The following is a 115,343-nucleotide window of genomic DNA, read 5'->3' as shown; positions in this document are numbered from 1 at the left end:
AGGAGCCGGAGTACGGCCCGGATGACGTGGTGCTGCGGGTCAAATCGAATGGCCAGCTACGCTTTGAGGGACGGCGCCTCAGGGTCTCGAAAGCACTTTATGGGCTGCCGGTTGCGGCCCGCGCAAAGCAGGGTGAGGACGGCGTATTTGAATTCTGGTTTGCCCACCATCGCATCCTCACCCTTGACCTGAGGAACGAAAATCACTGACCATAAAGTGTCAATGATGTCCCCGCACGTCTGTCAACCATGTCCCCGGTCTATACACCGGCCGCAAAGAGAAGTGAGTGCCGCCCCGCACAGGGGCAACGCTAATAGACCACTAACAAAGCAAGGAAAGGCCAACACCATAAAAACACAGACAAACCAAGCGCCGAGCTGGCAAAAAACCGTTATTTCCTAGCGGCAAGATCAACCTCTAACCCACCATCCTCCCCCATCCTCACAGTCCCCTTGGAAACATCCCTCCTATACCCATAAAGATCAAACCTCATCACCCCAGGATTAGAACTATCGCGAATAAAAGTCCTGGCATTCGTGACCAACGAATTAAACATCTTCACATCCCCAGACTCGATCCAGACAAAACTCTTCCCAGCGCCGACAGGCGGCCTCGCAGCAACCACCGAACCATCACGCTTGAACTTCAACACCAACCCTTCATCGGTCACCGTTGCACTCGCGAGCCGCCCTTGCAAAACCGGCGGCGGAAACACCGTATATTGATCGAACACCAACTCGTTACCCTTCAACGCAACACCCTTGCGCGTAAAAGGCGTCAACGACGCCAACGGAATATCCAACGCCCGCAACAACCCCGCCTGCGGCACCCCCAGCACCTTCACCGAAGTCGGTTCATAGACAAGGTGCCGCTCATCCTTCGCCACGATCGTGCCGCTCATCGTCGTGGGCAGCCACACGCCAGGAAAATGATCCCATAACTTGATCCCGCCCGACACTTCCAACTTCCCGTCCACCGGCTTCAACTGCAAATCGTTCAGCGAACGCGGTTCATAGTCGAGCAGGTAATCGTTGAACAACGCCGCCATCGCAGGCCACGGTTCAATCACCTCGCCGCCAATGATCCGAATGTCATACTGATCAGGGTCATCTAGATCGACCGGTTGCCCCGGCTTCTTCGGCACCATCTGCGCGTCCAGCGAACGTACATGAAAACCGATTCGGCCCGATACGTAGAAGTCCACATTTTCGACGTGAATCAACGGTGCAGGTCCGGACGAATGCCGCTCGTCACTGATCGCGGAACCAGGCGTCGCCATGCTGCGACCGGAAAACGCCGCTCGTGTGCCAACCGGAATCGCGCGTGCAACCGACGCGGTCTGCAATGTCTGCGGCACCTGTTGCCACACGAGACGCGCCTGCGCAAGCGACGCCTGTTGCGCACGAATGATGCTGTCGTTAAAACGCGCGCTCGCGCTGCCCGTCTGCAGCGGGACATCTTTCATCGCGCTGGCTAAAGTCGTATATGATGGGAGATGCACGTCCAGAGCGCCCGCCTCGTCAAAGGTGAAGTAGCCGGCCGCCATCTGGTCGCGGTAGTGGTACAGGTCGAATACGAACGGCGCGTTCTTATCGAGCGGCGTCAGCGCCATGTCAATGTTCATCGGTATCGAACGCATGAACTTCACGTCGCCACCCTGCACCAGCATGCCGCGCGGCGGCATCGTCGCGGGCCAGTCTATTTTCTGAATCGTGTGGTCGTCGAGCGTGAAGCGCACGCTCGCGGCACTGGTGTCGATCTTTGTGATCGTCATGCGCAACGCGGGCGGCGGCGTGAGTTTGGCGACCTGCATCACAACATCGTCGCCCTCCAGACGCGCGATCGGGGTGTCCACCTTCAACAGGTCGGCCATCTTCACGTGCGCGGCCTGCATCAACTTGTCGGCGCCAACACCGGCCACTTCGACGTGGTCGGCATGGAACACGAGATCGTCAGTGTTACGCATCGACAGCGAGCCGGTCAGCACGATCGGCACCCAGGTGTCGCGATGCATTTCACCCGTGATGCGCAAGGTGCCGCCGTCTTGCGGCACGACACGCATATTGCGCAGCGGCGAGCCCTGGTACTGGAACAGATAACGGTTGAAAATCGCCGTGAGCTTGGCACTGTCGAGCGTGACCTCGCCGCGGTGCACGTTGATCGTCACTGCCGTCGGATCGTCGAACACGATCGGCTGACCGGCGCGCGAAGGAGTCAGCGTCGCCGCCATGTCGTGAATCATGAAACCGATGTCGCCTGTCACGCGAAAGTCGACGTCGCGCGCGAACATCAACGAACCGTCGATGCCGGAATCGCGCAGCGTCAACGGACGGATGCGCTTTTCGGTCATGCCACTCGCAGAGGGCACGCGTGCGGCAACGCTCTGTTCGGCAGCCAGTTGTTTAGACTTGGCGAGTTCGAGCGCGGGACGTGATGCGGAGGCGGGTTGATCGGCGCTGGCGGTGGTTGCGCTGTTCGCGCCGTTGACGGCGTTCGTGGCATTGGCGGCGAGTCCCACATCCGGCTGCGATTTTGCGGTCAGCGGGCCATCGTTATTGCTCACGGCGTTCACTGACGCGCTCGCCTGTGTCGACGGTGCGGATGCCGCATCGCCCGTCGTGGAGCTTGCGTCGGCGCACGCGGACATCAACAGTGCAGCCGTCACCAACACGGCACCCGCACCGGCGCGCCACGCTTCTCCAAGCGGCGATCGCGCCATTCGAAGCGGCAGCATCCTTTGACTCCGCAGCGTCCTCTGAGGCGGCCGCAACGAAGCCTCCGTCTGCCCTCCCTTAGCCGGCTTTCCGCCCAGTGCGCCTGTCTGTCTCATGATGTCTCCTCCTGAAGCCGCGGCACGTCTTTCGCGCGGCCGACACGGCATGGTCCGTCGCGCATACGCCGGCTTAAAACACCGTGCCGCCGTTGCGCGCCTTTGACCTGATTGTCTTGATTTGTGGGCGCGCTGCCGACAAGATTTCTGGAGGACGCTCACCAAACGATCAAGCGTTTGAATCGCCCCATTGAATCATTGGAAAGCCCCACGCGCCGGGCTTGAGCAGTCAGCGTGCAAACGGGATTCAAACGGCATGCTGAGAGCGATTTGGACGCGCGGCGATGTGCGCGAGAATCGTGCCGTGCTTGACGTGTCCGTCAGGACAGCAAAATGGCCGGAAATTCGAATGCGGCGCCGCAATAAACGCGATGAGGTACCTGCAAGTTGATCGGGCATGTTGCGCCGGGGTGCCGGGGTGCTGAAGTGCCGACATGCCGCAGCGAAGGAGCGCTAAAGACGAAAAGAAGCGATCAAGGCCAGCTACAGCACATCCGGGCTACCCCACACCAAGCCATTCCTGCATTACATCCGGCCGCTCCACAAACGACGCCAACGCCCCATCGAAGACAATCTCGCCATGCCCCATCACCGCAACCCGGCTGGCGAGGTCTTGCGCAATCACGAGCCGCTGTTCGATCAACATCATCGCCACGCCACGATCACGCAGCATCCGCAGACATTCGGCGACCTGCCCCATCACCTGGCTAGCGAGCCCTTCGCCGGGTTCGTCGATGACCAGCAGGTCAGGATCGCCAAGCAATGCCCGGGCGAGCGTCAGCATCTGCTGTTCGCCGCCCGATAACGCGCCGGCGCGCGTGCGCTTTCTTTCGCGTAGGACGGGGAACAGTTCGTAGGCGTCGTCCAAGGTAAAGCGCGGGATGCGGCCGCGAGCGCGCGGCGCCACGCCGAGTTGCAGATTCTCGTGGACGCTCGGCGCCGGAAAAACATCGCGATGTTCAGGCACGTAACCGAGCCCGAGGCGGGCAATCTCGAAGGTGCGAAGACCACCGAGCGCATGGCCGGCAAAACGCAACTCGCCCTCGCTGCGCACGAGCCCCATGATCGCGCGCGCCAGCGTCGAACGTCCCAAACCGTTGCGCCCGACCAGCGCGACGACTTCGCCCGCCTCGATCTGCAAGGTAACGCCATGCAGGGTCTGGCTTGCGCCGTACCAGGCGTTCAATTGCCGAATGTCGAGCAAAGCGGTCATGTGGGCAGGCCGTCGCCAAGATAGGCAGCGCGCACTTCCGCATCCGCGCGAATCGCCGCCGGCGTACCGGTCGCGATGATGCGCCCTTGCACCAGCACCGAAATCCGTTCGACGATCGCGAACACGGCGTCCATATCGTGCTCGACCATCAGCAGCGTGCGGCCCGCGGTGGTAGCGCGAATCAGTTCGATGGCGCGTGCCGCTTCAGCGCGGTTCATGCCGGCGGCGGGCTCATCGAGCAGCAGAGTGTGTGCGCCGCCCGCGAGCGCGAGGCCGAGATCGAGCGCGCGCTGCTCGGCATAGCTCAGTGTGCCGGCCAGGCTATGCCGGCGCGCGCTTAGGCCCACTGCGTCGAGCACCTCCTCGGCGCGCGCATCAACCGTGCGTGAGCCGCTGAAACGCTGCCACCAGCGCGTGCGGTCACGCTCGCCCAGCATGGCCGCGCAGCGCAGATTGTCGAACACGCTGAGGCGGGCGAACACGCTCGTGGTCTGGAAGCTGCGCGCGAGGCCGCGGCGCGTGATCGCGGCCGGCGCCAGACGCGTGATCTCCGCGCCGAACAGATCGATGCGCCCGGCGTTCGGCCGCGCGCCACCCGCGATCAAATTGAAGAGCGTCGAGTTGCCGGCGCCGTTCGGCCCGATCAACGCATGACGCTCGCCGGGCTCGATTGCCAGATCGACGCCGCGCAGAATCTGCGTGGCGCCGAAGCGTTTTTCGATGCCGTAGACCGCGAGGGCCGGGATCATCGCGCGTCTCCGATAGTCGGCGTAGCACGGACGCGAACGGCGAGACGCGCTTGCGCGCGAAGCGCATAGTGCGCAGCGAGTGCCCCTAGCGCGGCCAGCATAAACACCGCAACGCCGAGCCAAAAATGCGGCGAGGCCGTCTCAAGCAGCACGCCGATGACGTTGAAAGACGCACCGTCGTCCGCGCCGAATTGCACGGCGTACGCCCACTGCACTGCGAGTACGGCGGCCAGCGTCCACAGAACCGCCGAGGCCGCACTCCATAGATATGCCTTGCTGCACACGCGCCAACCGTAAGCGGCGACACGGGCCGCGTGCCACTGCACGAAGCCCGCAAGCCCATCCGGCGACACCACCACGACCACAATGAAGAACAGCCCAAGATAGAACAGCCAGGCCCGCGTGACGCTCGCCACCGCGACGCTGAAAAATGTCAGGACGATCGCCCCTGCGACCGGCCCGAAAAATGCCGCCGTGCCGCCGATCACCGTCGTGATCAGCACTGCGCCCGAGCGCATCATGCCGACGCTTTCCGTCGACACCAGTTCGACATTGATCAGCCCCAGGGTGCCCGCGATCCCCGCAAAAAACGCCGACATCACCACCACGCCATAGCGGATGCGGCGCGGATGGCAACCGATCGCCGCGGCGCGCGCAGGGTTGTCGCGCACGGCGTTCGCGAGCCGCATGAACGGTGTGCGCGACAGCGCGAACATCGCCACGCTTGCCAGCACGCACCACAGCGCGATCAGCGCATACGCCTCGCGCGCCGGGCCGAAGCTCCAGCTTGCGAGCACCGGCCCGCTCGCGCGATCGATCGGCACGCCGGCTTCGCCGCCAAACCAGTCGGGCAGCGTCCACGCCGCCGCCGCGACGAGTTCGCCGATGCCGAGCGTGATCATCGCGAAAGCCGTCCCGGCACGCCGCGTCGACACGAAACCGAACGGGACCCCGCACAGCGCGCCGCCGAGGCCGCCGATCAACGGCAACAGCACCAATGGCACGCCAATGCGATTGAACACGTGTGCAGCGATGAGCGCGCCGAGGCCGGAATAAGCGGCATGGCCAAAGGACAGCAAGCCGGTTTCACCAAGCAGCAGGTTGTAGGAGAGCGCGAACACGATCATCGTCGCGGTCTGCGCAAGATAGGCGAGCGACCAACTTTGCGGCCAGACAAAGGGCGGCACGGCGAGGAACAGGACGAGCGCGAGCCACGGCGCGAACCTGAACAACATTGAGCGAGACGTGGCCGCCGGCACAGCGAGCGTTTCGAGCGGCTCACGCATGATCGTCACGCCGTCCGAACAGTCGACGCGGGCGCAACGCCAGCATCGCGACCAGCAGCAGATAGGGAATCAGCGGCGCGAGTTGCGCGAGCGTGAGCGCGTCCCATGCGGCCGGCAGTTCGGCGCCGAACGGCGCGGTGAGATCGCCCAACGACACGTCGCTCGCCACCGCAAAAGTCTGCACGCAACCGACAATCAGCGACGCCGCCAGCGCCCCGCTCAGCGAGCCTAGCCCGCCGATCACCACCACCACCGCCACGAACACGATCGAGCCGAGCGACTCCGCCATCGCCGGTTCGATTACGAAGAGCGGCGCGCCGATCACGCCGGCGAGCGCGGCGAGCGCTGTGCCCGCCGCAAATACGCCGGTGAACACGCGCGGCACGTTATGGCCGAGCGCCTCGACAGCGCTCGCATGCGTGAGCGCGGCGCGCACGTTCAAGCCCGCCTTCGACACGCGCAGCACCGCGTAGAGCACCGCCAGCATCGCGAGCGACACCGCCATCATGAAGGCCCGATCGCGCGCGAAGGCCGCGCCGTAGACCGTGAACAACGGCCCGTCAAGCGCGGCCAGAACGGTGGCGCTCAGCGGACTCAGGCCCAGCCCTTTCAAGGTCTTGATCAAGATGTCCCGCCCTTGGCGCGCTTAAGCAGGCGGGCTGTACTGTGATGGGCACGGGCTACTGCACCTTCGACATAGGGGGCGCGTTTGCGGGTCTTGGGACCACGCCTGCGTGTGCGTACCTAGGCTGGGTCGACGCATCGTGCCAGCTCGAGCAGTTTGCCGGCAATCACATCGGGCGTGGCATCGCTCCAGTGCGACCATTCATCCGGCGGCAGCGCGATGAGCATGCCCTCATACTGGGTGCGAATCTGCACAGCAAGGTAATACGTCGAGACCTCCGTTGGCGCTGCATCGGTTTCATCGGCTGCAGCATGGGCAGTTTGAACACTGCGCTTGAGCGTGGCCAGCACGTTGTACGCCAGCACCGCGACGGTAAAACCCAGCAGCGCGGCACGTGGATGCCCCAGGGTGCGGATCTCGCTATGCAGGACCGACTCGAGTCGCTGGAACATGCCTTCGATACGCCAGCGCTTGCGGTACAGCCGGGCGATCTCGTGTGCGCCTACCGCGGCAGGCAGATTGCTCCACAGCCTGATCACCGTGTCTCCCGCATCGGTAGGCTGGTCCAGCTGCAGTTCGATGCGCCGCCAGCCCTGCAGCCCGGACTTCAGGTCAATGCGTTGCTCACGCACCTGTCCGGTCTCGATGCGCGCAGCGTCCACCCATGGCCCACTACTGGCAAGCGGCGGGCTGTTGCGGCCATGTTCGCGCACGATGAAGCTGGCCTGTGCCTGATGCCAGCCCAGCAGGATCGTGCTGGTACAGAAATTCCGGTCGGCCAGCCACAGCTCGCCCGGGCCGGCACATTCGAGCAGCGGGGCCACCGCGGAACGCTCCTGCGCGTGCGCATCCTCAACAGCGATCAGATCCGTGACCAGACCCAGATCCGGCTCGTAGACGACCAGAGCATGCCCGGGCAACGCGCCCGCTGTTCGCGCAGCGCTGCCAGCCGCTTCTCACTGGCCGGCAGGTGATTGCCATCAAGCACACGCACACGCCAGCCGGGCAGGCTAGCCTGGCATGGCCACGCCGCCAGCACCGGCTCCAGACGCTGGGCGCTGCCCTGTACCAGGGCACGCAGGATCGCGGGTTCGGTGCGGTTGAGCTTCTCGTACAGCGCGGCCAGCGACACCGGTAGGTGCTTCGTCTGCGTCGCCGCAGCGTGCAGCGACGGACTCAGTCCCAGCGACACCAGCGTCATCAGTTCCACCACCGTCGAGAACAGCAATTCCCGTGGATATTGCCGCAGCCGATGCTCGGCAAACACCTCGTCGACCCATTGCGGTGCGAGGGCTCTCTGCAGTGCCAGGCGTGCCATCACGCATACCGGTGCCTGCTGCTCGAAACGCTTCATCACCTCGTCAAACATCCCTTCGTACCCATCGTCCTTGAACAGGTCGCCAGGTTACCAGGTTTGCCGCGCAAAGACCTTGAAAGGGCTGGGACTCAGGCCCCAACCGAGCTTAACGAGTTCGCCGAGCAGATACGCGGCGCCGAAAGTCAGCAGCAACTCGGGGAGATGACCGTGCACACGCACACGGCGCAGCAGCGAGCGCTCCAGCGCCGCGCCGATCACGCCGACGATCAGCGGCGCGATCACCAGCGCACTCCAGAAACCCGCATGCGCCGCCACCGAAAAGCCGACGTACGCGCCGAGCATGTAAAAGCTCGCGTGTGCGAAATTCAGCACGCCGAGCATGCTGAAAATCAGTGTCAAGCCCGCCGACAAAATGAACAGCAGCAGGCCGTAACTGACACCATTGAGCAGATTGATGACGAACGACTGCACGCGCCTATTCCGCCTGCACGGCGACGCTCAGCGGTTCGAGCGCCGCGCGCAAGTCGGCGGGCAAGCTCACCGGACGACGCGTGACGCGATCCACATACACGTGCACGAAATGACCCTGAGCGGCGGGTTGATCCTCGCCCTCCTTGAAGAGGCCCACTTCGTAGCGCACGCTCGAGGTGCCGAGCCGCACCACCCGCAGGCCCGCTTCGACCCGCTCCGGAAACACCAGTGGTGCGAAGTAATTGCAATGCGTCTCGACCACGAGGCCGATCGTCGCGCCATGCTCGAAGTCGAGCACGCCGGCGCGGATCAGATACTCGTTCACCACGGTGTCGAAGTAGCTGTAATAGACGACGTTGTTGACGTGGCCGTAGACGTCGTTGTCCATCCAGCGCGTGGTGATCGGCAGAAAATGCGGGTAGGCGCTGCGCGCTGCGGGTACGGGTTTATTCATCGCTTATTGCCCCGGTTTTTCGACAAACTCGAACGGCAAGCCGCGCCGCCGCATCCATTCGCCAAGCGCCTGACCGGTGCCCGCACGCCACGGACGCAATTTGGCCGGTTCGATCAACCGGTATTCGAGCAATTCCGGCGACAGCGCGACCGTCCCGTACGCCTTCACGTGATACGCGATGATCAGTTCGTTTTTGCGGATGAATTCGTACACGCCGATCAACTCGACCGTCTCCGCGTGCAGCGAGGTTTCTTCCAGCACTTCGCGGGCAATGCCCTCTTCCGGGGTCTCGCCGTTTTCCAGAAAGCCGGTGATCAACGCGAACATGCCTTCCGGCCACGCGGCGTTGCGTGCGAGCAGAATCTTGCCCTCGTATTCGACGATCGCGGCCACCACCGGCAGCGGATTGTTCCAGTGGACGTAGCCGCATTCCGTATCGGGACAGGTCTGGCGGACCCGGCTGCCTTCGTGTTCGGCATCGGCGCGCTCGATCAAAGGCGTAGCGCAGCGCGGACAAAATCGGTATTCGGTCATGGCGAGTGGGTCGTCTTATGTCTTGTATCTGATTATCGTGTTCGAACTCGAACGCAGCGCGGGTTTATGCCACGCACAATTCGCGCACGTCCGCGGCGAAACGCTCGACGGTTTCCGGCTGCGTGTCCCAGGCGCACATCAGCCGGCAACCGCCCGCGCCGATGAACTCGTAGAACTTCCAGCCGCGCGCACGCATTGCCTTGGCGGCCTGCGCGGGCAATTGCGCGAAGACCGCGTTCGATTCTCGCGGAAACATGATGCTCACGCCGGGGATTTCCTGCAACCGCGTTTGCAGCAATTCCGCCATCGCATTCGCATGACGCCCGTTGCGCAGCCAGACGTCGTTATCCAGCAGACCGAGCCACGGCGCGGAGATGAAGCGCATTTTCGAGGCGAGCTGGCCGGCCTGCTTCAGACGGTAGGCGAAATCGTCGGCGAGCGAGCGGTCGAAGAACACCACGGCCTCACCGACCGGCAAACCGTTCTTGGTCCCGCCGAAGCACAACACGTCGACGCCCGCGCGCCACGTGATCTCGGATGGATGCACGTCGAGCGCCGCGACCGCGTTCGCGAACCGCGCGCCGTCCATATGCACTTTCAGATGACGCCGTTTGGCGATCGCCGCGATCGCGCGCACTTCCTCCACTGTGTAGACGGTGCCTACTTCCGTCGACTGAGTCAGCGTGATGACCTTCGGCTTCGGGTAGTGAATATCGGCGCGGCGCGTGACAACCGCTTCGATCGCATCCGGCGTGAGTTTGCCGCCGACGCCCGGTGCGGTCAGCAGCTTCGAGCCGCCGGAGAAGAACTCAGGGCCGCCGCATTCATCGGTTTCGATGTGCGCAAGTTCATGGCAGATCACCGAGTGATAGGACTGGCACAGCGACGCCAGCGCCAGCGAATTGGCGGCGGTGCCGTTGAACACGAAGAACACTTCGCAATCGGTCTGGAACAGATCCCGCAGACGGTCGCACACCTGGTTGGTCCAGGAGTCGTCGCCATAAGCCGGCTCGTGGCCGCTGTTGTTGGCGGCGGTCAGCGCGGCGAGCGCTTCGGGACAGATGCCGGCATAGTTGTCGGACGCGAAATGCTGCATGGCTGGCGGCGCGTCCGGCGACAGGCGCGCTGAGATGACGGGAAAGCGGTCATTTTAGTGCGCCGGTGGGTTATTTGTTTTTCGGTTGGGTATTTGTGTGAGAAAGACTGAGAAAGACCGTTAGTTGCGACCGCAATCGGGCATGCGGCCGCGGCCACGCGGCATGCGTGCCACGATGATCAGGCCGGCGGCGCCCAGCAGCAACGCCCCCGCCGCGAGCCACAAAGCCGGCGAAAAAGACCCCGTATGTTCCGCTATCGGTGCGGCCACCAGCGGACCGACGATCTGGCCCACGCCATAGGCCGCGGTCGCATAGCCCATCAGACCGGCCGCATGGTCGCCGCGCAGACGCCGCGCTTCGCGCATCGCGAACAGGGTGATTGCCGTAAATGGCAGGCCGATCAGGATGCTGCCAAGCGAAAAGCCGCCTGCTGTGGGCCAGACGATACCGAGCGCAATGCCGCCGGCTTGCAGCACATAGCAACCGGCGAGCAGCGTGCGGTTGTCCCAATGCACCGGCAGGCGTGCCGCGCACAAGGCACCGACGATCAAGGCCGCGCCAAACATCGGCCAGAACAGATCGGGCCAGGACGAGCCTGGCAGCGCGTGGCGCGCGATCACCGGCAGGAACGTCGCGGTGATGATGTAGCCGAAGCCGGGCACGCCGTAGAGCAGGACTAGCCAGAAGGCGTCGGCGCGGTGCGGGACATTGCTTGTGCGGGCGTGTTGGCCGGCCGCGGGGGTTTTACTCGCATGGACGGCAGCGGTTGTGCCGCCCGCGGCAAGCGCCGCGCCTCGTGGCGCGATATGGGCCACGCTCGCGAACACCGGCCAAACCAGGATCGAAAGCACCGCCGCGACAAGCCCGAAACCGATCCAGCCGGCCGTTGCGCCGAAGCTGCCCGCAGCGCTGACCAGCAATCCCGTCCCGACAATGCCCACGCCCGGGCCCGTGTAAATCACCCCGCTCCACCCGTGCGCGCCGAGTTCGGCGAGGCGCCGCAAGCCCCACTGCGAGGCGAACACGAAGGTCCAGGCGCTGACCGCACCCGCGACGAAGCGTACGACAGCCCAAATCCAGAACTGGTTTGTCACGCCCATCGCCAGCGTCAGCAAGACCGTCGCCACGAGCCCCGCACGCACCATGCGCGGCGGCTCGACCCGCAGCGCCGCGCAAGCGACCGCACCGACGAAATAGCCCGCGTAGTTGAACGAGGCGAGCCAGCCGCCATGCTGGATATCGAGTTGAGGCTGGCCGGAGGCGCTGCCGTGAAGCATCAGCGGCAACAGCGGGGTGAACGCAAAACGCCCAATCCCGAGCGCCACGGCCAAGGTCACCATGCAGGCAAGCGCCGCACGGCGGGCGGCGTGGGATTCGGCAGAGGTGTCGTGCGCGCTGGAAGCGAGATCGTTCATGAGCAGACAGTAAATGGATTCGGGCCGGCGGTCACCGGTTTCTTCAATCCATATTAGCTTGACCTTTCAATCACAAAAAATGAATAATTCGGATATCAATCATCACCGAGAGAGAATCATGGATCTCGCTGCCTTGACCATTTTTCGTGCTGTCGTGCGCGAAAACGGCGTGACACGCGCCGCTGCCAAGCTCAATCGCGTGCAGTCGAACGTCACGACGCGTATCAAACAGCTCGAGGTGCAATTGGGCACCGACCTGTTCATTCGCGACGGCCGGCGCCTCGTTTTGACGCCGGCCGGCGAGACGCTGCTGCCCTACGCGGAGCGCCTGCTCGCACTCGCCGACGAGGCGCGCCATGCGGTGCGCGAGGATCGTCCGAGTGGGCGCTTGCGTTTGGGCACGATGGAAAGCGTCGCGGCGACACGCCTGCCCGGCTTGCTCGCGCGTTATCACCAGCAGTGGCCGGATGTCGCGCTTGAACTCGAAACCGGCACGACCGGCAAGCTGATCGAGCGGGTCCGCGAATTCGAAGTGGATGCGGCCTTGGTGGCGACGCCGCCCGATCCCGCCGCGCTCGGCGAGTTATTCGAAACAGTGCCGGTTTTTCGCGAAGAACTGGTGATGCTATCGCCGCGAGGGCATCGGCCAATTCACGACGTGCGGGATATCGCTTTATCGACGCTGATTGCGTTCGAGCGAGGGTGCGCTTACCGGGCGTACATCGAGAGGTGGTATCTGGAGCATGGGGTGAGGCCGGCTCGCGTTTTGGAGCTCGGCTCATATCACGCGATCGTGGCGTGTGTCGCCGCAGGCGCGGGAGTGGCCGTGGCGCCGCGATCAGTGCTCGATCTGCAAACCGATGCGAGCAATATTACGGTTCATGAGCTTCCCGATATTGGCGTGATCGAGACGCTGCTCGTCTGGCGGCGGGGGCATTTTTCGTCCGCGCTCAATGCGCTGCGGCAAACGCTGGTGTCGGGAGAGGAAGCGGTGAAGTTACCTGCCGATGCGCCGGTAGGCGTTGCCTGATCAGACCAGGGTAAAAACAACTTGGGCCACACGGGACGCAAAAAACATTAGCGCCCCGTATAGCCCAATCAAGTCCGAATTAAAGCTGGGCTTCGACCCAACCCTTCACGCCTGCCAGCGCCGCAGGCAGATTCGCCGGCTCGGTGCCGCCGGCTTGTGCCATGTCCGGCCGCCCGCCACCCTTGCCGCCGACTTGCTGCGCAACGAAGTTGACCAGTTCACCGGCTTTGACCTTCTTGCTGGCATCCGCCGTGACACCGGCGATCAGACTCACCTTGCCACCCTCGACCGAGGCCAGCACGATCGCCGCGCTCTTGAGCTTGTCCTTCAGCTTGTCGACCGTCTCGCGCAGCGTTTTCACGTCCGCGCCTTCGAGCGTTGCAGCCAACACGTGGACGCCGGCCACTTCGATTGCCTGACCGGCAAGCTCGTCGCCCTGGCTCGACGCCATCTTCGACTTCAACGCGCTCAGTTCCTTCTCCAGCGACTTCACCTGATCCTGCACCTGCACGATCCGCTGCGTGAGCTCCGACGGCTGCGCCTTCAACACGGCCGCGGCCGCATTGATCCGCGCGTCGAGGTCCTGCACGAAGCGCACGGCGTTATCGCCCGTGATCGCTTCCACGCGACGAATACCGGCAGCCACACCGCCTTCCATCACGATCTTGAAGAGGCCGATGTCGCCCGTGCGATGCACGTGCGTACCGCCGCACAACTCGCGCGAGAAACCGAGGTCGAGCACGCGCACTTCGTCGCCGTACTTTTCGCCGAACAGCGCCATTGCGCCGCCCTTCACCGCTTCGTCGAACGGCATGACGCGCACAATGCCCGGCGCGTTCGACAGCACTTCCGCGTTGACGATCGCTTCGACCTGACGGATCTGCTCGTCGGTCATGGGCGCGTTGTGCGCGAAGTCGAAACGGGTCTTGTCTGCATCGACCAGCGAGCCCTTCTGCTGCACATGCGAGCCGAGCACTTCGCGCAGCGCCTTGTGCATCAGGTGGGTGGCCGAGTGATTGCGCTCCGTGCGGGCACGACGCACCGCATCGATTTCCGCCTTCACGACGTCGCCGACCTTCAGCGTGCCCTGCTCGAGGGTGCCGTGATGACCGACCACGTCCGCCTGCACCTTCAACGTATCGGTGACCGCAAAACGCACGCTCGCGTTAGCCAGCACACCCTGGTCGCCCACCTGGCCGCCCGACTCTGCGTAAAACGGCGTGTGGTCGAGCACTACGACCGCCTGCTGGCCGTTGCTGACTTCTTTGACCGACGCGCCGTCGACATACAGCGCGATCACTTTCGCGTCGTCGAAGATGATTTCTTCATAACCGTGGAACGTGGTCTTGGCGCCCGAATATTCGAGACCCTGCGCCATCTTGAACTTGCCGGCCGCACGAGCCTGTTCGCGCTGACGCGCCATCGCTTCGTCGAAGGCGGCCTCGTCGACCGTCACTTCGCGTTCGCGGCACACGTCCGCCGTCAGATCGAGCGGGAAGCCATAGGTGTCGTGCAGCTTGAATGCGAGTTCGCCGTCGAGCGTCTTGCCGCCCTTCGCATCCAGATCGGCCAGCGCGCTTTCGAGAATCGACATGCCATGCTCGATGGTCTCGAAGAAGCGCTCTTCTTCCTGACGCAGCACGTCGATCACGCGTTGCTCCGCGTCCTTCAGTTCCGGATAGGCGCCGCCCATTTGCGCGACGAGGTCCGGCACCATGCGATGGAAGAACGAACCCTTCTTGCCCAGCTTGTAGCCGTGGCGGATCGCGCGGCGCACGATTCGGCGCAGCACGTAGCCGCGGCCTTCGTTGCCCGGAATCACACCGTCGACGATCAGGAACGAGCAGGCGCGGATGTGATCGGCAATCACCTTCAGCGAGTTGTTCGTCAGATCGGCCACGCCGGTTTCGCGGCCCGCGGCCTTGATGAGCGCCCGGAACAGGTCGATCTCGTAGTTGCTGTGCACGTGCTGCAGAACCGCGGCAATACGCTCGAGACCCATGCCCGTATCGACGCACTGCTTGGGCAGCGGCGTCATATTGCCTTGCGCGTCGCGGCTGAACTGCATGAACACGAGATTCCAGATCTCGATGTAGCGGTCGCCGTCTTCCTCAGGAGACCCCGGGGGGCCGCCCCACACGTCCGGGCCGTGATCGTAGAAGATTTCCGAGCACGGGCCGCACGGGCCGACGTCGGCCATCTGCCAGAAGTTGTCCGACGCGTAGCGCGCGCCCTTGTTGTCGCCGATGCGGATGATCCGCTCGACCGGCACGCCCACTTCCTTGGCCCAGATGTCGTGCGCTTCGTCGTCTTCGTGATAGACGGTGACCCACAGCTTGTCTTTCGGCAGCTGGTACACGCCCGTCAGCAACTCCCAAGCGTAGTGGATCGCGTCGCGCTTGAAGTAGTCGCCGAACGAGAAGTTGCCCAGCATTTCAAAAAACGTGTGGTGACGCGCGGTGTAGCCGACGTTTTCCAGATCGTTGTGCTTGCCGCCGGCGCGCACGCTGCGCTGCGCGGTCGTGGCGCGCGAATACGGACGCGATTCCGCGCCGAGGAACACATCTTTGAACTGCACCATTCCCGAATTGGTGAAGAGCAGTGTCGGGTCGTTGCCGGGCACAAGGCTCGACGAGCGAACGATCGTATGGCCCTTCGATTCGAAGAACTTGAGGAATTTCTCGCGGATTTCGGCGGCTTTCATAGCGTGCGGGGGACGGGTTTGCCAGTTCCCTGGCTGTTACCGGCGGCATCCTGGGGATGCGCCAACTGTTTGTTTCTTAAACGACTGATTATACGGGATCGGCGACCGCGCGCGCCGCCTGCGCTGTACCGTTAGCCATTCGGCCAGGTTTGGCCGCGTTTGGTCCGATAGCGAGCGGCACGGCAAGACCCGCCGCGCGTCCTATGCCGTTCGGCCGACTGCGCCGGCGCGCGGGAATCGCTTAAGATTGCCTCCATCCGCGGCGACATGCACGCCGCTTTGGCTACAAAGGAGACATTGAAGAATATGGGCGCTCTCAGTCATATCCGCGTGCTGGATCTCACACGCGTGCTCGCCGGGCCTTGGTGCGCGCAGACGCTCGCCGATTTCGGCGCCGACGTCATCAAGATCGAACGGCCTGAAGTCGGCGACGACACCCGCCACTGGGGACCCCCGTACCTGAAAACGCCGGAAGGCGCCGATACGCCTGAAGCCGCCTACTACCTCGCGGCGAACCGCAACAAGCGCTCGGTCACCGTCGATATCGCATCGCCCGAAGGCCAGCGGATCATCCGCGAATTGGCCGCGCAAAGCGATGTGGTGCTGGAGAACTACAAGGTCGGGCAGTTGAAGAAGTACGGCCTCGACTACGCGTCGCTCAAAGAAGTGAAGCCCGATCTGATCTACTGCTCGGTGACCGGCTTCGGGCAAACCGGGCCGTATGCGCAACGCGCCGGTTATGACTTCATCGTGCAAGGCATCGGCGGCTTCATGAGCATTACCGGCGAGCGCGACGGCCAGCCGGGCGGCGGCCCGCAAAAGGCCGGCGTCGCGATTGCCGACCTGATGACCGGCATGTATTCGACCATCGCCGTGCTCACGGCGCTCACGCACCGCGACCGAACGGGCGAAGGCCAGTACATCGATATGGCGCTGCTCGACGTGCAGGTGGCCATGCTCGCCAACATGAATTCGAATTACCTGGCGAGCGGCCAGCCGCCCGTACGCTGGGGCAACGCGCATCCGAACATCGTGCCCTATCAGACCTTCCAGACCAGCGACGGCTGGATCATCGTCGCGGTCGGCAACGACGGTCAGTTTCGCAAGTTCGTCGAGGTGGGCGGCCGCCCCGAACTCGCCAATGACGAGCGATTCGCGACCAACCCGGCGCGCGTGCGCCATCGCGACACGCTCGTGCCGATCCTTGCAGACATGGTGCGACTGCAGGGCAAACAGCAATGGATCGCGGCGCTGGAAGCGGCCGGTGTGCCGTGTGGGCCGATCAACGATCTGGACGAAGTGTTCGAGAACGAGCAGGTGGTGGCGCGCGGCATGCAGGTCGATCTGCCGCATCCGTCGGGCGGCACGGTCAAACTGGTGCGCAATCCGATCAATATGACCGGCACGCCGCCCGAAGCGCTGGCCCATCCGCCGCTGCTCGGCGAGCACACCGAGGGCATTCTGCGCGAAGTGCTGGGCTATGACGAGGCCCGGATTGCCAGGCTGCGGGAGCAGTCGGTGATTTGAGGGTGGCCGAACGGCGAACGCATGCCGGCATGTTTTGGCGGGCGACGAACGCCCGCCGAATCAGCGCATCAGCGCAAATGAAGGGCCTACCGCTGTTTGCCGAACGAAGCCAGCCAGCGCCGCCCCTCGTCCCAATCGCCGAGCCCGCTGTCGGCATTGATGTGGCCACGCGGCCCGATGTCGATCCAGCGGCTGCCCCACGCATGCGCGCAAGTTTGCGAGAACGACACGCCGCCGTACGGATCGTCGCTGCTCGCCACAACGATGCTCGCAAACGGCAGGCGCGTAAGCGGGACCGGCGCGAAGCCAGCGGCATCCCGCGGAAAATGTGCCTCGGAGGGATCGGGCAACGCGACCAATAGCGCACCCGCCACCTTGGCAAGGTGGGCTGCGCTCGCGTATTGCGACGCCCAGAAGGCTACCGTCAGACAGCCAAGGCTGTGTGCGGCGAACACCACGGGCGAGTCGGCTGCGGCCACTGCGGCGTCGAGCGTGCGGCACCACGCGTCGCGCGCCACATGATCCCAGTCAGGCATCTGCACGCGCACGATGGCGGGATCGAGCGCTTCCCAGCGCGTCTGCCAATGGCCCGCGCCGGAATTCTGATAACCCGGCAGCACGAGTACCTTTAGTTTTTGTCCGCTCATCGTATTCCCCGTTGCAGTTTGATTTTCAGGTGCGTTTCTGAGGTGCGCTCAGGTGCATTTATCCAGCGCGCGTCTGCAATAAGTTTCCGCAGTCCGTCTCTGCAATTATTCGCCTCGCCGGACCAAAGAAGCCACGCGTCAAGGCATCACACGACCCACGCCCACACCGCGCGGATCGGCCGCCGGTTCGGGCGTCGTCCCTTCGACGCGAATCATCTGCACGTCGCCGTTGAACGACTGCCCTTCCAGCGTGTAGCCCATGGCTTTCAACTGATCGGCCAATTCGCCCGTGATCGGATGATACGGCTCAAAGTAGATCGTTTTCGGCGGCAGCAACTGATGATGGAATCGCATCGCGGCCAAAGCGTCGGCAGACGACATATTAAAGTCGTACAGGTTGGTCATCACCTGGAAAATCGACGTGAGGATTCGCGAGCCGCCAGGCGTGCCGATCACGAGCGACACCTTGTTGTCCTTCAGCAGGAGGGTCGGCGTCATCGACGAAAGCGGCCGGCGTCCCGGCGCCACCGTATTCAACTCGTCAGCCGTTGCGCCGGACGCACTGGCGGGAGCCGGTTTGGTGACGAAGTCGTCCATCGCATCGTTGAGCAGGAAACCGCCGCCGTCCACCACCACGCCGGAACCGAAAGACCCGTTCAGCGTGTAAGTGTTCGACACAGCATTACCCCACTTGTCGACTACTGAAAAATGCGTGGTTTGCGCTTTCTCCGGTAGCGCGTCGCCGAGGCCGCCTTTGACCGCCGTGGCGCCGGGCACTTCGTCGGGTTTCACTTCGTCGGCGCGTTGCGCGAGGTAGGCGTCATCGGTCAGTTTGTCGGCCGGCACCTTGTACGAATCAGGGTCGCCAATGTATTGCTGGCGATCGGCGAACACGCGGTCTTCGATCTGCGCGATCAGATGGATATACGGCGCGGAATTCAACTCGAGGCCATCGAACGCCTGCTTCAGATCGGCTTTCATCTTCAGCATCTGGATCAACCCGATGCCCCCTGAACTCGGCGGCGGCGCGGTCACGACCTTATAACCGTTCCAATCGGTGGTGAGCGGTTGGCGCCAGACGGCCTTGTATTGAATCAGGTCCTGCTTCGTAACCAGACCGTGGCCGTACATCTGCTGGGCGATCAGGTCTGCGGTGCGGCCTTCGTAAAACTCACGGCCGCCGTCGCTGGCGATGCGCGAAAGGGTTTGCGCGAGTTCGGGCTGGCGATACATCGCGCCCGCCTTCAGGTTCGAGAAATAGGCGTCGAAATTGGTCTTGCCGGCAAAATTCTTCGCCACCGTGTCGTGGCGCTGCTGCAACCACGGCTCGACCTTGAAGCCGTCGGTGGCGTAATGGATCGCGGGCGCCAGAACCTGCTTCCACTTCAGCTTGCCGAAACGCTGCTGCGCTTCCCACATGCCCTCGACGGTGCCCGGCACGCCCACGGCGCGATGGCCGACGAGGCTCATACCCGGTACGAGGTTGCCCTTATCGTCGACGTACATATCGCGGGTCGCCTGCTGCGGCGCGCGCTCGCGGTAATCGAGAAAATAGGGTTTGCCGTCCATGAAAACGGTCATGAACCCGCCGCCGCCAATGTTCCCCGCGTCCGGACAGGTCACGGCCAGCGTGAAGGCGATCGCGACAGCGGCGTCCATCGCGTTGCCGCCAGCGGCGAAGATCTGCTGCGCGGTGTCGGCGCTGTAGCGATCGGGCACGGCCACAGCCGAAGCGTCCAGCACAGCCTTGGGCGGCGGCGTTTTCGCGAGCGCGGTGGCCGGCGCGGCCAGGCCGCCTGTGAACGCGGCGAATACGGCCGCAACCGTCACGATTCGGGCAAAAGACAAAGAAGCGAAAGGCGCGCGAGGCGCGTCATGCGACGGAATGGGCATCCGAGAAACTCCGGGAACTAACGGCGCCATGTTGCAAGAACGGACAGCGTCCGTGCAACATGGCCCAATGGATGAGGCGGCCTGCGCGAACGCCCGCGCTGCTGGCGGGCTGCACGACAGAGCGCAGGCAGCGCAACCCAAAGCAGGTTGAGCGGGGCGCGGGTAGGCAACGTGGCTGCCTGGCGTGCGCGACATGGACAGAGGAACGGCGCCGGAAAAAATCAACGGGCGAACAGGCTCACCGTGCGCGGCGGGTGGAGAACGCGCCGCCCGCATCCTAAGCCGCTGGCGCATGCGCCAACAAAACGTTTTACCTCCTGTTACAGCAGCTTAAACACGGCTTGCAGGATCCCGCCCGGCCCCAAAAACCGCTCGAAACCGCTCAAACGTTGGCTGTGCGCCGCACTCGCCTGCCGCGAGCGAATGCGTCAGGTAGAATTGACGGATAAGTGGGCGCATTGCGCGCCCCGACCGACTTTCACCTTCTCGCATGAATACCGAACGCAACGACGCGCCAGCGGCATCCAATTTCATCCGCAACATCATTGACGAAGACAACCGCACGGGCAAGTGGGGTCAGCGCGTCGAAACGCGCTTCCCGCCCGAGCCGAACGGCTACCTGCACATTGGTCACGCCAAGAGTATCTGCCTGAACTTCGGCGTGGCGCGCAGCTACGGCGGCGTGTGCCATCTGCGCTTCGACGATACGAATCCGGAAAAGGAAAGCGTCGAGTACGTCGATTCGATTATCGACTCCGTGCGCTGGCTCGGTTTCGAATGGGAAAAAGGCGGCAAGGAACAGCTTTACTTCGCCAGCGACTACTACGACAAACTGTACGAATTCGCCGAACTGCTGATCGAACGCGGCAAGGCGTATGTGGATAGCCAGTCGGCCGAAGAAATGCGCGCGAACCGCGGCTCGGCCTCCGAAGTCGGCACACCGTCGCGCTTCCGCGAACGTTCGGTGCAGGAAAATCTCGACCTGTTCCGACGCATGAAAGCCGGCGAGTTCAAGGAAGGCGAGCACGTGCTGCGCGCGAAGATCGACATGTCGTCGCCGAACTTCAACATGCGCGACCCGGTTATCTACCGCATCCGCTTCGCGCATCACTACCGCACTGGCGACACGTGGTGCGTGTACCCGATGTACGACTACACGCACTGTATCTCGGACGCGTTGGAAAACATCACGCATTCGCTGTGCACGCTCGAATTCGAAGACCACCGTCCGCTGTACGACTGGATTCTGAACGAGCTGGCCGAGGCCGGAATTTTCACGCGCCCGCTGCCGCAACAAATCGAGTTTTCGCGCCTGAACCTCACCTACGCGATCACCAGCAAGCGCAAACTGCTGCAACTGGTGACCGAAGGCCACGTCGAGGGCTGGGACGATCCGCGCATGCCGACCATCGTCGGTGTGCGCCGCCGCGGCTTCACGCCGGAAGCGATCCAGTTGTTCTGCGAGCGCATTGGCGTCACCAAAGTCGATTCATGGATCGACATGAGCGTGTTCGAAGGCGCACTGCGCGACGATCTGGACGACAAGGCGCCGCGGATTGCAGCTGTGCTCGACCCGCTCAAGCTGATCATCGACAACTACCCGGAAGGCCTAACCGAGGCGTGCAGCGCCCCGGTCCACCCGCATCATCCGGAACAGGGCGTTCGCGAGTTCCCGATCTCGCGCGAAGTGTGGATCGAACGCGATGACTACACCGAAACGCCGCCGAAGGGCTACTTCCGCCTGTTCCCGGGCAACAAGGTGCGCCTGCGCTACGGCTATGTGATCGAATGCACCGGTGCGGACAAAGACGAGAACGGCAACATCGTCGCAGTCCACTGCAACTACTTTCCGGACAGCAAATCGGGCACCGAAGGCGCGAACAACTACAAGGTCAAGGGCAACATTCACTGGGTCAGCGCGACAGGCGCCTGCCCGGCCGAAGTACGCATCTACGACCGTCTGTTCAAGGAGCCGCAGCCGGACGCCGGTGGCCGCGACTTCCTCGAAGCGCTGAATCCGGATTCGAAGCGCGTGGTCAACGCCTACCTGGAACCGGGTGCGCGCGACGCGCTGCCGGACCAGCGCTATCAATTCGAGCGCCACGGCTATTTCGTCGCCGACCGCGTCGATTCGAAACCGGGCAAACCCGTGTTCAATCGCATCGTCAGCTTGCGCGACAGTTGGGGCAAGCCGGCGTAAGCTGGAGCCATTACAGCGCGAAGCGCATCTGACCTTGAATACAGCGTGCATTTCGTGAGCGGGATGCACGCCGTTTCATTTCACGATGTTCCATCGATAGAGACAGCGCGGCACAGGCGCACGCGCCAGTCCGGGAGGCCCGATGAAAGTTGCAGCCCGCCACGGGGCGAGAGCTTGGGGCGCAGCACCAGGCACGCGTCACACGCGTACCGTTCCTGCTACACGCATGCCCCTTTTCTCAAATAGCTCACACATCTCACATATCTCAAACAGCATGCGTTGCGCACTCGTGGCGTTGGCCGTGTTCGGCGCAACGTCGCTCGCCAGGCCCGCCCATGCGGAAGAACTCACCGGCACACTGAAGAAAATCCACGACGACGGTGTCGTCGTACTCGGCGTGCGTGAAGCGTCGATTCCCTTCTCGTACTTCGACGGCCAGCATACGGTCGGTTACTCGCAAACCATTGCGCTGCAGATCGTCGACGAAATCAAGAAAACGCTCAGCCTGCCGCAACTGAAAGTGCACGAAATCACGGTAACGTCGTCGAACCGTACGCCGATGTTGCTCAACAACCAGATCGATCTGGAATGCGGTTCGACCACGCACACGGTGGAACGCGAAAATCTGGCCGCCTTTTCGAACAGCTTCTTCCAATACGCGGTACGCATGATCGCCCGCAAAAACAGCGGCATCACGGATTTTCCGGACCTGGCCGGCAAGACGGTCGTGACGACCGCGGGCACCTCCGACGAACGCCTGTTGCGCCGCCTGAATACCGAGAAGCACCTGAACATGCGCATCACGAGCGCGCGCGATCATCCAGAGGCATTCAACGCGCTCAAGGATGACCGGGCCGTGGCGTTCGTGATGGACGAGCCGATCGTGTACGGCTTCAAGTCAACCGACCCGCACCCCGAAGACTTTGTGGTGACTGGCACGCCGCTCGGCTATGAGGTCTACGCCTGCATGTTCCGCAAGGGCGACGAACCGCTTCGCGCGCTCGTGAACGGCGTCATCTCACGCGGCCAGACTGCCGGCGACGCGGAACGTCTGTATAACCAGTGGTTCACGCAGCCGATTCCTCCACACGGCATCAATCTGAATTTCCCGCTGTCGGAACAGAATCGCACGCTGTTCGCGCATCCGAACGACCACGCACTCGACTGAGCGCACGGGCAGTGCGCGGCGCGCGTACCTACCCGTTGCGGTTGCCGGCGCCTTCCGCCCCGCAGCGAAACATCCGGTCCACCGCTATAGCGTTCGATGCAGTTCCGCGAGTGAAAGCGTGGTCTGAAAGAGACGTGTGAGGCTGCGGCTCGCGTACCGCTCGACCTCGTCCGGCGCGGCCCAGCGGTAGGCGTCCATTTCGGGAATCAGCGTGCCGTCGGAGCGGCGCGGAAACATCGACATGCAGGTGCACACCGTCAGATCGAGTTCATCGGCAGTCGCACGCGCCGCGAACAGATGCAGATCCTTGTCGCGCCGATAGACGAACAGTCCGAGATCCTTCAGACGCTCGGGCTCGATCACAATGCCGGTCTCTTCGACCAGCTCGCGCAAGGCCGTGTCGTGAGGCGCCTCGCCCTCTTCGCCGTGCCCTTTGGGAACGTCCCAGTGAGACGTCTCGGTTGCATGGGCGAGCAGCACCCGCCCGCCCGGGTCGAGCAGGACGACGCCACATGAGACAACCCGTGCGCTCATCGATGCAACGCGTCGCAAGGACGCACGGCTTCAGACCGCGCCGGCGGCAAGCCGGCGCACGTGGTCATACCGGCCCGCACACTCAGTGCTTTTTCTGCAATTGCCAGTTGCCGCTGCCCTGTTTGCAGAACTGCGGACGCAGGTTCATCGACTGCCCTTTCGCATTCAGCACAACACCGACGTCGCGGCAGGTGCGATCGCCGTCCTTCGCAGTGCTGGCGACCGTGATCGTCGCGTCGATCTTCACGCTGTTACCGGTGCCTTCGTTGACCCAGCTCGCGCTTTCGCCGTCCTGCTTGTCATTCAAGGCGCTCACGACTGCGGTCTTGATCGAATCGACCTCGCGTTGCTTCATGTAGCTCATCGGCGTGTCGTTCAGAAAACCGAGGTTCGCCGCTTGTGCGCCGATGGCGCCACCAAGCAGCAGGCCGCCGACTGTGAGATGAAACAAGGCACGGATTCGCATCGACATGAAGGGTTCTCCTCGAAGAGTGGTTCGGCTGACTCGAGCGCGCTCACGGCGGCTCGTGATCTGGACCCCAAAAGCATAGCATGTCGCCCTCAAGCTAACCGCCTGGATGCTGCTTCGCAGCGCTCCGCGGGAGCCTGTAGCATCCGGTCCGTCAATCGGGATCGAACGGCTCGAGGGCTGCCAGAATTTTAGGACGAGTCTCATATCCTCTTATGAAACGTCTACTTAAGATAGGTCTGTTGCGCAATAGCGCCGACCAAGCTTCCAACGCCGCCTCATGGACATCTCGCTCACTCTCGAAACCTTCACCGTCGCGCTGGTGCCGTTCGCCATCGGCCGGGACCCCGGTCTTGCGCGGCGCATCGTGCAAATGGACAACCTCCCCCGCGCACGCTGGCCAAATCTGCTGACACGCGTCGGCACTGCATGCCTTCTGGTGTCGTTCGCACTGTTGCTCGCCGGCTGCTATTACATCCTTGCCGGCGCGGGCAACTGATCACGACCGCGGCAGCCTAGGCTGCCTCAACCATCGGCGCAGCCCTCACGCCGCGATCAATTCGCGGCCGCACTATGTCCCGGTTTGTCTTCCGCTTTATAGCCATCCGTGAGCGTATTCAAAAACGCGATCATGTCCTTGATTTCGGCCTCGTCGAGCGCCGGTTTGTCACCCGGCTTGCGATCGAACGGCGGATCGGTATTCAGATTGGCCCAGTAACGCTGCGGCAGATCGTCGAACTTCTGCACTTTGCTTTTCGAGACCGAATAAAACTTTTCCGGATTCGTGTCGCGTTGCGCATAAAAGCGCAGCAGCTGATCCAGAGACTCATAGATGCCGTTGTGGAAAAACCGCTTCTTCAACGCGACGTTACGCAGCGTCGGCGTGCGGAAGATGCCGCAAAACTCGGCGCGGCCCTTCAGGTCGGTCCGCTCCGGCCCGCATGCGCCGAGGTCGTAGAAATGCGGATCGCGATTCACCGGCAGCGCGCAGTTGCGCGGCACGCCGATCGCAATCAGACCGAAGTCCGTGAACTGCGGCGGCGCGCCGTCCATGGTGCGCTGGCTGATGTGACAGCTCGCGCAATTGCCCTTCTTTTCGTCGTTGAAGACTTGCAGACCGTGTAGCTCTGCCTGGGTCAGCTGGGCTTTGCCGGCCAGATACGCGTCGTACTTGCTGGTGTACGGATAAAAAAGCTCGGGCGTCTGCCCGAACGTTTCCAACGCTTGCAGCACGGCTTTGAAGGTGGCGTCGTCGCTATCGAAAATATGCTCGCCGAATGCCGCGCGGAACGCGTCAGCATACGGCGCGGCCTTCACCGCCGCCGTGACCTTCGCCGGTGTGCTGCCCATTTCGAACGACGACAGCAGCGGAATGCGCGCCTGATCCGAGCCGCGGTCGACCCGGCCGTCCCATGTCAAACCGCCGGTCGGCCCGGCATCCACGCTTTCGTCGCCTTCGTCGTCCGACTCGTGATAGTGCTCGGCGAACGCCGGCACCGATTGCAGATACTTGAGCGTCGGCGCGGCGCGCATGCCGGTGCGGTGCATGTCGTTACCGCCCAGTTGCACCGACAGCGAATTCGCCGGCGAAAAAACCGTGATCGGGACTGTGGCACGACGCGCACGCCAGCCTGCCCGAGCCGGACAGCGATGCGTCGAAGAACAACTGCTTGCCGAGCGCCGTCATCTGCCGCACGGATTTGTAGACTTCCGCGCGGGTCTGGCCGGCTTCATGGGCAGCCACTTTCACGGTAGAGGCGGTGCCGCAGCGACACCGGTTATCACCGTAGCCAATGTGAGCACCACAATCACTAAGACTTTCATCTTCGATCTCCCATACCCGCACCTGTATGCCATCTACTCTAAGTCGCGGTGTCGCTGGTCTGTGAAACCCTGCACCGTGGACGGCCCAAGGTGCTAAGGTTTACGTCTGCTGTATATCATCTGTCCTATTAGACATTCCGCGCCCCTTTCGAACGACCTGCGTCCGAAAAGATGACCGGAAAATTTCCGGCAACCACTACCCCCACCAGGGTCTTTTTCATAACGTCCCTGGCTGGCGGCGCGTGTATGGGAACCCGCCGAAATCAGCCCTCCACGCGCGCATGTGAGGCGCACTACGCTAGTCGGCCCTGCAAAATTCAATTTGCCTGACGCACGACGCCGATGGGGTATGTTGTCGGTGCGGAAAGGTTAGGCCGCAGACATGAATGGCTGAGCTAGAATCAGTCACACCGTAGTCACACTGATTTGTGACTACGGGCACTTTCTCAACTCACACAGTCGAGCTGATATTGTCGCAAGTGACTGATTTTTAATTAGAATCTTGGTACGGCAGGAGGGACTCGAACCCCCCACCCTCGGCTTAGAAGGCCGATGCTCTATCCAGCTGAGCTACTGCCGTAATGAAGTGAGGCGATGCTACACAAACGTGTACAAGCTGCATCGCCTGCAATGAGAACCCGTGCCGGGTATTGGAACCTGTGCGGTATCGCAGCCCCAAGGTTCGCTGAATACCGAAATTCTAACTGACCAGGCCGGAGACTGTGAAAATCTGTCCGGCTCGCGGCAACCCTGATTGCCTACCGCTCCGCCCCGTCGAATCGCATCGCATCGCAAACGCGTCATAAAACAAACGGGCCCGGCGAATTGAGCCGGGCCCGGATTATAACCGATCGCTTCTTGCCTGCCAGCCGCACGCTCGCACTCAACGCACAGTAGCGGGCATGTCTCGCGAAATCAGACCGGCTGCGGATGCAGCATGAACCAGCCGAGGAACACGACCCCCGCGATCACGCAGTACACGCCGAACGAAGCCAGACGTCCGCGACCTTCGAAATAACGCATCAGGAAACGCACGCTGAGATACGCGGCGATGGCGGTCAGCACGCCGCCGAGCAATGCATCGGCGAGTTGGCCCGGCGCATGGAACAGTTTCGGCAGTTCGAGCACGCCGGCCGCGAAAATGATCGGCGTGCCGAGCAGGAACGAAAACTCGGCGGCCTTCTCAGTCGTCAGGCCGGCCGCATTGCCGGCGATCATCGTCAGACCGCTGCGCGAGAAGCCCGGAATCAATGCGCCGACCTGCGCGAGGCCGACAAAAAACGCCTGGCGGAAAGTGAGCTTCTCCGGCGCCTGATGCGCGCGCGAACGTTGCAGACGATCGCCAAACCACAGCAGCACGCCGTTCACGATCAACGCGATTGCAACGATGCGCAGATCGTGAAAAATCCGCTCAAGACGTTTCTCAAGGATCAGCCCGACGAGGCCCGCCGGAATCGTGCCGATGATAAGCGCCCACATCATGTGCGCGTTGTCATTGCTACGGCCGCCGAACGAAGCGAAGAAGCCGCTCACCAATTCGTACCAGCGCTTGCGGAAGTACCACAGCAGCGCGAACGCCGTGCCGAGATGCAACGCGACGAGGAACGGCAGCAACTGCGGCGCATGCTTGTCGATATGCATACCGAACAATGCGGGCACGAGCAACGTGTGGCCGAGGCTGCTGACCGGAAACAGTTCGGTGACGCCTTGCAGCACGCTAAGGAAGATTAGAAACGACAGGTTCACGCGGCGGTCCTTGTAAGGAAAATGTCGGGGAACAGCGCGCCGCAATACGAAATACACGGCGCGTCAAAGGCGCACCGATTATGCCTGGCTGCAAAGTCAGCGCCAAGCGTTTGAACCGCATCCAGGGAAATATTGATGCGCCGCATCACAACTGGAAACCGTTGTTACGCCGCAGAAAGAAAATGGGGCGCCGCCAGCGGCCGCCCTGTCATCAAGAGGTTTGACGCGCTGAACGCGCGAGACGCGTACCGGGCTCGCCTTGACGGCCCAGCAGAACAGGAAGCCGATGACTGGATCAGCGCTCGAGCTTATAGAAGAAGTAGACAGTGCTTGCTGCGAACATGCCGAACAGCGCCACACCCATTGCCATTGCGAGATCCATAACACCTCCTGAGCCGGTCTCGCCCGGTCGTTGATTGACCGGGCAGTCAGCGGATTATTGCCAAAAACGAGGCTTCTTCGACACCCGCAATTTCCCCAGAAGGGTTTCCCCGTAGCGGAAAGCAGCGCAAAATCGTGCTCTCGCGAGGTCGCTCTGCGGCGCCTTCAAACGTTCTAAACCCACGTTCGAGGCACGCTCAACTCACCTGTTGCTCGCATCCAAGCCACACTCGAACCGCACGCGAACCGCATTCAAACCTTTATCAACTAGTCCATCGACCATGCCCCTCTCCCCGCAACAGGACATTCTCGAGATCGCCCAGGACGCCTCCGTGCTCCGTTTCGCGCCGCAAGCCGGTGGCCGTCTTTTGTCGTGGACCATCGACGACGAAGAGGTGATTCACTGGCCCGAGAACGCCGACTGGAGCCAGCCCGCGAGGATTCGCGGCGGCAACCCGCTGCTGTTTCCGTTTCTCGGCCGGCATCGCGTCGACGGCAAGATCGGCTATTGGCGTGATGCACAACGCACGGTGCGCGAATTGCCGATGCACGGTTTTGCACGCGACCTGCCGTTCGAAGCTCACGCCGACGTTCACGGCGCCGGCTTGCGCATGACCCTCACCGACAGCGATGCGACACGCGGCGGCTATCCGTTCGGCTTCCGTTTCGAAGCAACGTACCAGCTCGTCGATACGCATACGCTGGACGTTACGCTGAGCACCGCCAATACCGGCAACACGCGGCTGCCCTACTACGCGGGTCACCACTTCTATTTCACGCTGCCGCACACGCAGCGCGCCGAGACCTCGCTGGAACTGCCGCGCACCGAACGGTGCTATCAGCAGGATGACGGCTCGATCAGCGCGGCCGAACCGGGCGCTGCGCGCTACACGCTCGACGAGGCGCGCATTCACGACCGCTTCCATCGTCTCGTCGGTGAGCCGGACCAACCTGTGCGGCTCATCGCGCCCGGTCTGAACCGGCTCATCACGATCGATCTGCAACGGCCGGGCTCGGTGCCCTGGTACGCGGTCACGACGTGGAGCGAAGCCGCTACCTCGGACTTCTACTGCGTCGAGCCATGGCTGGGTCTGCCGGATGCGATCCACAACGGCATGGGACTGCGCTGGCTCGAAGCGGGACAAACCGAGACGGCCGCGCTCCGTATCAACGTCAGCAAGCTGCGCTGATCGCGGGTTTTCCGTCTATCGCGACGTGCCGGGAACGCGGCGTTTCGCCACGTTCCCGGCCGTGCGTACCCTCTTCTGCATCCGTTTTTCGGATGTTGCAGCGCAAAACCGTTAGAATCGGACGCTTTGCATCTACCTGCCGCGTGATCGGGATCGGCGCGTGGCAGCGCTTTGCGAGGTCCAATGCGTAACACAACAAGAATGATGAAACGGCTCGCCTGCGCGTCGTTGCTGGCGGTACTCGCCGCCTGCGGGTCCGCTCCGGCGGGGCCAGGCTTTTACCGCGTCGAACGGGGCGATACGCTGTCGAAGATCGCGCGCAGTAACCGGCAGTCGATGCAAAGCATCGTGCGCTGGAACAATCTGACCAATCCGGACAGCATCGAGGTCGGACAGGTGCTGCGCGTCGCGCCGCCGGGGAACGTGGCGTCCACAAGCGGTGGTGCAGCACGCAGCAGCGGCGCGGGCAGCGCGAGCGCGTCGGCAGCGCCGCGCCCGGCGCCCGCCGATAGCGCGCCGTCGCCCGCTCCGGCTTCAACGATCTCGCTGGTGTGGCCGGCTGACGGCACGGTGATCCGGCGCTTCGACGGCTCCAACTCGAAGGGCATCGACATTTCCGCGGCAGCGGGCACTCCGGTAATCGCCGCAGCGCCCGGCACGGTGGTCTATGCGGGTAACGGCTTGCGCGGTTACGGCAACCTGCTGATCATCAAGCACAACGCCGAATATCTGACCGCCTACGCGCACAACCGCGTGCTGCTCGTGAAGGAAGGTCAATCGGTCAGCCGCGGCGAGAAGATCGCCGAGATGGGCGACACCGACACCGATCGGGTCATGCTGCACTTCGAACTGCGCTATCAAGGCCGCTCGATCGACCCATCGCGCGCGCTGCCGGCGCGCTAGGAGTCCGCGCGGCAGACAGAATTTGAGCCTCCGGAGTTGACGCCAGATCGGGCGGCGTCAACTGCGATTGCAGTTTTGCCCGCCAGTGCGCGCAAAAATGGTTTGCCCGGGGGCGAAATCAGGCAAACTTGCCCCCTTCCGGGCTTACGCAAGTTTCATTTTCGACATTCTGCGCAGGTTCAGCGCCACGCAGACGAGCTTCCACTCGGCCTGAGCCTTGGCCAGTCCGCGCATGCTGAATTGTCGAAATCCGAGAACGCTTTTTACCCAGGCATTCGGCGGTTCGGACAGCCATTTGCGCTTTCGATAGGCCGCCTGAGTTTGCGCAGAAGTAAACTTTTCTGCCATCGCGGCGCACAGCGGGCGCTTCAGGGCATCGACCCTCACATCTTTCTTGCCCTCGCGTCCGGGCGCCACAATCAGCTCGGCGGGATGCTCGCGCAATTGCTCGAACGTCGCTTCCGACCGGTAGCCCGCGTCGGCAAGGACTTGCCTGGGATTGGCGCCAGCGTCACGCAGCACGGCAGCAAGAACGCCTGGCAACTGGCCGCTGTCGGCGGCACTGTTACCCAGTTCGGCCGCGACGATGATGTGGGCCGTGTCGTCGACGGCAGCCTGGGCATTGTAGGAATAGTCGAAGCCGCCGCCGGCGTGCTTCATGATCCGGCTTTCCGGGTCAGTAAAATTCTCCTGGGCGTCGGGCTTGGGCTCGCCGAACCTGTACTTGAAGCGCGACTTCTTTTTCGGCTTGTCGCCGCCGTCCGGCGGCGTGTCGTCGTCGCTACGACCACGCGCGATATCGGCCTGGCGCTGGCGCTCTTCCAGACGCGCACGCGCAGCACGGATGACCGCAAGCCGGTCCTCGCGCCGCGTGATCTCGGCCGGAATATCGAGTTCAGGCTCGTTCTTCTCAGCGTCATCGGCCACTTTCGCTTTTGCCAGCAGCGCATCGATCTGTTCTTTCAGTTCAAGCTCGGCTTTCTTCATCCGGTCGTAGCTCATCGCCTTGTGGCGCGAGGCATTGGCCTTGATCTTCGTGCCGTCAACGGCAATCGTCCCGAGCCTGATCAGTCCGCACTCCCTGGCCAGTTTCACCACCTGCACAAACAGGTCCGACAGTTCTTTGAGGTGAAAGGCGCGGAAGTCGCACAGCGTCCGGTGCGCCGGATAGTTGCCCGCCGCCAGGACCCGGAACGCGACATCCTCATGCAGCTTCCTGGCCAGCTTGCGCGACGAGAACACGCCGGTCGCATAGCCGTACACGAGCACCTTCACCATCATCGCCGGATGAAAGGGCTGGTTGCGCTGACCACCGCCGGCATACCGCGCATGGAAAGCGGAGAGGTCGAGTGAGTCCACCGTGTCGCTGATGTAGTAGGCAAGGTGCCCTTCGAGCAGCCAGTCTTGCAGCGCGTGGGGCAGCAACATCTGCTGCTGCGGCTCGTAGGGGAGATAGCTTGTTGTCATCTGCTAACAACGTTTACCGTGCCCGACCGGATGACATCAGACTTCTGCCGCGCACGCTCCTAGCCGCCCAACGGTAGGCATGCGCCCTGCTGTAGTCGCGGGAACCGGGCATACTATGAAACGCTCAATCCTATGCATGACGTGGCCTCGCGCCACGTTCTCCCTTGTTATCTGTAAGGAATCTGCAATGAAGAGCGCATTGGCGTCCTTAACAACGGCCGCAGCGATCGGCCTCGGCCTGTTGACGCTCGGCAGCCTCGGTGGCTGCTCCAGCACCACCATCATGACCTATTTGCCGAGCGGTGACACCGGCTTCGCGATCAACTGCAGCGGCAGTGATGCAAGCTCCAGTTGGGCCGAGTGCTACAAACGCGCGGGTGAAGTCTGCGGCAACTATGGCTACGACGTCGTTTCGAAGGACGTCGACAACGGTGCCACCTCGGGCGGTTCGGTCGGTGGGATTTTCGGTGCGAACGTCAAAAACCGGTCAATGGTGATTCGCTGCAAGCAGTGAAGACACGACAACACGCAATAGAGCAACGCGGCAACTCCGGATTGAATCGACAATGACCGGGCAAAAAAATGCCCGGCACGAGGCCGGGCTAACGGGGGTTCGGCGCATATCGGCAAAGGACCGGTTCACCATGCGCCAGAACGGAATCTAACAATCGGCTTTTACAAGTGCAATGGATTAATTTCGCGAGCAATGTGACACTGCGTACGGAATCCGCATTATGTGAAGGAGAATGTCGGAAATGAGCAGGGTAAATACCCTTATATTTTTCACGCGAAACACCGTGCAAACGGCGCATGAAAATCACGCACGCCGCCCGCAAGACCTTATTAATCAAGCACCTGCTCGCACACGACTGGAAAAGCCTGACGAAAGCCCTTTGGACGCCCCCGCCAGCCGCGCCCAGTATAATCCGGACGCTTAATGCATTGCGAACCTTTAGTGCGCCAACGCACCATACTGATGTATTCGCGAATATTGAGAGACGCCAATAAGCAGCTGCATTTCTTCACAACATATTCGCGAATAGCGAATAGATTAAAAATCTTCAGATAAACTGACAAATTGCGAAGTTTAAAATCGACTGATTTCGGTGAATCGATAAATCGGATGATAGGCACACGCAGCGATTCATTCAAGCTGGCCGAATGGCTAAACCGGCCAGCTTGAAAACAGCCATCACATGACTCGCAGACCCAGTTCGGTCACGAGCACCGCCGCCTGTTGATGCGAAATCGTCGCGCCTTTGAAAAGCGCCGCATCGACGAGCCGCACGCCGCTCAGGTCAGCCTCGCGCAGGTCCGCGCCGTCAAAGCGCGCGCCTTTCAGATGCGCATCCTTCAGACTGCCGCCATCGAAGATTGCCTCGCGGAAATCGACACCGGCCAGATCGGCGTCGGAGAAATCGAGTTGCTGGAGCGTGGCCTTGCGAAACGACAAGCCGCGCAAATGCGCGCCCACCAGCAAGGTTTCGACAAAGCTCAAACCCAGCGCCGTGCAGGCTTCGAAATTGGCACCGGTCAGCTTGCAACTGTGAAACGACGCGGAGGCAAGCTTGGCGCGCCGCCAACTGGTGTTGTTCAGATCGCTCGACTGGAACGCCGCGTCGACCAGATCGGCCAAGGCGAAATCCGCCTCGCGTCCGCGGCAACGGACCCAACGGGTGTGCGACAGCGCAGAGCCAAAAAACGACGTCTCGACAATCGTGCAACGATGAAATTCGGCGCCGCGCAGATCGAGTCGCGACAGATCGGTGCCTTCGAAATCGCAGTCGGTGAAATGGAGCGGCGCTTTACTCCCTGCCAGGCTCGCAGTGATGAGGCGCTCCACGTCGGCGCGCGTGAGTGTGGTGTCGCTCACCGCGTAAGCTTGCGCGCCCGAAGCCAGCGCCGTTGAATCCAGTGACATGAAGGTTCAGAATGATTTTCGAAAGCCTCAAGCGTACCGGAACGCGCGCCGCCCTGGCGGTCCGCGCCGATGGTTTATAGTAACGGCCCCGTCAGAACCCGCTTACGATGACTTCCAACGACGCCACCCATAGCCCGCTGTACGCCAAGCTGCTCGCCGAAACCGCCAAAATCGGCTGGACCGAACTTGAACGCTTTTTCGCGCGCGGCATCCTGCTGCGCGTCGCGAGCGACATCGATCTGGTGAGCGTCGCCGAGGCCATCGCCAGCGACGACACCACGCAGATCACGCAATGGCTGTCTTCCGGCCTTGTCGAGCGTGTGCAGGCGGAAACCGCCGCCGATTTCGCCGCGCGCGATCCCGATCTGCGGGCGGTGGTCGTCTCGCCATGGGTGTGCGTGCAGGAACGCCGTTGAGCGACAGCGCACACGCCGCGGAGGAAGTCCCCCGCCCCGAAGGAAGTCCCCTTGGGGGAGTCGAGAACGGCGCGGCTGCGACGCCACCTGCCGTCCCTGTGCACTGGCACCGCCGGGTGCTGACGCTGGCGTTCCCCATCGTCCTCGCCAATCTGACGCAGCCGATTCTCGGCGCGGTCGACACCGCCGTTGCCGGCCATCTGGACGGCGCGTCCTATCTCGGCGGCGTGGCGCTCGGCGGCCTGTTCTTCAACTTCGTGTTCTGGGGCTTCGGCTTCCTGCGCATGGGCACCACGGGCCTCGTCGCACAAGCGCACGGCGCGGGCGACCACGCCGAGTTGCGCAACAACGTCGTGCGCGCGCTGTTGCTGGCGGCGGCGATCGGTGCAGCGGTGCTTCTGCTCCAAGGGCCGCTGATCGGCTACGCGTTGCGCTTGATCGGCGGCAGCGACGCGGTGCAGCGCCACGCGCAGATCTACTGTCACGCGCGCATCTGGGCCGCGCCGCTCGCGCTCGGCAATTATGTGGTGCTCGGCTGGCTGCTCGGTACGCAGAAGGTGCGGCTCGCGCTGCTCTCACAAGTGTTCATCAACAGCGTGAACATCGTAGCGGTGCTGTTGTACGTGTACGTGTACGACTGGGGCGTGGCCGGCATCGGCGCGGCCACGGCCACGGCCGACGCGCTCGGCTTCGTACTCGGCTCCGCACTGTTGTGGTACGGCCGACCCCGCAGCCTGCCTGCGCTGAACCGCGCCGCCCTCCTCGACTCTGCCGCGCTCAAGCGTCTGGTGGTGCTGAATCGCGACATCTTCGTGCGTACGCTCTGTCTGCTGTCGTCGTTCGGCTGGTTCGCGCATCTCGGCGCGAGGCAAGGCGACACCACACTTGCCGCCAACGCGCTGCTGCTTAATTTTCAGACCTTCATGGCCTACGGACTCGACGGCTTCGCGCATGCTGCCGAAGCGCTGGTAGGCGCTGCGATCGGCGCGCGCGACCGGCCCGCGTTCGCGCAGGCCATCAAGGTCACGGCGCTGTGGTCCGCACTCGGCGCGCTGGGCTTCTCGCTCGTGTACTGGGGCGCGGGTTCGTGGATCATCGAAGGTCTGACCAATCAGGCCGCGGTGCGCGCCACAGCCGAGACGTATCTGCCATGGGCCGCGGTCCTTCCGGTGATTTCGGTGTGGGGTTTTCTGCTCGACGGCGTGTTCATCGGCGCCACGCGCACGCATGAGTTGATGTCGTCGATGGTGGTGTCGTTTGCGGTGTTCGTCGCGGCTTCGTGGGCCTTGCTTGCGCTGTACGGCAATCACGGTTTGTGGGCCGCGATGCTGATCTTCATGGCCGCCCGCGGCGTAACGCTCGCGCGCTTTTTGCCACGCGTCGTACGAGGCATGGCGGGCGTGGCCGCCTAGGAGCGTGCGCGGCAGAAGTCTGATGTCATCCGGTCGGGCAGGGTAAACGTTGTTAGCAGATGACAACAAGCTATCTCCCCTACGAGCCGCAGCAGCAGATGTTGCTGCCCCACGCGCTGCAAGACTGGCTGCCCGAAGGGCACCTTGCCTACTACATCAGCGACACGGTGGACTCACTCGACCTCTCCGCTTTCCATGCGCGGTATGCCGGCGGTGGTCAGCGCAACCAGCCCTTTCATCCGGCGATGATGGTGAAGGTGCTCGTGTACGGCTATGCGACCGGCGTGTTCTCGTCGCGCAAGCTGGCCAGGAAGCTGCATGAGGATGTCGCGTTCCGGGTCCTGGCGGCGGGCAACTATCCGGCGCACCGGACGCTGTGCGACTTCCGCGCCTTTCACCTCAAAGAACTGTCGGACCTGTTTGTGCAGGTGGTGAAACTGGCCAGGGAGTGCGGACTGATCAGGCTCGGGACGATTGCCGTTGACGGCACGAAGATCAAGGCCAATGCCTCGCGCCACAAGGCGATGAGCTACGACCGGATGAAGAAAGCCGAGCTTGAACTGAAAGAACAGATCGATGCGCTGCTGGCAAAAGCGAAAGTGGCCGATGACGCTGAGAAGAACGAGCCTGAACTCGATATTCCGGCCGAGATCACGCGGCGCGAGGACCGGCTTGCGGTCATCCGTGCTGCGCGTGCGCGTCTGGAAGAGCGCCAGCGCCAGGCCGATATCGCGCGTGGTCGTAGCGACGACGACACGCCGCCGGACGGCGGCGACAAGCCGAAAAAGAAGTCGCGCTTCAAGTACAGGTTCGGCGAGCCCAAGCCCGACGCCCAGGAGAATTTTACTGACCCGGAAAGCCGGATCATGAAGCACGCCGGCGGCGGCTTCGACTATTCCTACAATGCCCAGGCTGCCGTCGACGACACGGCCCACATCATCGTCGCGGCCGAACTGGGTAACAGTGCCGCCGACAGCGGCCAGTTGCCAGGCGTTCTTGCTGCCGTGCTGCGTGACGCTGGCGCCAATCCCAGGCAAGTCCTTGCCGACGCGGGCTACCGGTCGGAAGCGACGTTCGAGCAATTGCGCGAGCATCCCGCCGAGCTGATTGTGGCGCCCGGACGCGAGGGCAAGAAAGATGTGAGGGTCGATGCCCTGAAGCGCCCGCTGTGCGCCGCGATGGCAGAAAAGTTTACCTCTGCGCAAACTCAGGCGGCCTATCGAAAGCGCAAATGGCTGTCCGAACCGCCGAATGCCTGGGTAAAAAGCGTTCTCGGATTTCGACAATTCAGCATGCGCGGACTGGCCAAGGCTCAGGCCGAGTGGAAGCTCGTCTGCGTGGCGCTGAACCTGCGCAGAATGTCGAAAATGAAACTTGCGTAAGCCCGGAAGGGGGCAAGTTTGCCTGATTTCGCCCCCGGGCAAACCATTTTTGCGCGCACTGGCGGGCAAAACTGCAATCGCAGTTGACGCCGCCCGATCTGGCGTCAACTCCGGAGGCTCAAATTCTGTCTGCCGCGCGGACTCCTAGCTTTTGCTTCAGCGCCCGGCTTGCATGCGCGACGGTTTTTCGTCTTAGGAACGCATACGTTGTGCTCCGCCGCAGAGGAATCACGCGCTATGCGCTCATCTCCCCAATGCCGCACACAGTTACGGCTTGAAACAAGCGCATACATATCACGCGCGCGCTTCGCCCTAGAATAATTGCAGCCCGCGCTCTCCGCGCGACTTGTCTGCGCGGGTCAGAAGCACCGGCGTGCCCGCGCCGGCGCTTCGCTTTCATTCCCCAGCAGGCGCTCCGGGCGCGGGCGCCATGACCGGCGGCCGGTCGTCGGTAGGGACGCCGTGGTAGTCGACGGGATCTTTCGGCGGCGGCCCGCCATGATGCCCGGCAGGATCGTTGGCACAGCCGGCGAGTCCGGCAGCCAGCATCAACACAATCAATACAACGCGGTTCATAGACTCTCGATACAGAATGACGATAACGGCAACGAAGCGCCGAGAGTCTACCTGCAATTCGAATTCGACGATGTTGGGCCCGGCAGTCTCCCCCTCCCATTTTGTGACGCGTGATCTACTATAGAGGCACAGCTGCGTGTCATAGGAGACTGCCATGGACGCTGAATCGATCGCAGGTCTGATCGGACTTGCAATAGGACTGCTCGTGCTGCTTGCCCTGTCGATTTTTGAGTCGAGAACCTACAGGCGCGAACACGACGGCGAGGGCATGCTGCATCACTGGATCGCACACCAGCACATGCCGCACTGGATGCGGCGCCGGCATTGAAGGGCTAAAGCTCGCCGACGTACAACCGGCGAGCGCGCACTGACGAGCAACGCTTCCTGTCCGCTGCTGAAGTCTGCGACCCTTTTTTCATTCCGACGCAATTCGTGATTGACTCTGGCACCCAATGCCACGTAGAATCTCGGATTCGTCGGAGCGTAGCGCAGCCTGGTAGCGCATCTGATTTGGGATCAGAGGGTCGAAGGTTCGAATCCTTTCGCTCCGACCACGGAATCAAGGGGTTATGAGTTTACTCATGACCCCTTTTCTATTGGCGCTTCAAGTGCTTCGGTTGGCGGCGCATCGCGAAGACTGTGGCAAGCGCCGCCTGACGTTACTGCGCCTTTCGATCACGCCGTTTCGGAGCTGGTTTGCCGGCAGGCGCCGTTTCGCTGGATGCCGCAAGCGTCGCGATTTCGGCAAACCATTGCACGGAGCGCCGGACGTTTTCCTCGATCGCAGCGGCGATGTCCTCAGGCTGCACCAGTAACTTTCCATCACGCTGGAAATGCAATTCGTCGTTTGCCACGCTGCGGCCGATGATCTCCCCCAGCGCATTGATATCGCGGCCGCCGTCCAGCAGGGGCAGCAGCTTCTGCTCGACCGGCCCAAGTGTCACCAGACATTCGTGCCACGCGTTGAACAGCGTCAGCGGCACGTCGCCGCTGACGCGCAGTTCGGCAAGCCGGCGCAACACTGCCGGCACCTCCGGGTACGCAATCGGACGGGGCGGCGCGATGACAGGCTCTAGCCGAAACCGCACTGCATTACTGATAATCAGGCTGTAAACGATCTTCAGTACGCTGGATTCAACTTCCTCCGCCGCTTGCCGGGAAACGCTTGCCACCCGCCGCACAAGCGCCTCAACAGCGACCGTTGCCGGCCAGGCCTCGTTGAGCGCATCGATCACCTGCTGTGTGTCCGGTCCGGTAGCGACAGCCCTGCCGCTGTGAACCTCCTGCCAACGACCGTCGTTATCGGGCTGGGGCACATAGCGGCCGGCGAGATGGAGGCTAACGAGCCGGCTCGGGTCGAGCCGATAGCGTATCTGGTCAGCGCGTTTGTCATGAACCAGCAAGGTCTCGCGGAAGGTCCGGTTATTGATGAAATCCATCAATTGCTCAAGTACCACCTGTTCACCGGCGCACTCATTCAACAACAATTCCGCAGTATGCCGTCCGTGGTTGCCGGCAAACATGCTCGCGATCTCCGCCTCGGCCAGGTAGCTCAGACCACGGTGTGCAGCCTTCGCGAGAAACTCCCGGAAATAGCAGGGACTGTTGCACAGCTCAAGATACTCGTGATTGAGGTAACAGGCGTCGCCGTGACGAACCATCTGAATGTTGTCATCCATGATCTTTTCCAGCAGGCTGCCGGGCTGCGCCGTGTCGTGCAGGAAATCGATCATGCCGCGCGCATAAGCCAGCCCCTCTTCTTGCGAAGCACGGCCGCCGCCGCGCAGCATCATGGCGTCGCGCACCACTTCCTTCGCCTTCCAGCCAGGATAGGTGTTGTAGCTGATATAGGCGACGCCTTCGGGGCTCAAACATTCGCTCGCAACGCGCAGAATGGCTTCGCGGACGTCGTCGGGAACCCAACTGTAAACGCCGTGGCAAATGATGTAGTCGAATTGCCCAAGGCTGGCGTCGAGATCGGCAATGCTCCCCTGCCTCAGCGTGATGTTGCTCAGCCCGATTGTCTCGATCGCACGCCGGCCGGCCTCGATCTGCACCGCGGGGAGATCCACCCCGACCACTGTGGCCTGCGGATAGCGGGTAGCAAAGGGAATGACGTTGCCGCCGGCGGCGCAGCCGAGGTCCAGCACGCGCGCCTGATGAAGCGGAGGAGCGTCGAGCCCAAACAGATAGGCCACTGCCCGAAGGTGCTCGGGGGCGCTTTGTGGAAAGCACCCCGATATGTAGGGCAAATCGTCGTACGTTTTGGCGATGCGTTCAGTCTGGGCATTCATGCGAAGGCAAATCCATGGTTGCTGTGCCGTTCAGGAGAGGCCGATCTTTGGATCTGTACCAGGTTTCGATTTTTTTATTTCGACCACCGCCTCTGGTAATCAAAGGGCATCGTTCGGACGGCACTTTTGTCAGATACCCGATGACTACCGCTTCGCGGATAGCGCGCAAATAGACCACGGCCACGTTGCATCGATCAATCAGACGAATCCTGGTCTGGAGAGCGAGAGAAATGTGCTGCCATCAAACAGCCACTCGGCGGATATCCCAAACCCTCGCCACGATAGGCTTTGCGGTTTTCTTTCGATCGTGCCCCCGGTCCGGCAGCCGAACTCCACGCCGCATTGCCGCGCCTTGCCGTCCTACATACCGTCATGCGACAGTGCTACAAAGCGGTGCCGCCCTGCCGCTGCCGCACAGACAAGGAGTTCAACATGAATCTGATCCTCTGGCGTCACGCCGAAGCTGAAGAATTCGCCGCGAGCGATCTCGCCCGCGCGCTCACCACGCGAGGCCGCAAACAGGCGCAGAACGTCGCCAAATGGCTGCGCACCCGCCTGCCCGAAGACGCGCTAGTCCTCGCGAGCCCTGCGATACGCACCATCCAGACCGCCGAAACCTTGAGCGACCAGTATCGCGTAGTGCGCGAACTCGCGCCTAACGCCAGTGCGGACGATGTGCTCACGGCCGCCGGCTGGCCCAAAGGCATCTCGGAGACTGTGGTGATCGTCGGCCATCAGCCGACGCTCGGCCACGTTACGGCGCGCCTGCTCGGCAACAGCGAAGCGAGTTGGCCGCTGAAGAAAGCCGGCCTGTGGTGGATCGAAAGCCGTGAGCGCGACGGCGACGACCAGGCCGTGCTGCGCGCGGCGATGAGCCCGGATCTGATCTAGGCCGGTCGCATCTCAGCCGGTAGAACCTAAGCCGGTCGCACCTCGGCCGGTAGCACAGAAACAACACTCGCGCCGCCCGACCCCCGACATTACAAGCCGCGCGCACGCGGCTTACGGGCAGTCATCCAATCGTCACGTCTTTGCCACGCGAGCGTCACCAGGCGTTACTACATTGGCGAAAAAAGAAATCTCCCTTTTTTCGACCAGGACGCCACATGCGAGAACTGCCGACGCCCACCCTGCCCCTGGCTTCGATCTTCGAAACGCGCCGCCTACCGCGCGCCGAAGAGACGGTCACCGCCCAGCATCGCCTGCAAGTTACGTGGGCGCGCACCGACGAAGAACTGCGCGAAGCCCAGCGTCTGCGCTACCGTGTCTTCGCCGATGAAATGGGCGCACGCCTGTCAGGTCCGGCCGGTCTCGACGTCGATTCGTTCGATTCGTACTGCGATCACCTGCTGGTGCGCGATCTGGACACGCTGAAAGTGGTCGGCACCTATCGCGCGCTGCCGCCGCACCAGGCCGCCCGTATCGGACGCCTGTATGCCGAAAGCGAATTCGACGTGTCGCGCCTCACGCACCTGCGCGCGAAGATGGTCGAAGTGGGCCGTTCGTGCGTGCACCCGGACTATCGCAGCGGCGCGGTGATCATGTCGCTGTGGGCAGGGCTCGCCGCATACATGAAGCACAACAACTACGAAACGATGCTCGGCTGCGCGAGCGTCGCGATGGTCGACGGTGGCCACTACGCGGCGAATCTGTACTGCGCGCTGCGCGACAATGCGCTGACGGCGCCGGAATATCGCGCGTTCCCGCACACGCCACTGCCGGTCGAAGAATTGCAAACCGGCGCCGACGTCGCACCGCCGCCGCTGGTGAAAGGCTATCTGCGCCTCGGTGCGAAGATTTGCGGTGCGCCGGCCTGGGATCCTGACTTCAACACGGCAGATTTTTTGACGCTGTTGCGTCTGACGGATATCAACGCGCGTTACGCGCGGCACTTCCTCGGTGACGCGTCGCCGCGTTAAACCGAAGTTCCAGTATTGGCCGGGCGAGTTTGCCCCCGTGCCACAGGCACCGGCATAAATTCGGAGATCCGGTTTCTGTCTACGGGTGGATCCGTCTGATCAGATCGAGTGCGTGACGCTGCGTCACATTGGGCGTGGTGATGATGTCGAACGTCGGCGCCTCGGGGCCAGCTCCTGGTGTGCGGCAGGTGTTGCGCACAATGCTGCCCAGCTCGGCCATCAGCGTGGAGAAGCTGTGGACGGGCGAGCCATCCGCCACGGTGCGACTCACCACCTTCTCCTGCGCCTGCTGCGAGCGCTGCGCCGGCGCCACCGGGTCGCGCGTGGCCTTGGCCGCCAGGTCGGTGTCGGCGAACATCAGTTCGCGCCAGGCTTCGAGCATGTGCCATTCCACGTAGTAGGCGAGCATGCACAGCAGAATGTGCGCGCGCACCCGAGCAGCCGTGCGATGGTGGATTGGGCGCACCTTCAGGTCCACCGTCTTGAGGCTGCGGAAGGCCCGCTCGACGTTGGCCAGCGCCTTGTAGTTGCGCACGCACTCGGCCGCCTCCATGCGCGTGGCCTCGACCGAAGTACGGATGATGTAGATGCCGTCCAGCGCGGCCTCCGCGGCGATCGCCTCGTGCTTGCGCGTAAACGAGAAGCTCCCGTCGCTGATCTGCAGTTCAAAGTGTTTGGCCACCTTGTACTGGTTGACCACCTTGCCCACGCGCAGCCCAATCGCATCGGCGCCCTTGAGTCTGCCCGCTTCCACGCGTTCCTTGATCTGCTGCAGGTTCTTTTCGGTAGCAGCGAGCAGGTCCTGCCGCTTGTGCGCTCGCAGCGTCGCGAGCTGCGGATTGCGACACGCCACCAGCCGCTCGCCGGGATACTCCGGCGAGGCGATCTCCATGAGGTTGTGCTCATCGAACAGCCCCAGCTGCAGTTGGCCCTGCTCGACCAGTGCGCGGATCGATGCACTCTTCAAGGCCGTGATCCAGTCGATGCCCTGCGTCTCGCGCAGCTCGTCGATGGCCTTGCTGGAGATCATGCCGCGATCGCCGACCATCACCAGCTGCCCGACGCCGAAGCTCTCGCGCAGGCGCTGCACCTCGGGCAGGAAGGTGCTGCTGTCGGCCACGTTGCCTTCATACACCGACACCGCTACCGGGCAGCCCCGCGCATCGGTGAGCAGTCCGTAATTGACCTGCAGCAGTCCCTTCTTGCCGTCGCGGTTGTGGCCCAGCCGGGCCAGCGGGCAGGTGGTGCCCTCGAAGTAGCTCGAACTCAGGTCGTACAGCACCAGGCCGCCGGCGCTCAAATGCCGCGCGGCGAGCTTCTTCTGGATCGCGTCCTGGCGCGCGAGCAGCCAGTCCATCGCCGCGTACAGATCGTCCTCGTTCGCGTCGGCCACGCCGAAGTCCGTCGCCAGCGTGGTGGTGTGCCACCAGCGCGTGGTGGCCAGCTTTGTGTGCGGCGCCACGATGCGCGCGGCCACCATCGCCAGCACCCGTTCGCGCTCAGGTGAGGGCTTGCTGCCCAGCAGCGACGCGAAGTCCAGGCGCTGCATCGCCAACTCAACGGCCTGCACATGGCCGTGAGCGAGGGAGCCGGTGACTTCGAACGCCTGGCCCAGCGGGACGAACGTCTCGCCCTGCAGCGAGCGCCGAATGATCTCGATCAGCGGCTCGGGCAGATGCGAGAGGTTGCCCAGCGTCTCGTTCTTGACCTTGCCGTCCTCGCGGTAGCTACGTCGCAGCAGGTGCGTGCGGTACACCGTGCCCTTGTAAGTGCGCGTTGTGGTGACGACGTGAGCGGTTCCAGTCCTGCTTGCCATAGAACAAATATAGGTAATATTGCGTAGATTTCAAGAAATTTTAGTGACTACATTTTGTAATCCACAGGAAGGGCTTCGAAAGCGCGGATGCCTTGAAACACGGGGGCTTGCACCCGCTTGGTGGCTTGGGTGGATGGGGGAACTTCGGGTTAAATAGTGCGCAAACCGCCCGGCTCATTCAGCGGGCTGACGATGCAGACGCAGACAAAAAAGCCCGGCAGAACGAATTCCGCCGGGCTTTTTTCATTTGCAACGCGAGATGCTCAATCGTCCGTGTAGACCACGCGATACGGAATGCCAACCTTCTCCCACTCCGCAGCTTCCTGGATCAGGCTGTAATCGGTCAGCGGATTGTTAGCCACCCATTCGTTCGGCAGACGCACCTCATAGCCGCCATTGACCTGCGCGACCGCGATACCCGGCAAACCGACATCGGCACGTCGGCGGCAAAGCAGCGCCGCGAGCCGCAGACAGAACAACAGCGGCCATTCCACTTCGCGTGTTTGCGACAGCTTGCCGAGCTTCCCCGCGTGGCCGAGCACCAGCGCGGCGAGCCGCGCCTGGTCGGTGCGCGAAAAACCCGGCATGTCGGCGTTGCTGGCGATATAGGCCGAATGCTTGTGATAGGCGCTGTGGGAAATCGACAGCCCGATTTCGTGCAAGGCCGCAGCCCAGCCGAGGAACATGCGGTTCTCGGCACGGCGCTCCTCGTCCGGCTCGGCAAACTGGTCGTAAAACCGCACCGCGAGTTCACCGATACGCCCGGCCTGTGCGCGGTCCACGCCATAACGGCGCATGAAGCCTTCCACCGTCACCGTGCGCATGTCTTCGTGCTGCGCACGGCCCAGCAGGTCGTACAGCACGCCAAGGCGCAGCGCGCCATCCGTTGTATCGACGTAATCGACGCCGAGTTCGTCGAACACCGCGATCATGATCGACAGCCCACCGGCCAGCACCGGAATACGATCGGCCTTCAACGCGACCAGCTTCAGACGATTGACGTTCTCCGCCTTGATCAGCGCGCGCTTGAGGCGCTCGAGGCCGCCGCGCGAGATGCCGTGCGTGACGCCCGGATCGTTGAAGCCGTTTGCCTCGACCAGTTCAGCGAGCGCCCGCGCGGTACCCGACGAACCGATGGCCTGTTCCCACCCGGTTTTTTTGTATTCCGCGGAAATGATCTGGATTTCACGGCTCGCGGCGAGTTCGGCCTGGCGCATCGTGTATTCGTCGACATTGCCTGCCGGGAAGAATGCGCGGCTATGGCTCACGCAGCCGATATACAGGCTCTCCATCTTGATCGGCGTGTAGTGCGAACCGATGATGAATTCCGTCGAGCCGCCGCCGATATCCACGACGAGACGCTTGCCCGCGCTCGCGGGCACGGAGTGTGCAGCCCCTGCATAAATCAGACGTGCTTCTTCACGCCCGGCAATCACTTCGATCGGGAAGCCGAGCGCGGCTTGCGCCTCGCCGAGAAACTCACCGGCGTTCTTGGCGATGCGCAGCGTGTTGGTGGCGACGGCGCGAACGTGATCGGGATGAAAGTCGCGCAGCCGCTCCCCGAAACGCTTGAGCGCATCCCAGCCGCGCACCTGCGAGGCGCGGTCGAGCATCTTGTCGCTCGACAGACCGGCGGCAAGACGCACCGGCTCGCGCAATGCGTCGACCTGATAGATCTGGCTGCCTGCGTCGGTTTCTTCGACCCGGCCCACGATCAGCCGGAAGCTGTTCGAACCGAGATCGACGGCAGCAAGAAGTTGTGGAGTTGTGACCATCGAGTAAGCGGACTCCATGCGCGCGTGCGCGGCGGCGTTGGACGTGGAAGGTGCCGGATGTCCACGTGATGCCTTGGGCGCCTTATGGCCGGCCGCGCTGTTCAAAGACGCCATTCTAAGCGTACCGGGCCTCACGATGTCGCCTCGCAGTAATGGGGGTGCCCTATGGTCCCATATGCACTGCGTCATAATTACGACACGCGACGAATACGGCGTACAATTTATAACACTGCAAATGTCATAACAACGCCATCATACTGTGAGAATTTCCGAGCGTCTTTTCGTCTCCCCTCCTGACATTCCATTCTCGCTGCCGATGTCCATCCGCTACCCCTTATTGAATCGCGAGCTGGGCATTCTGGGTTTCAACGAGCGCGTGTTGGCACAAGCTGCCGACCCTGCCGTCCCTTTGCTCGAACGCCTGCGCTTCATCTGCATTACCAGTAGCAACCTCGACGAATTCTTCGAAGTCCGCATGGCCGGACTGCAGGAACAGATGCGCGACAACCCCGGTGCGATGTCGCCGGACGGTATGTCGTTGCAGCACGTGTACGACCTCGTGGTCGAGCGCGCACAGAGGCTCGTGCATCGCCAGTACACCATGCTGCACGACACGGTGTTCACCGCGCTCGAGACAGAAGGCATCTATTTTCACGGCACCGAAGCGTGGAACGAAACGCAGACCGAATGGGCGCGCAACTACTTCTTCGACGAACTGCTGCCGGTGCTCACGCCGATCGGCCTCGATCCGGCTCACCCGTTTCCGCGCGTGCTCAACAAGAGCCTGAATTTCGTCGTCGAACTCGAAGGCAAGGACGCGTTCGGCCGCCAGGCGATGATGGGCATCGTGCAGGCGCCGCGTGCGTTGCCGCGGCTCGTGCGCATGCCGCAGGAACTGTCGGGCTATCCGCATGGCTTCGTGCTGCTGAGCTCGTTGCTGCAGCGCTTTGTCGGCGAGCTGTTCCCGCATCTGGTGGTGCGCACCTGTAATCAGTTTCGTATCACGCGCAACAGCGAACTGTTCGTCGACGAAGACGAAATCACCAATCTGCGTGTCGCGTTGCAGGGTGAACTGCCGGCGCGGCATCTGGGCAACGCGGTGCGGCTCGAAGTGTCGGCGGAAACGCCCGAGCATGTCGTGCGGCGCCTGCTCGACGAAAGCAGCCTGACCACCAAGGATTGTTATTTCGTCAACGGACCCGTCAATCTGGTCCGGCTGATGCAATTGCCGGAGATGGTAGACCGGCCCGACCTGAAGTTCGTGCCGCACATCCCCGCGATTCCGTCACAGATCGCCAACGCCGCGAACATGTTCGATGTGATCGATCAGGGCGACGTGCTGCTGCATCATCCTTACGAGAGCTTTCAGCCGGTGCTCGAGTTGCTGTTGCAGGCGGCTAAAGACCCGAATGTGATGGCTATCAAGCAGACCATCTATCGCACCGGCACCGACTCCCCGCTGATGGACGCGCTGATGCAAGCCGCGCGCAACGGCAAGGAAGTGACGGTGGTGGTCGAACTGCTCGCGCGTTTCGACGAAGAAACCAACATCAACTGGGCGTCCCAGCTTGAAGCGGTGGGAGCGCATGTCGTATACGGCGTGGTGGGCCACAAGTGCCACGCGAAGATGATGCTGATCGTGCGGCGCGTGTCGTCGGGCGGCAAGACAACGCTCAAGCGTTACGTGCACCTTGGCACCGGCAACTATCACCCGCGCACGGCGCGTCTTTATACCGACTTCGCTCTGATGACCGCCGATCAGAAGATCTGCGAAGACGTGCATCACGTGTTCCAGCAATTGACCGGCATTGGCGGGGAACTGAGGCTGCATGAGTTGTGGCAGTCGCCGTTCACACTGCATCCGAAACTGGTCGACGCAATTCGCGCGGAAGCCGATCATGCGCGTGCCGGCAAGAAGGCGCGCATCGTCGCGAAGATGAACGCGCTGCTCGAACCCACCGTGATTGCCGAGCTGTACGAAGCATCTCAGGCCGGCGTGAAGATCGATCTGATCGTGCGCGGCGTGTGTTCGTTGCAACCGGGTGTGCCGGGTTTGTCGGAGAACATCACGGTGCGTTCGATTGTCGGGCGTTTCCTCGAACATCACCGCATCTTCTATTTCTACGACGAAGGCAAGGAACAGGTGTATCTGTCGAGCGCCGACTGGATGGACCGTAATTTCTTCCGGCGTGTGGAAGTGGCGTTCCCGGTCAACAACCGTCGCTTGAAGCGGCGTGTGATTGCCGAAGGCCTGTCGGCGTTTCTCGGCGACAACCAGTCAGCGTGGCTGATGCAAAGCGACGGTCACTATCGGCGCCGGCGGCCGGGTAAATCGTCGCGCAATGCGCAGATGAGTCTGCTGGGAAAATTCTGCACGTGAGTTCGTGAACGCGTGATTGCCTGTTTGTGTTCGCGCGCCGCTTAAGCAGCGGCGCTCAATAAAAAAAGCCCGCCTTTGCTACAGGCGGGCTTTTTTTAGGCCAAAATCCTTAGACCGGCGCCGGTTGCCGGCGCGCCGTGCGATACACCGGGAAGCGCACGGTGAACGTGCTGCCACGCCCCTCTTCGCTCTTCACATCGAGTTGCGCATCGTGCCGTTGCAGCACATGCTTGACGATGGCGAGACCAAGGCCCGTACCGCCCGTATCCCGCGAGCGGCTGCGGTCGACGCGATAGAAGCGCTCGGTCAAACGCGGAATGTCCGCAGCCGGAATCCCCAAGCCACTGTCCGCGACCGAAAAAACCGCACTGCCGCCGTTGGTGTGCCACGTCACCACAATCGCACCGCCGTCCGGCGTGTAGCGGATCGCATTGGTCACGAGGTTGCCAAGCGCACTGAGTATCTCCGTTTCCACGCCGGTGACGGTAAGTCCTTCGTCGGCGTCGAACACGATCTTGTGATGGTCGCTCGACAGGCTTTCCGCGTCGTCTTTCAGATGCCGCAGCACCGCGCGCATATCGATCATCTGATCGCTCGGCGGCTTGTTGTCGCCTTCGAGCTTTGCGAGCACCAGCAAGTCGTTGACGATATGACGCATCCGCGAGGCCTGCTGCTCCATCAGTTCGAGGTAGCGCGCGCGCTCGGCTTCGCCCAACGGCAGTTCCCGCATCGTCTCGAGAAAACCCGACAGCACGGTCAGCGGCGTCTTCAGTTCATGCGAGACATTGGCGACGAAGTCACGCCGCATCGCGTCGGTACGCTCCAGCTCGGTGATGTCTTGCGACAGCACCAGCTTGCGATTTTCGCCGTACGGGAACACCTGCACCGACAGCACGTTCTGGCGCTTGTCGCCCATGCCGCGCATGATCAGCATCTGTTCGTAGCGCTGCGAATTCAGATAGCGCACGAAATCGGGCTGACGCACCAGGTGCGTGATGTGCTGGCGCAGATCGCGTTTCGCATCGAGTCCGAAATGAAGTTCGGAAATCGCGTTGCACCACTCGATCTGATCGTGATCGTCGAGCATCGCGACGCCATTCGGCGAAGCCTGGATTGCCTGGATGAAACGCGAATGCTGCTGCTCGACCTGACGCACCTGCGCATGCCAGCGCTTCGCGAGCTTATGCAGACGGTAGTAGATTTCGCCCCAGATGCCGGGAGCGCTCGGCACTTCGCCGTAGACCGGCGCGTCGAGCAGGCGCCACAAACGCTGCTTGTGAAAGGTGCTGAAGAGGCTCTGCGCGAGCAGCATGACAATCGCGAGGATCAGCCCTGCCTTGACGTTCAGGAGTGCGCCGACCACCACGCACAGAACAGCCAGCAGCACGACCGACACGATGGAGCGCGCCCAGATGATGTTCATGTTCTAGCGATCGAAGAGAAAACCGTACACGCCGGCATCTGAAAACCGCGGCGCCTAACGTAACCGAAGTAACCGGGGTACCCGAAGTAACCGATGTGGCCTGCAAGACGTATGCGGCAACCGTAACGCGCGCGGCTAAAACACCGCCACTCGCACTACCGCAAACTCAGGCGCTCTTCGCGAGCCGGTAGCCGCTGCCGCGTACCGTCTCAATCATAGCATCGCAGCCGGCCGGCTTGAGCGCCGCGCGCAGACGCTTGATGTGCACGTCCACTGTGCGCTCTTCGACGAACACGTGGTCGCCCCACACCTGATCGAGCAGTTGCGTCCGGCTGTGCACGCGCTCCGGGTGCGTCATGAAGAAGTGCAGCAGACGGAATTCGGTCGGGCCGAGGTCGAGCTTGATCTCGCTGCCTTCCGCATGGGCGGCCACGCGGTGCGTCGCCGGATCGAGCTTCAGACCGTTGATCGCCACCAGGTCTTCGGTCAATTGCGGGGCGCGGCGGCGCAACACCGCCTTGATGCGCGCCATCAGCTCTTTCGGCGAAAACGGCTTGGTGACGTAGTCGTCGGCACCGATTTCGAGGCCGAGCACCTTGTCCTGTTCATCGCCGCGCGCGGTCAGCATGATGATCGGAATGTGCTTGGTGCGCTCGTTGTTGCGCAGATCGCGGGCGAACGCAATGCCTGACTTGCCCGGCAACATCCAGTCGAGCAGCACGAGGTCGGGCAATACGTCGCTGATCAGGTTTTGCGCCTGCTCCGCGTTGTACGCGCGAATCGGGCAGTGTCCGGCGTGTTGAAGATTGACCGAAATCAGTTCGGAAATTGCGGGCTCATCTTCAATGACGAGAATGCTGCTGGGCATCGGCACCTCTGATCCTTATAACTGATTAACTGAGTGCTTCGCGTTCGAGCGCGTCGCGCGATTTGTGCCGCACGTCGGTGCCCTTCACAATGTAGATGATGAATTCAGCGATGTTCTTCGCGTGGTCGCCGATCCGTTCGATCGCCTTGGCGATGAACAGGAAATCGAGGCCCACCGAAATCGAACGCGGATCTTCAGTCATGTACGAAATCAGCTTGCGAACGAAAGCCCGGAATTCCTCGTCGATCGCCTTGTCGTCGCGCACGATCTGCGCGGCGGCCACCGTGTCCAGACGCGCAAATGCGTCCAGCGCGCGGCGCAGGATCGACACCGCCATTTCGCCCGACAACTTGATCTCGGCGATATTGATGGTGCGCGAGGCGCCGTCTTCCATCAGACGCTTGGTGCGCTTGGCGATTTTTTCAGCTTCGTCGCCGGCGCGTTCGAGATTCGTGATGGTCTTCGAGATCGCGATCAGGAGGCGCAGGTCACGTGCGGCCGGCTGACGGCGCGCGATGATGTTGCTGCACTCTTCGTCGATCTCGACTTCCATCGTGTTCAGGCGCTCTTCGGCCGCGATCACCTGTTCGGCGACGTCGAGGTCGAAGTTGTTGAGTGCGATCATCGCGTTGACGATCTGCGACTCGACCAGGCCGCCCATTTCAAGGACCTTCGACGAAACGAGGTTCAGATCGGCGTCGAACTGGCTGGACAGATGCTTATCGGACATGTCGTACTCCCTTGTTTTTGCTCGTCGACGGCTTAGCCGAAGCGGCCGGTGATGTAGTCCTCGGTTTCCTTGCGGAGCGGCTTGATGAAGATCTTTTCGGTGTCGCCGAATTCGATCAGTTCGCCGAGGTACATATAGGCAGTGTAGTCCGAACAGCGCGCAGCCTGCTGCATGTTGTGAGTGACGATCACCACCGTGTAATCGCTCTTCAATTCGGCGATCAGCTCTTCGATACGGCCCGTGGAAATCGGATCCAGCGCGGAGCACGGCTCGTCGAGCAGCAGCACTTCGGGACGGATCGCGATACCGCGCGCGATGCACAGACGCTGCTGCTGGCCGCCGGACAGACCGTAGCCGCTCTGGCCCAACTTGTCCTTCACTTCGTTCCACAGCGCGGCCTTGGTCAACGCCCACTCCACGCGGTCGTCCATTTCCGAGCGCGGCAGCGTTTCGAACATCTTCACGCCGAACGCGATGTTGTCGTAGATCGACATCGGAAACGGCGTCGGCTTCTGGAACACCATGCCGATCCGCGCGCGCAGCAGCGAAATATCGCGCTTGGAGGTCAGCAGGTTTTCGCCGTCCATCAGGATCTCGCCTTCGGCGCGCTGCTCCGGATAGAGCGCGTACATCTTGTTGAGCGTGCGCAGCAAGGTGGATTTGCCGCAACCCGACGGGCCGATGAACGCGGTCACCTTGCCTTCGGGAACATGCAGATTGATGTTCTTCAACGCGTGATACTTCCCGTAAAAGAAGTTCAGGTCGTTGATCTCGATTTTCGGACGCGACGGCGCTTGCGCCTGGCCGCTTTGGGCGGGATCGAAACCGGCGGGCGCCGTCGGACGCGCGGTCGGATTGATTTGAGTTTCTGCCATATTCATCGGATTAGACTCCGCCCTTACTTATTCGAAAAGATCGTGCGCGCGAGGATGTTCAATCCCAGCACCGCGAGCGTGATCAGGAAGACACCGGCCCACGCGAGCGATTGCCATTGCGCAAACGGGCTCATCGCGAACTTGTAGATCGTGACCGGCAGGTTCGCGACCGGCTGGTTCATGTTCATCGAGAAGAACTGGTTAGACAGCGCGGTGAACAGCAGCGGCGCGGTTTCACCGGCAATACGTGCGACGCCGAGCAGCACACCTGTGACGATACCGGCGATCGACGCCTTCAGCGTGATCGACAACACCATCTTCCACTTCGGCGTGCCGAGTGCGAAAGCGGCTTCACGCAGTGCATTCGGCACCAGCTTCAGCATGTTTTCCGTCGTGCGGATCACGATCGGAATCTGCAGCAGCGCGAGTGCGAACACGCCGGCCCAACCGCTGAAGTGACCCATTTTCGCGACGACCAGCGCGTAGACGAACAGACCCACCACGATCGACGGCGCCGACAACAGAATGTCGTTGATGAAACGCGTGATACTGGCGAGCCAGCCCTTCTGGCCATATTCGGCAAGATAGACGCCCGCCAGAATGCCGATCGGCGTACCGACGAAGGTCGCGAGCACAACCAGCATCAGACTGCCGACGATCGCGTTGGCGAGACCGCCGCCATCGGTGTTCGGCGGCGGCGTGGATTGCGTGAACAATTCGATCGACAAGCCGCCGATGCCAAGACGCAAGGTCGTATAAAGAATCCACACGAGCCACAGCAGGCCGAACGCCATGGCCGCGAGCGACATGGTCAGCGCAATCGCATTCTTCGTGCGGCGGCGGCCTTGCAGACGCACGCGCATCGCTTCGAGCGCGGCTTCGTCGTTCGAACCCGGCATATTCAAGGTGGGCTGGCTCATTTCGCGCCCTCCCCTTTTTCGAGACGAAGCAGCATGACCTTCGAGATCGCCAGCACGACAAAAGTAATCACAAACAGGATCAAACCGAGTTCCATCAGCGCCGATGTATGCAGACCCGGATCCGCTTCCGCGAACTCATTCGCGAGTGCCGAGGTAATGCTGTTGCCCGGCGAAAACAGCGAAACGTTATCGAGCAGGTTGGTGTTGCCGATCACGAAGGTGACCGCCATGGTCTCGCCGAGTGCGCGGCCGAGGCCGAGCATCACGCCGCCGATCACGCCGCTCTTGGTGAAGGGCAGCACGATCTTCCACATCACTTCCCAGGTCGTGCAGCCGATGCCGTACGCCGATTCCTTCAGCAGGACCGGCGTGACTTCGAACACGTCGCGCATCACCGAGGCGATGTACGGAATGATCATGATCGCGAGAATCACACCCGCGCACAGAATACCGATGCCGATCGGCGCGCCCTGAAACAGTGCGCCGACGAACGGGATGCCGCCCAGCACGGCGCCAAGCGGCTTTTCGAACCACTGCGCGAAGATCGGCGCGAACACCAGCAGGCCCCACATGCCGTAGACGATCGACGGGATCGCGGCGAGCAGTTCGATGGCCACGCCGAGCGGACGGCGCAGCCACGCGGGCGAGAGTTCGGTCAGGAAAAGCGCGATGCCGAAGCTGACGGGCACCGCGATGATGAGTGCAATGAGCGAGGTCGCGATCGTGCCGTAGATAGGCACCAATGCGCCAAATTGCTTGCTAGGTGGATCCCAGTCGGAGGTCCAAAGAAACGCGAGGCCGAACTGTTTGATCGACGGCAGGGAGGCGACGATCAGTGAAACGATGATGCCGCCGAGCAGCAACAGGGTGATGATGGCGGCCAGACGGGCAAGGCCGCCGAAAATGACGTCGCCGGCGCGGCTGGGCGCTTTCTGCTGGGACGTGCTGCCTGGCGGTGTCGATCTCGCCGCGCCAGACGCTAATTGGATATCGGACATGGGAGCCTGATTGACCTGTTTCCAGTTGCCGTACGACTCTTGTCGTACGGCGGGTAATGCTGGCGTAATGTCGCCGGGGTAATGCCATTGGCCGTCCTCGAATGAGGACGGCCAATGTCTTGCTGGATGCTTTACGGCAACGCTTAATCAGCGATCGGCTTGCCTGCAGCGTCCTTCACCTGCGACTTCCACTTCGTGCGGATTTCCGCAGTGACCGAATCCGGCAACGAGATGTAGTCCAGATCGTTTGCAGCCTGGGTGCCATTCTTGAACGCCCAGTCGAAGAACTTCAGCGTTTCCGTGCCTTGCGCCGGCTTTTCCTGCGCCGTGTGCAGCAGCACGAAGGTTGCGCCGACGATCGGCCATGCGTCCTTGCCCGGCTCGTTCGTCAGGATCTGGTAGAACGACTTCGACCAGTCAGCACCGGCAGCCGCTGCCTTGAACGTTTCCGTCTTCGGCTCAACCACAGCGCCCGTCGAGTTCTTCATCGAGACGTACGTCATGTGGTTTTGCTTTGCGTATGCCCATTCCACGTAGCCAATCGCGCCCGGCAGACGTTGAACGAAAGCTGCGACGCCGTCGTTGCCCTTGCCGCCCGTGCCCGTCGGCCAGCTGACCGTTGCGCCTTCGCCGACCTTCGCCTTCCAGTCTGCGTTGACCTTCGACAGGTAGTTCGTCCAGATGAAGGTGGTGCCCGAACCGTCAGCGCGGCGAACCACGGCGATGTCGGTATCCGGCAGCTTGATCTTCGGGTTCAGCGCAGCGATTGCCGGATCATTCCACTTCTTGATCTTGCCCAGGTAGATGTCGCCGAGGACTTCGCCCGACAACGCCAACTCACCAGCCTTCACGCCCGGCACGTTGATAGCCGGCACCACGCCACCGACAACCGTCGGGAACTGGAACAGACCTGCCTTCGCGAGTTCGTCGTCCTTCAGCGGAGCGTCCGAGCCAGCGAAATCGACGGTCTTCGCTTCGATCTGCTTGATACCGCCCGACGAACCAATACCTTGATAGTTGACCTTGCCGCCGCCCGACTTCTGGTAGGCGTCAGCCCACTTCGTGTAGATCGGTGCTGCGAAGGTGCTGCCCGCGCCGGTGATGTCTGCGGCTTGCGCTGCGATCGCGAAAAGCGCGCCAGCGACGCCAGCGAACACGGTTTGCATCAATTTCATGAGACCTCCAAGGGTGTGAGCGGTGTGAACGGTGTGAGCGAATAGCATGAACACCGCGAAGCTTAGGGTCTCTTTGTGACAGTAACGTGACTAACCGTGAAACGGATGTGACAGCAGGATTACTGACATGAAAGGCGCCCACGCGTACAAATTGCCGTCCTGGCGGAGTTGCAGGCGTCGCCTTACAGATTAGGCGAAAAAGATGGGGCGCGAACGTTTGCGTGTGCGCACGGGATGAATTTTGGCACGGTCGGCTTGCTGAAAGAGTCGTACCGGCCGTCTAACGCAGTGTAGAAAATGGCCGGATGACGGCGGGACGGTTTATTCAGAGCCCTCCCGCACCGCCATCAGCCTGTTGTGCGATATATCTAGGCAGTCGCCAGCTTGACGGCGTCGGAGATCGTTTCGGCGTGGTGAACCGCGTCGTCGACATTTTCCGCTTCCACCATCACGCGCAGAACCGGTTCGGTGCCCGAAGCGCGAATCAGCACGCGGCCGCTGCCGTTCAACGCTTCTTCGGCCTTGCTGATGGCGCGGTGGATCGCGTCGCTGCCCTTCCAGTCCGCGCCGGGCTGCATCCGCACATTGATCAACTTCTGCGGAAACAGCGTGACGCCGTGGAGCAATTCGGCGAGCGTTTTGTCGCTGCGCTTCATTGCGGCCAGCACCAGCAGGGCCGACACGATACCGTCGCCGGTCGAATGGCGGTCAAGGGAGAGAATATGGCCGGAACCTTCTGCGCCCAGTTGCCAACCGTGCTCACGCAACTGCTCGAGCACGTAACGGTCGCCCACCGCCGCGCGGACGAACTTCACGCCGGCTTTCTGTAGCGCGACTTCGATTGCCATGTTGGTCATTAAAGTGCCGACCGCGCCTTCCACCTTACCGTCGGTCGCCATCCGGTCCTTGACCAGCACGTACAACAGCTCGTCGCCGTTATACAGGCGGCCGGCCGCGTCCACGACCTGCAGCCGGTCGGCGTCGCCGTCGAGTGCGATGCCAAGGTCCGCGTGGTTCGCGCGCACTGCGCGCACCAGTGCGTCCGGAGCGGTCGCGCCGACGCCGTCGTTGATGTTGAAACCGTTCGGCGCGACGCCGATCGGAATCACATCGGCGCCGAGTTCGTGGAACACGTGCGGCGCAACGTCGTACGCGGCACCGTGCGCGCAGTCGACCACCAGCTTCAGGCCGCGCAAGTCGAACGCTGCCGGGAAGGTGCTCTTGCAAAATTCGATGTAGCGGCCGGCTGCGTCGTCAAGACGCCGCGCCTTGCCGAGCTGCTCGGAGGCGGCGCATGCGAGCGGCAGATCGAGTTGTTCTTCGATCTGCAATTCCACTTCGTCGGGCAGCTTGTTGCCGTCGGCGGAGAAGAATTTGATGCCGTTGTCGTAGTACGGGTTGTGCGACGCGCTGATCACGACACCCGCGGCGAGCCGCAGTGCGCGCGTCAGATAGGCGATCCCCGGGGTCGGCATCGGCCCGGCCAGCATAACGTCAACGCCCGCCGCGGAAAAACCCGCTTCGAGCGCGGCTTCGAGCATATAGCCCGACACCCGTGTGTCTTTGCCGATCAGCACCGTTGGCCGCGCGCCCGTTCTGGCCCAGCGGTCCGCGCCCGCGAGCACTTTGCCGGCGGCGTAGCCGAGCCGTAGTACGAACTCCGGTGTAATGGGCCCTTCGCCGACCTTGCCCCGAATCCCGTCTGTTCCAAAATATCGACGTGCCATCTTTTATGTTCCTCCTTGGTCTTTGGGGTCAGCCACGCGCGCGGCTGTGGTTCGCCGCGTCGCGCATGGCTGCCCATACTTTCAATGCATCTGCTGTTTGCGCGACATCGTGCACGCGCAAAATGGCCGCGCCGCGTTCGGCGGCACATACCGCTGCGGCAATGCTGCCCGCAACGCGCTCCGGCGCCGGACGACCGACCACCGCGCCGACCATCGACTTGCGCGACATGCCGGCGAGAATGGGGTACGGCGGCTCGGCCCGCGGCGCCGTGTCCGGCAGGTGCGCAAGCAGCGCGTAATTGTGTTCGACCACCGCCTTGCCAAAGCCAAAGCCCGGATCCACGCTGATGCGCCCACGAGCGATGCCCGCCTGGGTCAGGGTTGCCACCCGTTCTTCGAGAAACTGCCGGACCTCGCTCACCACGTCTTTATAGTCGGGCTCACGAAGTTGCATGGTCTGCGGCTCACCGAACATATGCATCACGCACAAACCGCACTCGCTGTCGCGCACGGCATCGATCGCGCCTGGCATCCGGAAACCCCAGATGTCGTTGACCAGGTCGACGCCCGCAGCCAGCGCGCGGCGCATCACTTCCGGCTTGTACGTATCGATCGACAGCGGCACATTCGCGCCGTGCAGCTGTTCGATCAACGGGATCACCCGCTCCAGCTCTTCGTCGAGCGGCACCGGCGGCGCACCCGGGCGGGTCGACTCGCCGCCGATGTCGATGATGTCCGCGCCGTCGAGCATCATGCGCTCGGCCTGACGCAGCGCTTCGTCGCGCATCGCGTACTGGCCGCCATCGGAAAAAGAATCGGGCGTGACGTTCAGGATGCCCATGATCAACGGGCGTTCAAAGGTCAGCTTGAAGCGGCCGCATTGCAGCGGTTCGGGGATGGGAAGAGAAGGAATTTCGACTTTCGACACGTAGCGGTCAATCATGTAAAACGGATAAATGCAAAACGGGCCGGTGTGAAAACACACCGGCCCGCACTTTCTAATGGTCGCCTATCAGGCCGGCGCGGTCGCGCTGCCCGGCTTGACTTCGGTGCCCGGGCTACCGCCCGACGAAGCGTCGCTTGCCGACGGCGGCGAGCTCTTCGGCGAACGCGGCGGACGGCCTGCCATGATGTCGTTGATCTGATCGGCGTCGATCGTTTCCCACTCCATCAGCGCGGCGGTCATTGCTTCGACCTTGTCGCGGTTCTCGTCCAGCAGGCGCTTGGCGAGGTTGTACTGCTCGTCGAGCACGCGGCGGATTTCCGCGTCGACCTTCTGTTGCGTCGCTTCCGAAATGGTGCGCGTAAAGCCACGGCCAAACGGCGTTGCGTCGTTTTCGTCGTCGACGTAGACCATCGGTCCGAGCGCGTCCGTCATACCGAAGCGAGCCACCATGGCGCGGGCCGTAGCCGTTGCCTTGTTGAAGTCGTCCGATGCGCCGGTGCTGATCAGGTTCAAGAACAGCTCTTCCGCAACGCGGCCACCGAACAGGATCGCGAGGCGGTCCAGCAGGTAGTCCTTCGAATACGTTTCGTTGTCATGCTCCGGCAACTGCCACGTGACGCCCAGCGCACGGCCGCGCGGGATGATCGTGACCTTATGCACCGGATCGGCCTTCGGCAACAGCTTGGCGATGACCGCGTGACCCGACTCGTGATACGCCGTAGCACGCTTCGATTCTTCGCGAATCACGGCCGACTTGCGCTCCGGACCCATGAAAATCTTGTCTTTCGCGTCTTCGAAGTCGTTCATTTCAACGATGCGCTTGCCGCGGCGAGCCGCGAACAGGGCTGCTTCGTTGACCAGGTTCGCCAGATCGGCGCCCGAGAAGCCCGGCGTGCCACGTGCGATCACTGCTGCGTCGACGTCGTTCGAAATCGGCACCTTGCGCAGGTGAACCTTCATGATGTGTTCGCGGCCGCGGATGTCCGGCAGACCGACGTACACCTGACGGTCGAAACGGCCCGGACGCAGCAGCGCCTTGTCCAGTACGTCCGAACGGTTCGTGGCAGCGATCACGATCACGCCCGAGTTCGCTTCGAAGCCGTCCATCTCGACCAGCATCTGATTCAAGGTCTGTTCGCGTTCGTCGTTACCGCCGCCCATGCCGGCGCCACGATGGCGGCCGACCGCGTCAATTTCGTCGATGAACACGATACACGGCGCATGCTTCTTGGCCTGCTCGAACATGTCGCGCACACGGGCCGCACCGACACCCACGAACATTTCCACGAAGTCCGAACCCGAGATGCTGAAGAACGGCACCTTCGCCTCACCGGCGATAGCGCGCGCCAGCAGCGTCTTACCGGTTCCCGGCGGGCCGACCAGCAGCACGCCGCGCGGAATGCGCCCACCCAGTTTCTGGAACTTCTGCGGATCGCGCAGGAAATCGACCAGTTCGGAAACTTCTTCCTTCGCTTCGTCGCAACCCGCGACGTCGGTGAAATTGATTGCGTTGTTATTTTCGTCGATCAGACGTGCACGGGATTTACCGAACGAGAACGCACCGCCTTTCCCGCCTCCCTGCATCTGTCGCATCATGTAGAACCAGAAGCCGATGATCAGGATCGTCGGTCCGAGGTAGTACAGCGCGGACACCAGCGCATTCGGTTCGTCATCAGCCTTGCCGCTCACCTGAACGCCATACTTCATCAGATCGCCGACCATCCAGATGTCCCCGGGCGACACGATCTGGTACTTCTGGCCGTCTGCTGGAGTGACCGTGAGGTTCCGTCCCTGGACAATGACGTTCTTGACTTTGCCGTTCTTCGCGTCGTCCATGAACTGCGAATAGGAAACGCCTTCCTGGACACGGGGCTTGTCGAACTGCTTGAACACCGTAAACAGCACCAGTGCGATAACCAGCCACACTGCTGCTTTCGAAAACATATTGTTGTTCAAAGCACCACTCCTTCACTTAGACGGGCGCCTACATTTGCCTTGCGGCACCACGAAAGCATTCTAATCCAGTCCGCAGACCCCCGCCATAACGATTCACTACCACATAAATAGCGTAGCGGGCCGTCAGAGCGCCAATCTCCGGCGCCATGGCACATTATCGGCAGATGCGGAACCTTCCTGCAGCGCGCCTATGCGGGCCGCTTGAGATGCTTACCCAAAATAAACGTTTCTGACGATTTGTCCCGCGAAGCTTTTGGCTTGCGGGCCGCCACCACCTTGAACTGGCGCTTGAACTTTTCGACAATCTGGCTATAACCGCTGCCATGAAAACATTTGACTAAAAGGGCACCATCCGGCTTCAGGTGGTTTTGCGAGAATTCCATCGCGATATCGCACAGATGCTCGATTCGCGCGGCATCCGCCACCGCCACTCCCGACAGGTTGGGCGCCATATCCGAAATTACAAGATCAACCTGGCGTTCCCCGACTAATTCTTCGAGTTGCTCGAGAACCGAGTCTTCGCGGAAGTCGCCCTGAATGAAATGGACGTCGGCGATAGGCTCCATCGGCAGCATGTCCAGCGCGATGATCGTGCCGTCGATGCCGCCCTCGCGCTCGGCGTCGCGCTGCGAACCCTTGGCGAGCTTGTTGCGGGCGTACTGGCTCCAACTGCCCGGTACGGAGCCGAGGTCGACGATCACCTGACCCGGCCGGATGAGCTTGTCCTGCTCGTCGATTTCCTTCAGCTTGTAGGCTGCGCGGGCGCGATAGCCCTCCCGCTGCGCCATTTTGACGTACGGGTCGTTGATGTGATCATGCAACCACGCCGTGTTGAACTTGTTTTTTGCCATTGAAGGTGAACTCTTACTGCGAAATGTGGCGCTTTAGGGGATAATACGCGGTTAATTCGCGCGGCCACCGCCAAAACTGGCGGTCATCCGCGATTCTGTTGTTCTGACGCGCCGCCCTGCGCTATTGGCCGAATCTCTCGGAAATGCAGGTGCCGCCATTTTAGTCGAGTCTCCCACTTTCCATGCCAGCCCTTAAAGTCTCTTCCGACCAACGCGCCGAGTTGCGCTCCCAGGCACATGCGCTCAAACCGGTCGTGCTCGTCGGCGCCGAAGGCTTGACCGACGCTGTGCTGTCGGAAATCAAGGTCCACCTTGGCGCGCATCAACTGATCAAAATCCGTGTATTCGGCGACGAACGCGAAGAGCGCATCGCCATTTACGAACAGATCTGCGACACGCTGAACGCCGCGCCGATCCAGCATATCGGCAAGCTGCTGGTGATCTGGAAGCCGGAAGCGGCAGCGCAACCGGCTGTTAAGGCCAAGCGTGGCGCCCTGCCGAGCGCCCGCGAAGCGGCTGTCGAAGCCAAACCGGGTAAAGGCCGCGCACCGCGCGTGGTCACGGTGGTCAAACCCAGCGAAATTCCGATGCGCAAGCCGAAGGCAAAGGCAGTCGTGGTGCGCGGCAATGAACGCGTCACGCAAGGCGGCAACATCAAGCGCGCCAAGAAGCGCCAGACCAGCGCGAAACGCGCGCATCAGTCGTCGAAATAAGCGAATGATGAGGGGTGCGGGCGGCGTCCGCACCTTGGTATGAACGGCTCAGGCCGACTGGCCAACTTTGCCCAGAACATGCCGCTTGAGCGACGCTCGCTACAAGTGAACCCGCTCGAGCAAGCCGTAACCGTATCACTTAACCGGTTACCTTACTCGCTGCATTGCGAGCGCCCTGCTTCGCCGTCACGACGCCGACGCTCGCCGGCAGCTTCCACACCAGCGCCACACCCAGCAGGCTTTCAATCAGGTAAAACAGACTCGACACGCCGTGCAGAATGCCAAAGCGTGTCGCATAAGCCGAATGACCGACGTCGCTGCCCGCTTCCAGCGCGGCAATGCGCATGGCATTCATGAACGGCTGCAACGCAAAGTAGCCCACCAGCACGCACACCAGCATACCGGCGATCAACCAGCGCAAACGACGATAGACCTCACTGCCGCGGCGAACCAGCAGGTTCGCCAGAACCAGCAGCAAAATGCCGCACACCGCGCCCAGCACGCCCTCGATGCGAAACAGTTGCGCCGCCACAGCACCCGCTGTCGTGCGGTCGAGCGACGTAAACAACACCGGCGCGACGGCATAGCCGATAGTCAACAGACTACCGACCCACACTACCGTCAGCAGGCGGAACAGTCGATGCGGCATCAAGGACACCGGGGCCGCCTTCAAACGTAGCTAACCGCGATGATTTCGTACTCGCGGACGCCGCCCGGTGCCTGCACCGATGCAACGTCGCCTTCCGACTTGCCGATCAATGCGCGCGCGATCGGCGAGCTGATCGAGATCAGACCGTGGTCGATGTCCGCTTCGTCGTCGCCGACGATCTGGTATTTGACCTTGGCGCCCGAATCGAGGTCTTCAAGTTCGAGCGTTGCGCCGAACACCACGCGCCCGTCTGCTTCGACCGCCGCCGGGTCGATCACCTGCGCACCGGCCAGCTTCGATTCGATTTCGGCAATACGGCCTTCGATGAAGCCCTGCTTTTCCTTCGCCGCGTCGTATTCCGCGTTCTCCGACAGATCGCCCTGGGCACGCGCTTCCGCGATCGAATTGATCACCGAGGGACGCTCAACCGATTTCAGGCGCTGCAATTCATCGCGCAACATTTCCGCGCCGCGCTTAGTCAATGGAACAGTGCTCATAAACAACTCTATGCAAAAAATAGCCGTAAAAAAAATCACCGCGGTTAAGTGCATTCCGTGGGAGCTGACGTTCCGGGCAAAACCCGGGCCACAGCACCTGCGGAACGCCGCTTAACCGCGGCACTTACATCTTGGACAGGAAGTCGAAGCCTTAGTTTAGGCGAGCGTGGAGGCCTTGTAAATCATAGACTTCCAGGTTCTTCAAATAGCGCAAACCTTCAACTGCGGCCCGTGCGCCGGACATCGTCGTGTAGTACGTGACCTTGTTCGCCTGGGCGCTCATGCGGATCGAGCGCGAGTCGGCGATCGCCGCACGGGTTTCGTCGACGGTCGTGAAGACCAGCGCGATTTCGCCGTTCTTGATCATGTCGACGATGTGCGGACGGCCGTCTTTCACCTTGTTGACGACCTTGACCGGCACGCCGGCCGCTTCGATCGCGGCAGCCGTGCCCTTGGTCGCGACAATCGGGTAGCCGAGTTCGTGCAGCATGCGCGCGACTTCGACGGCCTTCGGCTTGTCAGCGTCCATCACGGTCAGCAGCACCGTGCCCGACTCCGGCAGACGCGAACCGGCCGCGAGTTGCGACTTGAACAACGCTTCGCCGAACGTCTGGCCCACGCCCATCACTTCACCGGTCGAACGCATTTCTGGTCCGAGCACCGGATCGACTGCCGGGAACTTGACGAACGGGAACACGGCTTCCTTCACGCTGAAGTACGGCGGATCGATTTCCTTCGTCACACCCTGATCAGCGAGCTTCTGGCCGACCATGGCGCGCGCTGCGATCTTCGCGAGCGGCAGGCTGGTCGCTTTCGACACGTACGGCACCGTGCGTGATGCACGCGGATTCACTTCCAGCACGTAGATTACGTCTTCTTTCGTGCCATCAGACTGCGGCACTTGTTGGATCGCGAACTGCACGTTCATCAGGCCGATCACGTTCAGTGCCTTGGCCATTGCACCGGTCTGACGCTTCAGTTCGGCAATGGTTTCTTTCGACAGGGAGTACGGCGGCAACGAGCAAGCCGAGTCGCCCGAATGGACGCCCGCCTGTTCGATGTGCTCCATCACGCCGCCGATGAACACGGCTTCGCCATCGGAGATGCAATCCACGTCGCACTCGATCGCGTCGTTGAGGAAGCGGTCGAGCAGCACCGGCGAATCGTTCGACACCTTCACGGCCTCGCGCATATAGCGCTCGAGGTCGCGCGGCTCGTGGACGATTTCCATGGCGCGGCCGCCCAGCACGTACGACGGACGCACCACCAGCGGATAGCCGATTTCCTCGGCGAGCTTCAGGGCTTCGTCTTCGGCACGCGCGGTACGGTTCGGCGGCTGACGCAGGCCGAGGTCTTGCAGCAGCTTCTGGAAACGCTCGCGGTCTTCGGCGGCGTCGATCATGTCCGGCGAAGTGCCGACGATCGGCACACCGTTCGCCTCCAGATCGAGCGCGAGCTTCAGCGGCGTTTGACCGCCGTACTGAACGATCACGCCGACCGGCTTTTCCTTGTCGACGATTTCGAGCACGTCTTCGAGCGTCAGCGATTCGAAGTACAGACGATCGGACGTGTCGTAGTCGGTCGAAACGGTTTCAGGGTTGCAGTTGACCATGATCGTTTCGTAGCCGTCTTCGCGCATGGCGAGCGCGGCGTGCACGCAGCAGTAGTCGAACTCGATACCCTGGCCGATCCGGTTCGGGCCGCCACCCAGCACCATGATCTTCTTGTTGTTCGTGGGGTTCGCTTCGCACTCTTCCTCGTAGGTCGAGTACATGTAGGCAGTTTTCGTGGCGAACTCGGCCGCGCACGTGTCGACGCGCTTGTAGACCGGGCGCACGTTCAACTCGATACGGCGCTGGCGCACCTCTGCCGGCTTCACGCCGAGCAGCTTGGCCAAACGGCGGTCCGAGAAGCCGCTTTGCTTCAGGTACTTGAGCTCTTCCTTCGACAGGCTCGCCAGCGTACGGCCGGCCAACGCCTTTTCCTTCAGAATGATCTGTTCGATCTGCGCGAGGAACCACGGGTCGATCGAGGTTTCTTCGAAGATTTCCTGTTGCGTCATGCCGATACGGAACGCGTCACCCACGTACCAGATGCGATCCGGACCGGCTTCGCCGATCTCGCGGATGATCTCGTCGCGGCTAGTGGTCTTTTCATCCAGACCGTCCACACCCACTTCCAGGCCGCGCAGCGCCTTCTGGAACGATTCCTCGAAGGTGCGGCCAATCGCCATTACTTCGCCGACCGACTTCATCTGCGTGGTCAGGCGCGAATCGGCTTCGCGGAATTTCTCGAACGCGAAACGCGGGATCTTGGTGACGACATAGTCGATCGTTGGTTCGAACGACGCCGGGGTCTGGCCGCCGGTGATTTCGTTCTTCAGCTCGTCGAGCGAGTAGCCGACCGCGAGCTTCGCCGCGATCTTGGCGATCGGAAAGCCCGTGGCTTTCGACGCCAATGCCGACGAGCGCGACACGCGCGGATTCATTTCGATCACGACCATCCGGCCATCGACCGGATTGATCGAGAACTGCACGTTCGACCCGCCCGTGTCCACACCGATCTCGCGCAGCACGGCGAGCGATGCGTTACGCAGGATCTGATATTCCTTGTCGGTCAGCGTTTGCGCCGGCGCGACGGTGATCGAGTCGCCGGTGTGGATGCCCATCGGGTCCAGGTTTTCGATCGAGCACACGATGATGCAGTTGTCCTTCTTATCGCGGACCACTTCCATCTCGTACTCTTTCCAGCCGAGCAGCGATTCTTCGATCAGCAGTTCGCGCGTGGGCGACAGATCGAGGCCGCGCTTGCAGATCTCTTCGAATTCGTCGCGGTTGTAGGCGATACCGCCGCCCGAACCACCCAGCGTGAACGACGGACGGATCACGACCGGATAGCCGCCGCTGCCCGTTTGCACAGCGATGTCGGCCTGCACCTGCAGTGCTTCTTCCATCGAATGCGCGGTGCCCGATTTGGCCGAACCGAGGCCGATCTTGGTCATCGCGTCTTTGAACTTCTGGCGGTCTTCCGCCTTGTCGATCGCCTCCGGCGAGGCGCCGATCAGCTCGACCTTGTACTTGTCCAGCACGCCATGCGCGTGGAGATCCAGCGCGCAATTCAGCGCGGTCTGGCCGCCCATGGTCGGCAGTATCGCGTCCGGGCGCTCCTTGGCGATGATGCGCTCCACCACTTCCCACGTGATCGGCTCGATGTAGGTCACGTCGGCCGTGTTCGGGTCGGTCATGATCGTCGCCGGATTGCTGTTGACGAGAATGACCTTGTAGCCTTCCTCACGCAGCGCCTTGCATGCCTGCGCGCCCGAGTAGTCGAACTCGCACGCCTGGCCGATGATGATCGGACCCGCGCCGATGATGAGGATGCTCTTGATATCTGTCCGCTTGGGCATAACGCTCTCGCTAATGTATTCCTGAATTCTTTCCGTCGGCGCGCGTCGTTTCACCGTTGCGCGCGCTCTGTTGTGTGCGGCTCGCCTTGCGTGCGCTGAGTGCGCCAATCGCGTTGCGAGCCGCGCGCCGCCGGGGCGCTTTCAAGCTATCGCTGCCGAAGCCTTTAAGCCGCTGCGGTCTTGCCGGCCTTCTTCGTGTCCATCAACGCCGTGAAGCGATCGAACAGATAGGCGATGTCGTGCGGACCGGGCGACGCTTCCGGGTGGCCCTGGAAGCAGAACGCCGGCTTGTCGGTCAGCGCGAAGCCTTGCAGCGTGCCGTCGAACAGCGAGATGTGCGTGACCTTGGCATTGGCCGGCAGCGTGTCGGCGTCGACCGCGAAACCGTGGTTCTGCGACGTGATGACCACACGGCCATCGTCCAGATCCTTCACCGGATGATTCGCGCCGTGGTGGCCCGTCTTCATCTTCATGGTCTTGGCGCCGACGGCGAGGCCCATGATCTGGTGGCCAAGGCAGATGCCGAAGGTTGGGATGCCGCGCTCGATCAACTCTTTGGTGGCGCGAATCGCGTAGTCGCACGGCTCCGGATCGCCGGGGCCGTTCGACAGGAAGATGCCGTCCGGATTGAGCGCCAGCGCGTCAGCCGCGGAGGCTTGTGCCGGCAGCACGGTGACGTGACAACCGCGCTCGGCCAGCATGCGCAGGATGTTGTACTTGACGCCGTAATCGAACGCGACCACGCGGTACTTCGGCGCGTTCTGCGTGCCGTAGCCGGAGCCCAGACGCCACTCGGTCTGGGTCCATTCATACGTTTCCTTCGTGGACACGACCTTCGCGAGGTCCATGCCCGACAAACCCGGGAACGAGCGCGCGAGTTCGATTGCCTTCGCCTCGTCATCCGAGCCGGCCAGAATGGCACCGTTCTGCGCGCCCTTGTCGCGCAGAACGCGCGTCAGCATACGGGTGTCGAGACCGGCGATGGCAACCACGCCTTCGTCTTTCAGGTATTGCGGGAGCGTGCGCTCCATGCGGAAGTTCGACGCGAGAACCGGCAGATCACGGATGATCAGGCCGGCGGCATGGACTTTCGTGGCTTCGACGTCTTCGGCATTCACGCCGACGTTGCCGATATGCGGATACGTGAGGGTCACGATCTGGCGCGCGTAGCTCGGGTCGGTCAGGATTTCCTGATAGCCGGTGATAGCGGTGTTGAACACGACTTCGCCGATCGTATGCCCGGGGGCGCCGATCGAGTAACCACGAAAGACCGTGCCGTCGGCGAGCGCGAGCAGAGCGGGAGAAAATGACGGCAACACGGGAGACTCCTTGGGGAACACCCTGTTGCCGACCTGTCTATCCGACTGCGAGCCGCAGCGAAACGCATCGGCAGGATGCGCGCGCAGACTCGCTCGCGTACTGCTTATGACGTCGCAAGGGGCCCGATGGGTCCATTGTGTGGACGGATCGGCTGGGGTGCGGGGCGTCAAAAGCGCGCGGCGGATGAACGGTATGGGAGAGGTAGGCGCTAGGGTGCGGGTTGATAAGCTCAAACCTTGGAATTATAGCGCGAAACACCCCTTCCCGCCAAATCCGAGCAGGGGAGTCAGCGGAGCGGAGCACGATCCAAAACGGATCCAAGCTTTGCTGCGCAAGGCTCCGAGGCCGCCGGACCCAATTTGCGCGGGCCAGAATCGGGATAGGGTCGGTAAATATGACGCCATCCCGTGCCCCCTGCTCGCCAGCCTTAAACCTGCTGTTCGGCGTGCACATGCAGCGGCTGATGCCGCGTGCGGCTGGGCAAGACGTACCAGATCGCGCTCAGCACCTGCAACCCCACCAGAATGCCCCAGGCAGTCAGATGCGCGGGCGCCGGATAGTGTCCGTCAGTGGCCGGCCAGCGCGACAGCACCGCGCCGACGCCAACCTGGAAGCCGAAAATCAGCAAAAAAATGATCAGCGTCAGCGTGGTATTCACCCGGCCGATCATCTGCGCCGGGAAATGCCGCGCCATCACCGCATAACTGAGAATCCCGGTACCGCCAAAGATCCCGTACGCCGCCCAAAGCAGGCTTGCAGGCAATGGCGCGCTGAACATGATCAGCAATTGCGTGACCACGAACAGCGCCATGCCGACACCGCAAAACACGTACAGCGAGATGCCGCGCCGCTCCAGGCTGCGCGCTGCCGCGCCGAAGCCCACGCAGCCAGCCATCATCGCGAAACCGAGAATCGACACCAGCGCGGCGGCTTCACGCGGCGCGAAGCCCTGCACGTCGCGCAACCAGGCGCCGACCCAAAGCGATTGCATCGCGTAGAACACGCCTTGCGTCAGCACTGAAAATGACGCGATTTTCCAGAACGCCGCGCTCCTCAGGATATGCAACGTGCCTTTGAACTGGGCGCCGATACTCGCTTGATGGTGGGTTTCCTTTGTCTCCGGCACCAGAGTCCACTGCGCCACCGCCACCAGCACCGTTAGCAGACCCAAGCCGATACAGACCGAACGCCAACTTGCGAAACTCAGCACCCACGTGAGCGGCGAGCCGACCATCACGCCGCCGAAACCGCCGATCGCCATCACCAGCCCGTTCATTAGCGGCAGCCGTGCCGATGCGAAATGCTGGGCCAACGCTTTGAAGGCGGCGCCGAGACACACGGACACACCGACGCCGATCAGCAGGCGCCCAACCATCATCATGCCGACGCTGCGCGCGGCGCCGAACACCCAGATTCCCAGCGCCGCAAATAGCAAGGTGACCGCCGTCACCCGGCGCGCGCCGAAGTGGTCGAGCAACACACCGGCCGGAATCTGCGCACCCGCGAAGCCGAGAAAATACAGACTGGTCAGCAATCCGAGATCCGTGGCCGACAAGCTGAGTTCGTGCGTGATGAAGGGTGCAAAACCGAGATTGACGCCGCGAAACACGTAAGAAACGAAGTAACCGACGGAAAACAGGAGAAAAACGCGCAACTGGGTTGACGACATGAGCTTTGAAATGAGCGGCCGACTTTGGCCTAAGCACGAAAGATAAATGAAAAGCGTGAACTTCGCCTGCATTGATCTGCAGAATGAAAAACGCCGTCACCAGAGGTGACGGCGTCGGAATAACACGGTGGGTGATCGGAGCGCAATTCATGCGCTGCCCCCGCAACGCATGTGGTCACTACCGTGGGAGCCGCTTTTTGGTCTACTTACCCTTCTTCGCGTTGGCCGCGGTCTTCTGGCGGCTATCCGCCGCAGCCTTCGACGACTTGCTGGACGTGGAAGCCGACACCTTTGTCACCTTGTCCTTGCTGGCGCTGGACGTTGTCGGCTTGCTGGCTTTACCCACCGGCTCGGACACTTTCACCACGGCGGAGTGGCCACGACCCTTTTTCTTATCGTAGCGCGAATCGCTCTTCGTGTCTGCGACGCGGGTGCCGATCTTCTCGACGCCGCCGCCCTGCACGTCGGTCGCGATGCGCTCGGGACCCGGTTCGCTCGGCATCGACTTGCCAACCGGCACGTGCAGCACGATCACCTGGCCACGCGAGACCTGATCGCGATGCGTGCGATTCCACGCCTTCAACTGACCGACCGAGACGCCGTAACGCACCGCGATGGCGGCCATCGATTGATTGCGGCGCACTCGGATCAGCATCTTGCGGGTGTCGGGGACATCGGGCTCCATCGCCAGCACCGCGCTTTCGGCGACGTCGGCGCTGATGTCTTCGTCGTCGTCCGAACCGCGCGGCACCACGATCGTCGAGCCCGGCTTCAGGCGCATGCCGACCGGAATCTTGTTCACTTCCATCAACGTGTCGGCGTCGACACCGATCTTTTGGGCGATCGCCGCCGGCGCCGCACGCTCGGTGACCGTGTACGTGGTCCACGACGACAGCGAACCGGAGTACGTCTTCAGATTGCGTTCGAACGCGCTCGCGTTGTCGAACGGCAGCAGAATTTGCGGCTGGGTGGCGCCGAGAATCACCGGCTTTCTGAACGACGGGTTCAGCGAGCGGAATTCATCCGTGGAAAGATTCGCGAGTTTCGCCGCCATGTCCACGTCGATGTCGTGCGAGGTCGTGACCGTGACGAAATACGGGTGGTTCGGAATCGACGGCAGCGTGAGCCCGTACATCTGCGGGTTCATCACGATATTCTTCACCGCCTGCAGCTTGGGCACGTAGTTGCGCGTCTCGTTCGGCATGCGCAGGCTGAGGTAGTCGGTAGGCAGCCCCGCCGCCTCGTTGCGCGCGATTGCGCGCTGCACGTTGCCCTCGCCCCAGTTGTAGGCGGCGAGCGCCAGCTGCCAGTCGCCGAACATGTCATGCAGACGCGACAGATAGTCGAGCGCGGCGCTGGTCGAGGCCAGCACGTCGCGGCGCTCGTCCTGCCACATGTTCTGCTTGAGGTTGTAGGTGCGGCCCGTGCCCGGCATGAACTGCCACATGCCGGCCGCCTTCGCCACCGACAAGGCCTGAGGGCTATACGCGGATTCGATGAACGGAAGCAAGGCGAGCTCGGTCGGCATGTGACGCGCTTCGAGCTCTTCGACGATGTGGTACAGATATTTCTGCGAGCGCTCGGTCATGCGCTGCACGTAGTCCGGGCGCTGCGCATACCAGTTGACCTGCATGTCGACGAGGTCGGTTTGCAGATCCGGCATTTGAAAACCACGGCGAATACGGCCCCAGAGATCGGCGTCCGCGCTCGTCAGTTGATTGACCGAGCCTTGGTCGACGTTGATCGTCTCTTTGGCGGTGGCTGTCTTGCGAAGGGCGTCGGCTACGGCTTGCTGACTGGCGGGGTTTGTTGCGGTGGTAGAGCTATTCGTCGCCGGTCCCTGACTCGCGCAAGCGGCGAGTGTCAGGACCAACAACGCACTAAAGATAAATCGCATGAACGTCTCGGCTTCCACAAGGGCTGGAATTTGCAGCCGATAGTACGAAACGGCAACGTTTACGTCAATCGGAAAATGACGAAAAAAATCAAGGAAATCTAGGGCTTGGCGAATTTTTGCGATTCTTCGCGTGAGGAATACCCTGATGACGATCGGGTCAACGGAAGCGGTTCTTCCATTCGCGCATCAGCGTAAATGCCGTTAAACGATCGGGCACCTTTTCGTGCAACTGCTCTTGCAAGCTTGATTGAATCGCCGGATTGCCGGCGCGCAAAAATGGATTCACGGCACGCTCGTGGGCGATGGTGGTGGGCAGCGTCGGCACATGACGCGCGCGCAATTCGCTCGCCCTGTCACGCCAGGCCTGCAGTTCGGCATTACCCGGCTCGCAGGCAAGCGCGAAGCGGATGTTCGACAACGTGTACTCGTGTGCACAGTGCACCTCGGTCGCGCCCGGGAGCGCGGCAAGCGAATCCAGCGAGGCCAGCATCTGCGTGGGCGTCCCTTCGAACAACCGGCCGCAGCCGCACGCGAACAGCGTGTCGCCACAAAACACGTGCGGCGTGCCGCGCGGGTCGGCCGCCTGAAAATAGGCGATATGCCCGCTCGTGTGACCGGGCACGTCGAGCACGTCGAGTTCGAGTGCTGGCGCTGCAATCGTCACGTGATCGCCGTTTTTGAGACGATGTGTGAGATGCTGGATCGCTTCACCGGCGGGGCCATACACGGGAACGGCGTGGCCGCTCAGCAGATCGGCCACGCCACCGACATGGTCTTGGTGATGGTGCGTGAGTAAAATAGCGCTCAGCCGCCAACCCCGTTTCGCCAGATAGGCGCGCACGGGGGCGGCCTCACCCGGATCGACAACGACTGCGTGCTGCCCGTCGGAAACGACCCAGATGTAATTGTCTTCAAACGCCGGGACCGGTACGTACTCGAGCGCATTCATAGGCGACGCATTCTCTGATATGACTGATCGAGCAATTATAGACTGGCCTGCCTGGACCGATTCGCCGCCCGGCCGCTACGTGCTTGAGTGGGAACAGACCCAGCTCGATCGCGTGGTGTCCGATGTGTTCGGCTACCATGCGCTGCAACTCGGCCTGCCGCAGCTCGACGCCTTGCGCGAAAACCGCATGCCGTGCCGCGGGCTCGTGCTCGACGCGGCAAGCGGCGCGAGCGCGCCCTACACGTTTCCGCGCGGTCCGGGGCGCGCCGGGAATGGTCTGGGCAGCGGCGCCGTGCAAGGTTCGCCGACGGGTTTGCCTGCGCCGGCCGGGCGTAGCACCGTCTGGTGCGACCTGCTCGATCTGCCGTTCGAAGCACAAAGCGTCGACCTGATCGTCATGCCGCATACGCTGGAATTCACGAGCGACCCACACCGGCTGCTGCGCGAAGCCGAACGCGTGCTGATGCCCGAGGGCCAACTGATCATTCTCGGCTTCAATTCGTTGTCGCTGTGGGGCGCGCGCCAATCGGTCGGCAAGATGACCGGCCGCCCGTTCGTGCCCTCGGCAGTCGATCTGATAGCCTTCACGCGGCTGAAAGACTGGATCAAACTATTGGGTTTCGACCTTGAACGCGGGCGCTTCGGCTGCTATCGTCCGCCGCTTGGTAGCGAACAATGGCTGTCCCGCTATGGTTTCATGGAAGCCGCCGGCGACCGCTGGTGGCCGATTTTCGGCGCCACCTACATGATCAAGGCGATCAAGCGCGTGCCCGGCATGCGCCTCGTCGGTCCGCTGAAAGTGAAGAAACCTGTCCTCGCCGCGGGCCTCGCGCCCGCCGCCACCCCGAACACACGCAATCACACTCAATGACTTCCGACATCATCGATATTTATACCGACGGCGCCTGCAAGGGCAATCCCGGCCCCGGTGGCTGGGGCGCGCTGCTGCGCTTCGGCGACCAGGAAAAAGAACTGTTCGGCGGTGAACCCAACACCACCAACAATCGCATGGAACTGATGGGCGTGATCGCCGCGCTCGAAGCGCTCAAGCGTCCCTGCAAGGCCGTCGTGCACACCGACTCGCAGTACGTGCAGAAAGGCATCAGCGAATGGATTCACGGCTGGAAGAAAAAAGGCTGGATCACTGCTGCGAAGCAGCCGGTGAAGAATGCCGATCTCTGGAAGCGGCTCGATGCACTCGTCGCTCAGCACGAGATCGAATGGCGCTGGGTGCGCGGCCACAACGGCCACCCGGAAAACGAACGCGCGGATCAACTGGCCAATCGCGGCGTCGCGTCACTCGCGGCAATGTGATGCGCGGTGTCATGCGTGCTGTGAAGCCCGCAGCGGCACCAACGTGCGCGCCCTTCTTTTTTGCTGATTTTTTTAGAGCAGGCTAATCCGACATGCGTCAACTCATCCTCGACACCGAAACCACCGGCCTGAATGCACGAACCGGCGACCGGATCCTTGAACTCGGTTGCGTCGAAATGGTGAACCGCCGGCTCACGGGCAACAACCTGCATTTCTACATCAACCCCGAACGCGACAGCGATCCGGGGGCACTGGCCGTTCACGGGCTGACCACCGAGTTCCTGAGTGACAAGCCGAAATTCGCCGAGATTGCCGATCAGATTCGCGACTTCATTCAGGACGCGGAACTGATCATTCACAACGCGCCGTTCGACATCGGCTTTCTCGATGCCGAATTTGCGCTGCTGGGTTTGCCGCCGGTGAAAACGTATTGCGGCGAGATCATCGATACCCTCGCGCGCGCCAAGCAGATGTTCCCGGGCAAGCGCAATTCGCTCGACGCGCTGTGCGACCGCTTCGGCATCAGCAACGCGCACCGCACGCTGCACGGCGCACTGCTCGACTCGGAACTGCTCGCCGAGGTGTATCTGGCGATGACACGCGGCCAGGAAAGCCTTGTCATCGACATGCTCGGCGATTCGCATGGCAGTGGCGACGCGCACGCGCCGCGCATCGCGATCGACTCGCTGAATCTGGTCGTGATTGCCGCGAGCGACGACGAAGTCGCCGAACATCAGGCCGTGCTCGACGGCCTAGACAAAGCGGTCAAAGGAACGAGCGTGTGGCGCCTCGATCCCACGGCCGCCGCGGATGAGCAAACCGCTTAAAAAGTACTAGACGAGTCGAAAAATCCCTGACATAATTCGGCTCTCTTCGGGTGGTTAGCTCAGCGGTAGAGCACTGCCTTCACACGGCAGGGGTCACAGGTTCAATCCCTGTACCACCCACCAGATTCGCGTGACCCGAAAGAGAAAGCCCTCGAACGTAAGTTGAGGGCTTTTTTGTTTTTGCTTCGCGTTTTGCACGCACACGGTGGATTGATCACTCAGGTGCAAACACGTTAATACGCACAGTCGCCTGCTCCATTTCAAAGTCAACACCGAACTTTCGTATAATTGCAGTCGCCAAATACTGCTGATATAGTCAGTTCTCGGGCATTCGCCCCGTCCATTTCTCCACCTCATTCGGCTATAGGGAGGCGTCACATGTTCGCAGTGCATATCGACCTCCCTGGGATGGTCTCACGACCATTCTCGCGACCTTAAATTCGTCGCGTTGTCGCTCACGCGGTTCTGCCTGAACAGGCATCCGCGCAAATCCCAGACAGTCCGTAGTCTCATTGCCGGCATCCTTGTCGATATATTTCGGCTTGCTTGACTGTCTCGTCCTTTCGCTTCTGACTGGAACCTCGGTGCGCTCACGCGCCACCGGGTCGTGGCAAATGACCAGAAAAAAACTCGACTTTCGCGGACAAGCCTTCAAGAACGTCCTCGGCTTCACCTTCGTACACTGGGCCAAACAGCCTTGGCGCATCTTCGCGATTAGCGCGCTGGTGCTGCTCTCGGCATTAGCCGATGTCCTCACGCCATTGTTCGCCGGACGGCTCGTCGATGCGATCGCATCCGGCTCGGCCGGCGACGCCGTCGCATGGAATGCTGCGATCACGGCCTTCTGCGTGCTGGGCGCGCTCGGGCTCGGCGCCACGCTGCTTCGCCAGGGCGTGTTCTTCAATCTCATCAGGTTGACGCTCAAGATGATGAGCGAGATCGCCGCGAACGCGTTTCATCGCGTGCAACGCTTTTCGACGGACTGGCACGCCAACAGTTTCGCCGGCTCCACGGTGCGCAAGATCACGCGCGGCATGTGGGCGCTCGATCTGCTCAACGACACGCTGCTGGTCGCGTTGTTGCCGTCGCTGGTCATGCTGGTCGGCGCAACGCTGCTGCTCGGCTGGCGCTGGCCGATGATGGGCGCGGTGGTCGGTATCGGTTCGGTGTTGTATATCGCGGTGACTGTGGCCCTGTCGCTCGGCTTCGTTGCGCCCGCCGCACGCCTCGCTAACGCCTGGGACACACGCATGGGCGGCGCCCTCGCCGATGCAGTCAGCTGCAACGGCGTGGTGAAAGCGTTCGGCGCCGAAGCGCGCGAAGAGCGCCTGCTCGACCGTGTGATCGTCAAGTGGCGTCATCGCACGCGCCGCACGTGGATCCGCGGCACGATCAACGGCGGCTTGCAAGGCGGCATGCTGGTGACAATCCAGGCCGCCATTCTCGGCGTCGCGTTGCTGTTGTGGGCGCGCGGCGAAGCGAGCGTCGGCGACATCACGTTCGCGCTGACGATGTTCTTCATGCTGCAAGGCTATCTGCGCGATGTGGGCATGCACATTCGCAACCTGCAACGCTCGGTCAACGATATGGAAGAGCTGGTGTCGCTGGAGAGTCAAGCTTTGGGTATTGAAGATCGACCCGGCGCGGGCCCGATCGCAATCGGCAAGGGCGAGATTCGCTTCGAGCACGTCACCTTTCACTACGGCGCGAAAGCCACGCCGCTCTATGACAACTTCTCTGTGCGGATCGCACCGGGGGAGCGCGTCGGGCTAGTCGGGCATTCGGGTTCCGGAAAGACGACCTTCATCAAGCTGATCCAGCGGCTGTACGACATTTCGGAAGGCCGGATCACGATCGACGGTCAGGACATCGCCCGTGTGCGGCAGACGTCATTGCGCAGCCAGATCGCGATCGTTCAGCAGGAGCCGGTACTGTTTCACCGCTCGCTGGCGGAGAACATCGCGTATGCGCGGCCCGATGCAAGCCGTGCCGAGATCGAGCGCGCCGCAAAGCTCGCGAGTGCGCACGACTTTATCGCGAGGCTGCCGCACGGTTACGACACGCTGGTAGGCGAACGCGGCATCAAGCTATCGGGTGGCGAGCGTCAGCGCGTGGCGATCGCGCGGGCGTTTCTCGCGGACGCACCGATCCTGATTCTGGACGAAGCGACCTCGAGCCTCGACAGTGAAAGCGAAGTGTTGATCCAGCACGCCATGGAACGGCTGATGATGGGCCGCACGACACTGGTGGTGGCGCACCGTCTTTCCACCGTGCGAGCGCTGGACAGGCTGCTGGTGCTGGACAAGGGCAAGGTGATCGAGGAAGGCAGTCACGAAGCGTTGATCAGACTCGAGAACGGCCTGTACAGGCGGTTATTCGAACGTCAGGCGCTGGAGTTGATCAAGGGTTTGGGCGACTCGGAAGTCATGCCGAAGGCCGATAGCGCGAAAGCGAATCGGCTCGATGATTCAAACCTGGTGGTCGAGTAAAGCGCTGTAGGCGTGCGGGACGTCATGCAGAAGCCGTCGGCAAGCGGCGGTTCTGCTGGGTTCCGCACGTCCTTTGATTTGGCCAGGCGAGCGTGCGCGCGGCGGTGCACGCATGACCTCACGGCACCGCGACTTGCCTCGGCCTATCGCGAGCCAATGCGACGAGCCGGCCGGCACCTCAACGCGCGACTAAACCACGCCCGCGGGCAGCCCGACACCGCGCGCCATACCGGTAGCCGCGAACACCATCAACACCAGCAGCACCGTCTGGATCACGCTGAAACGCGCATACGTGCGCGCTTTTCGCAAATCAGGCGGGGTGCCGTTTCTGATTGAGGCACGCCAGCGCATCAGGCCGAGCATCGACGGGACTTCGAGGATAAGGATCAGCACGAGCAGCGTCATCTTGACGTGAAAGAGCGGCTCATGAAGGTAGTAGTCAGCGCTCTTTTCGTAACCACCGAAGGCGCGCATCAGGCCGGTGACGATCAACACCAACGCCGAAATGCCCCAGCGCGCGTCGGAACGGAATACGGATCGCAACGCAGCGGGCACGCTGGCTCGCCGCAGTGACCAGGTGCGCCGGAGAATCGAGGCGAGGGCAAAGCCATAAGCGAGCAGATGAATGGCGGCAAGCAACCAGCGAACCAGCATAGCGACTCCTGAAAACGGCGCAATACGATCGATGTATGTCTCACCCACCCACTGAACACCGGGTGGCACTTCTTATGACCGACTACCCCTTACTTTACGATGCCTGCTTCGGCCGCGTGTGGTCGACTGCACAAAGCGACGGATTCAGACTTGCCGCAACGATGTGTCGAGCGCACGCGCGGCGACCCGATCGCCCTCGGTAGTCAGCGCGGTGCGGAACACGGTTTGCCGATTGTGGCCCGCGGCAGCCGGCGAATCCCACAGCAATTCGATTTTCGGACGTCGGCCGAAGGTACCACGAGCCAACGCAGGCGCGCCGACCGGTGCAGCAGGCCCATCCGGTTCGCCCGCGACACCGAACGCCACCACCGGAGTAGGCGTCGGCGGTGCGTTCACACCCGGGGCTGCCGCCCATCGCACGGACAATTCGCGCGCGTCGTACTGTCCCACCTTGCGACGCTCGGCCCAGACGACCACCGTGCGGGTGGCCGGATCGAGCGCGACCGCATAGCGCCCAATCGCGAAGCGCCGCGCGGCGATATTGGTTCGCCACAATGCACGCGGCCGGCAAATCCACACGACCGCCGCATACAACGCCGGCGCAGCCAACAGCCAGCCGTTGGTAGCAGCCACCGCCTGCGCGGCGCGCCGCCAACCGGCGCTCGCTGCAAACGCGCCAACCGACCAGACCGCAAACAGGAATCCAAGGAACGCAAACAGGCGCAGCGCCTGCCGCAGCCATTGCGGCAGCGGATGAAACGGACGCTCGGCCCCGGCGCGCGCGCCGGGCAGGAAGATCAGCAGGAACAGGAACACCAGATTGATGCACGCCCACGGCGAGGACACCATGGCCGACAGCGACGCGCCCAGGTCCATCTGCGCCATCGAAAAAAGCCAGCGAGCGAGGAGCACGAGACCGACGGCGCGCAGCGCGAAAATCGTTCCGGCGCCGGGCGCCGCGTTCGCACGCGTCTCTTTCGTTCTCGCCAAGGCATCCTCCTGTCGTCGGCGGCGCCGCAGCCAAATTTGCGGCACGGCCATTATAGGGATATTACGGAGATAGGCTCGTGCTTGCCGGCCCCAAGACCGCACTTTTTACCGCACACAGGCAAAAACGCGGCGCTTATGCAACAACGCCCCGCGGACGAGATGCCCGCGGGGCGTTGCTGGGGTGCAGCCAGACGATCTGATCGCTGGGGGCGCCTAGCTGGGGGCGCCTAGCTGAGGCGCCGAAAGCGCTCCGGCAAGCCGGCCCGACTACATTTACTGACTGCGCTTACCGTGCATTAGCCGGCGTTGACTTCGCGCAGCACCGTGCGATGCTTCTGACGCAGCAGTTCTTCGTAGGTGGCGACGTAATTCCGTGCCATCACCTTCGACGAGAAACGCGATTCGAACGCCGCACGCACCTTGGCGCGCGGCAGCGTGTGCAGACGCTTCACAGCGGCAACCGCGCTGATTTCGTCTTCCACAACGAAACCCGACACGCCGTTTTCGATCACTTCCGGCACCGAACCGCGGTTGAACGCGACGACCGGCGTACCGCACGCCATGGCTTCGATCATTACCAGGCCGAACGGCTCCGGCCAGTCGATCGGGAACACCAGTGCATGCGCGTTGCCGAGAAACTCACGCTTTTCGGCTTCGCCGATTTCGCCAATGTATTCGACGTGCGGGAGCGCCATCAGCGGCTTGATCACTTCTTCGTAATAGGCACGGTCGGCCTTGTCGATCTTTGCGGCGACCTTGAGCTTCATGCCCGCCTGGCCGGCGATGCGGATCGCGCGGTCGAGGCCCTTCTCCGGCGAGACGCGGCCGAGGAATGCGAGGTAGCCCGGCTCGACGTCCTTGATCGGCGTGAGCACGTTTTCCGGCAGGCCGTGATAAACGGTCTGCAGCCAGTTCGCCTGTTGCAGCGGGATGCGCTGATTGTCGGAAATCGACACCACCGGCACGTCGCTGAACGTGTTGAAGATCGGTTGCAGTTCCGGCAGATCGAGACGGCCGTGCAGCGTGGTCACGAACGGCACCGGCTGGCGGGCAAACAGCGAGAACGGGTAGTAATCGATGTGGAAATGCAGCACGTCGAATTCGTCCGCGCGGCGGCGCACTTCTTCGAGCAGCAACATGTGCGGCGCCATCACGTCGCGGATGGTCGGGTCGAGGCGCAGCGCCTGCGGCCAGAAAGCTTCGAGTTTCGCCGAGGTTTGCGAATCGCCGCTTGCGAAAAGCGTGACGTCATGACCTTGTTCGACCAGCGCTTCGGTCAGGTAGGACACCACGCGTTCCGTACCACCGTAAAGCTTGGGCGGAACCGCCTCGTGCAAGGGAGCGATTTGAGCGATTCGCATAGTGAAGAACTCCTCGTAAAAAATCAGGCAAAAGTACTGCGTTGGGTAAAAGCGACTCGCTTGCTCGCCAGGGCAGTCTGGCCGGATATGCCGGCGCGGGCCTGATTCTTTCGAGAAATCCTGCGATGGATCGCTTGGGTAGTGAGCCCAGATCAGCAGTTCGCTGTCTGCGCATGTGCCGGTAAACGCACACCAGGCACCTACGTTGACAAACTGTCAGATATTTCGATGGGCCAACAGAGCATGCATTATCGATGCCGGGCGCTTTGCTGCACCACAACATTTCAAAGTCTTTACGTTGTTACAAAGGCGAAACACTTTACAAACCCTTGTTTTATAAGACAGTTCTAGAGTAGCAAATGGCTTGCAACGCTGACCCGACGTCGGCAGCTGTAAGCTTCCATGTCAACTTTACCGGCAACGTTGAAGTAATGCCGCGCCGCAGTTGAATGCAGTTTGTAATTATATCCCGAAATAGTCCGCAACCTGTGTGAACCACCACGCCGTCGGCGGGTCGAGCAATAGTAGGTTGCGGTCGTCTATCGCGAAATCAGTCGCGCCATCGCCCGGATACACGGGGCGCAATCGCTTTTGCATGTTTACAATGCGAAGCATCGGCTTCGCGGCAAACGCTTTTTTGCCGTGGCCCATGCCTTGCATGCACAACCTGAAACACACCGACCTCACGATCAATTGGAACACTTAACCATCGCCCAGCGTAATGCCCAGAACGCAAAGCTCGCGAGCTATGCGCATAGGCCGCTTGCGTTTCTTTTCCGCTTTATTCGCCGCCATCCGCTCGCGCATGCGATTGTCCTGTGCAGCGTGTTTGCGGCCGTGGGCTGTGCGCTCGCTTCGCAATACGCGATCAAGCATCTGATCGACGTGCTCGGCGAAGGCCGGCATCATCCCGGTCCGCTGTGGGGCGCGTTCGCCATCCTGGTCGGCCTGATCGCCGCCGACAACTTGCTGTGGCGGGTCGGCGGCTGGGTTGCCGCGCACACGTTCGTGGCCGTGACCGGCGACTTGCGGCGCGACCTGTTCCAGTACCTGAGCGGCCATTCGCCAACTTACTACTCGGAGAAACAGCCGGGCATGCTGGCGAGCCGCATCACGGCAACCTCGAATGCGGTCTACACCGCGGAAAACACCACCGCCTGGAATGTGCTGCCGCCGTGTATCGCGGTGCTTGGCGCGATCGTCATGATCACCGCCGTGAATCCGCTGATGGCGGGCGGCCTGATGCTGTGCTCGGCCATTCTGTCGGTCGTGCTTTACAAGCTTGCCGGGCGCGGCTCGGCGCGGCATCACCACTTCGCTACCAAAGCCGCGTCGGTGGACGGTGAACTGGTCGACGTGATCAGCAACATGGGCCTCGTGCGCGCCTTCGGCATGACGTTTCGCGAACAGCAGCGTTTCGGCGCGACCGTCAAAGCGGAAATGGAAGCGCGCCAGCAGAGCCTGCTTTATCTGGAAAAGCTGCGCCTTCTGCATGCGGTGATCACCGCGCTGCTGTCGGCGGGCTTGCTGGGCTGGGCGCTGTGGCTGTGGGATCAGGGCAAGGCGACCTCTGGCGATATCGTGCTGGTCAGCTCGCTCGGCTTCACGATCCTGCACGGCACGCGCGATCTGGCGGTGGCGCTGGTCGACGTCACGCAGCACGTCGCCCGGCTCGCGGAAGCCGTTCGCACCCTGCTCGAACCGCACGGCATGCCGGACCGCGACGGCGCCACCGAGCTCGTGCCGCAAGGCGGCCGGGTCGATTTCGAAGCCGTGACGTTCGCCTACCCGCGCCGCCGGCCGATTCTCGATCACTTCGATCTGCATATCGAACCGGGCCAGCGGGTCGGTCTGATCGGCAAGTCGGGCGCGGGCAAATCCACCGTGCTGGCGCTGCTGCAGCGTTTCTACGAGACGCAGGGCGGCGCAATCAAGATCGACGGCCAGGACATCGCCGCCATCACTCAGGACAGCCTGCGCCACGCGATTGCGTTGGTGCCGCAGGATATCTCGCTGTTTCATCGCTCAGTGTACGAAAACATCGCCTACGGTCGCCCTGAAGCGAGCCGTGACGAAGTGGTCGCGGCCGCGCGCGAAGCCCGCTGCAGCGATTTCATCGAAGCCATGCCGGAAGGATTCGACACGATCGTCGGCGACCGCGGCGTGAAGCTGTCCGGCGGACAGCGCCAACGCATCGCGATTGCGCGCGCGATCCTGAAGAACGCGCCGATCCTGTTGCTCGACGAAGCCACTTCGGCGCTCGACAGCGCATCGGAAGAAGCGATCCAGAAAGCGCTTGACCGGCTGATGGTGGGCCGCACGGTGATCGCCATCGCGCACCGGTTGTCGACGCTGAACAACTTCGACCGGATCATCGTGATGAGCGCCGGCAAGGTGATCGACGACGGCACGCCGGAAGAGTTGCGCCTGCGGCCGGGCCTGTATCGCGATCTGCTCTCGAAGCAGTACGGAAAGGGCACGACGCTGCACGTCGGCGGCAAGAAAGTGGATGAGCAGCACGTGGTCTAAGCAACGCGCCGCCCACTGCTACGCCAGCAACAAACAGAAAAGCCGCTTTTGAGCGGCTTTTCTGTTTTCCGGGCGAGTTGAAATCCGCCCTGATAAATAGGATAGCCGTCTATCCGGCGGTGGTTTCGCGCACCACCTTCTTGCCCGACCCGGCACGCACCTTCACGGTTCTGACGCTCTTCGCACCCTGTGCGCTCTGAAGATCGCGCATGAAGTTATCGCGCCACACCGACACGTTGTTCTCGCGCAGCTGCACCATCATGTCGCGATAACGCGCCTGGCGCTCCGCAAGCGGCATCTCCAGCGCGCGCGCGAGCGCCTCGGCCATCCCGTCGATATCGACCGGATTCACGATCAACGCACCTTCCAGTTCCTGCGCGGCGCCGGCAAAGCGCGACAGCACGAGCACGCCCGGATTCTCCGGATCCTGTGCCGATACGTACTCCTTGGCAACGAGGTTCATGCCATCGCGCAACGGCGTGACGTAGCCGACATGCGCCGTGCGAAACAGCGCGGCCAGCACCGAGCGTTCGTACTGCTTGTGGATGTACAGGATCGGCGTCCAGTCCAGCTCGGCGAAGCGGCCATTGATACGCCCCGACTCGCCTTCGAGCTGCAAGCGGATGTCCTGATACGCATGCATGTCGGCGCGCGTGGGCGGTGCGATTTGCAGGAACGACACGTTGTTGCGTTGCGCGGTGGCATGTTCAAGCAGCCGCTCGAACGCGCGGAAGCGCTCAACCAGCCCCTTCGAATAATCGAGGCGGTCCACGCTCATGATCAGCTTGCGGGAATGCAGCGCCGTCTTCATCGTGCGCACCGGTTTGCCCCGCTCGCCCGCTTTCGCAAGCTCGGCGATTTCGTCCGGATAGACGCCAATCGGATAAGCCGCTGCGCGCAAGGTGCGACCGAACGCATGGATAGTCAGCGGGCCGCCGGCCGCCACGTCGACCGTGCCGTTCGCCTCGTTGACGATGTAATCGCAGAACGCCCGTAAATCCGGCGCGGTCTGGAAACCGAGCAAATCGAACGAACAGAGCGCCTCGACCAGCTCGCGATGCGGCGGCACCGCCAGCAACACCTGCGAAGCCGGAAACGGAATATGCAGAAAGAAGCCAATGCGATTTTTCACGCCGGCCGCGCGCAACGCCCGGGCGAACGGAATCAGGTGGTAGTCGTGAACCCAGATCACGTCGTCTTCGCGCAATAGCGGCACGAGTTGCTGGGCGAGCCACGCATTGACGCGGCAATAACCTTCAAAATCGTGCCGGTCGTATTGCAGCAGATCGGCACGATAGTGGAACGCGGGCCATAGCGTGGCGTTCGAGAAGCCGCGGTAGTACTGGTCGTAGTCGCGGCGCATCAGCGCGATGGTCGCGAAGGTCACGGGGCCGCGCTCTTCCACCTTGATCTGCGGCTGGCCGGAACTAAGCACGTCGCCGCTCCAGCCGAACCACATGCCGCCGGTTTCCTTCAGCGCGTCATACACGCCGACCGCCAGACCGCCCGCCGCCGGGCCGCCCTCCGAGATCGGTGCAACCCGGTTCGATACGATGATCAGTCGGCTCATGAAGCGCGATTCCCGATGCAGTAAGTCATGGTCGTTGGGCGAAGGAGCGTCACGGGCGGCATCACCATCACGCTCGGCGCGCGGCAGCGACAATCGATTCCAGCCAGTCGAGCAGCGCCGTGACCGACTCGAGGCGCGTATGCGCCATCGTATCGCCCGCGCCCACCTTGATCGACAGGCCGCCACGCTCGTTGACGACGGCAAAGCCTTTCTCGTCGGTCAGATCGTCGCCGGCAAACACCGGCGTGCGGCCGACGAACGGCGGCTCTTCCAGGAACGCGCGCATCGCGCGGCCCTTGTCGACATCCTTCGGTTTGATTTCGTAGACCATCTTGCCCGACTGCAACACATAGGAGCCCGGGTAATCGGCAACCAGCCGCTCGGTCGCCTCGCGCGCCACCGGCTCGCGGTCGGGTGCGTTGCGGTAGTGCAGCGCCAGCGCCGCGCCTTTGATCTCGAGCAGCATGCCGGGATGCTCGTTGACGACCTGCGCGAGCACCTGCTCCATGCGCAACAGCCGCTCGTCGTGAAAACCGATGCGCTGCGTGTCACCGTTCGCGTCGCGCCGCTCGGCGCCATGCAGACCGGCGATCGGCAGATCGGGCATGCCAAGAAAAGCGTCGATGCTGTCAATACCGCGGCCCGACACAATCGCGACCGCGCCATTCGTGAGACTGCGCAACTCGGTCAGCAAACCGATCACACGCGGTTGCACCAGCACGCCGTCCGGCGTGGGCGCGAGTTCAACGAGCGTGCCGTCGAAATCGAAGAAAAATGCGGTCTCACCAGGAGACAGAACAGCCGGAAGTGCTTGCATCGGTTAATTTTGCCTTTCAGCCTTCTGCGGCCGGAAAAGTGTGCGCATCTTACCGCGCATCCGTCAATTTTTCGAGAAAGTAAGCCGGGACACAAGCCTGGTCGGGCCGCACCGCCGATGCCGCTCGCGATTGCGTTCAAAAGGAGAACAATCCGGCTTCAACCCGCTTTCAGTTGCCTGCGTCAAATTGCCTCGCAAACGGCGCGCCCGCGGGCGTTGCGCGACGTCATCGGAGATTTTGGGATACAGTCGCAGCCACGCGGACCCTCGACGTGATGCTCCTATTTGTACACCATCACGGGCCACGCGCTTTGCACGAACCACGCCGCGGACATTTACGGGCAGCGTCACGCACCGCTCTTCAATCGAGTCATTGAATCCTGCTTTGTTCCCCATCATCTCGCCCCGTCACCAGCCGAACCTCACCACGCTACGCCGACCATGGCCCGGGCGCCGGGTCGCGCTGGCGGTCATGGTGGGCGTGCTCGGCGCGCTGAGCGGCTGCACGCATCGCGCCGAACCGTTCCAGTTGACCGACGTGACCGGCCACTTGCCGGAACTCGATTTCACGCTGACCGGCGACGACGGCCGCGCCGTCACCGGTGAGTCGTTCAAAGGCCGCACGTCGCTCGTCTACTTTGGCTATACGCATTGTCCGGACGTTTGCCCTGAAACGATGGGCCGCCTGATGCAGGTTCTCGGCAAACTCGGCCCGGACGCGCAAAAAGTGCGCATCCTGTTCATCACCGTCGATCCGGCACGCGACACGCCCAAAGCCTTGCATGACTACGTCGGCGCCTTCGACTCACAGCACGCCGAAGGCCTGACCGGCAGCGACTGGCAGATCGAGTCGCTCGCCAAGCGTTACCGGGTCGCCTATCAGATGGAAAAACGCGATCCCAACGGCAATTACGAAGTCACCCATAGCTCGGCCGTCTACGTGTTCGATCAGCAGGGCCACGCGCGCCTGCTCGCCACCGATCACGATACGCCTGATGCGATCGCGCAAGACCTGCGCCGTATCATTGATGACCGTTCCTGACCTTTCCCGAGTTCATTCATGTCCGTCAAAATCAAAACGCTCGCCGCACTCAGCTGCACTCTCGCCCTCTCGTTCGGTTTCGCTTCGGCCGCGTTTGCCGCCGGTCCTAACGCGATCAGTGTCAAAGACGCGTGGGTGCGTTGGCTGCCGAACAACCTCCCCGCCGCCGGCTACGTGACGCTCATGAACGCGAGCGACAAGCCGGTCGACCTCGTCGATATTTCCAGCAACGACTACGGCGACGCGATGCTGCATCAAACCGTGTCGAACGGCTCGACGCAAAAGATGGTGATGGTCGACAAATTGACGGTGCCCGCGCACGGCCAGGTGGCGATTGCGCCAGGCGGCTATCACGTCATGCTTGAAGACGCGAAGCACAAGGTCGCGCTGGGCGACACCGTGCATCTGACGCTGAAGTTCTCCGACGGCGAAACGCTCGATACGCCGTTCGTCGTCAAGTCGCCCGCCCGGACCAAGTAACGCCTCGCGATGAACCTGCTCTACTGGCTCGACCCCTGGGAGTTTTCGCCGACCGTCGTCATTGCCTTGCTGGTGCCGGCGATTCTTTTCGTGCGCGGCGCGCACAAGGCGAAGGTGTCGATTCTCCGGCGCATTTCCTTCTGGTTCGGCCTGGTCGCGTTGTATGTCGCGCTGCATACGCGGCTCGACTATTTCTTCGAGCATGAGTTCTTCATGCATCGCGCGCAGCATCTGGTGCTGCATCACCTCGGGCCGTTCTTTATCGCACTGTCCTATCCGGGCGCCGCGTTGCGCGCCGGCATTCCATTCGGCTGGCGGCAGCGTTTTGTGCGACCCGCACTGGAGACCCCGGTGATCCGCAAGCTGCTCGACGTGGTGATGCATCCGGTGGTGGCGGTCACGTTGTTCGTCGGGCTGATCTACTTCTGGCTGATGTCGCCGATTCATTTCGTGGCGATGCTCGACTGGCGGCTCTATCGCGTAATGAACTGGAGCATGGTGATCGACGGTCTGCTGTTCTGGTGGCTCGTACTCGATCCGCGGCCCGCGCCGCCGGCGCGTCTGTCGCCCGGTAAGCGCGTACTGGTCGTGATCGCCGCGATTCCGCCGCAGATCATGCTCGGCGCGTTTATCTTTTTTACGCCGCGCGAGCTATACCCGATCTACTCGATCTGCGGCCGCGCCTTCACGTGGCTAAGCCCGATGCGCGATCAGCAGATCGGCGGACTATTGCTGTGGATTCCGGGCTCGATGATGAGCGTGATCGGCGCGCTGGTGGCGTTGCGTCACTGGATGCGGCTGTCGGCACGCGGACGTCTGCGCGGCGAACGGCGCGCAAAAGCGACGCAAGGCTTGGCGCAGACCGCAACAGCGCCTGCAAGCAGCCACCGCTGAAATTTTGAATCGATTGAATTGAAGTCGCGGAGTTCAAAGCCGGCCGGCGCGCGCACGCGCCGAGTCCGGTTGCAGCCTGAGCCTGGGTCAGGCCGAACGCATCCACACATGCGGGATGCCGTCTTCTTCGTGAATCTCCGACACCGGCGTAAAGCCGAATGCACCATAGAACCCTTGCAGATGGGCCTGCGCATGCAAGCGAATCGGCGTACCGGGCCACTGCGCCCGGATATGCGTGAGAGAGCGTTCGAGCATCGCGTTGCCGAGACCGATGTCGCGGAATGCCGCTGTTGTCAGTACGCGGCCGATACGGATATCAGTGTCGTCGGCGTCCGGCAGTAGCACGCGCAGATAGCCCGCAAGCGGCGGGTTCTTTTCACCGGGGCCATAGGCACCACAGGCACCATAAGCAAACAGATGCCAGGCATCTGAATCGAGCCCGTCGATATCGCCATACACACAGTTCTGTTCGACGACGAACACCGCGCTGCGAGCGGCGAGCATCGCGTAGACTTCGGCGGTCGTGAGGTCGTCAAACGCTTTCCAGTGCCATTCGAGTTGCGCCAGTCGCGTGGCGGCGGTTTGCTGCGGTTCGGTCATGAAAGGTCTTCAAAGGAAGCGCGCCTTGATCGGCGGCGGCAATGCGGAATTATGCCGCGCGTGGCGGTCTTAGGCTATGACCGGCTCGACGGGCGTCCCGAGACATTCGATCAAGTTGCCGGGCCCGCACAAATGCAGCGCGCCCACCACCACCAGGGTCCGCTCCGGCCGTCCGAGCAACGTCTTCACACGCGCCGCCCACGCGCGATTGCGCATATCAAGCAGGGCGTGGCGGATGCCGGGCAGATTGAACATCGGCGACTCGACGGATATCTGGTGCACGGCCTCCAAATCGCCATGCAGCCAGGCCGTGTGCATCCGCTCGAGGGTGCGCTGCGGTTCGTCGAGATCGGACACCAGCATGCCGAGCGCGGCACCGACGGCTTCGAGCGGAATCGATTCGAGCGACGCCGACACTTCCTCCGCCGTCTCGAGATACTGGTACGGTTTGGCTTGCGTCAGCGCCGAGCGCAGCATGCGCGGCTCGACACCTTCGACGACTTGCTGGAACAGCGTCGGCGCGACGACCAGCGCGGCCCACGGACGCAGTTCGCCGAGCGGCGCCAACGGGCCCTCCACGGGCCACACGGCTTGCAGCTGATTCCAGGCATCCGCGGATAGCAAGGGCTGCAACTGATCGGCGCCGCTCTGCGGAGGCGCCTTCAGAAACGGCAAGATCGTCGGCGGATCGGATTCGAAGACCAGCGATTCGGCCCAGTCATACGCTTCTGCGATCCATGGCGGCGTTCTGCGGCTCGTCGCCGGAAACAGATGCATCGAGCCGAGCAGACGGACGTTGGTGCCGGTGAGTTGTAGGTACATGAAGCCTCGTGTTGACGGGCAATTGCGCAAAGCGGCAATCGGGCGATTCAATCGATGGCGCGCAGCGTCGCAGACCGGCTCACGGCTCCTCGCCAGGCCGTCCGCACCGTGAACGCGACGAACAGCAGGAAGACGATCTGCGAAACGAACAGGCCCACAAGGATCGGATGATGCAGCGCGAACCATGAATTGTGCACTACGTCTGTCACGATGACGGCGACGCAGAGGATCAGCCCTGCCCTCGGACTCAACAGCAGTAGCAGAGCGGTTAGCGGATCGATGAAGAGCAGTGACGTCCAGTAGATTCGTGTGAGCGGCGCCGCGCCGCCGTAGTCCCACCAGAGTCCGTGAATCAGGGCCACCTGCAGATGCGTCCAGGTGGCGCCGCACAGGCATAGCGCGTAAATCACGCGCAGATAGAAGGAGCGGCGTTCGATACCCTGGATGTGCATGATGTCGATGCGAGGACGTTGAGAGTCTGCGAACTATAGCGTTGCTCGCAGTGTTGCACGCAGACGTACACGGCGGCGTATCGTAACCAGCGACCTGAGCACCACGTGCGAAAGGAGAGACGCGAAGTACGAGGTGCACAACGCACAAAAAAGAAAAGCCCCGACAAGTCGGGGCTTTTCTTTACATCAACTACTGGAGGCGCGAGCCGGAGTCGAACCGGCCTAAACGGCTTTGCAGGCCGCTGCATAACCGCTTTGCTATCGCGCCGCAAGCGGACTGGAACCTAGCTGCAGATTCTCAGATTTGTCTGGTGGGTAACCATTATGGCCGGCCCATCAAACAAAAAGGGAAGCGTTGCTTCCCCTTATGTATGGAGCGGGAGACGAGGCTCGAACTCGCGACCTCAACCTTGGCAAGGTTGCGCTCTACCAACTGAGCTACTCCCGCATTGCCCTACTTCACAACGCCTTGCACTTTTACTTCGCCAAACAACGCGTTGCTTCAAAATTTGGAGCGGGAGACGAGGCTCGAACTCGCGACCTCAACCTTGGCAAGGTTGCGCTCTACCAACTGAGCTACTCCCGCATTGTGCTGCTTTTGCCCTGCTTTTTACCGCCTAACTGCTGCCTTGTTACTGCAACTACTCTCTAACTGCCCCGACGTTTCAAACTGCTCGCATCGGAGAAACGAGATTATGGAGAAACGACTGAAACGTGTCAACCCCTTTTGCGAATGTCTTTAACGGAAAAGATTTCACTCGCGCTGCTGCGACGGAGGGACACACTTCGGCCTCCCCGGCATCGCGCCCCGATCGCCCTCTGATCAGGCAACGCCGCCCCGCTCGCGGATCTGCGGCCACGCGAGTTTCATGTAATAGAGCATCGACCAGATGGTCAGAAACGCGGCCAAATAGATTAGCCACAAGCCCCACACACGCGTATCGACAGAGACACCGCCGCCGGACGGCAACGGCCCGTAGAACAGCAGCATCGGAATCGCGACCATCTGGCAGACGGTCTTGAACTTGCCGAGCGAATTCACCGCGACGCTCTTCGATGCGCCGATCTGCGCCATCCATTCGCGCAGCGCCGAGATTGCGATCTCGCGCCCGACGATCACCAGCGCAATCGCCGAATCGATCCGCGCGAGTTGCACGAGCACCAGCAACGCCGCCGTCACCATCAGCTTGTCGGCGACCGGATCAAGAAACGCGCCGAACGCCGAGGTCTGATTCCATTTGCGGGCCAGAAAGCCGTCGAACCAGTCGGTGAGCGCCGCCAGAATGAAGATCGTCGCGGCCGCCAGATTGCGGTGCGCGGGGCTCATCATCATGTCGGGCAAATAAAACACGCCAACGACGAGCGGAATCAGGACGATCCGCAGCCAAGTCAGGAAAATCGGAAAATTAAACGGCATGGGCAGGCGCAGCGTCTGACAAGGGAGATGCAATTGTGCCGTGTCACAAGACCTGCCACAAGCAAAGCGGCGCGCGGGGCCTGGCGCGCGCATCGCCGGGCACCGTTTATTGGTCTCTTTTTGGGCGCTTATTGGGCGCTTATTGGGCGCTTTTGCCCCCGCTTCTGGATTCGCTTCTGCGTGACTTACGCCCCGCCCGTTGCCGCGCCCCGCTCAGCATGGCGTACCGCGATCAGTGCAACTGCCGGTAAATCTGCTCGGCCAGCGCCTGCGAAATCCCTTCGACGCTCGCCAGATCCTCGACGCTTGCAGCGACCACCCCGCGCAACCCGCCGAAGCGCGCCAACAACCGCTGACGCCGCTTCGCGCCCACCCCTTCAAGCTCTTCGAGCCGCGAAGTCTGGCGTGTCTTGCCGCGCTTTGCGCGCATGCCGGTGATGGCGAAACGGTGCGCCTCGTCACGGATTTGCGCGACCAGCATCAGCGCCGCGCTCTCCTTGCCGAGTTCAAGCGGCACGCGGCCGTCCGCGAAAATCAGGGTTTCGAGACCGACCTTGCGTCCCTCGCCCTTCGCGACACCGACCAGCATGCCAGTATCGAGACCCAGTTCGGTGAACACCTGGCGCGCGATTTCGACCTGCCCCTTGCCGCCGTCGATCAGCACGATGGTCGGCAGAATGCCGCCAGCCGCCGCCGGCTCCGCGGCATCCGCCGCGAGCGACGGGTCCGCGGCCGCATCGGTTTGCAATTCGGCGGCTTCGTCCGCGGCGTTCGCGGCGGCTTGCGCGACCATCTTCTCGTAGCGGCGCGTGAGCACCTGGCGCATCGCCGCGTAGTCGTCGCCCGGGGTGATGCCGGTGATGTTGTAGCGGCGGTATTCGGACGACTGCATCTTGTGATGGTGATACACGACGCACGACGCCTGCGTCGCCTCGCCCATCGTGTGACTGATGTCGAAGCACTCGATACGCAGATGCGCGAGGTCGTCGCACTCCATGCCGAGCGTGTCGGTGAGCGCGCGCGTGCGTGCCTGCTGCGAGCCTTGTTCCGAGAGCAGGCGTGCGAGCGCGAGCCGCGCGTTCTGCTCGGCCATCGCAAGCCATGCACGCCGTTGACCTTGCGGCTGGCGCAATACCGTCACCTTGTGGCCAGCCTGTTCGATCAGCACGTCGACCAGTTCGCGCGTGGACGGCGCATGGCTGACCACGAGTACCGGCGGGACACGGTTGCCGATGTAGTGCTGCGCGATGAACGCCTCCAGCACTTCAGATTCGATGCCGCCGACGGGTGCGCGCCCTTTGCGCGGCGTCGAAGGTTCGACTTCCGACTCGGTTGCGTCGTCATCCGCTTCCGACTCAATAGCAGCGCCTTCCCCGTCATCCTCCTCTTCGGACGGCATCTCCCCGGCAATCGCGAGAGCGTCAGCCGCATCCCCGTCAGACACCGAGCCCGCGCCGGCCGCGACATCGGCTGACAGCGCATCGTCACAGTCCCCTTCAAGGCCACCTTCGCTGACCGTCAGGGCGCTTTCCACATGCGCCGGGAAATACGCCTTGTCGCCCAGATGCCGGCCGCCACGCACCATCGCGAGATTCACGCACACACGTCCGCCGAGCGCGACGACCGCGAGAATATCCACATCGCTATCGCCACCGACTTCAATCGCCTGCTGATGCAGCACCGTCGACAGCGAACTCATCTGATTGCGCACCGCCGCGGCCTGCTCGAACTTCAGTTCGCCCGCGAACGCGTGCATTTTCTGCTCGAGCTCCTTCATCACCTCGCCCTGCCGGCCGAGCAGAAAACGCGATGCATTGGCGACGTCGCGCGCGTAATCCTCTTCGCTAATCGCCGCGACGCACGGCGCGGTGCAGCGGCCGATCTGATGCAGCAGGCACGGCCGGGTGCGGTTGTTGAACACGGAATCTTCACACGTGCGCAACTGGAACACGCGCTGCAGGATCTGGATACTTTCGCGCACCGCCCACGCGCTCGGGAACGGACCGAAGTACTGATTCTTGCGATCCACCGAGCCGCGGTAATACGCCATGCGCGGAAACTTGTGACCGGTCAGCTTGAGATACGGATACGACTTGTCGTCGCGAAACAGAATGTTGAAACGCGGCGTCAGCGCCTTGATCAGATTGTTTTCGAGCAGCAGCGCTTCGGCCTCGGAGCGCGTGACGGTCATCTCGATGCGCGCAATGCGCGTCACCATCATCGCGATACGCGGCGACAGTTGCGTCTTAGTGAAGTAGCTCGAGACGCGCTTCTTGAGATCGCGTGCCTTGCCCACGTAGAGCACCGTGCCCTGCGTATCGTAATAGCGATAGACGCCGGGCAGATGCGGCAATTGGGCGAGCACTTTTTTCGGCTCGAAAACGTCGGTTGCTTCGGGTTCGGTCATGCAGAATCGGTTGGCTGGGACAGTGTCGCGAAGCCTCTGCCCGCGTGCCGCGCGCTGAGTGGTGACTTAGGTGCGAAAGCGCGGATGAGTGCTTTAGAATCGCCAGTTTAGAGCATTCCGCGTGCGTTCGAACCCTGCCGCATCGAATGGCGCGAGGCGGCGGCTCAAGCCGGCGACTGAGCCTGCTTGAGTTAGCCCGCTAAGTTACCCACCTGAGTCACCCGCCAGCGCGACCCTGCGACCCTGCGATACCCAGCCACACCACCCGCTCCACTCTGCGACCCACGCCACCATGTCCTCCGCTACGCCACCTTCCGACCAACCCGTTGCCGCGCCCACAGCGATCGCCTGCGATATCTTTTGCGCCGTAATCGACAATTTCGGCGACATCGGCGTGTGCTGGCGTCTCGCGCGCCAACTGGCGAGCGAGCACGGCTGGCAGGTGCGCGTGTTCGTCGACGACCTCCACGCGTTCCAGAAGCTGTGCCCGCCGCTAGCGCTGGATCGCGCGCGCCAGACGATCGGCGGCATCGTCATCGAACACTGGCACGAGCCGGCCCACGCGGGTGATACGCTCGACGTGGCCGACGTCGTCATCGAAGCATTTGCCTGCGAACTGCCGCCGGTCTACGTCGCCGCGATGGCGCGGTGCGAGTGCAAGCCGGTCTGGTTCAACCTCGAATATCTGAGCGCTGAAGACTGGGTCGCGGATTTCCATCTACGGCCGTCGCACCATCCGCGCTTCCCGCTGACCAAGACCTTCTTTTTCCCCGGGCTCGGCCCCGGCACCGGCGGCGTGTTGAAAGAGCGGCGTCTCGACGCCGCGCGCGCGGCCTTCGAGGCGTCGCAACCGGCGCGCGAAGCGTGGTGGCTGGAAACCACCGGCCGCGCGCCGCCACCCGCCACGGCCACGGTCGTCTCGCTGTTCGCCTACGAAAACCCCGCCGTCGACAGCCTGCTTGAACAATGGCGCGACAGCGCCGAACCGGTCGTTGTGCTGGCGCCGGAAGGCCGCATTTCGGGCGCGATCGCGCGCTTTTTCGGCCTGCCTTCGTTCGCCGCCGGGTCGCACGCCGAGCGCGGCGGCCTCAGCGTCCACGCGCTCGCTTTTACGGAACAATCCGGCTACGACACGCTGCTTTGGGCCAGCGACGTCAATTTCGTGCGCGGCGAAGATTCGTTCGTGCGCGCCCAATGGGCCGCCAAACCCTTTGTCTGGCACATCTACCCCCAAGCCGACGACGCTCATCTGCCGAAACTCGACGCCGCGCTCGCCCATTACACCCGTACCCTGCCTGCCGACACGCGGGACGCCCTCGCGCGCTTCTGGCACGCATGGAACGGCGCGGGCCAGCCGGACTGGGCGGAATTCCAGCGTCACCGCGCGACGCTGAAGCAGCGCGCAGCCAAATGGGCCGGCGAACTGGCCCAAGTAGGCGACCTCGCTGGAAATCTGGCCTTGTTCGCAAAAACTCAGTTAAAATAAGCGGTTATCCAGCGGCCGGCGACGCAAGCGCGGCCCGATGGCGGCCCAATCGCAGCGACGTGGTCTGGCAAATTCGTCTTGCGAATTCGTCTGGCAAATTCGGCCGGGCCCACTGGCCAGACAAATTCGCGAGGCAAACCTAGCCGGCCAATCCGCTTGCGCCGTATGCCGTTGAGCAAAAGTTGAAGCTACTTATTTCGTACAGGACAGTTTTATGAAGACCGCACAGGAACTCCGCACCGGCAACGTAGTCATGATCGGCGCAGACGCGATGGTCGTGCAAAAGGCCGAATACAACAAATCGGGCCGCAACTCCGCCGTCGTCAAGATGAAGTTCAAGAACCTGCTCTCCGGCGCAGGCATGGAAAGCGTGTACAAGGCCGACGACAAGTTCGACGTCGTCGTGCTGGAACGCAAGGAAGTCACGTACTCGTACTTCGCCGACCCGATGTACGTGTTCATGGACGCCGACTACAACCAGTTTGAAGTCGAAGGCGAAATGATGGGCGACGCCCTTCACTACCTCGAAGACGGCATGGCTTGCGAAGTCGTGTTCTACAACGAGAAAGCCATCTCGGTCGAACTGCCGACCACGCTGGTCCGCGAAATCATCTACACGGAACCGGCCGTCAAGGGCGATACGTCGTCGGGCAAGGTATTGAAGAACGCCAAGCTGACCACCGGTTTCGAACTGCAAGTGCCGCTGTTCTGCAACATCGGCGACAAGATCGAAATCGACACGCGTACGCACGAGTACCGCAGCCGCGCCTAAGCGCCTGCCGCCTGAATCCTGTTGCCGGAGCAAGTCCGGCGCAGCGAAAAAAAAAATGTCAAAAAAAAAGCGCCCACGTTGGGCGCTTTTTCTTTTTTGCGCCGCCGTGTATGGTTGAGGAAAACTTTACCGGCAACCTTCTCAAAAATGCCTGTCCGCCACGCTTACTTTCCTGGCTTACATCAGACAAACCCTTGATAAGCTTAAGCAATTGACTTTGGCACAGTTCATGCGTCTCTCCGATACGGACCGGTTGGGCTTTTTTCCTCAACTCCGGAGACGTGACATGAATCACGACATCGCTGAAGCAGGCGGAACTTGAAGTAAAACGCTTCGTCGGCAGCAACCGGGATTTCTGACCGGTCGAATGAAGGAAATACAGGTGTCCGCCCACACCTCCCATCGCGTCGGCACGGACACCCGCTAAAGAGCAAAGGACCTAGAACTACATGAGTCGAATCGCCCCCACGCCGCTTGCAGGTCGTGCTCCACGACTTGCGCCTCGCCCACGCCAATTGGCCCGCGGCTGTTCCGCCGCCGTGGCAGGCGCTGCCCGCGCGGTGTGGCATTCGACCGACAGTACCGGCCAGCCATCGCGCCCATGTCGCGCGCCAAAGTACCGGCGCTGCGCATTGGGTATTCCGTCCATCTAAAAAATAGCGCTCGCCATGCCACATGCCCTGATTGTTGAAGACGATCCCAATAGCCTGTCTGGCCTGTCCGCCATCCTCGCCGCCGACGGCTTCTCCGTCGACACCGCGACCACCATCGCCGAGGCCCGGGCGGCGCTGACGCGCTTCATTCCTGACGTCGTGCTGGTCGACCTGAATCTGCCGGACGGCAGCGGGCTCGACGTGTTGCAGCACCTGCCCGCGCACCCGCCCGGCGGCGCCTTACCGGTGATCGTGATGACCGGCAACGCGACGGTCGAGAGCGCGATCGAGGGTCTGCGGCACGGCATCTGGGACTACCTGCTCAAACCGGTCAATATCCCGCGTTTGCGCAGCCTGCTCGCCCGGATTCCGCGTCCGTACGAGCTGACCGAAGAAGTCCAGACGCTGCGCGCCTCACTGCGTCAGCTTGGCCGTTTCGGCTCGTTACTGGGCCGCAGCGGTGCGGTTCAGCATGTGTACGACACGATCGAACATATCGCGCCAACCGAAGCCGCCGTGCTGATTTCCGGCGAAGCCGGCACCGGCAAGCAACTCGCGGCGCGCACGCTGCACGACATGAGCCGGCGCCGCAAAGGACCGTTTGTCACATTCGATTGCCGGACCGCAGGCAGCGTCGCGGTGCATCGTCCGCTCGACAGCCTGCTGTTCGGCCACGAGCGCGGCGCGTTCAGCGGTGCCGAGCAGCGCGAGCCGGGCCTGTTCGAGCAGGCTAGCGGCGGCACGCTGTTCATCGAAGAAATCGCCGAACTGCCACGTGCCCAGCAGGAAGCGCTGCTGCGCGCGCTCGACTCGCAGACCTTCACGCGGGTTGGCGGCACAAATCAGGTCGCGACCGACTTCCGGCTGATCGCCTCGACGCGCAGAAACCCACGCGCGGCGGTCGCCGAAGGCGGCCTGCACGAAGGCCTCGCGCTGCGTCTCGAAGCGGCCGCGATCACGCTGCCGCCGTTGCGCGAGCGCGGCGACGATCCGGCGCTGATTGCGCAAGCCGTCGTCGACGAACTAAATCACGACGCGGCCGCGCGCGGCACACCGGAAGCGGCCAAACAGGTCGGGCCGAACTTCTTGCGCGAGTGTCTTTCGTACGAGTGGCCGGGCAATGTGCGCGAGTTACAGGATCGCGTGCGCCGGGCGTATCACGCGTCGGGCGACGTGCTGGAGTCGCTGCGCGCCGATGAAGCGGGCTCGGCGAATGGACGCGATCTGAACGGCAGCCGCGTGCAGGTCACCGTCGGCACACCGCTCGCGGACGTCGAGGAGATGCTGATTCGCGCGACGCTCGACGCGGTCGGCGGCACGCGCCATCGTGCGGCATCGCTGCTGGGGATCAGTCCAAAGACGCTATACAACAAGCTGCAGCGGATGCGGTTGAACTGACGGCTTCGCGCGAGGCCGGGATTGAATAGAAAACGGCGCCTGAAAGAGGCGCCGTTTTTTTGTTCGATGCAAACGCTTGAGCCGTGGACCTTTTATCTACCGGTTGCTCATGCAAACGCGCTGCGCAGCAGGGCCTGCGCTTGCAGGTACTGCGGCTCGGCGACCAGCCTGCTCCACTTGAGCGCCTTGCCGCGCGGCCGCATGCGCCTAAGCCGCTGTTGCGATTCCTTCGACGGCGTGAAGCGCAGCGCGTCCAGCACCTTCTCGGCTTCCTCCGGCTGATTGCAGATCAGCACCATGTCGCAACCGGCCTCGAGCGCGGCACTCGCCCCCTCCGTCAGCGTGCCACCCTGGCGCGCGGCTTCCATCGAGAGATCGTCGCTGAAGACCGCGCCCTCGAAGCGCAATTTTTTCCGCAGGATGTCCTGTAGCCAGACGCGCGAAAAACCCGCGGGCTTCGAATCAACTTTTGGATAGACCACATGGGCGGGCAGCACGGCCCCGAGCGACACACCAAGCCAGTCGTACGGCGCCACGTCATCGCGCAGGATCTCGTCGAGCGAACGGTCGTCGACGGGCATTGCAACGTGCGAGTCCGCTTGCGCGAAACCGTGCCCTGGAAAATGCTTGCCGCAATTGCTCATGCCGGCCAATGTAAGGCCGTGATTGAGGCTCTTCGCCAGCAAGGTCACGACGCGCGGGTCGCGATGGAACGAGCGGTCGCCGATCACCTGCGACTGCCCGTAATTCAGATCGAGCACCGGCGTAAAACTCATATCGATGCCGCACGCGCGCAATTCGGCCGCGAGGATATAGCCGACCGCGGTCGTCACCTTGGTGGCGTGCAGCACGTCGCTGTCCCACAGCGTGCCGAGCTTGCCCATCGCCGGCAACACCGTGAAGCCGTCGGCGCGAAAGCGCTGCACGCGGCCGCCTTCGTGGTCCACAGCAATCAGCAGGTCGTCGCGGATCGCGCGGATCGAATCGGTCAGCGCGATCAATTGCGCGCGGCTCTCGTAATGGCGCGCGAACAGGATCACGCCGCCAGTCATCGGATGGGCAAGGCGGCGTCTATCGTCGTCGTTCAGCGTTGTGCCGACCACGTCGAGCATGACCGGTCCGGGAGTGAGTTTCATCGAATTCCGCTAGAAAAAAGCCTGAAGCAAAGAGAGACACGGCCGACGTGCGCCGCGTTCAAGATTATTTATTCGTCGCTGGCGGGTGCGTGCGGGGCATCCGGCCCTCGCGCCACCTCGCCTGTTTCGGCAATCACGAACGACACGGCGTAATCGCGTTCGTCGCTGATCGTCACACGCGCGGTGATACCGCGCGCGTCGAGCCATTCGGCCAGCTCGCCCGATGCCACCACCATCGGCTCGCCGCTCGGCTTGTTGAGCGTTTGCAGCGCACGCCAGGTCATCGGCCAGCGCATGCCGAGGCCGATCGCTTTCGAGAATGCTTCTTTGGCAGAGAACCGCGTGGCGAGAAATGCGAGTCCACGCGCCGCCGAACGCGCGTGACGCGCGTGATAGACACGCAGCTCGTCCGGGCCAAGCACCTTCTCGGCAAAGCGGCCGTTGGTGCGCGTCATCACCGCGGCCACGCGGCTGACCTGAACAATGTCCGTACCGATGCCGTAGATCGTCATGTTTGGCGCCGCGATGTTACGATCGTGCGCCGAGACGCGCGGCGACCATGATCGCCTTCATCTCGCGCACGGCGTTGTCCCAGCCGGCGAAGATCGCATGCGCGACGATCGCGTGGCCGATATTCAGCTCGACGATGCCTTCGATCGCGGCAATCTGCTGAACGTTGGTGTAGTGCAGGCCGTGACCCGCATTGACCTTGATGCCAAGCGTGGCGCCGAACTCGACGGCACGCACCACGCGCTCAAATTCGCGCTGCTGCTCCGCGGGATCGTGCGCTTCAGCGTATCGGCCCGTGTGCAGCTCGATCACCGGCGCGCCTGCTTCGTGCGCGGCGCGGATTTGCGTTTCGTCCGGATCGATGAAGAGCGACACACGCGAGTTCGCTGCGGCGAGTTGCGTGCAGGCGGCGCGCACGGCTTCGAACTGGCCGGGGACGTCGAGGCCGCCTTCGGTCGTCAGTTCCTGGCGCTTTTCCGGCACGAGGCACACGTCATGCGGCTGCACTTCACAGGCGATGTCGAGCATCTCCTGCGTGACCGCGCATTCCAGATTCATGCGCGTTTTCAACAGCGGCCGCAGCTTGCGCACGTCGGCATCGACGATATGGCGGCGGTCTTCACGCAGATGCAGCGTGATCACATCGGCGCCGGCCTCTTCGGCCATCAAGGCGGCGCGGATCGGATCGGGGTAAGACGTGCCGCGCGCGTTGCGCAGCGTGGCGACGTGATCGATGTTCACGCCCAGGTCAATCACATTCGGCGACGTAAGAAAGAAGCTCATAAGTTCTGCAAGTCGATCAGTATCTGGCGCGTCGCGAGCGGCGTGCCGCCAAGGTAAGTGTTGAGCAGAAAGCGCATCAGCGTTTTGCTTTGCGCCACGGTCTGCGCTCGATGGTAATCGTCCTTTTCCATATCGAGCAAGGTCTGTCCGGCGATCACCGGCCAAAGCGCTGGCAGATCGTCGGACGCTTCGCGCACGCCGCGCTCCGGATCGAATACATAGCGGCCTTCGGCCTGCACCGCTTTGCGCGCGACCGTGCGATCGAGCGCCATCGCATAACCAGTTTCCCGCAACAGCACGCGTTCGAACGAACGGAGCACCTGCACGGGCGGTTCGTCATGCGCGAGGCGCGTCATCGTAACGACGTAGTGATGGAACAGTTGCGGATGCGGATCTTCGCGCGCGCAGAATTTAACCAGCAGTTCGTTGACGTAGAAACCGCAGAGCAGCGCGTCGCCCGCCAACGGCAACATGCCGCCGACCCATTCGGCGCCGGTCAGCGTACGCACTTCGGATTTGCCGGACCATGACAATGCAAGCGGCTGGAAGGTCTGCAACACGCCGCGCAAAGCGGAGTGCGGACGTTTCGCGCCTTTTGCGACGAGCGCGAGACGGCCGTGATCGCGCGACAACACGTCGATGATCAGACTGGTCTCGCGGTATGGATAGCTATGCAGAACAAAAGCCGGTTGCTCCGCGATCCGGTAATCGGAAGCAGAGGTACGCGGTGCGCGACGCGCGGGAGCTTTGCGCGGCTCGCCTTCTGCGCTTTGAGCATCCTGAGCACTCTGAGCGCTTTTGGTGCTTCTAGCGCTTCTGTCGCTCGATGATGATTTTTTGGTACTGCGAGCAGGTTTGGACGGCTCGCGCGCCGGCGCTGCCGGCGCCGAGTCGTCCGGGTCAGCGTCGGAATTCAGCGTCATCCACGCGTCATTCGTACCCATACGCACGGAGTCCGGCTTCGTTGTCAGCCCAACCGCTCTTCACCTTGATGAAGGTTTCCAGATACACCGGGCCGTCGAACAGCTTTTCCATATCAAGCCGCGCTTCCGTACTGATCTGCTTCAGCTTGGCGCCCTTCTGGCCGATGATCATCGCTTTCTGCGTATCGCGCTCCACCATGATTGTGGCGAAAATGCGGCGCAGACGCCCTTCGGTTTCGAACTTGTCGATCAGTACGGTGCTCGTGTACGGCAGTTCGTCGCCGGTCCAGCGAAACACCTTTTCGCGCAGGATTTCGGCGGCAAGAAAACGCTCGCTGCGATCGGTTAGATCGTCTTCGCCGTAGATCGGCGCGCCTTCCGGCAAGAACGGCTTGACCGTCGCCATCAAACGCTTGATGTCGTCCGGATTCTTCGCCGACAGCGGCACGATCTCGTTGAACTGGCGCAACGCGGCCACCTGCTGCATGAACGGGAACAGCGAATCCTTATCCGACACGCGATCGAGCTTGTTTGCGATCAGCAGTGTGGGCACCGACGGCGGGATCAGGTCGAGCACCTTCTGGTCGTCCGGGCCGAAGCGGCCGGCTTCGATCACGAACAGGATCGCGTCGACCGAACTCAGCGTGGACGTGACCGCGCGATTGAGCGAGCGGTTCAGCGCGCCGCTGTGCTTGGTCTGGAAACCCGGCGTGTCGACGAAAATGTACTGCGCGTCTTCAAGCGTATGGATGCCGGTGATGCGGTGGCGCGTGGTCTGCGCCTTGCGCGACGTGATACTGACTTTCTGGCCGACCAGCGCGTTCATCAGCGTGGACTTGCCAACATTCGGGCGGCCGATGATCGCGACCATGCCGCAGCGAAAACCAGTGGGAGTGGGAGCGTTCATATTCAGGCTACGGCAAGTTCAGGTCAGCACGCGGGGAATGGCGCGCCGATGGCAATCAATGGCCCGCATCGGCGACACGGGTTTGCACCGTGTCGGCTACGCCGGGTTCGTGTTCGATAGGTGCGGGCACGCCGGGCGTGGGCACGGCTGCGCCGGGTGTGGCTTCCCGGCTGCGGTGTTTGTCGGCGATGCGAACGGCGGCGGCTTCCGGTTTGGCGTCGGTGGGCTTTGCATCCGCGGGCTTTGCTTCTGCGGGCTTCGAGCCTTCGGATCTGACTTCGGCGGATTTGGCGTCCGGTTTTTCGGCCGGTTTGTCTGTCGCTGCTTTGTCAGCCGACTTCTCGCTCGCGTGGACGGTTGCCTTGTCAGCTCTTTCCACCCTATCCGCACGCTCCGTCTTGTCCTGTCCGCTGTATTCCACGTGCGCGGCGCGAATCACAGCCAATGGCGCGGACGTCGCAGTCAAGGTCGCGCGCTGCTCGGCTACAGACTCCGCCACCGGCGCGGTGCGGGTCTCGCTCCGCCCGGCCCCACGCTCGTTCTTGCGATCCGGGCTGCGCAAATCGAGCGCGGCCTGTACGCCGGTCACGCCGGGCACGATTTCCTGCTCGGCATTCTTCGCCGCACGGGCGCCTTTCGAACGTTTGGGCTTGGCGACCACCGCGGGCGCGGCGGCCATCACCTCGTCGAGCGCCTTTTTGGCCGCGGCCTGCTCAGCCGCACGACGGCTCGCGCCGGAACCGGACACTTTGACGTCCAGTTTCGGCACCGTGCATTCGACTTCAAATTGCTGATTGTGCGCCGCACCATGCGTCGCGACGACCGTGTACGTAGGTAGCGCGATCTTGTGACCCTGCAGATATTCCTGCAGCAACGTCTTGGCGTCTTTGCCAAGCGTGCGCGGGTCGATGTGATCGAGGATCGGCACGTAAAGGCGCTTGATCACCGTTTGAGCGGCATCGAACCCGCCGTCGAGGAACACCGCGCCCAGCACGGCTTCCAGCGTGTCAGCAAGGATCGACGGGCGGCGGAAGCCGCCGCTGCGCAGCTCGCCCTCGCCGAGACGCAGGCCTTCGGAGATATTGAGGGCCTGAGCGATTTCGTAAAGCGACTGCTGTTTGACCAGATTGGCGCGGACGCGCGACAGGTCGCCTTCGTCCAGTTTGCCGAAACGTTGGAACAAAAGCGCAGCCACCGCGCAATTTAGAACGGAGTCGCCGAGAAACTCGAGCCGTTCGTTGTGCGTGGAACTATGACTGCGGTGCGTTAAAGCCTGGCGCAACAATTCCGCATTGCGAAATTCGTAGCGCAGACGGCTTTCCAACGGAGATAGGGGCATGGGCAGAGTATAACGCGGGCGCCTGCCCCGGCGAAAACGCGGGACGGCCTGCGGAAAAAGCGTGGTGAAGCGACGTTACCGCGGATTCTTAAAGTAGCGTGCTAACACGCCGCGACTGATGTGGCCTAAGTGTGGGCCATCTGCGCGGCGTGTCGTGCAATCAAGGCATGCGTGCTCAGTGGAATGGGCCGATGCGTTTCAGATCGCTGAAGTTCATCCAGATGAAAAACGCGCGGCCAACGACATTCTTATCCGGTGCAAAACCCCAGTAGCGGCTATCAGCGCTGTTATCGCGGTTGTCGCCCATCATGAAGTAATTGCCCGGCGGCACTTTGCAGATCACGCCGCGTGCGTTGTACGTGCAGTTGTCGCGATACGGATAATCTTCCGCGCCGACAATGAACGGCGGCACGGCCGGGTTATTCAGAATCGCGTTCTTGCGGCCGTCGAGATTTTCTTCGAATTGCTTCGCGTAGCCGAGGCGCTCTTCGTCGAGATAGTCAGGCAGCGGCGTTTCCGGCACGGGTTTGCCGTTGATCGTCAGTTGCTTGTCTTGGTAAGCGACGGTGTCGCCCGGCAGGCCGATCACGCGCTTGATGTAGTCGACGGATTCGTCTTTCGGGTAGCGGAACACCACCACATCGCCACGCTCGAGCGGACGGCCTTCGGTGATCTTCGTGTTGGTGATCGGCAAGCGGATGCCGTAGTCAAATTTATTGACGAGGATGAAGTCACCCACCAGCAGCGTAGGCACCATCGAACCTGACGGAATCTTGAACGGCTCGACCACGAACGAGCGCACCACGAACACCACCAGAATCACCGGGAAAAAGCTCGCCGAATATTCGAGCCACCACGGCTGACGCAGCTTGTCGTCACGCAGACGGGCGCGCGTTTGCGCCGCGTTTTCGTCGGCGAAACGCTCACCGATGCGTGCCTGCTGGCTGTCGAACTCAGCGACTACGGCGTCTGCCGCACGGCGCCGTTGCGGCATGAAAACCAGCTTGTCTGCGACCCATGCGACACCCGTCAAAATGACGAGCACAAAAAGAATCAGCGCAAAATTCATAGAGTTCCGTTGTTCGTCTTATTTGTCTTCGACACGCAGAATCGCGAGGAAAGCCTCTTGCGGAATCTCGACAGACCCGACCTGCTTCATTCGCTTCTTGCCTGCTTTTTGCTTTTCCAGCAGTTTCTTCTTACGGCTAATATCGCCGCCGTAGCATTTTGCCAGCACGTTCTTACGCAACGCTTTAATGTTCTCGCGCGCAATAATATTCGAGCCGATGGTGGCCTGAATCGCGACGTCGTACATTTGACGCGGAATTAGCTCGCGCATTTTCGCCGCCACTTCACGGCCGCGATACTGGCTCTGCGAACGGTGCACGATCACGGACAAGGCATCCACCTTGTCGCCGTTGATCAGCATGTCGACCTTCACGACATCTGCCGCACGATATTCCTTGAACTCGTAATCCATCGACGCGTAGCCGCGCGAGATCGACTTCAGACGATCGAAGAAATCGAGCACGACTTCGCCCATCGGAATTTCGTAGGTCAACTGCACCTGACGGCCGTGGTACTGCATGTTGATCTGATTGCCGCGCTTTTGCGTACACAGCGTGATCACCGCGCCGACGTAGTCTTGCGGCATGTACAGATTCACGGTGACGATCGGCTCGCGCACTTCTTCGATCTTCGACGGCTCCGGCATCTTGGCCGGGTTTTCAACCATGAGGATCGTGCCGTCGCGCTGCAGGACTTCGTACACCACGGTCGGCGCCGTGGTGATCAGGTCCATGTCGAACTCGCGTTCAAGACGTTCCTGCACGATCTCCATGTGCAGCAGACCGAGGAAGCCGCAACGGAAACCGAAGCCGAGCGCCTGCGACACTTCCGGCTCGTACTGCAACGAGGCGTCGTTCAGCTTCAGCTTTTCGAGCGAGTCACGCAGCGCATCGTACTGGTTCGCTTCGACCGGATAGAGACCGGCGAACACCTGCGGCTTCACTTCCTTGAAGCCCGGGAGCGGCTCGGCCGCAGGACGATTCACCAGCGTGACGGTGTCGCCCACCTTCGCGGCGGCCAATTCCTTGATGCCGGCGATGATGAAGCCCACCTGCCCGGCGGACAACGATTCGAGATTCTTCGACTTCGGCGTGAAGACGCCGATATGCTCGACCGGATACTGCGCACCGGTTGCCATCATGCGGATCTTGTCTTTCGGACGCAGCGTGCCGTTGACGATACGCACCAGCATCACGACGCCCACGTAGTTGTCGAACCACGAGTCGATGATCAGCGCTTGCAGTGGCGCTTCCGTATCGCCCTTAGGCGGCGGCACTTTGGCGATCAGCGCTTCGAGCACGTCCTCCACGCCGAGGCCGGTCTTCGCGCTGCAATGCGTGGCGTCGGTTGCGTCGATGCCGATCACGTCTTCGATTTCTGCGATTGCGTTCTCGGGATTCGCGGCCGGCAGATCGATCTTGTTGAGCACCGGAATCACGTCGACGCCGAGTTCGATCGCCGTGTAGCAATTGGCCACGGTTTGCGCTTCCACGCCCTGGCTCGCGTCGACGACCAGCAACGCGCCTTCACATGCGGACAGCGAACGGCTGACTTCATACGAGAAGTCGACGTGGCCCGGCGTGTCAATCATGTTCAGGTTGTAGACCTGCCCGTCACGGGCCTTGTACGTCAGTGCGGCGGTTTGTGCCTTGATGGTGATGCCGCGCTCGCGCTCGAGATCCATCGAGTCGAGCACTTGAGATTCCATCTCGCGGTCGGACAAGCCACCGCAAATCTGGATGATGCGATCGGCGAGCGTCGACTTGCCATGGTCGATGTGCGCAATGATCGAGAAGTTACGAATATGATCCATTCAGTACCGATCAAGCGAAAAAGGCGCGCTCGGACAATAGCGGAGCACGCCTTGTAAGTAGGTGAAAAACCTATCTATTTTAGCCGAAAAGGCTATCGCCCGGCGCATCTTGCGAGGCTCGGGCGGAAAAGACGGCACATGAGAAGCGTGAAACGGGGCGTGAACGGCGCACGTTCGCGCTTGGTGTGCCCCCCGGCGTGTGCCCGGCGTGGACCCTTAGCTCGACCCCGAATACGTGGATGGCGAATGCGCCGCCACGTAACGTGCGACGAGCGCGGCACGAACTCGCGCCGCGTCCAGGTGATAGTGACACAACTCAACGCCGTCGCAGACCAGAACCGGCACCAGTTCGTTATAACGGGTTTCCAGCAAGGGATCGGTGTCGATGTCGATCACGACGACTTGCGCGCCGAATTCCACCAGCAAAGGCTCGAGTGCGGCACGCATGTCGTCGCACAAATGGCACCACGCGCGCCCGTAGAGCGTGAGCGGCGCCACCGTCTTCATTTCGCCGCGCTGCGCGGGCGAATCGGCACGAACTGCGTGTTCTCGCCGCGACGGACCAGCAACGCGACCATCTTCTGCGGGTCGAGGTGCGCGGTCAGGTCGTCGAACTGCTTCGCGCTCGTGATATCGGTATCGCCCACACGCAGGACGATGTCGCCCTTTTGCAGCCCAACGCGCACTGCCGGGCCGTCTACCGCGTCGATCTGCACACCGTTGTGCAGTTTCAGCGCCTTCAGTTGATCGGAAGGAATATCGCTAACGGCGAGACCCAGCACGTTCGTGGCGCGCTGCTTCGGCACCGGCGGCTTCTTCTGGTCCGCCTTGGCGGACTTATCCGGTTGCATTTCGGCGATCGTGATCGGCAGATCGCGCGTCTGGCCCTTGCGCCAGATCGTGACAGTCGACTTGGTGCCCGGCTTCGTATCGCCGACCATGCGCGGCAAATCCGTGGCCGTGTCGACCGAATGGCCGTTGAACTTCAGAATGATGTCGCCAGGCTGCACGCCCGCCTTGTCCGCCGGACCGCCCGGTTCGACGCTACTGACCAGCGCGCCCTGCGCCTTCGGCAGACCGAGCGAATCGGCCACGTCTTTCGTTACTTCGCCGATCGCCACCGCGATCCTGCCGCGCACGACCTTACCCGAGGTTTTCAACTGTTCGGCCACACGCATCGCCTCGTCGATCGGAATCGCGAACGAGATGCCCATGAAGCCGCCAGTACGGCTGTAAATCTGCGAATTGATGCCGATCACTTCGCCCTGCATATTGATCAGCGGACCGCCCGAATTACCCGGATTGACTGCCACGTCGGTCTGGATGAACGGCAGATAATCGCCCGTGTCGCGCCCCTTGGCGCTGACGATGCCGGCCGTTACCGTATTCTCGAGACCGAACGGCGAACCGATTGCGACCACCCACTCGCCCACACGCACCTTGTTCGAGTCGCCGATCGTGATGGTCGGCAAATTGGCGGCACTGATCTTCACAACAGCAACGTCGGTCCGATCGTCCACGCCGATCAGCTTGGCTTTGAACTCGCGCTTGTCGGTGAGGGTGACGTAAATGGTATCCGCGTCGTCGATGACGTGCGCGTTGGTCATCACGTAGCCGTCCGCCGACAGAATAAAGCCTGAGCCGACGCCGCTGTTCTGTTCGGGATCGCTGTTGTCTGGCGAGTCCTGGCTGCCGCCGCTTCCGCCGCTTCCGCTCCCACCGTTATCGCCGCCGCGCGGGGAACCCGGCGATTGCGGCGACTGTGGCAACGGAATGCCGAAGAAGCGGCGGAAAAACTCCGACATGTCGCCGTCGTCCATGCCCGGGGGCAATCCACCACGGGCGCCGCTGTTCGACACGCGTGTGGTCGTGCGAATGTTGACGACTGCTGGGCCGACCTTGTCGACGAGGTCAGTGAAGTCGGGCAGGTTGGCTGCGGGAGCCGCCGACGCCGTGTGCGGCATGAGCGGCAAACACGCCACCACCACCGCGGCCGCGAGGAATTTGCGCACCGAGAAAGTCGTCATATCGTAGCAAGCCGAGGGATTCGAGTGATTCGGAAGATTACTTCGGAGCTTTATATTCTATGGCAGACGCAAATTGCTGCAATGTGGTCTGGGGCACTTCACCAAGCAGAGTAATCCAGAAGTCACCGCGACGCTTTACCAGAACGTGTGTGGCGCCGCTGCTGCCCGCACCTTCCTTGCGGGTATTGTTCTCGACCGGCTCGACAAACACCGAAATGGCCGCGAGGCCGTCGGAGAATACGGCCTGATCGACCGGAATGGTCGGCTGGCCCGCGTCACGCGCGGCCATGGGACGGCGCAACTCACGAATCTTGCGGAAGCCCGGTACGGTCGGCGTGATCTGCCAGCCTTGCGCAGCCATATCCACCGGCTCGACCGGCGGCCGCACGACCGTCCAACCTGTCGTATTACGAATACCGTTGACAATGGCGGTTTTGTCGACCGGCACGCCGATGCGAATCTGCGAAAACGACAATTGCTCGAGCACCTGGCCGTTCGGGTCAAGCGTCTGCGCACGCAGCAGCAGGCCGGTCTTCTTGTCGGCCCACAGCTTGTAAGCGAAGCGGTATGCGTCTTTCGGGTCGAGTTCGATCACCTGGCTGTCGATACCCGCGACGCGGTCGTCGCCGAGCAGCTTCGGCTCGTACACAGACAGCACCTGCTCGCCGCTTACAGCCAGCAGCGCGGGGAACGAATCTTTGTTCTGGCGCTTCTCGACCACGCACAGATGCCGCTCAGGCACGAACGTGTAGAGATCTTCGTTGTGGCGAAGCATTTTGCGCGGCTTGCCGTCGAGGCTTTCGAGTTGCTCGAATTCGCCGTCAGTGCGGGTTGCGTAGTGCGCGATCCGTGACGTCTGAACGAAATTGCCGCGCTGATAGACGAACGCGCCCTCGTAGTTCTGCTGCTGGGCGGCCTGATGGATTCGATCGAGCAGCTCCGCAGCCGTGCGACGGGCGACGAGTGGATCGTCGGTTTGTGCGAAGACCCGCGGTGTAGCGGACAACAATACGGCTGCGCAAATCAGAAATGCCGGCAGCCGCCCCCAGATAGTCGTTTTATTCAACCGCGGAGTCTGCATCAAACTATTGGCCTTGCGTAGAAACTGCGGCAGCGCGAATCAGCGGCATCGAGCCCGGCATGACCGGTTGTTGCGCGAATTGCTGGTGAGCTTCCAGATACTGATCGAGACTTGCGTCACGAATAATGTTGGCGTCTTGCGCGACAGGCTGAACCGTTGCCGCGGGCACCGACGCCATGGCCACGCGTTGCAGCGAATCACCATGCGACTGAAGCGACGCGACTTGCGTGACGCCGGAGCCGCCCGGCACACCTTGCAATTGCGGCACGACGATCCACGTCAGCGTGGCAGCGGCAGCGGCCACAGCAAAGGCCGGCACGACGCGACGGCGCAGCGCCAGCAAACGGCGTGCAACCGGCATGGCGGCAGGCGCGAGCACATGCGGCTCGTTGTCGAAACGTGCCGCAAAACCGTTCAGGAACGCGCTGCTCGCTGCCGGGCTGACCGCCAGATCGTCAGAACGCAGGGCGTCGCCGATCAGGTGATAGCACGACCAGGCGGCACGATCTTCGCCGTCCAGTTCGGAAACAAACGTTTTCAGATGCTCTTCGCCGAACAACTCGCCGTCGACAAAAGCGGACAGACGCTCGCCGCGCGAGCTAGCTTGCGATTGCATCGAGACCGACCCCATGATGCTCCCCATCTTACAAATACCCCGTAGTGACACCACTAATCCAGATATTGCACCCGCGCCCCGCCCGGCGGCCGGTGATTACCAGCGCTTGCCTTCAGGTGTGTCAAGCAACGGACGCAATTTTGCCGCAATGGCTTCGCGAGCGCGAAAAATTCGTGATCTGACTGTGCCAATTGGGCAACCCATCATCTCAGCGATTTCCTCGTAGCTCAAACCTTCAATTTCACGAAGAGTAATGGCGGTGCGCAACTCTTCCGGTAAAGCCGCCATCGCAGCATTGACCGTCTCGGCGATCTGCTTGCTCATCAACATCGACTCAGGCGTGTTGATATCCCTTAGTTGGTCGGCGTCCGAGAAAGTTTCAGCTTCTTCAGCATCTGCTTCGGTCGAAGTCGGTGCGCGCCGCCCCTGGGTCGCAAGGTAGTTCTTTGCTGTATTGACCGCAATCCGGTACAACCACGTATAAAAGGCCGATTCCCCACGAAACTGCGGCAACGCCCGGTACGCCTTGATAAAGGCGTCCTGGGCGACGTCTTCCACTTCGGCCGGGTCCCGCACGAGGCGGGAGATCAGCCGGAGAATCTTACGGTGGTATTTGGAGACCAGAAGCTCGAACGCGGCCTTGTCGCCCTTCTGGACGCGCTCGACCAGCACCTGATCAATTTCTTTTTCGCTCACCTGATAAATCCGTTAACTATAGGGCGCATGGCGGGGGACCATTGTAGCGTCCCCATCATCGCGGCACGTTACTCCGGTAACAGCGGTTACAGTCGTTACAGTCACGCGCCGGCGCCACGCCGGCCCAGCAAGGCGAGCTCCCGGAAGACGGCCGCTGGAAGCGCGTCAGCGGCAAGAAGTAGCGTGCGGGGGCGCCCATGATCCGGCACCAGCGCCAGAACGAGCAAGCGACCGCTCCATTGCGAACAGCCGGCAATGCGGCCCTGCGTCAGCAGACCGCCCGTGCGATTCCAGGCAGACAGTCCGTCCGGACCGATTTTCAGCGCGACGGGCTGCGCATGCTCATGTTTTGCCGCATGGAGCGTCAACAGCGCCCACACGGCAAACGTCAACGCAGCCGCCTGCCAGGCGCCCAGATGCGACGCGAAAGAGGTGTAGGCGGCCAACGTCGCAATCAGCACAAACGCCCCCAAAGCGGCACACATCGCGGCGGAGCGCCGCAACGTAATCCGTTGCGACACTCCGCCGGGCGTTGCCGATTCGAGAGAAACCGCCGGGCAAGCCGGCGTTTTCGACTGGCGTGTCACCAAACGATCAGGCGATCAGGCGCGCTTGAAAACCAGCGTGCCGTTCGTGCCGCCGAACCCGAACGAGTTCTTCAGCGCGACGTCGATCTTCATCTCCCGCGCGGTGTTGGCGCAGTAATCGAGATCGCAGGCCGGATCCTGATTGAAGATGTTGATCGTCGGCGGCGAGACCTGATGATGCACGGCCAGCACGGTGAACACGGACTCCAGACCGCCGGCGCCTCCCAACAGGTGACCCGTCATCGACTTGGTCGAATTCACGACCATGTCTTTGGCGTGGTCGCCGAAAGCGCGTTTGATGCCAGTGGTTTCAGCCAGGTCGCCGAGCGGCGTGGACGTGCCGTGCGCGTTCAGGTAGTTCACCTGATCCGAATTGATGCCCGCGTTCTTCATCGCGGCCAGCATGCAGCGGCGTGCGCCGTCACCGTCTTCCAGCGGTGCGGTCATGTGATAGGCGTCGCCGCTCATCCCATAGCCGCCGACTTCGGCGTAAATCTTCGCGCCGCGTGCCTTCGCGTGTTCGTACTCTTCGAGCACCATCACGCCGGCACCCTCGCCCAGCACGAAACCGTCGCGGTCTTTGTCCCACGGACGGCTCGCCGTTGCCGGATCGTCGTTGCGTTGCGACAGCGCGCGCGCCGCCGCAAAGCCGCCGACACCGAGGGGCGACACGGTCGATTCCGCACCGCCGGCGATCATCACGTCGGCGTCGCCGTATTCGATCAGGCGCGAAGCCTCACCGATACAGTGCAGACCGGTGGTACATGCGGTCACGATCGCCAGATTCGGACCCTTGATGCCGAACTTGATCGACAGATGGCCCGAGATCATGTTGATGATCGAGGCGGGCACGAAGAACGGCGAAATACGGCGCGGACCGCGATTCAGCAATTCGGTCTGCGTATTTTCAATCATCGGCAAGCCGCCGATTCCCGAACCGACCACGACGCCGATGCGCTCCGAATTCTCGTCGGTGACTTCGAGGCCGCTGTCCTGCATCGCCTGGATGCCGGCTGCGACGCCGTAATGGATGAACGTATCCATGTGGCGTGCTTCCTTACCGGGGATGTAGTCCTCGATATTGAAGCCCTTCACCTCGCCGGCGAAACGAGTCGAAAAGTTCGACGCATCGAACTTCGTGATATTGGCAATACCCGACTTGCCGGCGACCAGATTGGCCCAGCCGTCGGCAACATTATTGCCAACAGGCGAAATCAGCCCCAGGCCTGTAACAACAACACGACGGCGGCTCACGGTAACCCCTTTTTCATAGATGACAAAAGCAAAAGCCACAGCGGCCACAGGTACCTGCCCTGTGTGCCCTGTGGCTGTTAGCCGCCCCCACACCTGGCGCTTCGCACCAGGCCCCCCCGAGGGGGGCAATCCCCCAAGGGGACTTCCTCCGGAGCGGAAAACGCGGGGCGGCCCGGCGTTTTCTTGAAAGTCGGCAATCGCGCGAAAAGTTGCGCTGTCAGCATCGCTGGCTCCTGCATGGCAAAAAGCGCCAGCCCTGCTGGCGTCGGAAACCGACACGGCAGGGCGTCATACGCCGCCAACGCAGAAACGCAGGCGCGAATGACTTTAGGCCTTGACGTTCGCGCGAGCGTAGTCGATCGCTTGCTGAACGGTGGTGATCTTCTCAGCTTCTTCATCCGGAATTTCCATGCCGAATTCGTCTTCGAGGGCCATCACGAGTTCAACGGTGTCGAGCGAGTCGGCGCCGAGGTCGTTCACGAACGAAGCTTCGTTCTTGATCTCAGCTTCTGCAACGCCCAGTTGTTCTGCGACGATCTTCTTGACGCGCTGTTCGATATTGTCCATTACCCCTCCAAGGGAAAAGAAGTTCAAAAATACAGGTGCGCGCATTTTATCAGGTTTAACCCGGCAAAAAAGCGGCGCATCGGGTTCCTGTCAAGGCATGCGCCTTACGCTTTTGCAAACGCATCAAGGCGCGGATAGTAACCGAATTTGGTTACGACATGTACATTCCGCCATTCACATGCAGTGTCGTGCCGGTGATATAGCCCGCTTGCGGCGACGCGAGGAACGCCACAGCGTGCGCGATATCGTCCGGGCTGCCAAGGCGGCCGAGCGGAATCTGCGACTTCAGCGCGGTTTGCTGCTCTTCCGGCAGGGTCTTGGTCATGTCGGTATCGATGAAGCCCGGCGCGACGCAATTCACGGTGATACCGCGGCTGCCGATCTCGCGTGCCAGTGCACGCGTCATGCCCGCTACGCCCGCTTTCGCGGCTGCGTAATTGATCTGCCCTGGGTTGCCGGCCGAGCCGACCACCGACGTGATGTTGATGATACGGCCGCCCTTCGCTTTCATCATCGGACGCAGCACCGCGCGCGACAGACGGAAGACCGATTTGAGATTGGTGTCGATCACTGCGTCCCAGTCGTCGTCCTTCATACGCATGGCGAGCTGGTCTTGCGTGATCCCGGCGTTGTTCACCAGCACGTGCAGCGCGCCGAATTCCTTCACGGCGCCGTCGATCAGCGCTTCGGCTGCGGCGGCGTCGTTCACGTTGAGCACCGCGCCGCGGCCGTTCACGCCGGCCGCGTTAAAGGCTTCGCTGATCGCTGCCGCGCCGCTTTCACTGGTTGCCGTGCCGATCACCGTCGCGCCCTGGCGCGCCAGTTCCATCGCGATCGCACGGCCAATGCCGCGCGACGCGCCTGTCACGATTGCGATTTGCTTGTCGAGAGTCTTTTCCATCTGTCAGTCCGGATGCCCTTTCGGAGGGCTGATTGATTCTTGATGTCGAGCTTGTGCCGTGCTTGCGCCCTATGAAGCGGCGTTCAGGCCGCCGTCACGAGCTTGAGCGTTTCTTCGAGCGAAGCCGGATCGAACACCGAGGCGCCGACCAGATTGCCGTCGATACGCTTTGTCAAACCCGCGAGGACCTTGCCGGGACCACATTCGATCACATGCGTGACGCCTTGCGCCGCCATCGCCTGCACGCTTTCGACCCAACGCACCGGACCTGCTGCCTGACGCACCAGCGCGTCCTTGATCTTCGCCGGCTCGTTGACCACCGCGACGTCGACGTTGTTGATCACCGGGATCGACGGCACCTGCACGTCGACGCCAGCCAGATACTCGCGCAATTGATCCGACGCCGGCTTGAGCAGCGACGAGTGGAACGGCGCCGATACCGGCAGCGGCAACGCACGCTTTGCGCCCTTCGCTTTCGCGACTTCGCAAGCCTTTTCGACTGCAGCCTTGTGACCGGCGATCACGACTTGCGCCGGCGCGTTGAAATTCACCGCTTCGACGACACCCGCGACCGACGCTTCGGCGCAAACCGCGCGCACCGTGTCGTCATCGAGGCCGAGAATCGCGGCCATGCCGCCAACGCCGACCGGCACGGCCGTTTGCATGGCTTGTGCGCGAAAACGCACGAGCGGCACAGCATCGCGAAACGTGATCGCGCCCGCCGCGACCAGCGCGGTGTATTCGCCGAGGCTATGACCGGCAACGATGGCCGGCTTCGGGCCGCCCGCCTGCAGCCACGCGCGATAAACCGCATAGGCGGCGGTCAGCATGACCGGCTGGGTATTGGTGGTGAGATTCAGATCTTCGACCGGGCCTTCGGCAATCAGCTTGCCGAGGTCCTGATTGAGCGCGTCGGACGCTTCCTGAACCGTCTCACGCACGATCGCGTGATCGGCGAATGCGTTGAGCATGCCGACCGACTGCGAACCTTGCCCAGGAAAAACGAACGCAAATTTCATATCGTCCCCAAAATCGATGTTGTCAGATGTGGGTGGCGCACCCAGTTGATGGCGAGCGCGCTCAAGCGTATCCGAGCGCCGCGAAGAGCGCTCGCCATAACGTCGCCGCGATCAGTAGCGGATAACCGACGCGCCCCACGTGAAGCCGCCGCCGACACCTTCGATCAGCACGTTCTGGCCGCGCTTGATGCGGCCGTCGCGCACCGCGACGTCGAATGCGAGCGGAATGGACGCAGCCGACGTATTGCCGTGCTCGCCCACCGTGACGACCATGCGTTCCTGCGGCAAGCCGAGCTTACGGCAGGTGCTTTGCATGATGCGGATGTTGGCCTGATGCGGAATCAGCCAGTCGATCTGCTCGGCCGACAGATTCGCTTTTGCGAGTGCCTCGACTGCAACTTTTTCGAGCACGTTGACCGCAAGTTTGAACACGGCCTGCCCGTCCATATGCAGGAACGCGCTGCCTTCGATCACGCCGCCGTTCACATTGCCCGGCGTGCAGAGAATGTTCGAATGACTGCCGTCGGCGTGCAAAGCGCTCGCCAGCACGCCCGGTTCTTCGGACGCCTGCAGGATCACCGCGCCCGCGCCATCGCCGAACAGCACACAGGTGGTGCGGTCCTTGAAATCGAGAATGCGCGAGAAAGTTTCAGCGCCGATCACGAGCGCCGTGCGATGCTGACCGCCGCGAATCAGGCTGTCCGCCATCGCCACCGCATAAGCGAAGCCCGAACAGACGGCCTGCACATCGAATGCCGCGCCGTGGTTCTTGATGCCGAGCTTGTTCTGCAACAGGCACGCCGTGCTCGGAAAAACAAAGTCGGGCGTGGAAGTTGCAACGATGATCAGATCGATGGATTGCGGATCGATATCGGCCGCTTCGATCGCGCGCTGCGAGGCGATCAGCGCCAGATCGCTGGTGGTGACATCGGGTTCGGCGAAGTGGCGCGCATGGATGCCCGTGCGGGCAACGATCCATTCGTCGCTAGTCTCGACGCCTTCTCTGGCGAGACGTTCAGCCAGATCCTGATTGGTGACGCGCCCGGGCGGCAGGTAGCTGCCGGTGCCCAGCACGCGAGAATAAATTGTCGATTGAGCCATTATGCCTTCGAGGATTGCGCAGCGTAGGGCTCGGCCGGCTGGCCTGCGATCGGGCTTGCGTGACCCGCACCGCTTACGTCGCGCGCCGCCTGTTCGAGAGAACCTGCATTCTCTTCCATCGCTCGCGCAAGGCGTTCCAGCACGCCGTTTTTGACGGCATCATACCCGCGTTTGATAGCCCACTCAAACGCGTAGGCATCCGCCGAACCGTGACTTTTGATCACCAGCCCACGCAGGCCCAGCAGCGCGGCGCCGTTGTATTGCCGATGATCGACCCGTTTCTTGAAACGCATCAATACCGGCAATGCGAGCACCGCCATCACCTTCGTGAGCCATGAGCGGCCGAACTCTTCCTTGATGATGTTGGAGAGCATCTGCGCGAGGCCTTCCGACGTTTTCAGCGCGACATTGCCGACAAAACCGTCGCAGACGATAACGTCGACCGTGCCCTTGAAGATGTCGTTGCCTTCAACGTTGCCGTGAAAGTTAAGTGTACTCGCGCGCAGCAGTTCGCCGGCACGTTTGATGGTGTCGTTACCCTTGATGACTTCTTCGCCGATGTTGAGCAGCCCGATGGTGGGCCGATCGCGGCCCTCGAGCGCCGACACGAGCGCGTGCCCCATCTCCGCGAACTGCAGCAGATGCTGCGGCTCGCAATCGACGTTGGCGCCCAGGTCGAGCATCATCGTGTAGCCATTGGGATTGGGTAGTGCGGACGCAATGGCCGGGCGTTCGATGCCCGACAGCGTTTTCAGCACATAGCGCGAGACCGCCATCAGCGCGCCGGTGTTGCCGGCGGAAATGCAGGCTTGCGCCTCGCCTTCCTTGACGCGGTTCAGCGCCACGCGCATGGATGAGTCTTTTTTCTTGCGCAGCGCGACTTCGACCGGATCGTCCATGGCGACG

General features: G+C 62.1%; 97 protein-coding genes, 6 tRNA genes and 5 pseudogenes (2 of these 108 cut by a window edge). 30 read left to right on the top strand and 78 right to left on the bottom strand.

Annotation, left to right across the window (positions count from 1 at the left end; genetic code table 11):
• Window positions 1-209 (top strand): annotated as a pseudogene (locus B0G76_RS04940) (IS481 family transposase); it begins 930 nt to the left of the window's first position.
• Window positions 210-391: 182 nt separating this feature from the next.
• Here B0G76_RS04940 and B0G76_RS04935 read toward each other — a convergent pair.
• The 11 genes and pseudogenes from B0G76_RS04935 to B0G76_RS04885 all read right to left on the bottom strand — a co-directional run bounded on the left by B0G76_RS04935 (window position 392) and on the right by B0G76_RS04885 (window position 11,992).
• Window positions 392-2,734, bottom strand: coding sequence for a hypothetical protein (locus B0G76_RS04935; protein ID WP_259460503.1), 2,343 nt, complete (start codon window positions 2,732-2,734; stop codon window positions 392-394).
• A 595-nt stretch (window positions 2,735-3,329) separates the two neighbouring features.
• Window positions 3,330-4,043 (bottom strand): ABC transporter ATP-binding protein, encoded by a 714-nt coding sequence (locus B0G76_RS04930; RefSeq protein ID WP_120290549.1) that lies wholly within the window; start codon window positions 4,041-4,043, stop codon window positions 3,330-3,332.
• The gene (locus B0G76_RS04925; protein WP_120290547.1) at window positions 4,040-4,792 is read right to left on the bottom strand and encodes an ABC transporter ATP-binding protein; all 753 of its coding nucleotides are present in this window, start codon (window positions 4,790-4,792) and stop codon (window positions 4,040-4,042) included. Before B0G76_RS04925 ends, B0G76_RS04930 begins: the two co-directional genes overlap by 4 nt.
• Window positions 4,789-6,027, bottom strand: a complete 1,239-nt coding sequence (locus tag B0G76_RS04920) for a branched-chain amino acid ABC transporter permease (RefSeq protein ID WP_409076746.1) — start codon at window positions 6,025-6,027, stop codon at window positions 4,789-4,791. Before B0G76_RS04920 ends, B0G76_RS04925 begins: the two co-directional genes overlap by 4 nt.
• Window positions 6,028-6,070: 43 nt before the next feature.
• Window positions 6,071-6,679, bottom strand: a pseudogene (locus B0G76_RS04915) (ABC transporter permease subunit); the annotation flags it as partial.
• A 20-nt stretch (window positions 6,680-6,699) separates the two neighbouring features.
• Window positions 6,700-8,021, bottom strand: a pseudogene (locus tag B0G76_RS04910) (IS4 family transposase).
• Between the two features lie 123 nt (window positions 8,022-8,144).
• Window positions 8,145-8,492, bottom strand: a pseudogene (locus B0G76_RS04905) (ABC transporter permease subunit); the annotation flags it as partial.
• Between the two features lie 4 nt (window positions 8,493-8,496).
• Window positions 8,497-8,946: a thioesterase family protein gene (locus B0G76_RS04900; RefSeq protein WP_120290543.1), complete on the bottom strand. Its 450-nt coding sequence runs from the start codon at window positions 8,944-8,946 to the stop codon at window positions 8,497-8,499.
• Window positions 8,947-8,949: 3 nt separating this feature from the next.
• A complete protein-coding gene (locus B0G76_RS04895; RefSeq protein WP_120290541.1) occupies window positions 8,950-9,480 on the bottom strand; it encodes an NUDIX domain-containing protein in 531 nt (176 codons plus the stop codon).
• A gap of 64 nt (window positions 9,481-9,544) precedes the next feature.
• Window positions 9,545-10,576 carry a low specificity L-threonine aldolase gene (locus B0G76_RS04890; protein WP_120290539.1) on the bottom strand — a complete coding sequence of 344 codons (1,032 nt, stop codon included), beginning with the start codon at window positions 10,574-10,576 and terminating at the stop codon, window positions 9,545-9,547.
• 120 nt (window positions 10,577-10,696) lie between these two features.
• On the bottom strand, window positions 10,697-11,992 hold the full coding sequence (locus B0G76_RS04885) for a YbfB/YjiJ family MFS transporter (protein WP_120290537.1): 1,296 nt from the start codon (window positions 11,990-11,992) through the stop codon (window positions 10,697-10,699).
• Between the two features lie 118 nt (window positions 11,993-12,110).
• Between B0G76_RS04885 and B0G76_RS04880 the strand changes: the two genes are divergently transcribed.
• Window positions 12,111-13,022: a LysR family transcriptional regulator gene (locus B0G76_RS04880; RefSeq protein WP_120290535.1), complete on the top strand. Its 912-nt coding sequence runs from the start codon at window positions 12,111-12,113 to the stop codon at window positions 13,020-13,022.
• A 79-nt stretch (window positions 13,023-13,101) separates the two neighbouring features.
• On the opposite strand, the gene alaS is transcribed toward B0G76_RS04880, so the two are convergent.
• The gene (gene alaS / locus B0G76_RS04875) at window positions 13,102-15,726 is read right to left on the bottom strand and encodes an alanine--tRNA ligase (protein ID WP_120290533.1); all 2,625 of its coding nucleotides are present in this window, start codon (window positions 15,724-15,726) and stop codon (window positions 13,102-13,104) included.
• Between the two features lie 306 nt (window positions 15,727-16,032).
• On the opposite strand from alaS, the gene B0G76_RS04870 reads away from it, so the two are divergent.
• Window positions 16,033-17,253 (top strand): CaiB/BaiF CoA-transferase family protein, encoded by a 1,221-nt coding sequence (locus tag B0G76_RS04870; RefSeq protein ID WP_120290531.1) that lies wholly within the window; start codon window positions 16,033-16,035, stop codon window positions 17,251-17,253.
• An 86-nt stretch (window positions 17,254-17,339) separates the two neighbouring features.
• Here B0G76_RS04870 and B0G76_RS04865 read toward each other — a convergent pair whose 3' ends face one another.
• Both B0G76_RS04865 and ggt read right to left on the bottom strand, forming a co-directional pair.
• Window positions 17,340-17,900, bottom strand: coding sequence for an alpha/beta hydrolase (locus tag B0G76_RS04865; protein WP_120290529.1), 561 nt, complete (start codon window positions 17,898-17,900; stop codon window positions 17,340-17,342).
• 138 nt (window positions 17,901-18,038) lie between these two features.
• Window positions 18,039-19,793 carry a gamma-glutamyltransferase gene (gene ggt / locus B0G76_RS04860; RefSeq protein ID WP_120290527.1) on the bottom strand — a complete coding sequence of 585 codons (1,755 nt, stop codon included), beginning with the start codon at window positions 19,791-19,793 and terminating at the stop codon, window positions 18,039-18,041.
• 490 nt (window positions 19,794-20,283) lie between these two features.
• On the opposite strand from ggt, the gene B0G76_RS04855 reads away from it, so the two are divergent.
• Together B0G76_RS04855 and B0G76_RS04850 are read left to right on the top strand one after the other, a co-directional pair.
• Window positions 20,284-21,993: a glutamine--tRNA ligase/YqeY domain fusion protein gene (locus B0G76_RS04855; protein WP_120290525.1), complete on the top strand. Its 1,710-nt coding sequence runs from the start codon at window positions 20,284-20,286 to the stop codon at window positions 21,991-21,993.
• Between the two features lie 274 nt (window positions 21,994-22,267).
• The gene (locus tag B0G76_RS04850) at window positions 22,268-23,161 is read left to right on the top strand and encodes a transporter substrate-binding domain-containing protein (protein WP_120290523.1); all 894 of its coding nucleotides are present in this window, start codon (window positions 22,268-22,270) and stop codon (window positions 23,159-23,161) included.
• A gap of 84 nt (window positions 23,162-23,245) precedes the next feature.
• Here B0G76_RS04850 and B0G76_RS04845 read toward each other — a convergent pair whose 3' ends face one another.
• Together B0G76_RS04845 and B0G76_RS04840 are read right to left on the bottom strand one after the other, a co-directional pair.
• Window positions 23,246-23,695 (bottom strand): NUDIX hydrolase, encoded by a 450-nt coding sequence (locus B0G76_RS04845; RefSeq protein WP_120290521.1) that lies wholly within the window; start codon window positions 23,693-23,695, stop codon window positions 23,246-23,248.
• 82 nt (window positions 23,696-23,777) lie between these two features.
• Window positions 23,778-24,167, bottom strand: coding sequence for an RT0821/Lpp0805 family surface protein (locus B0G76_RS04840; RefSeq protein WP_120290519.1), 390 nt, complete (start codon window positions 24,165-24,167; stop codon window positions 23,778-23,780).
• A gap of 277 nt (window positions 24,168-24,444) precedes the next feature.
• Between B0G76_RS04840 and B0G76_RS04835 the strand changes: the two genes are divergently transcribed.
• Complete coding sequence (locus B0G76_RS04835; RefSeq protein ID WP_120290517.1) at window positions 24,445-24,663, top strand: hypothetical protein; 219 nt, start codon at window positions 24,445-24,447, stop codon at window positions 24,661-24,663.
• 56 nt (window positions 24,664-24,719) lie between these two features.
• Here B0G76_RS04835 and B0G76_RS44500 read toward each other — a convergent pair.
• The 3 genes and pseudogenes from B0G76_RS44500 to B0G76_RS04820 all read right to left on the bottom strand — a co-directional run bounded on the left by B0G76_RS44500 (window position 24,720) and on the right by B0G76_RS04820 (window position 27,734).
• Window positions 24,720-26,016: pseudogene (locus B0G76_RS44500) on the bottom strand (cytochrome-c peroxidase).
• 475 nt (window positions 26,017-26,491) lie between these two features.
• Window positions 26,492-26,568 (bottom strand) — tRNA-Arg (locus B0G76_RS04825).
• 335 nt (window positions 26,569-26,903) lie between these two features.
• Complete coding sequence (locus B0G76_RS04820) at window positions 26,904-27,734, bottom strand: undecaprenyl-diphosphate phosphatase (protein WP_120290515.1); 831 nt, start codon at window positions 27,732-27,734, stop codon at window positions 26,904-26,906.
• Window positions 27,735-28,396: 662 nt separating this feature from the next.
• Here B0G76_RS04820 and B0G76_RS04815 point away from each other — a divergent pair.
• On the top strand, window positions 28,397-29,305 hold the full coding sequence (locus tag B0G76_RS04815; RefSeq protein ID WP_120290513.1) for an aldose epimerase: 909 nt from the start codon (window positions 28,397-28,399) through the stop codon (window positions 29,303-29,305).
• A gap of 183 nt (window positions 29,306-29,488) precedes the next feature.
• Window positions 29,489-30,208 carry a peptidoglycan DD-metalloendopeptidase family protein gene (locus tag B0G76_RS04810; RefSeq protein WP_120290511.1) on the top strand — a complete coding sequence of 240 codons (720 nt, stop codon included), beginning with the start codon at window positions 29,489-29,491 and terminating at the stop codon, window positions 30,206-30,208.
• 144 nt (window positions 30,209-30,352) lie between these two features.
• Here the strand turns inward: B0G76_RS04810 and B0G76_RS04805 are convergent, their stop codons facing one another.
• Window positions 30,353-31,675 (bottom strand): IS1182 family transposase, encoded by a 1,323-nt coding sequence (locus B0G76_RS04805; protein WP_120290509.1) that lies wholly within the window; start codon window positions 31,673-31,675, stop codon window positions 30,353-30,355.
• Between the two features lie 187 nt (window positions 31,676-31,862).
• On the opposite strand from B0G76_RS04805, the gene B0G76_RS04800 reads away from it, so the two are divergent.
• On the top strand, window positions 31,863-32,189 hold the full coding sequence (locus B0G76_RS04800; RefSeq protein WP_120290507.1) for a hypothetical protein: 327 nt from the start codon (window positions 31,863-31,865) through the stop codon (window positions 32,187-32,189).
• Between the two features lie 678 nt (window positions 32,190-32,867).
• Here B0G76_RS04800 and B0G76_RS04795 read toward each other — a convergent pair.
• Entirely contained in the window at window positions 32,868-33,596 is a 729-nt protein-coding gene (locus tag B0G76_RS04795; RefSeq protein WP_120290505.1) for a pentapeptide repeat-containing protein, read from the bottom strand.
• 107 nt (window positions 33,597-33,703) lie between these two features.
• On the opposite strand from B0G76_RS04795, the gene B0G76_RS04790 reads away from it, so the two are divergent.
• Genes B0G76_RS04790 through B0G76_RS04780 form a run of 3 tightly spaced genes read left to right on the top strand, consistent with a single transcriptional unit; the run spans window position 33,704 to window position 36,806 of the window.
• On the top strand, window positions 33,704-34,012 hold the full coding sequence (locus tag B0G76_RS04790; protein ID WP_120290504.1) for a DUF2288 domain-containing protein: 309 nt from the start codon (window positions 33,704-33,706) through the stop codon (window positions 34,010-34,012).
• Window positions 34,009-35,424, top strand: coding sequence for an MATE family efflux transporter (locus B0G76_RS04785; RefSeq protein ID WP_409076697.1), 1,416 nt, complete (start codon window positions 34,009-34,011; stop codon window positions 35,422-35,424). The genes B0G76_RS04790 and B0G76_RS04785 overlap by 4 nt, the downstream gene beginning before the upstream one ends.
• 59 nt (window positions 35,425-35,483) lie before the next feature.
• On the top strand, window positions 35,484-36,806 hold the full coding sequence (locus B0G76_RS04780) for an IS1182 family transposase (protein ID WP_120289662.1): 1,323 nt from the start codon (window positions 35,484-35,486) through the stop codon (window positions 36,804-36,806).
• A 396-nt stretch (window positions 36,807-37,202) separates the two neighbouring features.
• Here the strand turns inward: B0G76_RS04780 and B0G76_RS04775 are convergent, their stop codons facing one another.
• On the bottom strand, window positions 37,203-37,382 hold the full coding sequence (locus tag B0G76_RS04775; protein WP_120296204.1) for a hypothetical protein: 180 nt from the start codon (window positions 37,380-37,382) through the stop codon (window positions 37,203-37,205).
• A gap of 154 nt (window positions 37,383-37,536) precedes the next feature.
• Here B0G76_RS04775 and B0G76_RS42735 point away from each other — a divergent pair, with 154 nt between their 5' ends.
• Complete coding sequence (locus B0G76_RS42735; RefSeq protein ID WP_183081991.1) at window positions 37,537-37,710, top strand: hypothetical protein; 174 nt, start codon at window positions 37,537-37,539, stop codon at window positions 37,708-37,710.
• Between the two features lie 149 nt (window positions 37,711-37,859).
• Window positions 37,860-37,936: transfer RNA gene (locus B0G76_RS04770), tRNA-Pro, on the top strand.
• 105 nt (window positions 37,937-38,041) lie between these two features.
• Here B0G76_RS04770 and B0G76_RS04765 read toward each other — a convergent pair.
• Window positions 38,042-39,676: a methyltransferase regulatory domain-containing protein gene (locus B0G76_RS04765; RefSeq protein ID WP_120290500.1), complete on the bottom strand. Its 1,635-nt coding sequence runs from the start codon at window positions 39,674-39,676 to the stop codon at window positions 38,042-38,044.
• Between the two features lie 432 nt (window positions 39,677-40,108).
• On the opposite strand from B0G76_RS04765, the gene sixA reads away from it, so the two are divergent.
• The gene (gene sixA, locus B0G76_RS04760) at window positions 40,109-40,567 is read left to right on the top strand and encodes a phosphohistidine phosphatase SixA (protein ID WP_120296203.1); all 459 of its coding nucleotides are present in this window, start codon (window positions 40,109-40,111) and stop codon (window positions 40,565-40,567) included.
• 215 nt (window positions 40,568-40,782) lie between these two features.
• A complete protein-coding gene (locus B0G76_RS04755; RefSeq protein ID WP_120290498.1) occupies window positions 40,783-41,595 on the top strand; it encodes a GNAT family N-acetyltransferase in 813 nt (270 codons plus the stop codon).
• A 79-nt stretch (window positions 41,596-41,674) separates the two neighbouring features.
• Here the strand turns inward: B0G76_RS04755 and B0G76_RS04750 are convergent, their stop codons facing one another.
• Together B0G76_RS04750 and ppx are read right to left on the bottom strand one after the other, a co-directional pair.
• Complete coding sequence (locus tag B0G76_RS04750) at window positions 41,675-43,411, bottom strand: IS1634 family transposase (protein WP_120290496.1); 1,737 nt, start codon at window positions 43,409-43,411, stop codon at window positions 41,675-41,677.
• Between the two features lie 263 nt (window positions 43,412-43,674).
• Window positions 43,675-45,300 carry an exopolyphosphatase gene (gene ppx, locus B0G76_RS04745; protein WP_120290495.1) on the bottom strand — a complete coding sequence of 542 codons (1,626 nt, stop codon included), beginning with the start codon at window positions 45,298-45,300 and terminating at the stop codon, window positions 43,675-43,677.
• Window positions 45,301-45,502: 202 nt separating this feature from the next.
• On the opposite strand from ppx, the gene ppk1 reads away from it, so the two are divergent.
• Window positions 45,503-47,566 carry a polyphosphate kinase 1 gene (gene ppk1 / locus B0G76_RS04740; protein ID WP_120290493.1) on the top strand — a complete coding sequence of 688 codons (2,064 nt, stop codon included), beginning with the start codon at window positions 45,503-45,505 and terminating at the stop codon, window positions 47,564-47,566.
• Between the two features lie 109 nt (window positions 47,567-47,675).
• Here the strand turns inward: ppk1 and phoR are convergent, their stop codons facing one another.
• From phoR to B0G76_RS04685, 11 genes are all read right to left on the bottom strand, one after another.
• Window positions 47,676-48,989, bottom strand: coding sequence for a phosphate regulon sensor histidine kinase PhoR (gene phoR, locus B0G76_RS04735; RefSeq protein WP_120290491.1), 1,314 nt, complete (start codon window positions 48,987-48,989; stop codon window positions 47,676-47,678).
• Between the two features lie 166 nt (window positions 48,990-49,155).
• Window positions 49,156-49,857, bottom strand: a complete 702-nt coding sequence (gene phoB / locus B0G76_RS04730; protein WP_028199153.1) for a phosphate regulon transcriptional regulator PhoB — start codon at window positions 49,855-49,857, stop codon at window positions 49,156-49,158.
• A 25-nt stretch (window positions 49,858-49,882) separates the two neighbouring features.
• Window positions 49,883-50,587 (bottom strand): phosphate signaling complex protein PhoU, encoded by a 705-nt coding sequence (phoU, locus tag B0G76_RS04725; RefSeq protein ID WP_028199154.1) that lies wholly within the window; start codon window positions 50,585-50,587, stop codon window positions 49,883-49,885.
• Between the two features lie 32 nt (window positions 50,588-50,619).
• Window positions 50,620-51,468, bottom strand: coding sequence for a phosphate ABC transporter ATP-binding protein PstB (gene pstB, locus B0G76_RS04720; RefSeq protein ID WP_120290489.1), 849 nt, complete (start codon window positions 51,466-51,468; stop codon window positions 50,620-50,622).
• A gap of 17 nt (window positions 51,469-51,485) precedes the next feature.
• Complete coding sequence (pstA, locus tag B0G76_RS04715) at window positions 51,486-52,382, bottom strand: phosphate ABC transporter permease PstA (RefSeq protein ID WP_120290487.1); 897 nt, start codon at window positions 52,380-52,382, stop codon at window positions 51,486-51,488.
• On the bottom strand, window positions 52,379-53,380 hold the full coding sequence (gene pstC / locus B0G76_RS04710) for a phosphate ABC transporter permease PstC (protein WP_120290485.1): 1,002 nt from the start codon (window positions 53,378-53,380) through the stop codon (window positions 52,379-52,381). Before pstC ends, pstA begins: the two co-directional genes overlap by 4 nt.
• 143 nt (window positions 53,381-53,523) lie before the next feature.
• Window positions 53,524-54,555 carry a phosphate ABC transporter substrate-binding protein PstS gene (gene pstS / locus B0G76_RS04705; protein WP_120290483.1) on the bottom strand — a complete coding sequence of 344 codons (1,032 nt, stop codon included), beginning with the start codon at window positions 54,553-54,555 and terminating at the stop codon, window positions 53,524-53,526.
• 368 nt (window positions 54,556-54,923) lie between these two features.
• Window positions 54,924-56,282, bottom strand: a complete 1,359-nt coding sequence (gene glmM, locus B0G76_RS04700) for a phosphoglucosamine mutase (protein ID WP_120290481.1) — start codon at window positions 56,280-56,282, stop codon at window positions 54,924-54,926.
• Between the two features lie 28 nt (window positions 56,283-56,310).
• Window positions 56,311-57,225, bottom strand: a complete 915-nt coding sequence (folP, locus tag B0G76_RS04695; protein ID WP_120290479.1) for a dihydropteroate synthase — start codon at window positions 57,223-57,225, stop codon at window positions 56,311-56,313.
• Between the two features lie 69 nt (window positions 57,226-57,294).
• Window positions 57,295-59,184: an ATP-dependent zinc metalloprotease FtsH gene (ftsH, locus tag B0G76_RS04690; RefSeq protein WP_054036261.1), complete on the bottom strand. Its 1,890-nt coding sequence runs from the start codon at window positions 59,182-59,184 to the stop codon at window positions 57,295-57,297.
• A 188-nt stretch (window positions 59,185-59,372) separates the two neighbouring features.
• Window positions 59,373-60,035 (bottom strand): RlmE family RNA methyltransferase, encoded by a 663-nt coding sequence (locus B0G76_RS04685; RefSeq protein WP_054036258.1) that lies wholly within the window; start codon window positions 60,033-60,035, stop codon window positions 59,373-59,375.
• A 182-nt stretch (window positions 60,036-60,217) separates the two neighbouring features.
• Between B0G76_RS04685 and B0G76_RS04680 the strand changes: the two genes are divergently transcribed.
• A complete protein-coding gene (locus tag B0G76_RS04680; RefSeq protein ID WP_063496816.1) occupies window positions 60,218-60,748 on the top strand; it encodes a YhbY family RNA-binding protein in 531 nt (176 codons plus the stop codon).
• A 139-nt stretch (window positions 60,749-60,887) separates the two neighbouring features.
• Here B0G76_RS04680 and B0G76_RS04675 read toward each other — a convergent pair whose 3' ends face one another.
• From B0G76_RS04675 to gloB, 7 genes are all read right to left on the bottom strand, one after another.
• A complete protein-coding gene (locus B0G76_RS04675; protein WP_120290477.1) occupies window positions 60,888-61,397 on the bottom strand; it encodes a DUF4149 domain-containing protein in 510 nt (169 codons plus the stop codon).
• A gap of 20 nt (window positions 61,398-61,417) precedes the next feature.
• On the bottom strand, window positions 61,418-61,894 hold the full coding sequence (gene greA / locus B0G76_RS04670) for a transcription elongation factor GreA (RefSeq protein ID WP_054036257.1): 477 nt from the start codon (window positions 61,892-61,894) through the stop codon (window positions 61,418-61,420).
• Between the two features lie 151 nt (window positions 61,895-62,045).
• Entirely contained in the window at window positions 62,046-65,300 is a 3,255-nt protein-coding gene (gene carB, locus B0G76_RS04665; RefSeq protein ID WP_120290475.1) for a carbamoyl-phosphate synthase large subunit, read from the bottom strand.
• A 164-nt stretch (window positions 65,301-65,464) separates the two neighbouring features.
• The gene (gene carA, locus B0G76_RS04660) at window positions 65,465-66,619 is read right to left on the bottom strand and encodes a glutamine-hydrolyzing carbamoyl-phosphate synthase small subunit (RefSeq protein WP_120290473.1); all 1,155 of its coding nucleotides are present in this window, start codon (window positions 66,617-66,619) and stop codon (window positions 65,465-65,467) included.
• 428 nt (window positions 66,620-67,047) lie between these two features.
• Complete coding sequence (locus tag B0G76_RS04655; protein ID WP_120296202.1) at window positions 67,048-68,289, bottom strand: nitrate/nitrite transporter; 1,242 nt, start codon at window positions 68,287-68,289, stop codon at window positions 67,048-67,050.
• A gap of 202 nt (window positions 68,290-68,491) precedes the next feature.
• Window positions 68,492-70,186 carry a transglycosylase SLT domain-containing protein gene (locus B0G76_RS04650; protein WP_120290471.1) on the bottom strand — a complete coding sequence of 565 codons (1,695 nt, stop codon included), beginning with the start codon at window positions 70,184-70,186 and terminating at the stop codon, window positions 68,492-68,494.
• Between the two features lie 157 nt (window positions 70,187-70,343).
• Window positions 70,344-71,135, bottom strand: a complete 792-nt coding sequence (gloB, locus tag B0G76_RS04645; RefSeq protein ID WP_120290469.1) for a hydroxyacylglutathione hydrolase — start codon at window positions 71,133-71,135, stop codon at window positions 70,344-70,346.
• Window positions 71,136-71,154: 19 nt separating this feature from the next.
• Between gloB and B0G76_RS04640 the strand changes: the two genes are divergently transcribed.
• The 5 genes from B0G76_RS04640 to B0G76_RS04620 all read left to right on the top strand — a co-directional run bounded on the left by B0G76_RS04640 (window position 71,155) and on the right by B0G76_RS04620 (window position 75,765).
• A complete protein-coding gene (locus B0G76_RS04640; protein WP_120290467.1) occupies window positions 71,155-72,006 on the top strand; it encodes a class I SAM-dependent methyltransferase in 852 nt (283 codons plus the stop codon).
• Entirely contained in the window at window positions 72,003-72,449 is a 447-nt protein-coding gene (gene rnhA / locus B0G76_RS04635) for a ribonuclease HI (RefSeq protein ID WP_120290465.1), read from the top strand. The genes B0G76_RS04640 and rnhA overlap by 4 nt, the downstream gene beginning before the upstream one ends.
• 92 nt (window positions 72,450-72,541) lie before the next feature.
• Window positions 72,542-73,276, top strand: coding sequence for a DNA polymerase III subunit epsilon (gene dnaQ / locus B0G76_RS04630; RefSeq protein ID WP_120290463.1), 735 nt, complete (start codon window positions 72,542-72,544; stop codon window positions 73,274-73,276).
• A gap of 48 nt (window positions 73,277-73,324) precedes the next feature.
• Window positions 73,325-73,399 (top strand) — tRNA-Val (locus tag B0G76_RS04625).
• A 491-nt stretch (window positions 73,400-73,890) separates the two neighbouring features.
• On the top strand, window positions 73,891-75,765 hold the full coding sequence (locus tag B0G76_RS04620; protein ID WP_120296201.1) for an ABC transporter ATP-binding protein: 1,875 nt from the start codon (window positions 73,891-73,893) through the stop codon (window positions 75,763-75,765).
• Between the two features lie 189 nt (window positions 75,766-75,954).
• Here the strand turns inward: B0G76_RS04620 and B0G76_RS04615 are convergent, their stop codons facing one another.
• From B0G76_RS04615 to B0G76_RS04600, 4 genes are all read right to left on the bottom strand, one after another.
• Window positions 75,955-76,419 (bottom strand): DUF2214 family protein, encoded by a 465-nt coding sequence (locus B0G76_RS04615; RefSeq protein ID WP_120290461.1) that lies wholly within the window; start codon window positions 76,417-76,419, stop codon window positions 75,955-75,957.
• 144 nt (window positions 76,420-76,563) lie between these two features.
• Window positions 76,564-77,409, bottom strand: coding sequence for a hypothetical protein (locus B0G76_RS04610; protein ID WP_120296200.1), 846 nt, complete (start codon window positions 77,407-77,409; stop codon window positions 76,564-76,566).
• 296 nt (window positions 77,410-77,705) lie between these two features.
• Window positions 77,706-78,770 (bottom strand): glycosyltransferase family 4 protein, encoded by a 1,065-nt coding sequence (locus B0G76_RS04605; RefSeq protein ID WP_120290459.1) that lies wholly within the window; start codon window positions 78,768-78,770, stop codon window positions 77,706-77,708.
• 462 nt (window positions 78,771-79,232) lie between these two features.
• Entirely contained in the window at window positions 79,233-79,430 is a 198-nt protein-coding gene (locus B0G76_RS04600) for a hypothetical protein (RefSeq protein WP_147394004.1), read from the bottom strand.
• Between the two features lie 33 nt (window positions 79,431-79,463).
• On the opposite strand from B0G76_RS04600, the gene B0G76_RS04595 reads away from it, so the two are divergent.
• Window positions 79,464-81,299 carry an ABC transporter ATP-binding protein gene (locus B0G76_RS04595; RefSeq protein WP_120290455.1) on the top strand — a complete coding sequence of 612 codons (1,836 nt, stop codon included), beginning with the start codon at window positions 79,464-79,466 and terminating at the stop codon, window positions 81,297-81,299.
• 109 nt (window positions 81,300-81,408) lie between these two features.
• On the opposite strand, the gene otsA is transcribed toward B0G76_RS04595, so the two are convergent.
• Together otsA and otsB are read right to left on the bottom strand one after the other, a co-directional pair.
• A complete protein-coding gene (gene otsA / locus B0G76_RS04590) occupies window positions 81,409-82,869 on the bottom strand; it encodes an alpha,alpha-trehalose-phosphate synthase (UDP-forming) (RefSeq protein WP_120296199.1) in 1,461 nt (486 codons plus the stop codon).
• A gap of 67 nt (window positions 82,870-82,936) precedes the next feature.
• Window positions 82,937-83,686 (bottom strand): trehalose-phosphatase, encoded by a 750-nt coding sequence (gene otsB / locus B0G76_RS04585; RefSeq protein WP_120290453.1) that lies wholly within the window; start codon window positions 83,684-83,686, stop codon window positions 82,937-82,939.
• A gap of 472 nt (window positions 83,687-84,158) precedes the next feature.
• On the opposite strand from otsB, the gene B0G76_RS04580 reads away from it, so the two are divergent.
• From B0G76_RS04580 to B0G76_RS04570, 3 genes are read left to right on the top strand one after another with little or no spacing between them, the layout of a single operon-like run.
• Window positions 84,159-84,728, top strand: a complete 570-nt coding sequence (locus B0G76_RS04580) for an SCO family protein (RefSeq protein WP_120290451.1) — start codon at window positions 84,159-84,161, stop codon at window positions 84,726-84,728.
• Window positions 84,729-84,746: 18 nt separating this feature from the next.
• Window positions 84,747-85,208 carry a copper chaperone PCu(A)C gene (locus tag B0G76_RS04575; RefSeq protein WP_120290449.1) on the top strand — a complete coding sequence of 154 codons (462 nt, stop codon included), beginning with the start codon at window positions 84,747-84,749 and terminating at the stop codon, window positions 85,206-85,208.
• A 9-nt stretch (window positions 85,209-85,217) separates the two neighbouring features.
• Window positions 85,218-86,102, top strand: a complete 885-nt coding sequence (locus B0G76_RS04570) for a cytochrome c oxidase assembly protein (protein ID WP_120290447.1) — start codon at window positions 85,218-85,220, stop codon at window positions 86,100-86,102.
• A gap of 87 nt (window positions 86,103-86,189) precedes the next feature.
• Here B0G76_RS04570 and B0G76_RS04565 read toward each other — a convergent pair whose 3' ends face one another.
• The 8 genes from B0G76_RS04565 to uvrC all read right to left on the bottom strand — a co-directional run bounded on the left by B0G76_RS04565 (window position 86,190) and on the right by uvrC (window position 91,800).
• Window positions 86,190-86,702: a GNAT family N-acetyltransferase gene (locus B0G76_RS04565; RefSeq protein ID WP_120290445.1), complete on the bottom strand. Its 513-nt coding sequence runs from the start codon at window positions 86,700-86,702 to the stop codon at window positions 86,190-86,192.
• A gap of 69 nt (window positions 86,703-86,771) precedes the next feature.
• Window positions 86,772-87,524 (bottom strand): TraB/GumN family protein, encoded by a 753-nt coding sequence (locus B0G76_RS04560; protein ID WP_120290443.1) that lies wholly within the window; start codon window positions 87,522-87,524, stop codon window positions 86,772-86,774.
• Between the two features lie 47 nt (window positions 87,525-87,571).
• Window positions 87,572-87,976: a hypothetical protein gene (locus tag B0G76_RS04555; protein WP_120290441.1), complete on the bottom strand. Its 405-nt coding sequence runs from the start codon at window positions 87,974-87,976 to the stop codon at window positions 87,572-87,574.
• A 194-nt stretch (window positions 87,977-88,170) separates the two neighbouring features.
• A tRNA-Cys gene (locus B0G76_RS04550) sits at window positions 88,171-88,244 on the bottom strand.
• Between the two features lie 104 nt (window positions 88,245-88,348).
• A tRNA-Gly gene (locus tag B0G76_RS04545) sits at window positions 88,349-88,424 on the bottom strand.
• Window positions 88,425-88,486: 62 nt separating this feature from the next.
• Window positions 88,487-88,562 (bottom strand) — tRNA-Gly (locus tag B0G76_RS04540).
• Between the two features lie 237 nt (window positions 88,563-88,799).
• Entirely contained in the window at window positions 88,800-89,393 is a 594-nt protein-coding gene (gene pgsA / locus B0G76_RS04535) for a CDP-diacylglycerol--glycerol-3-phosphate 3-phosphatidyltransferase (RefSeq protein WP_120290439.1), read from the bottom strand.
• Window positions 89,394-89,625: 232 nt separating this feature from the next.
• On the bottom strand, window positions 89,626-91,800 hold the full coding sequence (gene uvrC, locus B0G76_RS04530; RefSeq protein WP_120290437.1) for an excinuclease ABC subunit UvrC: 2,175 nt from the start codon (window positions 91,798-91,800) through the stop codon (window positions 89,626-89,628).
• A 292-nt stretch (window positions 91,801-92,092) separates the two neighbouring features.
• Between uvrC and earP the strand changes: the two genes are divergently transcribed.
• Entirely contained in the window at window positions 92,093-93,286 is a 1,194-nt protein-coding gene (gene earP / locus B0G76_RS04525) for an elongation factor P maturation arginine rhamnosyltransferase EarP (RefSeq protein ID WP_120290435.1), read from the top strand.
• A 214-nt stretch (window positions 93,287-93,500) separates the two neighbouring features.
• A complete protein-coding gene (efp, locus tag B0G76_RS04520; RefSeq protein ID WP_093640439.1) occupies window positions 93,501-94,058 on the top strand; it encodes an elongation factor P in 558 nt (185 codons plus the stop codon).
• A gap of 58 nt (window positions 94,059-94,116) precedes the next feature.
• Here efp and B0G76_RS42415 read toward each other — a convergent pair whose 3' ends face one another.
• Window positions 94,117-94,404 (bottom strand): hypothetical protein, encoded by a 288-nt coding sequence (locus tag B0G76_RS42415; protein ID WP_183081990.1) that lies wholly within the window; start codon window positions 94,402-94,404, stop codon window positions 94,117-94,119.
• A 322-nt stretch (window positions 94,405-94,726) separates the two neighbouring features.
• On the opposite strand from B0G76_RS42415, the gene B0G76_RS04515 reads away from it, so the two are divergent.
• The gene (locus B0G76_RS04515) at window positions 94,727-96,109 is read left to right on the top strand and encodes a sigma-54 dependent transcriptional regulator (protein ID WP_120290433.1); all 1,383 of its coding nucleotides are present in this window, start codon (window positions 94,727-94,729) and stop codon (window positions 96,107-96,109) included.
• A 107-nt stretch (window positions 96,110-96,216) separates the two neighbouring features.
• On the opposite strand, the gene nagZ is transcribed toward B0G76_RS04515, so the two are convergent.
• The 20 genes from nagZ to plsX all read right to left on the bottom strand — a co-directional run.
• A complete protein-coding gene (gene nagZ / locus B0G76_RS04510; RefSeq protein WP_120290431.1) occupies window positions 96,217-97,245 on the bottom strand; it encodes a beta-N-acetylhexosaminidase in 1,029 nt (342 codons plus the stop codon).
• A 68-nt stretch (window positions 97,246-97,313) separates the two neighbouring features.
• Window positions 97,314-97,757, bottom strand: a complete 444-nt coding sequence (gene acpS / locus B0G76_RS04505; RefSeq protein ID WP_054036229.1) for a holo-ACP synthase — start codon at window positions 97,755-97,757, stop codon at window positions 97,314-97,316.
• 16 nt (window positions 97,758-97,773) lie between these two features.
• The gene (pdxJ, locus tag B0G76_RS04500) at window positions 97,774-98,538 is read right to left on the bottom strand and encodes a pyridoxine 5'-phosphate synthase (RefSeq protein WP_120290429.1); all 765 of its coding nucleotides are present in this window, start codon (window positions 98,536-98,538) and stop codon (window positions 97,774-97,776) included.
• A complete protein-coding gene (gene recO, locus B0G76_RS04495; RefSeq protein WP_120290427.1) occupies window positions 98,535-99,482 on the bottom strand; it encodes a DNA repair protein RecO in 948 nt (315 codons plus the stop codon). Before recO ends, pdxJ begins: the two co-directional genes overlap by 4 nt.
• A complete protein-coding gene (gene era, locus B0G76_RS04490; RefSeq protein ID WP_120290425.1) occupies window positions 99,469-100,368 on the bottom strand; it encodes a GTPase Era in 900 nt (299 codons plus the stop codon). Before era ends, recO begins: the two co-directional genes overlap by 14 nt.
• 55 nt (window positions 100,369-100,423) lie before the next feature.
• A complete protein-coding gene (gene rnc, locus B0G76_RS04485; protein WP_120290423.1) occupies window positions 100,424-101,707 on the bottom strand; it encodes a ribonuclease III in 1,284 nt (427 codons plus the stop codon).
• A gap of 175 nt (window positions 101,708-101,882) precedes the next feature.
• The gene (gene lepB / locus B0G76_RS04480) at window positions 101,883-102,776 is read right to left on the bottom strand and encodes a signal peptidase I (protein WP_120290421.1); all 894 of its coding nucleotides are present in this window, start codon (window positions 102,774-102,776) and stop codon (window positions 101,883-101,885) included.
• Window positions 102,777-102,794: 18 nt separating this feature from the next.
• Window positions 102,795-104,588: a translation elongation factor 4 gene (lepA, locus tag B0G76_RS04475; protein WP_120290419.1), complete on the bottom strand. Its 1,794-nt coding sequence runs from the start codon at window positions 104,586-104,588 to the stop codon at window positions 102,795-102,797.
• Window positions 104,589-104,804: 216 nt separating this feature from the next.
• A complete protein-coding gene (locus B0G76_RS04470) occupies window positions 104,805-105,095 on the bottom strand; it encodes a glutaredoxin family protein (RefSeq protein WP_120290417.1) in 291 nt (96 codons plus the stop codon).
• Window positions 105,092-106,615 carry a DegQ family serine endoprotease gene (locus B0G76_RS04465; RefSeq protein ID WP_120290415.1) on the bottom strand — a complete coding sequence of 508 codons (1,524 nt, stop codon included), beginning with the start codon at window positions 106,613-106,615 and terminating at the stop codon, window positions 105,092-105,094. Before B0G76_RS04465 ends, B0G76_RS04470 begins: the two co-directional genes overlap by 4 nt.
• Before the next feature lie 37 nt (window positions 106,616-106,652).
• Window positions 106,653-107,696, bottom strand: coding sequence for a MucB/RseB C-terminal domain-containing protein (locus tag B0G76_RS04460; RefSeq protein ID WP_120290413.1), 1,044 nt, complete (start codon window positions 107,694-107,696; stop codon window positions 106,653-106,655).
• Window positions 107,697-107,700: 4 nt separating this feature from the next.
• Window positions 107,701-108,327 (bottom strand): sigma-E factor negative regulatory protein, encoded by a 627-nt coding sequence (locus B0G76_RS04455; RefSeq protein ID WP_120290411.1) that lies wholly within the window; start codon window positions 108,325-108,327, stop codon window positions 107,701-107,703.
• Between the two features lie 81 nt (window positions 108,328-108,408).
• Entirely contained in the window at window positions 108,409-109,008 is a 600-nt protein-coding gene (rpoE, locus tag B0G76_RS04450; protein WP_063496847.1) for an RNA polymerase sigma factor RpoE, read from the bottom strand.
• 101 nt (window positions 109,009-109,109) lie between these two features.
• Entirely contained in the window at window positions 109,110-109,595 is a 486-nt protein-coding gene (locus tag B0G76_RS04445) for a protein YgfX (protein WP_310793924.1), read from the bottom strand.
• Between the two features lie 15 nt (window positions 109,596-109,610).
• Complete coding sequence (gene fabF / locus B0G76_RS04440; protein ID WP_120290407.1) at window positions 109,611-110,849, bottom strand: beta-ketoacyl-ACP synthase II; 1,239 nt, start codon at window positions 110,847-110,849, stop codon at window positions 109,611-109,613.
• 327 nt (window positions 110,850-111,176) lie between these two features.
• Window positions 111,177-111,416, bottom strand: a complete 240-nt coding sequence (acpP, locus tag B0G76_RS04435) for an acyl carrier protein (protein ID WP_004197638.1) — start codon at window positions 111,414-111,416, stop codon at window positions 111,177-111,179.
• Between the two features lie 151 nt (window positions 111,417-111,567).
• Complete coding sequence (gene fabG, locus B0G76_RS04430; RefSeq protein ID WP_120290405.1) at window positions 111,568-112,317, bottom strand: 3-oxoacyl-ACP reductase FabG; 750 nt, start codon at window positions 112,315-112,317, stop codon at window positions 111,568-111,570.
• Window positions 112,318-112,400: 83 nt separating this feature from the next.
• Window positions 112,401-113,336, bottom strand: coding sequence for an ACP S-malonyltransferase (fabD, locus tag B0G76_RS04425; protein WP_120290403.1), 936 nt, complete (start codon window positions 113,334-113,336; stop codon window positions 112,401-112,403).
• Between the two features lie 111 nt (window positions 113,337-113,447).
• Window positions 113,448-114,437: a beta-ketoacyl-ACP synthase III gene (locus B0G76_RS04420; RefSeq protein WP_074282641.1), complete on the bottom strand. Its 990-nt coding sequence runs from the start codon at window positions 114,435-114,437 to the stop codon at window positions 113,448-113,450.
• On the bottom strand, window positions 114,437-115,343 hold the 3' portion of the coding sequence (plsX, locus tag B0G76_RS04415; protein ID WP_120290401.1) for a phosphate acyltransferase PlsX. The gene runs 200 nt beyond the window's last position; the window shows 907 of its 1,107 coding nt (coding positions 201-1,107); its start codon lies off the right edge, out of view; the stop codon is at window positions 114,437-114,439. The genes B0G76_RS04420 and plsX overlap by 1 nt, the downstream gene beginning before the upstream one ends.

The sequence above is a fragment of the Paraburkholderia sp. BL23I1N1 genome (genome assembly GCF_003610295.1).
GTDB lineage: Bacteria > Pseudomonadota > Gammaproteobacteria > Burkholderiales > Burkholderiaceae > Paraburkholderia.
Note: the sequence above shows the minus strand (reverse complement) of the source record. Positions and strands in the feature narration are given on the sequence as shown.

What these genes read in the sequence shown, in the direction of transcription:
- B0G76_RS04605 (WP_120290459.1), bottom strand. Translation starts at nt 78,770, where the DNA reads ATGCGAATCGCTCAAATCGCTCCCTTGCACGAGGCGGTTCCGCCCAAG.
- B0G76_RS04565 (WP_120290445.1), bottom strand. Translation starts at nt 86,702, where the DNA reads ATGACCGAACCGCAGCAAACCGCCGCCACGCGACTGGCGCAACTCGAA.
- ppk1 (WP_120290493.1), top strand. Translation starts at nt 45,503, where the DNA reads ATGTCCATCCGCTACCCCTTATTGAATCGCGAGCTGGGCATTCTGGGT.
- B0G76_RS04675 (WP_120290477.1), bottom strand. Translation starts at nt 61,397, where the DNA reads ATGCCGCATCGACTGTTCCGCCTGCTGACGGTAGTGTGGGTCGGTAGT.
- gloB (WP_120290469.1), bottom strand. Translation starts at nt 71,135, where the DNA reads ATGAATGCGCTCGAGTACGTACCGGTCCCGGCGTTTGAAGACAATTAC.
- earP (WP_120290435.1), top strand. Translation starts at nt 92,093, where the DNA reads ATGTCCTCCGCTACGCCACCTTCCGACCAACCCGTTGCCGCGCCCACA.
- otsA (WP_120296199.1), bottom strand. Translation starts at nt 82,869, where the DNA reads ATGAGCCGACTGATCATCGTATCGAACCGGGTTGCACCGATCTCGGAG.
- acpS (WP_054036229.1), bottom strand. Translation starts at nt 97,757, where the DNA reads ATGACGATCTACGGCATCGGTACGGACATTGTTCAGGTCAGCCGCGTG.
- lepA (WP_120290419.1), bottom strand. Translation starts at nt 104,588, where the DNA reads ATGGATCATATTCGTAACTTCTCGATCATTGCGCACATCGACCATGGC.
- B0G76_RS04835 (WP_120290517.1), top strand. Translation starts at nt 24,445, where the DNA reads ATGGACATCTCGCTCACTCTCGAAACCTTCACCGTCGCGCTGGTGCCG.
- greA (WP_054036257.1), bottom strand. Translation starts at nt 61,894, where the DNA reads ATGAGCACTGTTCCATTGACTAAGCGCGGCGCGGAAATGTTGCGCGAT.
- B0G76_RS04935 (WP_259460503.1), bottom strand. Translation starts at nt 2,734, where the DNA reads ATGCTGCCGCTTCGAATGGCGCGATCGCCGCTTGGAGAAGCGTGGCGC.
- fabD (WP_120290403.1), bottom strand. Translation starts at nt 113,336, where the DNA reads ATGAAATTTGCGTTCGTTTTTCCTGGGCAAGGTTCGCAGTCGGTCGGC.
- B0G76_RS04930 (WP_120290549.1), bottom strand. Translation starts at nt 4,043, where the DNA reads ATGACCGCTTTGCTCGACATTCGGCAATTGAACGCCTGGTACGGCGCA.
- B0G76_RS04455 (WP_120290411.1), bottom strand. Translation starts at nt 108,327, where the DNA reads ATGGGGTCGGTCTCGATGCAATCGCAAGCTAGCTCGCGCGGCGAGCGT.
- folP (WP_120290479.1), bottom strand. Translation starts at nt 57,225, where the DNA reads ATGATTGACCGCTACGTGTCGAAAGTCGAAATTCCTTCTCTTCCCATC.
- B0G76_RS42735 (WP_183081991.1), top strand. Translation starts at nt 37,537, where the DNA reads ATGGACGCTGAATCGATCGCAGGTCTGATCGGACTTGCAATAGGACTG.
- B0G76_RS04420 (WP_074282641.1), bottom strand. Translation starts at nt 114,437, where the DNA reads ATGGCTCAATCGACAATTTATTCTCGCGTGCTGGGCACCGGCAGCTAC.
- B0G76_RS04640 (WP_120290467.1), top strand. Translation starts at nt 71,155, where the DNA reads ATGACTGATCGAGCAATTATAGACTGGCCTGCCTGGACCGATTCGCCG.
- B0G76_RS04620 (WP_120296201.1), top strand. Translation starts at nt 73,891, where the DNA reads ATGACCAGAAAAAAACTCGACTTTCGCGGACAAGCCTTCAAGAACGTC.
- recO (WP_120290427.1), bottom strand. Translation starts at nt 99,482, where the DNA reads ATGGGTACGAATGACGCGTGGATGACGCTGAATTCCGACGCTGACCCG.
- B0G76_RS04850 (WP_120290523.1), top strand. Translation starts at nt 22,268, where the DNA reads ATGCGTTGCGCACTCGTGGCGTTGGCCGTGTTCGGCGCAACGTCGCTC.
- B0G76_RS04885 (WP_120290537.1), bottom strand. Translation starts at nt 11,992, where the DNA reads ATGAACGATCTCGCTTCCAGCGCGCACGACACCTCTGCCGAATCCCAC.
- rnc (WP_120290423.1), bottom strand. Translation starts at nt 101,707, where the DNA reads ATGCCCCTATCTCCGTTGGAAAGCCGTCTGCGCTACGAATTTCGCAAT.
- ppx (WP_120290495.1), bottom strand. Translation starts at nt 45,300, where the DNA reads ATGGCGTCTTTGAACAGCGCGGCCGGCCATAAGGCGCCCAAGGCATCA.
- dnaQ (WP_120290463.1), top strand. Translation starts at nt 72,542, where the DNA reads ATGCGTCAACTCATCCTCGACACCGAAACCACCGGCCTGAATGCACGA.
- B0G76_RS04460 (WP_120290413.1), bottom strand. Translation starts at nt 107,696, where the DNA reads ATGCAGACTCCGCGGTTGAATAAAACGACTATCTGGGGGCGGCTGCCG.
- efp (WP_093640439.1), top strand. Translation starts at nt 93,501, where the DNA reads ATGAAGACCGCACAGGAACTCCGCACCGGCAACGTAGTCATGATCGGC.
- ggt (WP_120290527.1), bottom strand. Translation starts at nt 19,793, where the DNA reads ATGCCCATTCCGTCGCATGACGCGCCTCGCGCGCCTTTCGCTTCTTTG.
- B0G76_RS04615 (WP_120290461.1), bottom strand. Translation starts at nt 76,419, where the DNA reads ATGCTGGTTCGCTGGTTGCTTGCCGCCATTCATCTGCTCGCTTATGGC.
- B0G76_RS04895 (WP_120290541.1), bottom strand. Translation starts at nt 9,480, where the DNA reads ATGACCGAATACCGATTTTGTCCGCGCTGCGCTACGCCTTTGATCGAG.
- alaS (WP_120290533.1), bottom strand. Translation starts at nt 15,726, where the DNA reads ATGAAAGCCGCCGAAATCCGCGAGAAATTCCTCAAGTTCTTCGAATCG.
- carB (WP_120290475.1), bottom strand. Translation starts at nt 65,300, where the DNA reads ATGCCCAAGCGGACAGATATCAAGAGCATCCTCATCATCGGCGCGGGT.
- B0G76_RS04920 (WP_409076746.1), bottom strand. Translation starts at nt 6,027, where the DNA reads ATGTTGTTCAGGTTCGCGCCGTGGCTCGCGCTCGTCCTGTTCCTCGCC.
- lepB (WP_120290421.1), bottom strand. Translation starts at nt 102,776, where the DNA reads ATGAATTTTGCGCTGATTCTTTTTGTGCTCGTCATTTTGACGGGTGTC.
- era (WP_120290425.1), bottom strand. Translation starts at nt 100,368, where the DNA reads ATGAACGCTCCCACTCCCACTGGTTTTCGCTGCGGCATGGTCGCGATC.
- B0G76_RS04570 (WP_120290447.1), top strand. Translation starts at nt 85,218, where the DNA reads ATGAACCTGCTCTACTGGCTCGACCCCTGGGAGTTTTCGCCGACCGTC.
- pstB (WP_120290489.1), bottom strand. Translation starts at nt 51,468, where the DNA reads ATGAATATGGCAGAAACTCAAATCAATCCGACCGCGCGTCCGACGGCG.
- pdxJ (WP_120290429.1), bottom strand. Translation starts at nt 98,538, where the DNA reads ATGAGCTTCTTTCTTACGTCGCCGAATGTGATTGACCTGGGCGTGAAC.
- rnhA (WP_120290465.1), top strand. Translation starts at nt 72,003, where the DNA reads ATGACTTCCGACATCATCGATATTTATACCGACGGCGCCTGCAAGGGC.
- B0G76_RS04900 (WP_120290543.1), bottom strand. Translation starts at nt 8,946, where the DNA reads ATGAATAAACCCGTACCCGCAGCGCGCAGCGCCTACCCGCATTTTCTG.
- B0G76_RS04890 (WP_120290539.1), bottom strand. Translation starts at nt 10,576, where the DNA reads ATGCAGCATTTCGCGTCCGACAACTATGCCGGCATCTGTCCCGAAGCG.
- pstS (WP_120290483.1), bottom strand. Translation starts at nt 54,555, where the DNA reads ATGAAATTGATGCAAACCGTGTTCGCTGGCGTCGCTGGCGCGCTTTTC.
- B0G76_RS04765 (WP_120290500.1), bottom strand. Translation starts at nt 39,676, where the DNA reads ATGAATGCCCAGACTGAACGCATCGCCAAAACGTACGACGATTTGCCC.
- phoU (WP_028199154.1), bottom strand. Translation starts at nt 50,587, where the DNA reads ATGTCCGATAAGCATCTGTCCAGCCAGTTCGACGCCGATCTGAACCTC.
- B0G76_RS04780 (WP_120289662.1), top strand. Translation starts at nt 35,484, where the DNA reads ATGACAACAAGCTATCTCCCCTACGAGCCGCAGCAGCAGATGTTGCTG.
- phoR (WP_120290491.1), bottom strand. Translation starts at nt 48,989, where the DNA reads ATGAACATCATCTGGGCGCGCTCCATCGTGTCGGTCGTGCTGCTGGCT.
- B0G76_RS04685 (WP_054036258.1), bottom strand. Translation starts at nt 60,035, where the DNA reads ATGGCAAAAAACAAGTTCAACACGGCGTGGTTGCATGATCACATCAAC.
- pgsA (WP_120290439.1), bottom strand. Translation starts at nt 89,393, where the DNA reads ATGCCGTTTAATTTTCCGATTTTCCTGACTTGGCTGCGGATCGTCCTG.
- nagZ (WP_120290431.1), bottom strand. Translation starts at nt 97,245, where the DNA reads ATGAAACTCACTCCCGGACCGGTCATGCTCGACGTGGTCGGCACAACG.
- B0G76_RS04580 (WP_120290451.1), top strand. Translation starts at nt 84,159, where the DNA reads ATGGTGGGCGTGCTCGGCGCGCTGAGCGGCTGCACGCATCGCGCCGAA.
- B0G76_RS04600 (WP_147394004.1), bottom strand. Translation starts at nt 79,430, where the DNA reads ATGCAAGGCATGGGCCACGGCAAAAAAGCGTTTGCCGCGAAGCCGATG.
- B0G76_RS04755 (WP_120290498.1), top strand. Translation starts at nt 40,783, where the DNA reads ATGCGAGAACTGCCGACGCCCACCCTGCCCCTGGCTTCGATCTTCGAA.
- phoB (WP_028199153.1), bottom strand. Translation starts at nt 49,857, where the DNA reads ATGCCCAGCAGCATTCTCGTCATTGAAGATGAGCCCGCAATTTCCGAA.
- B0G76_RS04515 (WP_120290433.1), top strand. Translation starts at nt 94,727, where the DNA reads ATGCCACATGCCCTGATTGTTGAAGACGATCCCAATAGCCTGTCTGGC.
- B0G76_RS04880 (WP_120290535.1), top strand. Translation starts at nt 12,111, where the DNA reads ATGGATCTCGCTGCCTTGACCATTTTTCGTGCTGTCGTGCGCGAAAAC.
- B0G76_RS04795 (WP_120290505.1), bottom strand. Translation starts at nt 33,596, where the DNA reads ATGTCACTGGATTCAACGGCGCTGGCTTCGGGCGCGCAAGCTTACGCG.
- B0G76_RS04925 (WP_120290547.1), bottom strand. Translation starts at nt 4,792, where the DNA reads ATGATCCCGGCCCTCGCGGTCTACGGCATCGAAAAACGCTTCGGCGCC.
- B0G76_RS04650 (WP_120290471.1), bottom strand. Translation starts at nt 70,186, where the DNA reads ATGCGATTTATCTTTAGTGCGTTGTTGGTCCTGACACTCGCCGCTTGC.
- sixA (WP_120296203.1), top strand. Translation starts at nt 40,109, where the DNA reads ATGAATCTGATCCTCTGGCGTCACGCCGAAGCTGAAGAATTCGCCGCG.
- B0G76_RS04790 (WP_120290504.1), top strand. Translation starts at nt 33,704, where the DNA reads ATGACTTCCAACGACGCCACCCATAGCCCGCTGTACGCCAAGCTGCTC.
- B0G76_RS04465 (WP_120290415.1), bottom strand. Translation starts at nt 106,615, where the DNA reads ATGACGACTTTCTCGGTGCGCAAATTCCTCGCGGCCGCGGTGGTGGTG.
- B0G76_RS04575 (WP_120290449.1), top strand. Translation starts at nt 84,747, where the DNA reads ATGTCCGTCAAAATCAAAACGCTCGCCGCACTCAGCTGCACTCTCGCC.
- B0G76_RS04815 (WP_120290513.1), top strand. Translation starts at nt 28,397, where the DNA reads ATGCCCCTCTCCCCGCAACAGGACATTCTCGAGATCGCCCAGGACGCC.
- B0G76_RS04655 (WP_120296202.1), bottom strand. Translation starts at nt 68,289, where the DNA reads ATGTCGTCAACCCAGTTGCGCGTTTTTCTCCTGTTTTCCGTCGGTTAC.
- B0G76_RS04680 (WP_063496816.1), top strand. Translation starts at nt 60,218, where the DNA reads ATGCCAGCCCTTAAAGTCTCTTCCGACCAACGCGCCGAGTTGCGCTCC.
- glmM (WP_120290481.1), bottom strand. Translation starts at nt 56,282, where the DNA reads ATGGCACGTCGATATTTTGGAACAGACGGGATTCGGGGCAAGGTCGGC.
- B0G76_RS04470 (WP_120290417.1), bottom strand. Translation starts at nt 105,095, where the DNA reads ATGAAGACGGTGGCGCCGCTCACGCTCTACGGGCGCGCGTGGTGCCAT.
- B0G76_RS04870 (WP_120290531.1), top strand. Translation starts at nt 16,033, where the DNA reads ATGGGCGCTCTCAGTCATATCCGCGTGCTGGATCTCACACGCGTGCTC.
- B0G76_RS04560 (WP_120290443.1), bottom strand. Translation starts at nt 87,524, where the DNA reads ATGTACCTACAACTCACCGGCACCAACGTCCGTCTGCTCGGCTCGATG.
- B0G76_RS04865 (WP_120290529.1), bottom strand. Translation starts at nt 17,900, where the DNA reads ATGAGCGGACAAAAACTAAAGGTACTCGTGCTGCCGGGTTATCAGAAT.
- uvrC (WP_120290437.1), bottom strand. Translation starts at nt 91,800, where the DNA reads ATGACCGAACCCGAAGCAACCGACGTTTTCGAGCCGAAAAAAGTGCTC.
- B0G76_RS04555 (WP_120290441.1), bottom strand. Translation starts at nt 87,976, where the DNA reads ATGCACATCCAGGGTATCGAACGCCGCTCCTTCTATCTGCGCGTGATT.
- B0G76_RS04805 (WP_120290509.1), bottom strand. Translation starts at nt 31,675, where the DNA reads ATGACAACAAGCTATCTCCCCTACGAGCCGCAGCAGCAGATGTTGCTG.
- pstC (WP_120290485.1), bottom strand. Translation starts at nt 53,380, where the DNA reads ATGTCCGATATCCAATTAGCGTCTGGCGCGGCGAGATCGACACCGCCA.
- pstA (WP_120290487.1), bottom strand. Translation starts at nt 52,382, where the DNA reads ATGAGCCAGCCCACCTTGAATATGCCGGGTTCGAACGACGAAGCCGCG.
- B0G76_RS04855 (WP_120290525.1), top strand. Translation starts at nt 20,284, where the DNA reads ATGAATACCGAACGCAACGACGCGCCAGCGGCATCCAATTTCATCCGC.
- B0G76_RS04750 (WP_120290496.1), bottom strand. Translation starts at nt 43,411, where the DNA reads ATGGCAAGCAGGACTGGAACCGCTCACGTCGTCACCACAACGCGCACT.
- B0G76_RS04775 (WP_120296204.1), bottom strand. Translation starts at nt 37,382, where the DNA reads ATGAACCGCGTTGTATTGATTGTGTTGATGCTGGCTGCCGGACTCGCC.
- B0G76_RS04810 (WP_120290511.1), top strand. Translation starts at nt 29,489, where the DNA reads ATGCGTAACACAACAAGAATGATGAAACGGCTCGCCTGCGCGTCGTTG.
- acpP (WP_004197638.1), bottom strand. Translation starts at nt 111,416, where the DNA reads ATGGACAATATCGAACAGCGCGTCAAGAAGATCGTCGCAGAACAACTG.
- B0G76_RS04840 (WP_120290519.1), bottom strand. Translation starts at nt 24,167, where the DNA reads ATGTCGATGCGAATCCGTGCCTTGTTTCATCTCACAGTCGGCGGCCTG.
- fabG (WP_120290405.1), bottom strand. Translation starts at nt 112,317, where the DNA reads ATGGAAAAGACTCTCGACAAGCAAATCGCAATCGTGACAGGCGCGTCG.
- B0G76_RS04845 (WP_120290521.1), bottom strand. Translation starts at nt 23,695, where the DNA reads ATGAGCGCACGGGTTGTCTCATGTGGCGTCGTCCTGCTCGACCCGGGC.
- B0G76_RS04800 (WP_120290507.1), top strand. Translation starts at nt 31,863, where the DNA reads ATGAAGAGCGCATTGGCGTCCTTAACAACGGCCGCAGCGATCGGCCTC.
- otsB (WP_120290453.1), bottom strand. Translation starts at nt 83,686, where the DNA reads ATGCAAGCACTTCCGGCTGTTCTGTCTCCTGGTGAGACCGCATTTTTC.